General features: G+C 46.6%; 107 protein-coding genes and 1 riboswitch (2 of these 108 running past the window's edge). Of the genes, 76 read left to right on the top strand and 31 right to left on the bottom strand.

Annotation, left to right across the window (positions count from 1 at the left end; translation table 11 throughout):
• Together BJR36_RS05245 and BJR36_RS05240 are read left to right on the top strand one after the other, a co-directional pair.
• On the top strand, positions 1 to 345 hold the 3' end of the coding sequence (locus BJR36_RS05245; RefSeq protein WP_091231078.1) for an ATP-binding protein. 3,015 nt of this gene lie to the left of the window's left edge; only the last 345 of its 3,360 coding nucleotides appear in the window; its start codon lies beyond the left edge, outside the window; the stop codon is at positions 343 to 345.
• 109 nt (positions 346 to 454) lie between these two features.
• Positions 455 to 985, top strand: a complete 531-nt coding sequence (locus BJR36_RS05240; RefSeq protein ID WP_091231171.1) for a YehS family protein — start codon at positions 455 to 457, stop codon at positions 983 to 985.
• Between the two features lie 106 nt (positions 986 to 1,091).
• Here the strand turns inward: BJR36_RS05240 and BJR36_RS05235 are convergent, their stop codons facing one another.
• The gene (locus tag BJR36_RS05235) at positions 1,092 to 1,487 is read right to left on the bottom strand and encodes a rhodanese-like domain-containing protein (RefSeq protein ID WP_091231076.1); all 396 of its coding nucleotides are present in this window, start codon (positions 1,485 to 1,487) and stop codon (positions 1,092 to 1,094) included.
• Positions 1,488 to 1,727: 240 nt separating this feature from the next.
• Between BJR36_RS05235 and BJR36_RS05230 the strand changes: the two genes are divergently transcribed.
• Both BJR36_RS05230 and BJR36_RS05225 read left to right on the top strand, forming a co-directional pair.
• On the top strand, positions 1,728 to 3,095 hold the full coding sequence (locus tag BJR36_RS05230) for an MBL fold metallo-hydrolase (protein ID WP_091231073.1): 1,368 nt from the start codon (positions 1,728 to 1,730) through the stop codon (positions 3,093 to 3,095).
• A gap of 82 nt (positions 3,096 to 3,177) precedes the next feature.
• Complete coding sequence (locus BJR36_RS05225) at positions 3,178 to 3,660, top strand: universal stress protein (RefSeq protein WP_169823599.1); 483 nt, start codon at positions 3,178 to 3,180, stop codon at positions 3,658 to 3,660.
• Between the two features lie 214 nt (positions 3,661 to 3,874).
• Here the strand turns inward: BJR36_RS05225 and BJR36_RS05220 are convergent, their stop codons facing one another.
• The 9 genes from BJR36_RS05220 to atpD all read right to left on the bottom strand — a co-directional run bounded on the left by BJR36_RS05220 (position 3,875) and on the right by atpD (position 10,624).
• Positions 3,875 to 4,750: a F0F1 ATP synthase subunit gamma gene (locus tag BJR36_RS05220; protein ID WP_091231066.1), complete on the bottom strand. Its 876-nt coding sequence runs from the start codon at positions 4,748 to 4,750 to the stop codon at positions 3,875 to 3,877.
• 2 nt (positions 4,751 to 4,752) lie between these two features.
• Entirely contained in the window at positions 4,753 to 6,264 is a 1,512-nt protein-coding gene (locus BJR36_RS05215; RefSeq protein WP_091231169.1) for a F0F1 ATP synthase subunit alpha, read from the bottom strand.
• Between the two features lie 20 nt (positions 6,265 to 6,284).
• Positions 6,285 to 7,037 carry a F0F1 ATP synthase subunit B gene (gene atpF, locus BJR36_RS05210; RefSeq protein ID WP_091231063.1) on the bottom strand — a complete coding sequence of 251 codons (753 nt, stop codon included), beginning with the start codon at positions 7,035 to 7,037 and terminating at the stop codon, positions 6,285 to 6,287.
• A 4-nt stretch (positions 7,038 to 7,041) separates the two neighbouring features.
• Positions 7,042 to 7,308, bottom strand: a complete 267-nt coding sequence (locus BJR36_RS05205; protein ID WP_091231061.1) for a F0F1 ATP synthase subunit C — start codon at positions 7,306 to 7,308, stop codon at positions 7,042 to 7,044.
• A gap of 41 nt (positions 7,309 to 7,349) precedes the next feature.
• On the bottom strand, positions 7,350 to 8,015 hold the full coding sequence (locus tag BJR36_RS05200) for a F0F1 ATP synthase subunit A (RefSeq protein WP_091231059.1): 666 nt from the start codon (positions 8,013 to 8,015) through the stop codon (positions 7,350 to 7,352).
• Positions 7,999 to 8,310, bottom strand: a complete 312-nt coding sequence (locus BJR36_RS05195) for an ATP synthase subunit I (protein ID WP_091231056.1) — start codon at positions 8,308 to 8,310, stop codon at positions 7,999 to 8,001. Before BJR36_RS05195 ends, BJR36_RS05200 begins: the two co-directional genes overlap by 17 nt.
• Before the next feature lie 10 nt (positions 8,311 to 8,320).
• Complete coding sequence (locus BJR36_RS05190; protein WP_207648817.1) at positions 8,321 to 8,638, bottom strand: AtpZ/AtpI family protein; 318 nt, start codon at positions 8,636 to 8,638, stop codon at positions 8,321 to 8,323.
• Positions 8,639 to 8,852: 214 nt separating this feature from the next.
• Complete coding sequence (locus BJR36_RS05185) at positions 8,853 to 9,230, bottom strand: hypothetical protein (protein WP_091231050.1); 378 nt, start codon at positions 9,228 to 9,230, stop codon at positions 8,853 to 8,855.
• Positions 9,230 to 10,624, bottom strand: coding sequence for a F0F1 ATP synthase subunit beta (atpD, locus tag BJR36_RS05180; RefSeq protein ID WP_091231049.1), 1,395 nt, complete (start codon positions 10,622 to 10,624; stop codon positions 9,230 to 9,232). The genes BJR36_RS05185 and atpD overlap by 1 nt, the downstream gene beginning before the upstream one ends.
• Before the next feature lie 584 nt (positions 10,625 to 11,208).
• Between atpD and BJR36_RS05175 the strand changes: the two genes are divergently transcribed.
• Positions 11,209 to 13,353 carry an Ig-like domain repeat protein gene (locus BJR36_RS05175; protein WP_242875462.1) on the top strand — a complete coding sequence of 715 codons (2,145 nt, stop codon included), beginning with the start codon at positions 11,209 to 11,211 and terminating at the stop codon, positions 13,351 to 13,353.
• A gap of 74 nt (positions 13,354 to 13,427) precedes the next feature.
• On the opposite strand, the gene BJR36_RS05170 is transcribed toward BJR36_RS05175, so the two are convergent.
• The gene (locus tag BJR36_RS05170) at positions 13,428 to 14,645 is read right to left on the bottom strand and encodes a mechanosensitive ion channel (protein WP_091231044.1); all 1,218 of its coding nucleotides are present in this window, start codon (positions 14,643 to 14,645) and stop codon (positions 13,428 to 13,430) included.
• Between the two features lie 304 nt (positions 14,646 to 14,949).
• Between BJR36_RS05170 and BJR36_RS05165 the strand changes: the two genes are divergently transcribed.
• Complete coding sequence (locus tag BJR36_RS05165) at positions 14,950 to 15,576, top strand: protein-L-isoaspartate(D-aspartate) O-methyltransferase (protein ID WP_330387820.1); 627 nt, start codon at positions 14,950 to 14,952, stop codon at positions 15,574 to 15,576.
• A 77-nt stretch (positions 15,577 to 15,653) separates the two neighbouring features.
• On the opposite strand, the gene BJR36_RS05160 is transcribed toward BJR36_RS05165, so the two are convergent.
• Positions 15,654 to 16,403, bottom strand: coding sequence for a DUF434 domain-containing protein (locus tag BJR36_RS05160; protein ID WP_091231039.1), 750 nt, complete (start codon positions 16,401 to 16,403; stop codon positions 15,654 to 15,656).
• 268 nt (positions 16,404 to 16,671) lie between these two features.
• On the opposite strand from BJR36_RS05160, the gene BJR36_RS05155 reads away from it, so the two are divergent.
• From BJR36_RS05155 to BJR36_RS05145, 3 genes are read left to right on the top strand one after another with little or no spacing between them, the layout of a single operon-like run.
• A complete protein-coding gene (locus BJR36_RS05155) occupies positions 16,672 to 17,730 on the top strand; it encodes an ABC transporter substrate-binding protein (RefSeq protein ID WP_091231036.1) in 1,059 nt (352 codons plus the stop codon).
• Positions 17,731 to 17,750: 20 nt separating this feature from the next.
• Positions 17,751 to 18,524 (top strand): ABC transporter permease, encoded by a 774-nt coding sequence (locus tag BJR36_RS05150; RefSeq protein WP_091231033.1) that lies wholly within the window; start codon positions 17,751 to 17,753, stop codon positions 18,522 to 18,524.
• Entirely contained in the window at positions 18,514 to 19,122 is a 609-nt protein-coding gene (locus BJR36_RS05145; protein ID WP_091231030.1) for an ATP-binding cassette domain-containing protein, read from the top strand. Before BJR36_RS05150 ends, BJR36_RS05145 begins: the two co-directional genes overlap by 11 nt.
• On the opposite strand, the gene BJR36_RS05140 is transcribed toward BJR36_RS05145, so the two are convergent.
• On the bottom strand, positions 19,119 to 20,345 hold the full coding sequence (locus tag BJR36_RS05140; RefSeq protein ID WP_091231028.1) for a helix-turn-helix transcriptional regulator: 1,227 nt from the start codon (positions 20,343 to 20,345) through the stop codon (positions 19,119 to 19,121). The two genes, BJR36_RS05145 and BJR36_RS05140, sit on opposite strands and share 4 nt — an antisense overlap.
• A gap of 247 nt (positions 20,346 to 20,592) precedes the next feature.
• Between BJR36_RS05140 and BJR36_RS05135 the strand changes: the two genes are divergently transcribed.
• The 5 genes from BJR36_RS05135 to BJR36_RS05115 all read left to right on the top strand — a co-directional run bounded on the left by BJR36_RS05135 (position 20,593) and on the right by BJR36_RS05115 (position 29,334).
• Positions 20,593 to 22,002, top strand: coding sequence for an MFS transporter (locus tag BJR36_RS05135; protein ID WP_091231026.1), 1,410 nt, complete (start codon positions 20,593 to 20,595; stop codon positions 22,000 to 22,002).
• 120 nt (positions 22,003 to 22,122) lie between these two features.
• Positions 22,123 to 24,387 (top strand): glycoside hydrolase family 2 protein, encoded by a 2,265-nt coding sequence (locus BJR36_RS05130; RefSeq protein WP_091231023.1) that lies wholly within the window; start codon positions 22,123 to 22,125, stop codon positions 24,385 to 24,387.
• Positions 24,388 to 25,137: 750 nt separating this feature from the next.
• Positions 25,138 to 26,538: an MATE family efflux transporter gene (locus tag BJR36_RS05125; protein ID WP_091231021.1), complete on the top strand. Its 1,401-nt coding sequence runs from the start codon at positions 25,138 to 25,140 to the stop codon at positions 26,536 to 26,538.
• Positions 26,539 to 26,613: 75 nt separating this feature from the next.
• On the top strand, positions 26,614 to 28,173 hold the full coding sequence (locus BJR36_RS05120; RefSeq protein ID WP_091231018.1) for a ClC family H(+)/Cl(-) exchange transporter: 1,560 nt from the start codon (positions 26,614 to 26,616) through the stop codon (positions 28,171 to 28,173).
• A gap of 30 nt (positions 28,174 to 28,203) precedes the next feature.
• Positions 28,204 to 29,334: an adenosylcobinamide amidohydrolase gene (locus tag BJR36_RS05115; RefSeq protein ID WP_091231017.1), complete on the top strand. Its 1,131-nt coding sequence runs from the start codon at positions 28,204 to 28,206 to the stop codon at positions 29,332 to 29,334.
• A gap of 28 nt (positions 29,335 to 29,362) precedes the next feature.
• On the opposite strand, the gene BJR36_RS05110 is transcribed toward BJR36_RS05115, so the two are convergent.
• From BJR36_RS05110 to BJR36_RS05090, 5 genes are all read right to left on the bottom strand, one after another.
• Positions 29,363 to 29,614 (bottom strand): hypothetical protein, encoded by a 252-nt coding sequence (locus BJR36_RS05110; protein ID WP_091231014.1) that lies wholly within the window; start codon positions 29,612 to 29,614, stop codon positions 29,363 to 29,365.
• Positions 29,615 to 29,775: 161 nt separating this feature from the next.
• Entirely contained in the window at positions 29,776 to 31,038 is a 1,263-nt protein-coding gene (locus tag BJR36_RS05105; protein WP_091231012.1) for a DNA polymerase Y family protein, read from the bottom strand.
• Between the two features lie 262 nt (positions 31,039 to 31,300).
• Positions 31,301 to 31,873, bottom strand: a complete 573-nt coding sequence (locus BJR36_RS05100) for an SOS response-associated peptidase (RefSeq protein WP_091231010.1) — start codon at positions 31,871 to 31,873, stop codon at positions 31,301 to 31,303.
• 15 nt (positions 31,874 to 31,888) lie between these two features.
• A complete protein-coding gene (locus BJR36_RS05095) occupies positions 31,889 to 32,110 on the bottom strand; it encodes a DUF3006 domain-containing protein (protein WP_091231008.1) in 222 nt (73 codons plus the stop codon).
• Between the two features lie 14 nt (positions 32,111 to 32,124).
• Complete coding sequence (locus BJR36_RS05090) at positions 32,125 to 33,156, bottom strand: ComEC/Rec2 family competence protein (RefSeq protein ID WP_169823597.1); 1,032 nt, start codon at positions 33,154 to 33,156, stop codon at positions 32,125 to 32,127.
• Here BJR36_RS05090 and BJR36_RS20215 point away from each other — a divergent pair.
• From BJR36_RS20215 to BJR36_RS04960, 27 genes are all read left to right on the top strand, one after another.
• Positions 33,140 to 33,421, top strand: coding sequence for a hypothetical protein (locus BJR36_RS20215; protein ID WP_169823596.1), 282 nt, complete (start codon positions 33,140 to 33,142; stop codon positions 33,419 to 33,421). The two genes, BJR36_RS05090 and BJR36_RS20215, sit on opposite strands and share 17 nt — an antisense overlap.
• A gap of 699 nt (positions 33,422 to 34,120) precedes the next feature.
• Positions 34,121 to 34,564, top strand: a complete 444-nt coding sequence (locus tag BJR36_RS05085) for a hypothetical protein (protein ID WP_091231003.1) — start codon at positions 34,121 to 34,123, stop codon at positions 34,562 to 34,564.
• A gap of 151 nt (positions 34,565 to 34,715) precedes the next feature.
• Positions 34,716 to 35,510, top strand: coding sequence for an FAD binding domain-containing protein (locus BJR36_RS05080; protein WP_091231000.1), 795 nt, complete (start codon positions 34,716 to 34,718; stop codon positions 35,508 to 35,510).
• Between the two features lie 6 nt (positions 35,511 to 35,516).
• Positions 35,517 to 35,978, top strand: coding sequence for a (2Fe-2S)-binding protein (locus BJR36_RS05075; RefSeq protein ID WP_091230998.1), 462 nt, complete (start codon positions 35,517 to 35,519; stop codon positions 35,976 to 35,978).
• A gap of 9 nt (positions 35,979 to 35,987) precedes the next feature.
• Positions 35,988 to 38,285 carry a xanthine dehydrogenase family protein molybdopterin-binding subunit gene (locus BJR36_RS05070; RefSeq protein ID WP_091231166.1) on the top strand — a complete coding sequence of 766 codons (2,298 nt, stop codon included), beginning with the start codon at positions 35,988 to 35,990 and terminating at the stop codon, positions 38,283 to 38,285.
• 21 nt (positions 38,286 to 38,306) lie between these two features.
• Positions 38,307 to 38,942 carry a nucleotidyltransferase family protein gene (locus BJR36_RS05065; RefSeq protein WP_091230995.1) on the top strand — a complete coding sequence of 212 codons (636 nt, stop codon included), beginning with the start codon at positions 38,307 to 38,309 and terminating at the stop codon, positions 38,940 to 38,942.
• Between the two features lie 156 nt (positions 38,943 to 39,098).
• Positions 39,099 to 39,668: a xanthine phosphoribosyltransferase gene (locus BJR36_RS05060; RefSeq protein ID WP_091230992.1), complete on the top strand. Its 570-nt coding sequence runs from the start codon at positions 39,099 to 39,101 to the stop codon at positions 39,666 to 39,668.
• Positions 39,669 to 40,005: 337 nt separating this feature from the next.
• Positions 40,006 to 40,713 (top strand): M48 family metallopeptidase, encoded by a 708-nt coding sequence (locus BJR36_RS05055; protein ID WP_091230989.1) that lies wholly within the window; start codon positions 40,006 to 40,008, stop codon positions 40,711 to 40,713.
• A gap of 219 nt (positions 40,714 to 40,932) precedes the next feature.
• On the top strand, positions 40,933 to 41,928 hold the full coding sequence (locus BJR36_RS05050; RefSeq protein WP_091230986.1) for a GGDEF domain-containing protein: 996 nt from the start codon (positions 40,933 to 40,935) through the stop codon (positions 41,926 to 41,928).
• 279 nt (positions 41,929 to 42,207) lie between these two features.
• Complete coding sequence (locus BJR36_RS05045) at positions 42,208 to 46,104, top strand: DUF4214 domain-containing protein (protein WP_091230984.1); 3,897 nt, start codon at positions 42,208 to 42,210, stop codon at positions 46,102 to 46,104.
• Between the two features lie 986 nt (positions 46,105 to 47,090).
• Positions 47,091 to 47,663: a PH domain-containing protein gene (locus BJR36_RS05040; RefSeq protein WP_169823595.1), complete on the top strand. Its 573-nt coding sequence runs from the start codon at positions 47,091 to 47,093 to the stop codon at positions 47,661 to 47,663.
• Positions 47,653 to 49,161 carry a PH domain-containing protein gene (locus BJR36_RS05035; protein ID WP_207648816.1) on the top strand — a complete coding sequence of 503 codons (1,509 nt, stop codon included), beginning with the start codon at positions 47,653 to 47,655 and terminating at the stop codon, positions 49,159 to 49,161. Before BJR36_RS05040 ends, BJR36_RS05035 begins: the two co-directional genes overlap by 11 nt.
• A 147-nt stretch (positions 49,162 to 49,308) precedes the next feature.
• The gene (locus BJR36_RS05030) at positions 49,309 to 49,848 is read left to right on the top strand and encodes a Gx transporter family protein (RefSeq protein ID WP_091230975.1); all 540 of its coding nucleotides are present in this window, start codon (positions 49,309 to 49,311) and stop codon (positions 49,846 to 49,848) included.
• Positions 49,849 to 49,854: 6 nt separating this feature from the next.
• A complete protein-coding gene (locus tag BJR36_RS05025; RefSeq protein WP_242875461.1) occupies positions 49,855 to 50,925 on the top strand; it encodes an FAD:protein FMN transferase in 1,071 nt (356 codons plus the stop codon).
• A gap of 184 nt (positions 50,926 to 51,109) precedes the next feature.
• Entirely contained in the window at positions 51,110 to 51,922 is an 813-nt protein-coding gene (gene speD / locus BJR36_RS05020; protein ID WP_334292923.1) for an adenosylmethionine decarboxylase, read from the top strand.
• Between the two features lie 43 nt (positions 51,923 to 51,965).
• Entirely contained in the window at positions 51,966 to 53,423 is a 1,458-nt protein-coding gene (locus BJR36_RS05015; RefSeq protein WP_091230970.1) for an aminotransferase class I/II-fold pyridoxal phosphate-dependent enzyme, read from the top strand.
• An 18-nt stretch (positions 53,424 to 53,441) separates the two neighbouring features.
• Positions 53,442 to 54,296, top strand: coding sequence for a polyamine aminopropyltransferase (gene speE, locus BJR36_RS05010; RefSeq protein WP_091230967.1), 855 nt, complete (start codon positions 53,442 to 53,444; stop codon positions 54,294 to 54,296).
• Positions 54,289 to 55,137: an agmatinase gene (gene speB, locus BJR36_RS05005; RefSeq protein WP_091230964.1), complete on the top strand. Its 849-nt coding sequence runs from the start codon at positions 54,289 to 54,291 to the stop codon at positions 55,135 to 55,137. Before speE ends, speB begins: the two co-directional genes overlap by 8 nt.
• Positions 55,138 to 55,163: 26 nt before the next feature.
• Complete coding sequence (locus BJR36_RS05000; protein WP_091230961.1) at positions 55,164 to 56,366, top strand: saccharopine dehydrogenase family protein; 1,203 nt, start codon at positions 55,164 to 55,166, stop codon at positions 56,364 to 56,366.
• 41 nt (positions 56,367 to 56,407) lie between these two features.
• On the top strand, positions 56,408 to 57,535 hold the full coding sequence (gene nspC / locus BJR36_RS04995) for a carboxynorspermidine decarboxylase (protein WP_091231162.1): 1,128 nt from the start codon (positions 56,408 to 56,410) through the stop codon (positions 57,533 to 57,535).
• A 370-nt stretch (positions 57,536 to 57,905) separates the two neighbouring features.
• Complete coding sequence (gene rbr / locus BJR36_RS04990; protein WP_091230959.1) at positions 57,906 to 58,445, top strand: rubrerythrin; 540 nt, start codon at positions 57,906 to 57,908, stop codon at positions 58,443 to 58,445.
• A gap of 43 nt (positions 58,446 to 58,488) precedes the next feature.
• Complete coding sequence (locus tag BJR36_RS04985) at positions 58,489 to 58,872, top strand: desulfoferrodoxin family protein (RefSeq protein WP_091230956.1); 384 nt, start codon at positions 58,489 to 58,491, stop codon at positions 58,870 to 58,872.
• Between the two features lie 211 nt (positions 58,873 to 59,083).
• On the top strand, positions 59,084 to 61,567 hold the full coding sequence (locus BJR36_RS04980; RefSeq protein ID WP_169823594.1) for a DsrE/DsrF/DrsH-like family protein: 2,484 nt from the start codon (positions 59,084 to 59,086) through the stop codon (positions 61,565 to 61,567).
• Between the two features lie 703 nt (positions 61,568 to 62,270).
• The gene (locus tag BJR36_RS04975; RefSeq protein ID WP_169823593.1) at positions 62,271 to 64,550 is read left to right on the top strand and encodes an ASKHA domain-containing protein; all 2,280 of its coding nucleotides are present in this window, start codon (positions 62,271 to 62,273) and stop codon (positions 64,548 to 64,550) included.
• Positions 64,551 to 64,573: 23 nt separating this feature from the next.
• Positions 64,574 to 64,969 (top strand): DUF5655 domain-containing protein, encoded by a 396-nt coding sequence (locus BJR36_RS04970; RefSeq protein ID WP_091230950.1) that lies wholly within the window; start codon positions 64,574 to 64,576, stop codon positions 64,967 to 64,969.
• A 64-nt stretch (positions 64,970 to 65,033) separates the two neighbouring features.
• The gene (locus tag BJR36_RS04965; RefSeq protein WP_091230948.1) at positions 65,034 to 65,285 is read left to right on the top strand and encodes a Smr/MutS family protein; all 252 of its coding nucleotides are present in this window, start codon (positions 65,034 to 65,036) and stop codon (positions 65,283 to 65,285) included.
• Positions 65,286 to 65,412: 127 nt separating this feature from the next.
• Entirely contained in the window at positions 65,413 to 66,753 is a 1,341-nt protein-coding gene (locus tag BJR36_RS04960; protein WP_091230946.1) for a replication-associated recombination protein A, read from the top strand.
• A gap of 27 nt (positions 66,754 to 66,780) precedes the next feature.
• On the opposite strand, the gene BJR36_RS04955 is transcribed toward BJR36_RS04960, so the two are convergent.
• Together BJR36_RS04955 and BJR36_RS04950 are read right to left on the bottom strand one after the other, a co-directional pair.
• Complete coding sequence (locus tag BJR36_RS04955) at positions 66,781 to 67,296, bottom strand: DUF4364 family protein (RefSeq protein WP_091230944.1); 516 nt, start codon at positions 67,294 to 67,296, stop codon at positions 66,781 to 66,783.
• Positions 67,281 to 68,231 (bottom strand): tRNA modification radical SAM protein MnmL/YtqA, encoded by a 951-nt coding sequence (locus BJR36_RS04950; protein WP_091230941.1) that lies wholly within the window; start codon positions 68,229 to 68,231, stop codon positions 67,281 to 67,283. The genes BJR36_RS04955 and BJR36_RS04950 overlap by 16 nt, the downstream gene beginning before the upstream one ends.
• A gap of 363 nt (positions 68,232 to 68,594) precedes the next feature.
• Between BJR36_RS04950 and rho the strand changes: the two genes are divergently transcribed.
• From rho to BJR36_RS04915, 7 genes are all read left to right on the top strand, one after another.
• Complete coding sequence (rho, locus tag BJR36_RS04945) at positions 68,595 to 70,082, top strand: transcription termination factor Rho (RefSeq protein ID WP_091230938.1); 1,488 nt, start codon at positions 68,595 to 68,597, stop codon at positions 70,080 to 70,082.
• Between the two features lie 334 nt (positions 70,083 to 70,416).
• The gene (gene rpmE / locus BJR36_RS04940) at positions 70,417 to 70,620 is read left to right on the top strand and encodes a 50S ribosomal protein L31 (RefSeq protein ID WP_091230936.1); all 204 of its coding nucleotides are present in this window, start codon (positions 70,417 to 70,419) and stop codon (positions 70,618 to 70,620) included.
• Between the two features lie 269 nt (positions 70,621 to 70,889).
• Positions 70,890 to 71,906 (top strand): DUF1385 domain-containing protein, encoded by a 1,017-nt coding sequence (locus BJR36_RS04935; RefSeq protein WP_091230933.1) that lies wholly within the window; start codon positions 70,890 to 70,892, stop codon positions 71,904 to 71,906.
• Positions 71,907 to 72,029: 123 nt separating this feature from the next.
• The gene (prmC, locus tag BJR36_RS04930; protein WP_091230930.1) at positions 72,030 to 72,872 is read left to right on the top strand and encodes a peptide chain release factor N(5)-glutamine methyltransferase; all 843 of its coding nucleotides are present in this window, start codon (positions 72,030 to 72,032) and stop codon (positions 72,870 to 72,872) included.
• Between the two features lie 74 nt (positions 72,873 to 72,946).
• Positions 72,947 to 74,023: a peptide chain release factor 1 gene (prfA, locus tag BJR36_RS04925; protein ID WP_091230927.1), complete on the top strand. Its 1,077-nt coding sequence runs from the start codon at positions 72,947 to 72,949 to the stop codon at positions 74,021 to 74,023.
• A 172-nt stretch (positions 74,024 to 74,195) separates the two neighbouring features.
• A complete protein-coding gene (locus BJR36_RS04920; protein WP_139133511.1) occupies positions 74,196 to 74,963 on the top strand; it encodes a hypothetical protein in 768 nt (255 codons plus the stop codon).
• 132 nt (positions 74,964 to 75,095) lie between these two features.
• Complete coding sequence (locus tag BJR36_RS04915; RefSeq protein WP_091230922.1) at positions 75,096 to 76,856, top strand: ABC transporter ATP-binding protein; 1,761 nt, start codon at positions 75,096 to 75,098, stop codon at positions 76,854 to 76,856.
• 20 nt (positions 76,857 to 76,876) lie between these two features.
• On the opposite strand, the gene BJR36_RS04910 is transcribed toward BJR36_RS04915, so the two are convergent.
• Both BJR36_RS04910 and BJR36_RS04905 read right to left on the bottom strand, forming a co-directional pair.
• The gene (locus BJR36_RS04910; protein ID WP_242875460.1) at positions 76,877 to 77,557 is read right to left on the bottom strand and encodes a Crp/Fnr family transcriptional regulator; all 681 of its coding nucleotides are present in this window, start codon (positions 77,555 to 77,557) and stop codon (positions 76,877 to 76,879) included.
• Between the two features lie 363 nt (positions 77,558 to 77,920).
• Positions 77,921 to 78,634 (bottom strand): ATP-binding protein, encoded by a 714-nt coding sequence (locus BJR36_RS04905; protein WP_091230919.1) that lies wholly within the window; start codon positions 78,632 to 78,634, stop codon positions 77,921 to 77,923.
• A 357-nt stretch (positions 78,635 to 78,991) separates the two neighbouring features.
• On the opposite strand from BJR36_RS04905, the gene ptsP reads away from it, so the two are divergent.
• A complete protein-coding gene (gene ptsP, locus BJR36_RS04900) occupies positions 78,992 to 80,626 on the top strand; it encodes a phosphoenolpyruvate--protein phosphotransferase (RefSeq protein ID WP_091230917.1) in 1,635 nt (544 codons plus the stop codon).
• Between the two features lie 63 nt (positions 80,627 to 80,689).
• Here ptsP and BJR36_RS04895 read toward each other — a convergent pair whose 3' ends face one another.
• The 6 genes from BJR36_RS04895 to BJR36_RS04870 all read right to left on the bottom strand — a co-directional run bounded on the left by BJR36_RS04895 (position 80,690) and on the right by BJR36_RS04870 (position 85,952).
• On the bottom strand, positions 80,690 to 81,313 hold the full coding sequence (locus BJR36_RS04895) for a cytidylate kinase-like family protein (protein ID WP_091230915.1): 624 nt from the start codon (positions 81,311 to 81,313) through the stop codon (positions 80,690 to 80,692).
• A gap of 12 nt (positions 81,314 to 81,325) precedes the next feature.
• The gene (locus BJR36_RS04890) at positions 81,326 to 82,036 is read right to left on the bottom strand and encodes an ABC transporter ATP-binding protein (RefSeq protein ID WP_091230913.1); all 711 of its coding nucleotides are present in this window, start codon (positions 82,034 to 82,036) and stop codon (positions 81,326 to 81,328) included.
• Positions 82,037 to 82,047: 11 nt separating this feature from the next.
• Positions 82,048 to 82,806, bottom strand: coding sequence for an ABC transporter ATP-binding protein (locus tag BJR36_RS04885; RefSeq protein ID WP_091230910.1), 759 nt, complete (start codon positions 82,804 to 82,806; stop codon positions 82,048 to 82,050).
• Between the two features lie 2 nt (positions 82,807 to 82,808).
• Positions 82,809 to 83,825, bottom strand: a complete 1,017-nt coding sequence (locus tag BJR36_RS04880; RefSeq protein WP_091230908.1) for a branched-chain amino acid ABC transporter permease — start codon at positions 83,823 to 83,825, stop codon at positions 82,809 to 82,811.
• An 8-nt stretch (positions 83,826 to 83,833) separates the two neighbouring features.
• Positions 83,834 to 84,709 carry a branched-chain amino acid ABC transporter permease gene (locus BJR36_RS04875; protein ID WP_091230905.1) on the bottom strand — a complete coding sequence of 292 codons (876 nt, stop codon included), beginning with the start codon at positions 84,707 to 84,709 and terminating at the stop codon, positions 83,834 to 83,836.
• A gap of 109 nt (positions 84,710 to 84,818) precedes the next feature.
• On the bottom strand, positions 84,819 to 85,952 hold the full coding sequence (locus BJR36_RS04870; RefSeq protein WP_091230902.1) for an ABC transporter substrate-binding protein: 1,134 nt from the start codon (positions 85,950 to 85,952) through the stop codon (positions 84,819 to 84,821).
• 307 nt (positions 85,953 to 86,259) lie between these two features.
• Here BJR36_RS04870 and cls point away from each other — a divergent pair, with 307 nt between their 5' ends.
• The gene (cls, locus tag BJR36_RS04865) at positions 86,260 to 87,789 is read left to right on the top strand and encodes a cardiolipin synthase (RefSeq protein ID WP_091230899.1); all 1,530 of its coding nucleotides are present in this window, start codon (positions 86,260 to 86,262) and stop codon (positions 87,787 to 87,789) included.
• 19 nt (positions 87,790 to 87,808) lie between these two features.
• On the opposite strand, the gene BJR36_RS04860 is transcribed toward cls, so the two are convergent.
• Positions 87,809 to 88,378, bottom strand: coding sequence for a helix-turn-helix domain-containing protein (locus BJR36_RS04860; protein ID WP_091230896.1), 570 nt, complete (start codon positions 88,376 to 88,378; stop codon positions 87,809 to 87,811).
• Positions 88,379 to 88,621: 243 nt separating this feature from the next.
• Positions 88,622 to 88,863: riboswitch (cobalamin riboswitch) on the top strand.
• A 38-nt stretch (positions 88,864 to 88,901) separates the two neighbouring features.
• Here BJR36_RS04860 and BJR36_RS04855 point away from each other — a divergent pair.
• From BJR36_RS04855 to BJR36_RS04795, 13 genes are all read left to right on the top strand, one after another.
• Entirely contained in the window at positions 88,902 to 89,885 is a 984-nt protein-coding gene (locus BJR36_RS04855) for an ABC transporter substrate-binding protein (RefSeq protein WP_091231153.1), read from the top strand.
• Positions 89,886 to 90,013: 128 nt separating this feature from the next.
• On the top strand, positions 90,014 to 91,078 hold the full coding sequence (locus BJR36_RS04850; protein WP_242875459.1) for a FecCD family ABC transporter permease: 1,065 nt from the start codon (positions 90,014 to 90,016) through the stop codon (positions 91,076 to 91,078).
• Positions 91,079 to 91,080: 2 nt separating this feature from the next.
• Positions 91,081 to 91,929: an ABC transporter ATP-binding protein gene (locus BJR36_RS04845; RefSeq protein ID WP_242875458.1), complete on the top strand. Its 849-nt coding sequence runs from the start codon at positions 91,081 to 91,083 to the stop codon at positions 91,927 to 91,929.
• Positions 91,930 to 91,956: 27 nt separating this feature from the next.
• Positions 91,957 to 93,405, top strand: a complete 1,449-nt coding sequence (locus BJR36_RS04840) for a cobyrinic acid a,c-diamide synthase CobB (protein ID WP_207648815.1) — start codon at positions 91,957 to 91,959, stop codon at positions 93,403 to 93,405.
• A gap of 1 nt (position 93,406) precedes the next feature.
• Positions 93,407 to 94,453: a nicotinate-nucleotide--dimethylbenzimidazole phosphoribosyltransferase gene (gene cobT / locus BJR36_RS04835; protein WP_091230892.1), complete on the top strand. Its 1,047-nt coding sequence runs from the start codon at positions 93,407 to 93,409 to the stop codon at positions 94,451 to 94,453.
• Positions 94,454 to 94,508: 55 nt separating this feature from the next.
• Positions 94,509 to 95,036 carry a bifunctional adenosylcobinamide kinase/adenosylcobinamide-phosphate guanylyltransferase gene (locus BJR36_RS04830; RefSeq protein WP_091230890.1) on the top strand — a complete coding sequence of 176 codons (528 nt, stop codon included), beginning with the start codon at positions 94,509 to 94,511 and terminating at the stop codon, positions 95,034 to 95,036.
• A gap of 34 nt (positions 95,037 to 95,070) precedes the next feature.
• Positions 95,071 to 95,832, top strand: a complete 762-nt coding sequence (locus BJR36_RS04825) for an adenosylcobinamide-GDP ribazoletransferase (protein WP_091230887.1) — start codon at positions 95,071 to 95,073, stop codon at positions 95,830 to 95,832.
• Positions 95,829 to 96,224, top strand: coding sequence for a bifunctional adenosylcobinamide kinase/adenosylcobinamide-phosphate guanylyltransferase (locus tag BJR36_RS04820; protein ID WP_091230884.1), 396 nt, complete (start codon positions 95,829 to 95,831; stop codon positions 96,222 to 96,224). The genes BJR36_RS04825 and BJR36_RS04820 overlap by 4 nt, the downstream gene beginning before the upstream one ends.
• The gene (locus tag BJR36_RS04815; protein WP_091230882.1) at positions 96,217 to 96,795 is read left to right on the top strand and encodes a histidine phosphatase family protein; all 579 of its coding nucleotides are present in this window, start codon (positions 96,217 to 96,219) and stop codon (positions 96,793 to 96,795) included. Before BJR36_RS04820 ends, BJR36_RS04815 begins: the two co-directional genes overlap by 8 nt.
• Positions 96,780 to 97,748 carry an adenosylcobinamide-phosphate synthase CbiB gene (gene cbiB, locus BJR36_RS04810; RefSeq protein ID WP_091230879.1) on the top strand — a complete coding sequence of 323 codons (969 nt, stop codon included), beginning with the start codon at positions 96,780 to 96,782 and terminating at the stop codon, positions 97,746 to 97,748. The genes BJR36_RS04815 and cbiB overlap by 16 nt, the downstream gene beginning before the upstream one ends.
• Before the next feature lie 28 nt (positions 97,749 to 97,776).
• Complete coding sequence (locus BJR36_RS04805; RefSeq protein WP_091230876.1) at positions 97,777 to 98,817, top strand: pyridoxal phosphate-dependent aminotransferase; 1,041 nt, start codon at positions 97,777 to 97,779, stop codon at positions 98,815 to 98,817.
• On the top strand, positions 98,818 to 100,356 hold the full coding sequence (locus BJR36_RS04800; protein ID WP_091230873.1) for a cobyric acid synthase: 1,539 nt from the start codon (positions 98,818 to 98,820) through the stop codon (positions 100,354 to 100,356). It abuts the gene before it with no gap.
• Positions 100,353 to 100,877 carry a cob(I)yrinic acid a,c-diamide adenosyltransferase gene (locus tag BJR36_RS04795; protein WP_091230870.1) on the top strand — a complete coding sequence of 175 codons (525 nt, stop codon included), beginning with the start codon at positions 100,353 to 100,355 and terminating at the stop codon, positions 100,875 to 100,877. The genes BJR36_RS04800 and BJR36_RS04795 overlap by 4 nt, the downstream gene beginning before the upstream one ends.
• A 104-nt stretch (positions 100,878 to 100,981) precedes the next feature.
• Here the strand turns inward: BJR36_RS04795 and BJR36_RS04790 are convergent, their stop codons facing one another.
• Together BJR36_RS04790 and BJR36_RS04785 are read right to left on the bottom strand one after the other, a co-directional pair.
• Complete coding sequence (locus BJR36_RS04790) at positions 100,982 to 101,389, bottom strand: DUF2752 domain-containing protein (protein ID WP_091230868.1); 408 nt, start codon at positions 101,387 to 101,389, stop codon at positions 100,982 to 100,984.
• Positions 101,373 to 101,714, bottom strand: coding sequence for a DUF4234 domain-containing protein (locus BJR36_RS04785; RefSeq protein ID WP_169823592.1), 342 nt, complete (start codon positions 101,712 to 101,714; stop codon positions 101,373 to 101,375). Before BJR36_RS04785 ends, BJR36_RS04790 begins: the two co-directional genes overlap by 17 nt.
• 275 nt (positions 101,715 to 101,989) lie before the next feature.
• Between BJR36_RS04785 and BJR36_RS04780 the strand changes: the two genes are divergently transcribed.
• From BJR36_RS04780 to BJR36_RS04725, 13 genes are all read left to right on the top strand, one after another.
• Positions 101,990 to 103,042 carry a tetratricopeptide repeat protein gene (locus BJR36_RS04780; protein WP_091230864.1) on the top strand — a complete coding sequence of 351 codons (1,053 nt, stop codon included), beginning with the start codon at positions 101,990 to 101,992 and terminating at the stop codon, positions 103,040 to 103,042.
• Positions 103,043 to 103,085: 43 nt separating this feature from the next.
• Positions 103,086 to 104,336: a GTPase HflX gene (gene hflX / locus BJR36_RS04775; RefSeq protein WP_091230861.1), complete on the top strand. Its 1,251-nt coding sequence runs from the start codon at positions 103,086 to 103,088 to the stop codon at positions 104,334 to 104,336.
• 205 nt (positions 104,337 to 104,541) lie between these two features.
• Complete coding sequence (locus BJR36_RS04770; protein ID WP_091230858.1) at positions 104,542 to 106,923, top strand: ribonucleoside triphosphate reductase; 2,382 nt, start codon at positions 104,542 to 104,544, stop codon at positions 106,921 to 106,923.
• Between the two features lie 235 nt (positions 106,924 to 107,158).
• Positions 107,159 to 108,451 (top strand): dihydroorotase, encoded by a 1,293-nt coding sequence (locus BJR36_RS04765; protein ID WP_091230856.1) that lies wholly within the window; start codon positions 107,159 to 107,161, stop codon positions 108,449 to 108,451.
• Entirely contained in the window at positions 108,441 to 109,370 is a 930-nt protein-coding gene (pyrF, locus tag BJR36_RS04760) for an orotidine-5'-phosphate decarboxylase (protein ID WP_091230853.1), read from the top strand. Before BJR36_RS04765 ends, pyrF begins: the two co-directional genes overlap by 11 nt.
• A gap of 43 nt (positions 109,371 to 109,413) precedes the next feature.
• Positions 109,414 to 110,181 (top strand): dihydroorotate dehydrogenase electron transfer subunit, encoded by a 768-nt coding sequence (locus BJR36_RS04755; protein WP_091230849.1) that lies wholly within the window; start codon positions 109,414 to 109,416, stop codon positions 110,179 to 110,181.
• Positions 110,181 to 111,083, top strand: coding sequence for a dihydroorotate dehydrogenase (locus BJR36_RS04750; RefSeq protein ID WP_091230847.1), 903 nt, complete (start codon positions 110,181 to 110,183; stop codon positions 111,081 to 111,083). Before BJR36_RS04755 ends, BJR36_RS04750 begins: the two co-directional genes overlap by 1 nt.
• Positions 111,084 to 111,115: 32 nt before the next feature.
• The gene (gene pyrE / locus BJR36_RS04745; protein ID WP_091231144.1) at positions 111,116 to 111,790 is read left to right on the top strand and encodes an orotate phosphoribosyltransferase; all 675 of its coding nucleotides are present in this window, start codon (positions 111,116 to 111,118) and stop codon (positions 111,788 to 111,790) included.
• Between the two features lie 23 nt (positions 111,791 to 111,813).
• Complete coding sequence (locus BJR36_RS20210) at positions 111,814 to 111,966, top strand: hypothetical protein (protein ID WP_169823591.1); 153 nt, start codon at positions 111,814 to 111,816, stop codon at positions 111,964 to 111,966.
• A 331-nt stretch (positions 111,967 to 112,297) separates the two neighbouring features.
• Positions 112,298 to 112,783 (top strand): VanZ family protein, encoded by a 486-nt coding sequence (locus BJR36_RS04740; RefSeq protein WP_091230844.1) that lies wholly within the window; start codon positions 112,298 to 112,300, stop codon positions 112,781 to 112,783.
• Complete coding sequence (locus tag BJR36_RS04735; protein WP_091230841.1) at positions 112,761 to 113,075, top strand: DUF6142 family protein; 315 nt, start codon at positions 112,761 to 112,763, stop codon at positions 113,073 to 113,075. Before BJR36_RS04740 ends, BJR36_RS04735 begins: the two co-directional genes overlap by 23 nt.
• A gap of 18 nt (positions 113,076 to 113,093) precedes the next feature.
• Positions 113,094 to 113,702 carry an HD domain-containing protein gene (locus tag BJR36_RS04730; RefSeq protein WP_091230839.1) on the top strand — a complete coding sequence of 203 codons (609 nt, stop codon included), beginning with the start codon at positions 113,094 to 113,096 and terminating at the stop codon, positions 113,700 to 113,702.
• 213 nt (positions 113,703 to 113,915) lie between these two features.
• Positions 113,916 to 115,343, top strand: partial view of an aminopeptidase gene (locus tag BJR36_RS04725; protein ID WP_091231142.1) — the 5' portion only. The gene runs 627 nt beyond the window's last position; 1,428 of the gene's 2,055 nt are visible here — the first part of the coding sequence; the start codon lies at positions 113,916 to 113,918; its stop codon lies off the right edge, out of view.

Raw genomic sequence — 115,343 nt, 5'->3', positions numbered from 1 at the left:
CCGCTGTATGTAGCACTTCTGGCAAGCTTTGCCCAGGTATACAGGATAAACCTGAAGTCAAACATCAGGAGGAGGCCGACGCCGAGGCTTGTAGTCCTCGACGAGGCATTTTCAAAAATGGATGCGGAAAAGGTAGGAAGCTGCATCGGCCTGATCAGGAAGCTGGGGTTCCAGGCAATCATAAGCGCGACTAATGACAAAATCCAGAATTACGTGGACAACGTAGACAAGACCTTCGTTTTTGCAAACCCGAATAAAAACAGGATTTCCATACAGGAATTCGAGAAGAAGGAATTCAGGGAGCTGATGCTCTCGGAAGGCAATGGGGAAGCCGGGGCGAATTGAGTGCCAATATATTCAGGCCAGTAAGACTGTAATTATGGATGAAAAGGATGCTTATTTTCGAAAATTCTGTTATGATGTAGAAATGGCTTACGCATTTAAGGAGAGAAAGATGGATAATAATGATATACTGATCAGACTGAGATACGCTTTGGATATAAAGGATACGGATCTTGTGGAAATATTCAGGCTTGGCGGAATTGAAATGACGAAAGAAGAGGTGTTCGACCTGTTCAGGAAGCCGAAGTACGATTCTGACGAGGAAACTGAGAGTGATATTGATGAAGCAGAAGATACGGAAGCGGCTGTAAAATGCAGCAATTTCATGCTGGAGTCATTTTTGAACGGATTTATCATTTTCAAAAGAGGGATCAGGGAGACTGCGGCAGATTCATCTGAAAAGCCGGCTCTGGCTATCAGGAACAACAAGAGCGTGAATAATGTGCTTCTGAAGAAACTGAAGATAGCCCTGGCATTATCAAGCGAGGATATGCTTGAGATACTGGCGCTGGCAGGAGTCGTGATTACAAAGGGAGAACTGAGTGCCGTGTTCAGAAAAGAAGGACATAAAAATTATAAAGAGTGCGGCGACAGATATGCCAGGAATTTCCTGAAGGGACTGGCAATCAGATACAGAAAATAAGTTATAAAACGGCTTTGGACAGTTTACAGACTGACCAAAGCCGTTTTTTTCACAGAAAAAATCATCCTATGAGATAAAAACGCTTCGCGTGGAGGCACACTCAAACCTATTCCGTGACTGTTTCGTAAGTCCAGTCTGCAATTCCGCCAAAATCGTATACCTTTGAATAGCCCAGATCAGTCAGTGCCTGTGCGGCAATGGCGCTTCGTCTGCCGGAACGGCAGTATACCAGAATCGGTGCGGATTTATCCTTCAGCATGCTTTCAGCCTTCACATTTATTTCATCATATGGAATCAGCAGGGCACCTTTAATATGGCCCGATTGGAATTCACTGGCAGTCCTGACATCCAGAATCGTGATGCCGGGATTTTTATCCATCATGTCTTTGGCTTCGGCAGCAGTGATTACTACTGGCGCACTGGTAGTTTTTTTTTCAGCACAACCCATAAGGGAGCCTGTGGTGATCACAAGCAACAGGAGGACCAAACTTTTCTTTTTCATAGAAATCACCTTTCTTTCAGATGGCAAACAGGAGCCTGCAGTTTTGCGAAAATATAAAAACCTCCGCATAAGGCAGCAACTCTGAATAGTTACCATTATTATAGCATATTATAGATCAAATAAAAGAATTCAAAAGATATTTCATATAAAAACAAAGATAATTAGATGTGATTAAATAAGTTGACACAAAAATAGGGTGATGATACATTAAAAGTAGGAAAAAATGAGGAGGGATGACAGATGGAATTCAAGCAGGTTTATACGGCAGGACTGGCCCACTGTTCTTATGTCATAGGAGGCAGAAATGCATGCATCGTAGTCGATCCGGCAAGGGAGGTTGATCAGTACATAGAAATCGCAGCATCTTTTGGGCTGCCCATTAAGGGGATAATTGAAACCCATCTCCATGCCGATTTTGTATCAGGCCATATAGAGCTGGCGGAGAAGACTGGCGCAACGATCTATATATCAGCGAAGGCGGGCGCGGAATATGAACATTATGCCATGGCTGACGAGGAGGAAATCATCCTGGACACATTGCTTGTAAGGATGATCGAGACGCCTGGCCATACACCGGAAGGAGCAGTTTTTCTGGTATCAGATCTGGAAAGAGGCAAGGTGCCGGCGCTGGCGTTCACGGGTGATACACTTCTGGTGGGGGATGCTGGAAGGCCTGATCTTTTTCCGGATAGAAAGGAAGAGCTTGCCCTGAGCCTGTATAAAAGCCTTCGGCGGATAGAACAGATAGGCGGCCATGTGGAGATGTACCCGGCACATGGAGCAGGCTCCCTGTGTGGAAAGGCTCTCTCGTCAAAGCTTTCATCCACCATAGGGACTGAAAAAATGTATAACTATGCAATGCAGATCAATACAGAGGAGGAATTTGCCAGTACATTTCTGGAAAACATGATGGAGGCTCCGGACCATTTTTCAAGGTGTTCTGAGATTAACAGGAAAGGACCGGCCAGAACTGACGAGATGCCTAAACCTGTCCCATATAAGCCGAAAGAATTCCTTGAGCTTGCCGAGTCGGGATATCTTGTAGTGGATGCCAGGGATCAGCTTCCGTTTGCGGGGGCACACGTTCCGGGCGCATACGGGCTTAGCCTGAAGGGAAACTTTGCCACATTTGCGGGCTGGGTGCTGCCTCCTGACAAGCCGATACTTCTGGTAGCGGATTCATCAGGTGACCTGGATACGGCTGTAAAAATGCTTCGGAGAGTCGGCCTTGATCAGATAGCAGGCTATCTGAACGGGGGGATGCCGGAGTATGCGGCATCGGGACTGAAGACAGCTTATTTTTCAGGTATTTCAGTAACGGAGCTGAAGGAAAGGCTGGAGAGGAATGAACTGGTTCTGATTGATACCAGGCTGAAAAGTGAATGGGATGCGGGACATATAGAAGGGGCGGTTCATGCGCCGGCACCGGATGTGCGCAACAGATATGAGGAGTGGATTGGAGATAAGCCGGTTGCCTTCATATGCAGCACAGGAAACCGGTCGCTTCTGGCAACCAGCCTGATGATGAAACTGAGTGGAAAGAAAGATGTGATCAATGTAATAGGCGGAGTAAAAGCATGGATGAAGGCAGGTTTTCCTATCGTTTAGAACGACCGGGTTTATGCCGGTTTTGTATGAGAACCTGCAAAGACAGAACACGAACAGAATATGGCTTAAGGAGGCTGATTGGATGAAAAAGATAGTGATTCCCATTGATGGGTCGGAATTTTCTGAAAGAGCGATGAAAAAAGGTAAGGAATTTGCGGAGAATCAGGATTATAATATTGTGCTTGTTACTGTTGTAAACTACACGTTCCCAATATTTCCGGTCGAAACTACGGATTATGCAAAAAAAATATATAATTACAAATATTCACTTTCAGCAAAAATGAAAGAAAGTGCGGAGGAATATCTGAAAAAGGGAAAAGAATCATTCGGAGAACTTTCAGGAAAGGTCGAAACAGTCCTGCTTGAGGGAAATCCTGCAGAGAAGATACTCGAATACCTGGATACGGATGACATTGAGACGGATGCCGGCGATCAGGATGAAATTGCAATGATTATTATGGGCTCCAGCGGTATAAGTTCCTCAAGGGTCCAGCGTTTCATATTAGGAAGCGTGACGCTTAAAGTGCTGCAGTATGCGAAGCAGCCTGTTTTAGTAGTGAAATAGGTAACTGTTCAGAACCCCTGTCTCGCGAGGTGTTTTATGCTGATTTTGCATAAAAACCCGAGACATTCGTGCGCCAAATTGCAGATTTTGCAATTTGTGTGCATCATATGTGACTATGAAGGACGTAGTCCTGAATAGTTACTAAAATAGGATGATAGACAGCATGAAGGAGCGGATGATACCGCTCCTTCATGCTGTCAAAACGTTTGTTTGGTCATAGATTGCGTTTTTTGTTTCTGATGGACTTGAATCCTGAAATAACGTCATTGATTTCTTCTGTAGTATTTGTCTGACGTTCCTTGTTATACATGGAATGAAGCAGTTGAAGCCTCTCTTCAATATTCTTTTTTGCAGAATCCATAGATGTTATGCGGCTGGTATTTTCCGAAACAAGAGAGTAGCAGAAGCTTCGATAAATTGTCAGGAAAAAATACTGTTTAAGCAGATCTGAAAAGAGTGTGTCCCGGTCCATGAGATAAGTCGGGATAGTATTTGATTCCCAAGCTGTTTTCTTTCTGGAAAAAGAATCTATATCAATTGGGAACAGGATCCCAATCTCTTCTTCTAATGCATAATTATCTAATGGTTTGCAATAATAAAGAAGTATCCTGCTGATTGGAACTGTATCCCGGAGCTGATCTATTTTCAGTAGCAGCCTTTGAACGATTGGAATAATACCGGCTTCGGTCTGCGGGACAGAAAAAGAACCGGAAATAGTGTAATCATCCTCAAGTCGGTTCAGGATTTTCTGGCCTATCACTATCACTAAATGCTTTTCATCCTTTGGGATGCTTTTTTTTGCAAATGAAATCATTCTTTCGTTAAAATTGCCGGCAAGCCCGTAATCGGAGCCGAATACAATATGGAGCGTGAATCCGTCTCCGTCTTCTGATACAGATATATATTCGCTGTCTTCGGATAATACGATATAAAGGGCCATATCAAGGATTGATCTGTATTTCATTGAGGCCTTTGCGGCATGCTCGTATTGTAGTATATTTGATGAGGCATGAGCCTTCATTATGCCAACAATTGACTGCAGGCTTTCGGCTGAGGAAATACTTTTTCTTAGAGATTGAAGATTCTGCATAATTAGAAACCCAACTCCTTTTTAAGCCGGTCTTCCACCATTTGGAGAAAGCCGTTTTTTGTGTCGTTGTCAAGTGTCCCGCGATTCATGAGCAGTGTACGGAAAGCTTCATTTTCCCAGACGATTTTCCCTATGATTTGCTCGGACTCTTCAATTTTATCGAGATCGACAGAATCTAAAACTCCGTTCAATACAGCTAAAAAGATTCCTATCTGTTCGGTAACATCAATTGGAGAATACTTGGGCTGGTTCAGTGCCTTTCGTATACGTTTGCCTTTTTCTAATGTTTTTAAGGTATCCTCGTCAAGTTTTGCACTGAATCCAGAGAATATTTCCAATTCCTCGAACTGGGAGTAGGAAAGCTTAAGCATTCCGGTAATCTGCCTGTAGGCAGGAAGCTGGGTCTTTCCGCCGACACGCGATACCGAGGTTCCGATGTTCACTGCTGGAAAATTTCCCATTTGAAAAATTTTGGGAGACAGGTAGATTTGCCCGTCTGTTATGGAAATCAGGTTAGTTGGAATGTAGGCGGATAGGTTCTCGGCCTGGGTCTCAATGATCGGCAGGGCTGTAAGGCTCCCCCCGCCATACTTCTCTTTTAAGTGAGTCGATCTTTCAAGAAGCCTCGAATGTATATAAAAAATATCGCCAGGATAAGCTTCTCTCCCAGGAGGCCGTTCGAGAAGAAGAGATAGTTCCCTGTAAGAACGGGCATGCTTTGTAAGATCGTCATATACAATCAGAACATCCCTGCCGCTTTCCATGAAAAACTCTCCAAGTGAGGTTGCCGCATAGGGGGCTATATATGCCAGACCTGGAGGATCTTCTGCCCCTGCGACCATAATAATCGTATGCTTCAGGGCGTTGTATCTTTTCAGGATCTCGATTATTTTTGTTACGGAAGAAATCTGCTGCCCGATAGAACAGTAGATACATATTACGTTCTTGTCTCTCTGGTTGATAATCGTGTCGATTGCAATAGTCGTTTTTCCTGTCTGGCGGTCGCCGAGTATAAGTTCCCTCTGCCCTTTCCCAATGGGAACTACTGAATCGATTGCCTTGATTCCTGTCTGGAGAGGGTCGTGAATAGGAGCGCGGTGCATGATAGGAGGGGCTTCCCTTTCAATCGGAAGTCTTCTTTGTGCATCTACAGGCCCCTTTTCATCTAATGGATTGCCAAGGGGATTTATCACCCGGCCAAGAAAACTGTCGGATACGGGAATGTCGGCTACCATAAATGTTCTTTTTACGCAATCGCCGGCTTTGATATGTTCAAAACCGCCCAGAAGTATAATTCCCACGTAATGAGGATCCAGATTGTAGACCATGCCCATTACGCCTCCGGGAAACTGTACAAGCTCCTGGTTTTTTACGGCGGAAAGGCCTCTTACCATGGCAATGCCCCTGTCAAGGGCGATAACGGTCCCGATTTCCTCCAGATCGTGTGCTTCAAGGGGTTCGGCGACTGTCAGTTCAATTGCTTCATCAAACAGCGAAAGTTGTTCTTTTAGCATAGGCATAACCGGCTCCTTTACTAAGACATATGATCAAGGGTTTTCATTATGATTTTTTCGGATTCCTCGATATATCTCCTGATATTGGCATGCAGGACCAGGGTTTCGAATTTCAGTTCGTAACCGATTACCAGAGAGGTGTCTGTTTTATAAGTAATGCTTTTGTAGTTTCCGAGGACGGATTTCAATGTCTGCTCCAGTATGTTTTTTTGTTCTTCGGAAACAGGTTCGGAACTTGTTAGTGTCAGCGATTCGCCATCGGAAGGGTTAGCTCTGCCGATTGATTGCGTGTCAAGGAGCAGAATCTTATCAATAAAGGCTCGGAATATGCTGTCAGAAAGGTTTTGTGTGCTTGCAGCGGACAGAATATTCGATGCGATTCTGACCGAATTTTGTGCAAGGCTCTTTCTCAGTGATTCAGAAAAGTTCCTTTTTTCCTCTTCAACTTCTTTTAAATAAGCGTGTCGTTTTTCTTCTGCCTGGTTACGGTAGGTATTTGTCAGCTTTTCTTTTGCCAATAAGGCATCTTTTTTAGCCTGTTCCAGAATCTCTCTTTCAGTATTTTTTATAGCTGCTATTTTTTCTTCGTATTCAGTTCTGATTGAATCTGCATCTGCCATTTTTTGATCTGCTTCGTTCAGGGCTTTTGCTATCCGTTCCTGTCTCTTCTCCATTGCATTGAGTACCGGTTTATAGAAAAATTTTTGGAGAAGCAGAAGAAGGATAATAAAATTGAAGATCTGTGCTACGATTTCAAACCAATTGATATTCATGGCTTTAACCTGTTACTGCATTCCAGAACGGGTTGGCAAACAGAAGTATCATTGATAAAACGAAGCAGTATATGGCAGTAGATTCGATCATGGCGAGACCAACAAAGAGAGTTCTGGAAATCGTATTTGCTTCATCAGGCTGCTGGGCGATGGATTTTAATGCCTGGGTTACGGCATTGGCTTCACCTATTGCGGGAGCGATAGAACCTATTGCCATTGTGAGTCCGGCCATAATAATGGATATCATTCCTATTACTGTAACAGAATCCATATAAAAACCTCCTTTGATTCAGTATTGTTGTTGTATGGCTGCTATTTGCCCCGGGTTGCAGCAGCAATGTATACGGTTGCAAGGACTGCGAATATATATGCCTGGATTGTACCGGTAAGCAAGCCAAGCAGCTGCATGATGATCGGAAAGAACAGAGGGATGATTCCAAGCAGTATAGCAATTATAATGGATGAACTCATCACATTGCCATAAAGTCGGATTGCCATTGAAATAGTCCTTGAAAACTCTCCGATGATGTTAAATGGAAGCATGATGATCGATGGCTTTGTATATTCCTTAAGGTATTTGCGGATTCCCTGTACCCTTATCCCGTAAGCCGGTGCCGCAAAGAAAACGCAGAGAGAAAGAGCGATGGTGGTATTCAGCGAACCTGTCGGCGAGACGAATCCTGGAACAATCGACAGTATGGTTGCCGTAAATATGAAAATAAAAAGTGTTCCCACAAAAGGGAAGTAGCGCTTGAATTCCTGCTGGCTGATTTTAGCAATCTGTCCGCTGATGGTTTCTATCAGAGTCTCCACGATATTCTGGCTCAGGCTTATTTTTTTTCCACTTTTAAGGTTCCTGGTCAGCAGAAAAGAAGCAATTACAAGTATGAGCATCGTAATCCAGGTATAGACAAGGGTCGCGGTAATTCTTATGAAATGCCATTCAAAAAACAGCGTATTGCTAGGATCGATTGCCATCTGATCCCTCCTTTTCTTTACTGCAGCTGTTCAGAACTTCTGCTTTCTTGCGAGCAGCTGAAACAAACAGGGTCCTCACCAACAGCACGGCAAGCAGGGAGGCCAAAAGATGATTCCAGCCCCGGTTTCTCAGGAGGAAGAATCCGGTTAACACAACTGCCATGCGCAGGAGCATACTTGACAGCATAAGAAACGCCGGGTACTTAGATTTTTCAAGCTGTGTCAGTGTAAGCTGAAGTCCGCCGAAAAAAAGTATTCCCAAGAAAATGCCAATTAAAAATGAAATCCCAATCATATGCCACCTCCTAATTCTCCAGGCTTTTTTTCTTTATCCATCGCCATGCATTGATACAGCCTATGATGACGCCACTGAAAATGAGGGTCAGGGTCCAGGAAAAGCCCGGGTTGAATTTATTGTCGAGATACATTCCTAATGCGGCGCCGATCAAAGCCGGAACGGCAATAGACCAGCCTATCATTCCGAAGGTTCCGAAACCGAATATGATTTCGCTCCCCCTTTTTTTTGCCTGCAGTTTTTTTTCTGCATCTGATTCTATTTTGTCCACTAATTTGCGCTCGGGTGAATGGTTGTTTTCATCCATGGGCTCCTCCTTGTTAGTCATAAAACTATTCAGCACTACGTCCTTCATAGTCACACAGAGTGAAAGAAAAACACTTTCACTCTTAGCGTTTGTGATTTCACCTTTGCAAGCAAGTGAAACCACGGCACTTAATGATGCACACAAATTGTAAAATCGGCAATTTGGCACATGTAGAACTCAGGTTTTTATGCAAAGCCAGCATAAAAACACCTCGCGGTACTGAACTGCTGAATAATTACTCATTTTCTATGATCATCCTTAACATATCGGCTTCCAGTTTGACGAGAATTTCATTAGTCCGACGTTCTTTCTCGTCAAGCTGCCTGAAACTGTCAGCGACGGTTTTGCTGAGAGTCTCAAGAGTTTCTCCTTTTATCGCCTGCAGACAGGATATATAGACGACGTCGCCTTTTTTAACCAGAAAGCCCTGGTTTATTGCAAAATAATTTACTATGTCACCTGAGAATACGGTTAAGATTCCTGGCTGAAGGCTGCTAACAAAATCTATGTGTTTGGGAAGGATTTGAAAGAACCCTTCTTTTCCAGGAGCTGAAATTTTGTCTGCATCCTGGCTGAAAATGGTTTTGCTTGGAATTATAATTTTCAGATTCATTATTTTTCACCCTGTTTTCTCTTAAAGTCAGCTTCAGAGATATTTCCTATCATATAAAGGTCGCTTTCTCTGTATCCCATATATTCATTATTTAAAATCCGTTCGAAGCCATCCAGAGAATCCTCCAGTTCTACTATTCTGCCGCTGGTTCCTGAAAAATGCTCGGTTGTAAAGAATGGCTGTGTCAGGAATCTTTCCAGACGCCTTGCCCGGTAGACAGTATCCCTGTCATCCTTGGAAAGCTCTTCTATGCCAAGCATGGCTATGATGTCCTTAAGTTCCTCATAGGTGGCCAGGGTTTTTCGGATATCTTTGGCAATGCGGTAATGCCTGTCTCCGATTATATGCCTGTCCAGCATTTTCGACGAGGAATGGAGGGGGTCGATTGCCGGATAAAGCCCCTCGCTTGCTCTTTTTCTCGACAGCACAACAGAGGCTGACAGGTGTGAGAAAGTATGGGTAGCCGAAGGGTCGGTAAAATCATCCGCAGGCACATATACTGCCTGAATGGAAGTGATTGATCCGGAAGCCGTATTGGAAATCCTCTCTTCAAGCTCAGAGAGCTCGCTTGCCAGAGACGGCTGGTAGCCTACCCGGGAAGGCATTTTTCCAATCAGTCCGGATACTTCGGATCCAGCCTGAATGAACCTGAAAATATTATCAATCAGCAGGAGGATATCTTTTTTCTCGACATCCCGGAAATGTTCCGCCATGGTAAGCGCTGCATGACCGACGCGGAAACGGGCGCCCGGTGGTTCATTCATCTGCGCAAAAATCAGGGTTGCATTCTCAAGGACGCCGGCATCCTTTATTTCCCGGTATAATTCTTCGGCTTCTCTGGAACGTTCACCAATACCGCAGAAAATACTGTATCCCTTTGTCCTGCTGGCAGTATTGTTTATCAGTTCGGTAATCAACACTGACTTGCCGACGCCAGCGCCTCCGAACAGACCTGCCTTCTCACCTTTCGCAAGCGGAGTCAGGACATCGATTGCCTTGATTCCTGTAAGAAAGATTTCATCAGAAGTGCTGCGCCTGGAGAAAGGAATCGGTTTTTGATGGATGGATTTGAATTGGGGATTTTTCATAGGGGGACTTTCGTCCAGCTGGTTTCCGAATACGTCAAACATCTTCCCCAGAATTTCAGTGCCAACCGGGACCTGAATATCCGTCCCTGTGTCTGTGATGGGATCGCCGCGTGCAATACCGGCAGTAAAAGTCAGTGCTATGGCTTGAACGGTCTGCTCATTTAAATAGGAAATGACTTCAAAGACAATCTGACCATTGTCGCCTGTAATCAGTTTGTTGTTTATGGATGGAAGCTCTTGGCTGAACACGGCCTCAATGACACTGCCATGTATGGATTTTATGTATCCTTTATTAATAGTTTCCATAAAATAGGCCTCCTTTAGGATTTCAAAATCTGATGCATTCATATATCGCTGCAGTAGATTGCTTTTCAGGAGCAGGTTGATTTGGAAACGGCTAAAATGGACAGGCAATACGAAAAACTGTTAACAATACAAAAGAAAAACAATTATCTGCTATTAAGCAAATTATAAGCTATAAACGAGAAAGTGTAAATAAAACGTTGAAAGTATCAGGCGAAAAACTGGTGAATTGATGTTTTGGTGGATAAATAGCGAAAATACGGATTTTTTGGTGCGTTTCAGAAAAGAATGTGCTATAATTTTCGTAAAGAATTAAAAAAAGAGATAATATGCGTAAAATTCAATAAAACCTGTAAAGAAAAACAATGTAATGCAAATCTGAAATAGCATTATCTTTCTTCAAAGAAATCAATGAATAAGCAGCAGCCAGCAGGGTGATTTTAAAATAAATGATTTTAGCCCTGCCATATGTTATGAGTTAGAAGCGAAGCGGAGTGTCTGAATCCGTTTTCGCTGATATACAGCAGTGTGTCTGAAACAAACATTCATAAACGCTTAACTTTAACACAACGATGGGAGGAAATGATATGACTGGAAAGAGGAAAAGGATTTTCAAAGGAAAATCAGCAAGGGCTGTATTGGCACTGTTAATTGTTCTTTCAATGCTGTTTGCGGAGGTGCTTCCATTTATGGATGCAGCAGAATCATATGCAGCGGGAAGCCAGGAAGGGCTGTTTGCCGGAAAATACGGTAAGGATCAGATATTTGACTGCGTCCGGGTTCCGATGTATCCGGTAGGCGGTACCCCGCTTACGCTGGGATTCTTCGGTGATATCTATGACGCAAATGAGGGCACACTTGTTGACTGGGGACCGGGCGGTGACAGGTATGTCCAGTTTGATGACACGGCAGTTCAGGATGATCCGGATGCGTATCCGGATGCATACAATGTGAAGCTGAATCTGTATGAGGCGGACGGTACATTTGTAAAGACCATCTCAGACTGGGGAACTGTCTGGGCCCTCAATGAATTGGGATTTTTATATATCGGCCTTGATTACTATGGCTACTACATCGCCAATAATGATGCATGCGAATGCGGGGAAAGCACGACCTATATTCCTGATGAAGGGCTTGTGGTGGATGTGGCTGACCTGAACAGCTACCCGGCGTCTGCCTACGTCATCCGTAACGGTTCTCCGGGAGCACCGACAGGAGTCAGCGCCGTTCCTGGCAATGGACAGGCTGTTGTCAGCTTCACCGCTCCGGTCGATACGGGAACAAGCCCTATTACCGGCTATGTGGTTACTGCTTATCCGGGGGGAATCACAGCGAGCGGAGATTCAGGTCCGGTTACGGTAGAGGGGCTTACAAACGGCACTGCTTATACGTTTACAGTAAAGGCCGTGAACGCAGCAGGTCCCGGCTCGGAATCCCTGGCTTCGGGACCCGTTACGCCAATGGCTGATCCGACGATTTCTGTAAGTTCGGATGCAAGCCCTGCAGCAGTCGGCAATGAAATGACGCTGACGGCAGTGTTATCAGGAGCCGACAGCCCGACAGGAACGGTGGTGTTCAAAAATGACGGAACAGTGATCGGTTCGGCGGCGGTAAGCAGCGGAACGGCAGAATTCCTCTACACGCCGACAGCGTTGGGAAGCCTTTCGATAACAGCTGAATATGCCGGTGACAGCAAAAACACAGGTGCAGCCAGCGGTGTCCTGAGCATAGAGGTGGGCAAGAATACCCCTGCTCTTTCTGTTCCGGCAGCAGTACCTGTTTCGCCACAGACTTATCCGGTGTCAAAAATAACCGTGACAGCCGCACTGAGCAGCTATTTCGGTACATTAGGCGGACAGACTGTCAGATTCTATAATGGAGAAGTTCTTCTGGGAACAGCTGCAACTGACAGCAGCGGAACAGCCAGCCTGGAACTGGCCAATATGGTGGCTGGCACCTATAGTCTGACAGCGGAAGTGTCAAGTGATGGTTTCAATAACAGCGTATCAAGCGCAGCAGCAGCTTTTGAAATCAGCAAAGGAACCCAGACGGAACTGACAGTGGGCGGAGTTCCCGCAACGGTCGTGTATGGCGATTCCGGCTTTAAACTTATACCAGCGGGAGGCAGCGGAACTGGAACTGCATATTCGTTCGTTTCAGATAATGCTGACGTGCTCACAGTGGACTCCTTGGGAAATGTCACGGTAAAAGGTGCAGGAACTGCAAAAATAACGGTGACAAAAGCCGGTGACAGCAATTACAATCCTATGAGCCGGGAAGTCAGCATTACGGTCGCACCTAAGCCTCTGGCTGTAAGCGTAAGCCCCGTAACCATAACAAGCGGCCAGGCCATTCCGGCTCTCGTTGTAAATGTGACAGGATTCGTCGGCAGCGATACGGAATCCAATATCGCAGGTTTTCAGAAACCATTGGCAGGACAGAATTACGGAAGCACAGCAGCTCCCGTAACCAGCGCAGTGCTTGCCGTCACATACAGCGGTGGAAATGCTGCTAAAAATTATACATTCAGCTATACGACTACGACTACCATAACCATAAATCCTGTAACGGCGATACTTGTTAAGTCAACGGTGAATGCGAATTCCAGCACTGCGCCAAACACGCGGGATAGTGCACCTGTTGCCGGATATCTGATGCTTCAGGCAGCAGTGGTGATCATGGCAGCAGTCACCCTGAAAAAACGCAGGCCGATTGGAAATGACATGAAATAGAGCTTGTAAAAAGCACAAAAAAAACAATCCGGGCACAGCAGGGAGGATCGCCGTGTCCGGATTGTTTTAGGAATTTATTCGTTTTTATCCTTTGGGGGTTCGGCGTTCATGCTGCCTTCAAATTTCTTCAGAAGTTTTGCAGCTGATTCCCGTCCGCCAATACCGAAGGCTACGGCAAAGGCAACAGCAAATGCGCTCAGAACAATGATGAAAGCCGCATTTACGATGTATGTTGCAATACCGAGCTGGTTAAGGGTCATAAAGGAAGCAAGAACGATTATGATGCATTTTGCTGCCAGGGCTGAGAACCCCGCATGTGGAAAGTGCTTTCGGATGAGGCCTTCAACCCAGGTGGCAAGGAGAAGGGCGGCTCCTATAATGATGACGGCACTGACTGCAAACGGCAGATAGGAGATGATTGCTTCGCCTGCAAACTCCAGCACTTCCAGGTTCAGGACATTTATGGCTTCAACGGCAAAAAGAAGTATGATAATATATTTTACGATTCCGCCGACCGCTTTGGAGAGGGAAAACTGCTGAAGCTTTGAGCTTTCATCTGTTACTATCTTTTTTATGATTCCGTCAGCGCCAACACCTGACAGGATTTCCGTTAACAGCTTTCCAACAAGCTTTGCAATAAACACTCCAATGATGACAATCGCGATAGCCACGAATATATTTGGCAGGAACAGAAGAATCTTATTAAGCATGGCAACTGCAGGCAGTGAGATTGCGGAAATATTCAGGACCTGTAAAGCTGCAATGATGACCATGATCAGGATCAGGACGTATACGACATAGGAAATCAGTGATGAGAGTTTTGTGCCTTCGGAAGCTGCAAGACCGCTTTTCTCCTGGAGTTTGTCGACATTAAGCCGTTTCAGGACAGGCGTCAGCAGCTGCCTGATGATTTTGGCAACAAAAATGCCTACAACCAGGATAATGCCTGCAGCAATGAGGTTTGGAATGAAATTGAGGAACCGGGAAGCCAGCAGGGCAATCGGAGCTGAAACATTCTGCATGCCAAGCTTATCAAGGACGCCGGGCAGGAATAAAATGAAAACAACGATGAAAACCAGTTTGCCTATAAAGTCGACCGAACTGCCCGTCGTTTCGTCAACAATCCCCACCTTATTCGTATACTTCTCTGCTTTTGATTTTTTCAGGAGTTTCACTACCAGGTTTCTGGCAATGGTAGCGACAACCCATGCAAGCAGCAGCAGGAGTATTGCGGTAATCAGGCCGGGAATTGCCTCGAAAAAGGAATACCACAGACTTTTCAAGTAACTCATAACAAAACCTCCTTCTTGAAATTGAAACACAGACTATGTGTTTTTGACAGGATAATTATAGCACAAATCACACAAAATAAAAATATAAACTGAAAATTAATAGAATTGCATCACGAATTGTACGATTGTTTAAAGCATTGTCAGCTAGGAGAGATGATTATGATAGAAATACCAGAAAGCAACAATATCGCAAGGCAGCTTAACGAAAAAATCAAAGGGAAGACAATCGGGAATGTCTATTTTTGCCCTGTGTGTCAGCCCGTTCCGGAAAAGTGACAGACATAGAGAAGCGTGTTAGAATTAGATAATAAGGAAAGCGCGGGAGGCGATTGCCATGAATTATGATGAATTGCTTGCTTTTTTTAAGAAACTCGACAGGTCGGCGTTTATAGATAACGAATACAAACCATATTCGGGAGTAGACGAAGCTCTGCCGATCGGCTACGGACAGACGATTTCGCAGCCAAGCCTGGTAGTTGAGATGACAAGGCTTCTGGGACCGGAGAAGGACAGCAGGGTTCTGGAAATCGGAACAGGTTCCGGGTATCAGACGGCGCTCCTTGCAGAATTTTCCGGCCAGGTATTCACGGTCGAACGGATTCAGGAGCTGTCCGTAAAAGCCCAGGACAGGCTTGAGGAGATGGGATATAAGAACATCGTGTTCAAGGTCGGAGACGGCAGCGAGGGATGGGAGGAAAACGCACCCTATGACAGGATCATGGTCACAGCTGCGGCAAGCGAACTGCCCCAGGAACTCATCGATCAGCTGAAGCCGGGTGGCAGGATGGTAATTCCGGTGGGACCGCCGGATATGCAGGAACTGGTTCTCGTTACCAAAGATATGAAGGATGAAGTCGACAGCGAGGTTATTGAACACGTCAGATTTGTGGAGCTACATGGCAAGTATGGATGGCGTGAGCCGAACTTCTGATAGCGCATTTTATAGAAAAGGCCCTCCGGGACGGTTGAAGCATAGCCGTCCCGGAGGGCCTTTTAGGCAATAAAGAATCATGTCTTTTTTGGAGACTGGAGGAGTATTGATGTGCTGTCGAAGTCTATGATCCAAGCATCCTTTATGTAGTCGCCTATGATTTTAAGAGAAAGGTTGAACCAGCTTAAGCATCGGTCCAGGACGATGGAATCGCCGCTGACGACCCGTTCCATTCCGTAAAACATCACATCTGCATTAGGTACGAGCACTACCTGGACAGGCATTTCCCAGTTCTTGGCATGTTCAAGAATGCTCTTTTTCAGACGGCCGGAGTTCGATACGGGCGAATCCAGATAGAAGACAGCCTCCGGCACGGAAAGTTCCCGCAAGCATCTGCCGATAAGATCCAGAGCCTTGTCTGTCTGCGCAATCAGACTGTAGGTTCCCCTCAGTCCGGCAAGATCCCTTAAAACCCCGTCACTTCCTTTGATGATGGGACTTCCGGATAAAGCGACTTCAAGGGTAATAATCAGGTTGAATCCGTCGACATAGAGGCATCCATGTTTTGCGGCCTCGAAAGGCAGCATAGCGGATTTTCGCCTTTTGTTCTGGATACTTGAGGAGGCTGCTCTTTTCAGGGCATTTCTCTGTCTGGCAGATAACTGGTACCGGTTCCCTGTAAATTCGATTATGGAGTCTGTTTTATAGCCGCGGTCAAGGAGCCAGCTGACATCCTTATGGGCAGCTGCGAGCCTGGCAAGAGCTTCACCGGTAAACCATGCGGAATCATTTGGGTTGGAGCCTCTTTTTCCTGCGTTAGATGGCATTTCGGACACCCCTTTCGGAATAGAACAGATGCTTTGTCTTTGGATTTGTGCTGTAGCACATATTTATTATAACATTTTCTGATGTGAAACAGGAATTAAAGTGTTATAATTATGTCAAAGTAAGGGCTGAGGATATTACTGTTCACACGTCGTTTTTACATCGCGAAGCGTGTTATTGTTCACGGAGTGAATGGTAACCGGAGAATACAGGCGGAATACTTACAAATATAGGTACAAACATACTTCGATATAAGAAAGGGGATTTAAAATGAAGAAGTTAATGTCAGTTTTGATAGTCATCATGTTAAGCGTTACCATGATAGGAGGGTGCAGTGGTTCGGAAGGCGGAAACGGTGATACCGCAAGTGAAAAGACCACAGCAGAAACAGGAAACGAAGAAACCGGAGAGGAAGAAACCGGGCAGGCAGAAAAAATGGATATCAGCATCGCCGGGCTTAAAGGAGCAACCTCAATCGGCATGGTGAAGATGATGGAGGTTGCTGCAAATGGAGAGGCTGCCAACAATTATAAGTTCAAGGTGGCAGGCACAGCGGATGAAATCAGTGCGGCACTCGTGAAGGGCGAAATCGATATAGCTGCTGTTCCATGCAACCTTGCATCTGTGCTTTATAACAAGACTGAGGGTGGGATCATGCTTGCCGGAATCAATACGCTGAACGTCCTTTATGTAATTGAGACAGGCATGTCAGTCAGTTCAGTGGAGGACTTGAAAGGCAGGACAGTCTACTCAACAGGAAAAGGAACGACTCCGGAATATACCCTCAATTATCTGCTTCAGTCGAACGGGATAGATCCGGCTTCAGATTTGACAATTGAATACAAGGCAGAGGCCACTGAGGTGGCGTCCATACTCAGCAGCTCAGAGGATGCCATAGCGGTGCTTCCACAGCCTTATGTCACCACAGTCATGATGAGCAACGATAAGGTAAGGATTGCGATTGACATTCAGGAGGAATGGGATAAAATCAGTAACGACGGAAGCGGTATCGTAACAGGCGTAGTTGTTGTCAGGAAGGACTTTCTTGAGGAAAACCAGGAAGCAGTAGATGCATTTCTGGAGGAATACAAGGATTCAGCAGCTTACGTAAATGAGAATGCTGGCGACGCGGCTGCCCTTGTTGAGAAGTTTGAGATTTTCAAGGCAGATGTCACAGAAAAGGCGATCCCGCTGTGCAATATCACGTTCATTGGCGGGGATGAGATGAAGGAAAAGGTAAGCGGATACCTGGAAGTTCTGTTTGGACAGAATCCGAATTCGGTCGGGGGGAAAATGCCGGGTGATGATTTCTATTATCTGAAGAAATAAAAGCAGTGGAGGAACGGATGATGGGTAAACTGAAAAGGGATATTACAGACAACAGATATAAAATAGCAGCAGTCCTTTTCTGGATTACGGTATGGCAGGTCCTCAGCATGGCTGTAGGCAGGGAGATGCTTCTGGCATCTCCTTTTGCAGTCATGGGAGCACTGTGGGGGCTGTTTCGGGAGGCAGAGTTCTGGCAGTCGGTCATGTATTCGTTTTCGAGAATTGTTCTGGGATTTTTCATGGCGATTGCAGCCGGCATCGTGCTGGGCGCATGTTCACATAGGAGCAGGCTGGTCAGGGAAATCCTTGCACCGCCTATGGTTATTATAAAGACGACACCGGTAGCTTCATTTATCATAATCGCATTGATCTGGGTGCATTCAAAGAACCTTTCGGTCCTGATTTCATTTCTGATGGTGCTGCCTGTTGTCTACAGCAACATGCTCCAGGGGATACAGAGCACGGATCAGAAGCTTCTTGAGATGGCAAAGGTATTCCGGGTTCCGCGTATGAAAAAAATGATCTACATCTATATTCCTGCCGTTATGCCGTATTTTATCTCAGCCTGTTCGGTAGGCCTTGGTTTCTGCTGGAAGTCAGGGATTGCAGCAGAGGTAATCGGCCTTCCATCCCGTTCGATAGGAGCGAGACTTTATGAGGCCAAGCTTTACCTTATGACAAAGGAGCTTTTTGCATGGACCATAGTCATTATTATAATCAGCGTGTTTTTTGAAAAAACAGTCATGAGAGCGATACATTTCGTGGAAAGACGGGTAAAGAGATATGGCAGTTGAAATCATTGATTTAAAGAAGAAATTCGAACAGCAGACAGTGCTTGAGGGCTTCAGCGCTAAATTCGGAGACAACTCCATAACCTGCATCATGGGTGCCTCGGGAGCGGGCAAGACCACGCTGCTGAACATCCTGCTGGGGCTGATGGATCCAGACAGTGGGACTGTTTCAGGAATAAGCGGGAAGAGGTTGTCCGCGGTATTTCAGGAGGACCGTCTCTGCGAGGGGCTTGATGCAATTGGAAATATAAAGCTGGTCGTGGATAAAAAGATAACAAGGAAGGATATTGAGGAGGAATTCTCCAAGGTGGGACTTGAGGATTACCGGGGAAAACCGGTGTCAGAGCTCAGCGGAGGCATGAAACGCAGAATAGCTCTCGTGCGTGCCCTTATTACAGATCCGGACATCGTTATCATGGACGAACCGCTGAAAGGCCTGGACGCCAAACTCAAACACAAGGCAACAGAGTATATTAAGGAAAAAGTAAAAAATAAGATTACAATCATCGTGACCCATGACAAAGCAGAGGCAGAAGCATTCGGTGCTGAAATCATAATGCTGAAGAAAAAATCCAGCAGGGCGGATGAAAGCGCCTGTTAAGTCGGAGACTTATCCTGCGCTTTTACGATCTGCCGGTATTTCAGAGGCGACATGCCCAGCTGCTTTTTGAATAGCTTAGAAAAATAACTGAGGTCATCCAGCCCGATTTTATCGGCAATCTCCTGAATCGGAAGTTCAGTGGAATTCAGCAGTTTTATGGCTGCCTGTATCCTCTGTGCATGGATGAAGTCCGTCAGTGTGGTGCCGTATTCCTTCCTGAACTGTGCGGACAGATAGGTCGGATTCAGATTCAGCGCCTCGGCTATTACACTGAGGGACAGGGGAGAACTCAGGTTCAGATTGATGTAGTTGATCATCTTCCTTACGGTATGGGAGTAGCCGGCAAGGGAATAGTTCTTTACAAGCATGCAATACTTGCGTGTGATATCGCTTGTCATTGGATAAAGCAGAGTCGAATCCGTAATGGCTTCAATCTGTACTGCGATTTTTTCGGAAAGTTTGTCAATATAGAAGGGATGCACCATTCCTGCTTCTGTAGCTTTCCTGCAAAGCGTATTTAGTATGAGCAGTGTGTTTTTTAGATTTCTCAAGGGATTTTCAAATCGCCTGGGCACGTATTTCTGTGTGAATTTCTGAATATAGTAGAGCGCTGAATCGGAGTCGCCGGCCTTGACTGCCTCAAGCAGATCGTTTTCAATTGCATACCGTTGCTCCAGGATTTCCATCGAAAAATTCAATGCCGCATCTGGTTCTTCGGAATAATCAAATCCTGCAGATGCCTGGAATATTTTGATGTTTTTTGGATCGTATGAAGGGAAGAGGTACGAGGCTATCGTATGCACGGATGCAATAATTGAGCACTCTATGGTCACGGGTATGGTCTGGAAATAGTTTTTGATCGTAGGCAGGAGAGAGGCAGGAAACTGGTTTTTGTCCATAATCCTTTTATAAAAGGCATCGTCGGGGATTTCGAAAATATAGGGACCGATAGTCAGAAATTCGTATTCGGAAGTGTCGGGAATCAGCAGGAAAGCATAGTTCAGATCAAGGCTGTTCTGTATAAAATGTATGTAGTTTTTCTGGGCGTTCTGAAAGATGTCAAGTTCCAGTATGGTTCTGTAATCAAAATCCCGGTTAAGAGCCTTGTAAAGCCCCCTGTCCATGAGCTCCATATCATCATAGGGGGGCTGAAAATGGTGCACGTCTATGCCGAGGGTTGACTGGATCAGGTCTTGTATGAGATTGATCGGGAAATCGTTCATTGCGAATCTCCTTTCTGAGCGGCATGGTATTGTGGAAATTGTCACAGTACAAGTACAATATTTGTTTTGAGATTATAATACCAAAAAATAGTACAAATGTAAATGAAATAGTCATAACGGTTATTTCATGAGAGTGGTATTCTGTTATTGTTAACACATCATCCGGTGCATCGCGAAGCGTGTTACTGGTCACGGAGTGAATAGTAACGGTATTCTAATAACATAATATTTGGAAGGAGACATCGACATGTCAGGTAATAATCAGAAAAACAATCAGGTCAGACCATTCGGTCTCAAGGATAAGCTTGGATATATGTTCGGAGATTTCGGAAATGATTTCAGCTTTATCTTTGCAAGCAGCTATTTAATGGTATTTTATACAAAAGTACTGGGGGTAAGCGGAGCAATAGTGGGGACACTCTTCCTGGCTGCACGTTTTGTGGATGCATTTACTGACGTCGGGATGGGACGTATCTGTGACACCATGAAACCAGCAAAAGACGGCCGTTTCAGATCATGGATCAGAAGAATGGCTGTTCCGGTTGCGATTGCAAGTATGCTCATGTATATGTATTTTGTAAAGGACTGGTCGTATACAGCTAAGATTATCTATATGTCGGTTACCTACCTGTTATGGGGCAGCATCTGCTATACAGGAATCAACATTCCTTACGGGTCAATGGCTTCTGTGGTCAGCGCAGATGCAGGAGACAGGTCGGCTCTTTCCACATTCAGAAGCATGGGCAGTACACTGGCATCGCTTGCAATCAATGTAATCGCTCCATTGATCATCTATACGACTGACGAAGCAGGAAACCAGGTAGTCGTACCGGAGAACTTTACGATTATAGCGGTGGTATTCGGAATATTGGCTATAGTATGCTATACAATCTGCTATAAATTTGTGATTGAACGTGTGCAGGTTACACCTAAGAAAGAAGAGCAGGTAAGCTTACTTCAGTCATTCAAAGGAATATTTAAGAATCGTGCCTTGTTGTCATTGATCGGAGCTGCCTTGATGCTCCTGTTGGCAATGATTTTATCCCAGAGTATGAATACATACCTTTTCATGGATTACTTCAAAAACACGAAACTGCTGGCAGTAACAAGCTTTTTCAGTGTTGGAGCAATGCTTGCAGCAGCACCGTTTGCATCCATCCTCTCCAAAAAATTCGGTAAAAAGGAATCAGGAAGTGTAAGCATACTGATAGCGGCAGCGGCCTACATGCTCATGTTCTTCCTGAAGATAGAATCACCTGTCGTATTTATTGTTTTAATGATGGTGGGATACTTTGGAATGGGATTCTTCAACATGATCATCTGGGCATTTGTAACAGATGTCATTGATTACCAGGAAGTAAGGACATACAAAAGAGAAGATGGAACCGTATATGCAATCTATTCATTCTCACGTAAAGTCGGACAGGCACTTGCAGGCGGCTTAGGCGGTTTTGTCCTCACGGCAATCGGATATGCATCGGGAGCAGCTTCCCAGACAGCGGAAGTCTCCAATAAGGTTTACTCAGTTGCAACGTTGGCTCCGGGCTTATGCTACCTCGGCGTATTCCTTGTCATGACATTCGCTTATCCGCTGACAAAAGCGAAAGTCCAGGAGAATTCTGCCGAACTGATCAGACGTCGTGGCGCTCAGAAATAATAAACAGGTCATCAGAAACTGAAATGAAGCCAGGCGGAATGATTCATATTCCGCCTGATCTTTTACCGGACTGTAAGAGTAAAAGAAAGTTGAAGAGCAAGAAAGGAAGAATATCCAACTATGAGAATTATAAAAAATGTAAATGAAAACTGGGCATTCCTTAAGGATTGCGGTAAAGTACCTGTAGCAGTACCGGAAGACAGCGAAATCGTAAATCTTCCTCATACATGGAATGGGGCAGACGGACAGGATGGCGGAAACAACTACCTGAAAGGCGCCTTCTATTATGTGAAAAATATCGTTAAGCCGGCAGCGGAAAAAGTGTTTATTGAAGTAGAAGCAGCTGCGAATGCTTCGAAAATCTTCGTAAACGGAATCGAAATGGTTTACCATGAAGGCGGATATTCGGCTTTCAGGGCTGACATCACTGAAACCCTGCAGGACGGGGACAATACGGTTGCAATCCTTGTTGACAATACTCCTAAAGACAATATTTATCCTCAGATGGCCGACTTTACCTTCTACGGCGGATTATACAGAAATGTAAACCTCATTACCGTTATGGAAAGCCATTTTGACCTTGAATATTTCGGCGGAAACGGATTCGAAATCGCTTCGACAGTAGAAGAAGGAAATGCCATCGTGAATTTCAAGGCTTACGTTAAGAATCCTTCGGAAAACCAGACTGTGGAATTCCTTCTTTTAGATGCAGAAGGAAAGGTGGCAGCAAGTGCAAGCTGTCCTGCAAAAGAAGTGGCTGAAACAAAAGTAATGCTTTTGAACCCGCATCTGTGGCAGGGTGTAGAGGATCCGTATCTTTACGCTGCAAAAGCAATGCTGGTAGTGCATAACGAAGTGATCGACGAAGTATCGGCAAGACACGGAATCAGGACCTACAGCGTAGACCCTCAGAAAGGGTTCTTTCTGAACGGCACTCTTACACCACTTCGTGGCGTATCGCGTCATCAGGACCTTCTCGGTGCAGGAAATGCCCTCACAAAAGAGGAGCACTACAGGGATATGGAATTCATCAGGGAGATCGGTGCAAATACAATCCGCCTTGCGCATTACCAGCACAGCCAGTACTTCTTCGACGCGTGTGATGAAGCGGGTATGGTGGTATGGGCTGAAATCCCATTTATCTCAGTCATGAATAAGGTTCCGGCGGCACATGACAACTGCATCAGCCAAATGAAAGAACTTATCGTCCAGAACTACAACCATTCTTCGATCTGCTTCTGGGGAATCGCAAACGAAATTACAATCGGAGGCGAAAGCCCGCAGCTTATCGAAAACCTGAAAGAGCTTGACAGGCTCACCCGGGAAATGGATCCTTCAAGGCTTACAACAATCGCGCAGGTTTCGATGGTTCCGGTTATAAGCGAAATGAACAGGATTACCCAGACGGTAAGCTACAATCATTATTTCGGATGGTATGGCGGAACGCTGGAACAGAATGAGTCATGGCTGGATGATTTCCACCAGAGATATCCTGAAATTCCATTAGGACTTTCAGAATATGGTGCTGAAGGCATCATTACTTACCACAATGATAATCCGAAGGTCAAGGATTATTCGGAAGAATACCAGGCTCTTTACCATGAACATATGGCTAAAATCATTGAAGAAAGGCCATGGCTCTGGGCAACCCATGTGTGGAACATGTTCGACTTCGGCTGTGATGCAAGGGATGAAGGCGGCGTAAAGGGAAGAAACAACAAAGGCCTCATGACGCTTGACAGAAAGATCAAAAAAGATTCCTTTTATGTGTATAAGGCATTCTGGAGCAAAGAGGGGTTCGTACATATCTGCGGACACAGATATGCGCAGCGTAAAGGCAGCACGACAACCATAAAGGTATACAGCAACCAGCCTTCAGTTGAGCTTTTCGTAAACGGAAAATCATTTGAAGTCAAAGAAGGATACCGCATCTTCATCTTTGAAAATGTTCCCTTAGAGGGACTTACCATGATCAATGCAAAAGCAGGTGAATTCTTTGATGCAATGTCGATCGAAAAGGTTGCAGAAGCCAACCAGCAATACATCCTTGTTGAAGAAGATGACGGATCAGAGGGCGCAGCAAACTGGTTCAACCCGGATGACTTCAATGATGTTAAGTCACTTGAATTCAAGGAAGGGTACTTCTCAATTAAGGATTCTGTAGGGGATGTCCTTGCTCATGAAGAAGCAGGAACTGCGCTGATCCAGCTTTTCAATGCGACATCAGGAATGAAGATCAAGAAATCAACCCTTGGCATGTTTCAGGATGTAGCTGTAGAAGGTATCCTCAATCTCCAGGGCAGCGACGGAAGCATCGAGGCAGAAGCGAAGAAGGAAAGACTGCTGATCATGCTGAATGAAGTGCTGGGCAGGTTTAAAAAGTAAAATTGCAGGTAACTGTTCAGCCCCCCTGTCCCGCAAGGCGTTTTCATGCTGATCTTGCATAAAAACCCGAGTTCTGCATGCGCCAAATTGCTGTTTCTGCAATTTGTGTGCATGAGGTGTAACTATGAAGGACATAGTCCTGAATAGTTACAATTGCAGGAAGCCAGGTTTCTGGCACGGCCTTTATAAAGGGAGTTCCGCTGAATCGGATTGTTATAGTCCGGTTCGCGGGGCTTTTTTGCTTTACAGGAGTGGTGTGTCAAAAGCCCATTTACGAAATAGTATTCGTCAATTTGCACAAGTTTTAATAATGAGGACGTGATGCAAAACATGTTGATTCGCAGCGCGCTCTCGCTTAGATGAAGACGTAGTGGTACGTAAGGCCGCAAAATACGCGGCCTAAGTGCCAACGTCTTCATAAAGCTGCTCATCAATTCATGTTTTGCATCACTGCGTGATAGATGGCGAATGTGCAAATTGACGAAGGCGAACGTTACGAGAGGGCTTTTGTGGTGGGGTATGGAGGATTTGACATGCTGATTTTTACAGGCAATTTTTCGAATCGCCTGTAAAGCAAAAATGCATCGCCAGGATATGAAGCGAACGGACTGCACATGCAAAGTGGGTTAAAATCATACTTTCGAGGATTTGGAGTTGTATGATACAATGTATATTGTTTGTTTGAAAAAATAGCTGTTCAGAGCCATCTGTTCATGGAAGGTATCGGCTATAGAAAATGGAGTTGAAGAAATGGAAGAATTAAAAAGAAATGAACTGGCAACAAAGGGTATCGGGAAGCTGCTGTTTTCAATGGCGCTGCCTGCAGTAACGGCCCAGATCATAAATGTTCTCTACAACATGGTCGACAGGATGTATATCGGACATATTCCGGACATAGGTGCTGCGGCGCTGACGGGCGTCGGCATAACAATGCCGCTGATAACCGTGATCTCGGCCTTTGCCGCACTGGTCAGCATGGGCGGTGCTCCCCGTGCTTCCATCATGATGGGGAAAGGCGAAAAGGATACGGCAGAGAAAATTCTTGGAAACTGTGCAGGTGCCCTTGTCGTTATTTCTCTGATACTGACGGCCCTTGTGCTTCTGTATGGAAAAAGGATTATGATGCTGTTCGGAGCCAGCGGAAATACCATCGGCTATGCAATGGATTATATCAATATATATGCATGCGGAACAATATTCGTGCAGCTTGCGCTTGGTCTGAATGCCTTTATAACGGCTCAGGGTTTTGCAAAGGTGAGCATGCTGACAGTAACAATAGGCGCAATTTCAAATATTATTCTGGATCCAGTCTTCATATTCGGCTTCGGCATGGGTGTCAAAGGAGCCGCTCTCGCCACGATTATATCCCAGGCCATTTCGGCGATATGGGTTGTCAGATTCTTAACGGGCAAAAGGACGATGCTGAAGATCAGGAAGAAATATCTGAGAACTGATTTTAAGGTATTCCTGCCCTGCCTGCTTCTCGGACTTTCACCTTTTATCATGCAGTCGACAGAGAGCCTTATAGCAATCGTGTTCAATACATCGCTCCAGAGATATGGCGGCGATCTGGCTGTCGGGGCTATGACGATCCTGACAAGCATTATGCAGTTTTCGATGCTTCCATTGATCGGACTTGCGCAGGGAGCCCAGCCTATTGTCAGCTTCAATTACGGAGCAGGCAATGGGGACAGGGTAAAGAAGACATTTTTGATTCTTGTGAAAGCATCGATTGCATATTCTGGTTTTATTTGGATGTTCGCAATGCTATTCCCCCAGGTACTGGCAGGGATATTCACGAGCAGCCCGGAACTGATAAAAGAAACTGTCATAGCTCTTAGAATTTATATGGCAGTATCATTTCTGTTTGGAATACAGATCAGCTGCCAGCAGACATTCGTTGCCCTTGGAAACGCAAAAGCATCCGTATTCCTGGCACTTCTGCGAAAAATCATACTGCTGATTCCTCTGATCTATATACTGCCTCTTTTTATGGAAGACAGGGTCAGGGCGGTATATCTGGCAGAGCCGGTGGCAGATTTCATTGCGGTGACAGTTACTGCAACGATGTTTTCATATCAGTTCGCAAAAATCATGAGGGGAATAAAAAAAAGGCAGGCATACAGAGAGTCGACGGATATAGCCGACTGAACATATTCGCTATATGAATCCACTTGGACCAGAAGCGGGGATAAAAAAACAAATCAGATATTGGAGTGAACTGAAATGAAGAATAATTATAAGATACTGACTGATGACAATTACGGAAAGATAGCACTTATTTTTAAGAGCCTGCTTGTGGGTATGGCTGCAGGAGGGGTGGTTGTAATGTACAGGATTACACTTACCTATGCTGAAGAATTTGCTTTCGGGATGTATGGATTTATGAGGGAAAACCTGCATATGATTCCGGTTTTGTTGGCCGGACTATGCCTTGCGGCTTATTTTGTCGGATTTCTGGTTTCAAAGAATAACATGATTTCAGGAAGTGGTATACCACAATTAAAGGGAATACTTGGGGGATATTTTGCTAAAAGAAAAAACTGGCTGCATATACTCTGTAGTAAATTTGTCGGAGGAGCCATAGCGATATCCGCCGGCCTGTCGCTTGGAAGGGAGGGCCCATCCATACAACTGGGGGCTAGTATTGCAGAAGGAATCGGAAAGAAAGTTGGGAAAAGCCGTCTGGAAAGAAAGATACTTATGGCGAGCGGCGCAAGTGCAGGACTGGCTGCAGCTTTCAATGCTCCTATGGCAGGTGTTGTGTTTGCGCTGGAAGAGATTTTTAAATATTTTTCTCCAGTAATCCTGCTTTCAACGATGTCAGCAGCTGTTGCAGCAGATTTCCTTTCAAAGGAAGTGTTCGGGATAGCGCCGGTTTTTGAATTTGAGGTGACCAGAGCCATTCCACTGAGAGATTACTGGATGCTCATACTACTTGGAATAATTATGGGGATCATGGGTGCGTTTTATAATTATGCGTTGCTGAAGACCCAGAAGCTTTATGGAAAAATGAAGTTTCTGAACGAACGTACCAGGCCAATCATACCTTTCATGATGGCTGGAATATTGGGCCTCGCTTTTCCTGTGGTTCTTGGAGGAGGTCACAGGATCATTGAGGAGCTGACTCTTCAGAACGGAATCTGGTTCATTAGTATCATATTTATTTTGAAATTCATATTTTCAGCAGTGAGCTTTGGTTCAGGAACACCGGGAGGCATATTCTTTCCGCTTCTGGTACTGGGAGCATCAGTGGGCGCTATTTTCGCAGGAATATCTATCAATTATTTTGGAATCGAAAGTGATTTTTTTTACAATTTTGTCATCCTTGCCATGGCGGGATATTTTACGGCGATAGTCAGAGCTCCGATAACGGGAATTGTCCTCATCATGGAGATGACAGGATCCTTTACCCACATGCTGTCCCTTACCGTTGTGGCAGTGACTGCATATGTTGCAGCTGATCTTTTGAAGAGTCCTCCAATATATGATGCACTTCTGGAGAACCTGATTAAAAAAGAGCATGTTGATTCAGAAAGGGAACACAGCAGGAAAATTCTGATAGAAATTGTTGTACAGCATGGATCGGAATTTGAGGATTGCCATGTCAGGGCGATAGAATGGCCGGAAAAGATCCTTCTTGTAGGCGTAAAACGCGGAGAAAGGGAAATTATTCCAAAAGGTGGAACGGAAATTAAAGCAGGGGATTATCTTTTCATACTTGCAGATGTTAGCGGTGAAGCCAGGACCAGGGAAATGCTGAATGCAATGAATGAACAGATTTAAAATATCTAGAGGGAAGGGAACAGAAATCTGATGTTATTGAAAAAACTTTCAACAGGCGACGAGGCGTTCCGCGAGGGAGACGTCATAAAAATTGAATTTTCAGGCAGGAGGAATGTGCTGTCGACCTGCGCCTGGAACGGCGGATACAGGGAAGACCTGGATTCTGTATTCAACTATGATTCAAGCCATGGCAAGACGGTCATGAGCAGCATGAAAGCCCCTACGCTGAAAGAACATATGCGGCTGACTGCATCGGAACTAGGCTTTGATGCCCAAAAGACCACGGGCATGTGTACAGCTGCCCAGATGAAGAACGTCTCCATCAGGGAAATATCCCATGAAGGGGTGACCGTTACAGCCATCGTAACGGGAGGAATAGATGTGAACGGGGGCAGGGCCGGGGATCCGGCGGCATGGTATGAGAAGGATGGAGGGTTTGAAACCATCCTGCGGAATCAGAAAATGCCGGGCCAGACAGACGGAACCATCAACATCATGCTGGTAATTGACGCAAAAGTTTCTCAATCTGTACTGGCATCGGCCCTGATGACTGTAACAGAAGCGAAGACGGCTGCGATACAGGAACTTCTGCTGCCAAGCAGATATTCTAATGGGATTGCAACTGGTTCAGGAACGGACAAAGCCATTCTGATCGGAAACCCATCGTCAGATGTGAAGCTTACCGATGCAGGCAAGCACAGCATGCTGGGCGAAATGATAGGGAAGACCGTCATGTCGGCCGTCAGGGAGGCTCTCGATAAACAGACAGATGCCAATCCGAAAAGCCAGCATAGCGTATTCAGCAGGATGGAGAGATTCGGCATGACCAGGGCGGGCGTTCTGGAGCTGTTGGAAAAGAACGGGGATTCCGGCTGCCCTTCACGGGAATGCCTGGAGGAAAAGGTGGAGGAGGCGGCAGGAGAATCAGGGATGGTAGTTGGGGCATCACTGTATGCGCACCTTCTTGACCAGCTGGACTGGGGCCTTCTGGATTGCAGTGAGGTAACAAAAGCCTGCAGACTGCTGATCGAGGGTACCTTGTCCAAAGCCGGATTTGACTGCATCGATCTGGATCGCAGCCCTGAAGCGCATGATGACAAAACAGATATAATCAGGGAGCTGGCCCGCAGATTTGAGAAGGCATTCGCGGCAAGTCTGTAAAAAGCATCAGGAAAGCATTAGAAAGGCATTAAGAAACCAGGAGCCACTTGTGGGTGTCAATCAGGTATCTTATCTTGATGCATTTCATGCAGTCCCCCATATCCACGTTGCAGACGAATAGTAGGGATTGGACCCCGGAGTAGTTTTCGTCCTTTGTAAACTCTATATTTGCAATTTTATAGGTGTGGAGCCTGTGGGCTTCATCCTCCATCCGTATATAGGCCGGCTTAATGCCGCCGACGGTATTAAAGGCAGCGATGGCATCTAACGGTATATTCATAATCACATGGGGCCTTTAGCCTGCCTGGAACCTGCCGGACAAATAAAAACCCGTCTGCCCTGCCTTTCTGTAGTTCTATAGTTGAGACATCGTATGATACTTATTCGCAAAGTGACTATTCAGGACTACGTCCTTCATAGCCACTGCTCTGAAGAGCTGCTTTATTTCAAGTTCAGATTGTTGTAATCGGGAGTCTTCTTTTCTCGTGAAATCCCCCCGGACATATGGTCTGTGGGACTTTCCAGGAAAGAGGCTCTTTTTATGGAGTCTATGCCGTATTTTCCGCGAATCTTATCTATGGCGGCATCCACTTTCTGGAGCTTTTCGTAATTGCAGTCTTCAAAAAGGGTGAGCTGCCTCGCATCGTCCTCATCGACGATCCGGCTGGTCTGGATTCCGAGAAGCCTTATGGGCGCACCTTCCCAAAGCTCGTCAAACAGTCTGCATGCAGCCTGGTGTATCTCGCGGGTTATGTTGGTGGAAGAGTAGAGGCTGACCTGGTGCGAGCATGAACGGAATTCACAGTCCTTAATACTCACAGATATGACCCCGGCTTTTTTGAAGTCCTTCCTTAGCCTGGTGGATACGGTCTCTGCCAGGGCAAGGAGCACCATCTTTGCTGCAGATTCATCCGAGATGTCGGCTGCAATCGTAGTGCTGTTCCCATAGCCTTTATTAGAACGCTGGTCCTTTTCTACAAGGGACACGTCCATCCCATTTGCAAAGTTCCAGATGAGTTCCCCGTGTTTGTTGAAGTGAGCCCTGAGCATGGCGGGATCCGCTTTTGCAAGGTCGCCTATGGTTATGATTCCCAATGAAAAAAGCTTTCTGGTGGTTGCCCGTCCGACAAAAAACAGCTCGGAAACAGGGAGAGGCCACATTTTTTCGGCAATCTCTTCAGGAAAGAGGGTATGCACGAGGTTGGGCTTTTTGAAATCTCCGGCCATCTTTGCAAGCAGTTTGTTGGTCGAGACCCCGATGTTGACGGTAAAACCAAGTTCGGTAAAAATTCTGTCCTTGATGTGGGTGGCTGCCACGACAGGGGAGCCGAAAAGCCCTTGGGTGCCGGTCATGTCCATGAAGGCTTCGTCGATGGAGTACTGTTCGACATCAGGGGTATATTCCTGCAGGATGCTCAAAAAGGCTTTGGATGAAGTCTCGTACAGGTTGTAGTGAGGAGGTACGAGGATAAGGCCCGGACATTTTTTCTGGGCATCGGAGATGGTTTCCCCTGTCTGGATATGGAATTTCTTTGCGGGATGGGATTTGGCCAGAATAATCCCATGCCTTTTTTTGATGTCGCCGCAGACTGCGGAGGGGATATCCCGGAGATCTTCAGTGCAGCCCAGATGTCTGATCCGGTATACGGCTTCCCAGCTTAAAAAGGCGCTGTTGACGTCAATATGGAAAATAATACGGTCCATCCGAAAACCTCCTTTCTGAACAGTTACTGAACTGTTACTATTATAACAGAACACATGTTCTGTTTGTAGTGGCAATAATCAACAAAAAACAGGCTAGAATTCCAGCCTGTTTTGAACATAATCATAACTGCTCAGAACCACTGTCTCGCGAGGTGTTTTTATGCTGAATTTGCATAAAAACCCGAGAACTGCATGCGCCAGATTGCTGATTTTGCAATTTGTGTGCATCATCAGTGACTATGAAGGACGTAGTCCTGAATAGTTACACATAATCAAATGAACGGGCAAGGACAGGCGGTTCAGAACGGAGTATGCGGTCTGTGCCGGAACTGTCCAGAAGCCAGGATTCCATAGCATCTTCCGTAAGAACAAGGGGCATTCGGTCGTGGACATCCGCGATGGAGCTGTTTGCTTCCGTGGTCAGAATGACGAAGCGGTTCTCGCCTTTGAAGTTGTTGTAAAGGCCGGCCATATACAGGATGCCGGAATTTTTAACAGAAAAGAAAATTTTGTTTTTTGAGGAATCCCATTCATAGAATCCGCTGGCCGGGATGATGCATCTGCGGCTCAGGAGGCTTTCGCGGAACATGGGCTTTTCAAAGGCAGTCTCCGAGCGGGCATTGATGATCACGCTTTTGCCCTTGAACCCGGGGAAGCCCCATTTGAAAATGTCAGGTGCTATTTTCCGGTCCGGGGCTGCCAGGATGGGAGCGGGCATGGAAGGGAAGATTTCACCGGTCAGTTTTGGAAAGTCCTTTACTTTTGCATCCAGCTGCTCTAGAATCTTCCGGATTTCTTTTGAGGTCGAATCGTCGACGTAGTATCTGCCACACATAAAATACCTTCTTTCTTATTTAAAGAGGCTGTTGAATTTGTCCTGTATCCTTTTCCTTTGCAGCCGGGTGCCGGCTTCGTCCAGGGAAATAGAGCCGTCTGCGTCCAAGAAGAGAAAGCTGCCTTCGGCCGCTCCACGGGGGAGTCTTTCAACGGGAATGTCTATAAAGGATAAGTCATCTTTTTCACATACAGCAAAGCCGCCTTCGAACCTGTCGATAATCAATTTTTCTATCATGGAGAACCTCCTTATTAGTTTGTTATCTGTTTTACCGGCGGGCTGCACTCAGAGCAGGGCTCAAGCCCTCTTGTAAGGGCCTCATCGAGGGTTGCAGCGATATCGCTCTTCAAATAAATGCAGCCGGCAGAGTGATATTTTTTTCCGGTTTTCGTAGTATGGACAATTACATTACCATCAATGGGTTCAGATCCAGCCATAACGGCATCAGAAGCTGAAGCGTCAGCCGGCGCGGAACCGGAATCCGAAACAGGGCCGGATGAAGTGGAAGGATCTGAGGAATTCGTGCTTGAGGCGCCTAAGACAGTGCTTACGGTCAGGGAATTCCCGTCTGAGGTGAAGATGATAGTACCCTGCCTGTCGGTTCTGAAAATCTGGATATCTCTTTCGCTGACGCTGGCAAGAATTTCAGAAGAAGGGTGGCCGTACTGGTTTCCCGTACCGACTGAAATCACTGCATAAGATGGATCCACGGCATCGAGAAAATCGTCGGAACTGCTGTAGGACGAGCCGTGGTGGCCGAGTTTTAAGACATCGGCCGACAGGCTGGTTCCGCTTTCGAGCATTTCCCTTTCAGACAGGGCTTCGGCATCTCCCGCAAGCAGAAAGGAATTGCTGCCATTCGTAAGCCTTATTCCTACGCTGTAATCGTTAATATCGTCATATCCGCTGCCATTGGGGGCGATGATTCTAAAGCTGCCAGAGCCGAGGGCATAAGAAGTTCCGACGGCTGCTTTCGTAATCGTAAGTCCTTTTGCTGAGATGGCATCGAGGACAGCTTCAAAAGTCCGGGTGGTTTCGATTACGTCAGGCATGATTATTATTCCGGCATCAAAGGAACTGATGACTGTATCCATCCCGCCGATGTGGTCGCTGTGTGGATGGGTGCATATGATATAGTCGAGCCTTGAAACGCCCAGGCTGCGGAGGTACCTGCATACGGCATCCCCCTGGGTGTTTTCGCCGGCATCGATCAGCAGATATTGTCCGCCTGATTCAGCCAGTATAGCATCTCCCTGGCCCACATCTATGAAGTGGACTTTCATGATTCCGGATGAAGCTGCGGGGGATTCTGAGGCTGAGCCGTTTCCGGGAATGCTGCCAGGGGTGTCGGAATCCGTCTCTTCGGTTCCGGTATCGGCAGTCGGTAGGTTAGTTTCTGTGCCGGTGCCCGTTCCGCTGTTTGAATCGGTTCTTTTGGAACAGCCGGCGGCAGATAAGATGATGAAAAATGAAAGCAATAATATGGCTGTAATCGCTGAAAAGCGTCTGTTTTGTATTCTTTTTCCTGAAATCATGTTTTTCTCCTAAATCAAATAGTTTGCTTCTGATACCCACGGATTGTTCCGCACGATGTGCTCCCACAATCCTAAAAACATTCGAAATCCGCCCTGTTCGGGCTACTTTCTCATGTTTTTGCGGGTCCCAAAGTCATGTTTTTTCATGCAAGCATGAACAACATGACCTTTTGACTTTTTTGATGTGCCTGATACCCACGGATTGTTCCGCACGATGTGCTCCCACAATCCTAAAAACATTCGAAATCCGCCCTGTTCGGGCTACTTTCTCATGTTTTTACGGGTCCCAAAGTCATGTTTTTTCATGCAAGCATGAACAACATGACCTTTTGACCCTGGTATCATATATAGCATTATAGCACAGAAAGGGCTTTGGACCAAAGTCAGATTCAGTCAGGCGAAGCGCATTGCTGGATACAGAGTGAACTATTACAAACTGTGAAAGTGGCGCAAAAACAAGGCGTAAAACAAATTGTTTTCTGTCAACTTCCATGGTAAAATTAGCATATAAACAGAGTAACTATTCAGGACTACGTCCTTCATAGTCCCATATGAGGCACACAAATTGCAAAACCAGCAATTTGGCGCACGAATGTCTCAGGTTTTTATGCAAAATCAGCATAAAAACACCTCGCGAGACAGGGGTTCTGAACAGTTACGAAACAAAAACAGCCGACAGAATAATTTCGCAGGGATGAGGAGGGTGGTGGATATGCCGGAAACTGATTATAGGAAGCTCCGTAACCGGAAAGTTGAAAACAGGGTAATCCTGGTGATTGGTCTGATTTACGGAATCGTTTTTTCAGCTGTTTTTATGATGGGACCCTACAGGGCAGTGGAATCTTATCAGATGAAGGCGCTGCTCATCATTCTTCAGCTGGCGCTCCCCTTCATGCTTGGCATAATTGGAGCGAAGCTGATCATCATGCTTAAGATGTCTCCTTTCATCAGGATCATCACGGGAATCGCTGCAGGGATTCTGGCAGGAACCATAAGCCCTGGAATCAACCTGGCTGTAAGGGAAATCATACAGGGAAGGGCCGAAAAAATTGGGACGGGGTTCCTTCTGGGCATAGCCTATGGCTTTATACCGGCGCTTTTTACCAGTATCGCAGGCTTTATTGTCATCATGTTCATCAGACATCGGACAAAATGACCCACACACGTGTACAAAAATATGGACAAATGTTCATTTTATCTGCTATAATTATTTGTCAGCAAAGGGGAATTAACTTGGGAAACCTAAGATTATTCCTCTTTTTTGGCGGAACAACGAAAAAACAACCGGAAAGTCAGGAGGCATGGACGTGTTTACAATAAAAAATTATGTCAAAGTAAAGGATTTGGAAGAAGCATACGAGCTTAACCAGAAAAGGAACAATGTGGTTCTGGGAGGCATCATGTGGCTGAAGATGGGAAGCCGTAATATACAGAATGCAATCGACCTGTCAGCCCTTGGTCTTGAAAAGATTGAGGAGACGGAAGATTCTTTTGAGATAGGCTGCATGGCGACCCTGCGTCAGCTTGAGACTGACAGCAGACTGAACAGCTATTTTGACGGTGCAATTGCAGAATCAGTAAAAAGTATTGTGGGCGTACAGTTCAGGAATACTGCGACAATAGGCGGAAGCATTTACGGAAGGTTTGGATTTTCAGATCCGCTGACCTGCCTGCTTGTTTTAGACACTTATGTCGAGCTTTATAAAAAGGGAATCATTCCATTGTCGGAATTCGTAGATATGCCTCGTGACAATGATATTCTGGTAAAAATAATCATCAAAAAAGATACGAGAAAAGTATCCTATCTTTCCTATAGAAAGACGGCTACCGACCTGCCTGTGCTGACCTGTGCAGTTGCAAGGACGGAAGACGGATGGCTGGCTGCAATCGGAGCAAGGCCTGCACGCGCAAAACTGATTCGGGATGAAAGAAAGATGCTTGGCAGGGAGCCCGAGGAAGACGAGATTGCTGTTTTCCAATCTTTTGTTGAAGAAAATACCGTTTTCAAAAGCAATATGAGAGGCAGCGGAGAATACCGCAGACATCTGGCAGGCGTTTTGTTGAGACGTGGAATCAGAGCCGTTTCTGAAAGAGGGGAGTAATCGATTATGAAAATCAGTTTATGGATCAATGATAAATTAATAGAAGATGATATCCCGGCAGACACGATTCTGCTGGAGTTTTTAAGGGAAAAGGGATGCTACAGCGTAAAAAGAGGTTGTGAAACTTCAAACTGCGGCCTTTGCACTGTCCTTATGGAAGGAAAACCCATTCTTTCCTGTTCAACACTTGCCCTTCGTGCTGAAGGAAAGCACATAACCACCATGGAAGGCCTTCAGGAAGAAGCAAAGGAATTCGGTGAATTTCTGGCGGATCAGGGCGGCGAGCAGTGCGGCTTCTGCAGTCCGGGATTCATCATGAATGTTATTGCAATGACAAGGGAACTGGAAGACCCCACGGAACAGGAAATAAAAGAATATCTGGCAGGCAATCTCTGCAGGTGCACAGGCTATCAGAGCCAGCTTCGTGCCATCAGGAATTATCTGGAAATGAAAAAGGGGGCAAAGTAAGTGATGAAGATGAAAGCAGTAAATACACCGGTACGTAAAAAGGATGCCATGGCCCTTGTTACCGGAAAACCGGTATACACGGATGATATTGCACCGAAGGACTGCCTGGTGTTAAAAATACTCCGCAGCCCCCATGCGCATGCCCTGGTAAAAGAAGTGAAAAAAGATGCGGCCCTTAAAGTGCCGGGCGTTGAATATGTATTTACCCATGAAGATGTTCCTGGTACCAGATTTACCATTGCAGGACAGACGTTTCCGGAGCTGAGCCCGTACGACAGGCTCATTCTTGACCAGAGGGTCCGTTTCGTTGGAGACGCCGTTGCGATTGTAGCAGGAAAAGACGAGGCTTCCGTCAACAAGGCGATGAAGCTGATCAAGGTAACCTATGAGGTACTGGAGCCGGTGCTTGATTTCACCAGGTCAAAAGACAACAGGGTAATCATCCATCCGGAATCTGACTGGAGCATCCCTGTCGGACTGGAACCGGACAAGGACAGGAATGTGGTCTGTCACGGAATAGAGGAAAGAGGAAATGCAGAAGAAGAGCTTGCAAAGTGCAGCTATGTAGTGGATGAAACCTATCATACAAAAGCAAACCAGCAGGCGATGATGGAAACCTTCAGGGCATACACCCATATTGATGTAAACGGAAGGCTCAATGTCGTTTCATCCACCCAGGTTCCTTTTCACGTCAGAAAGACCCTGGCTACCGCCCTTGAAATTCCCAAATCCCAGATACGCATAGTAAAGCCCCGCATCGGCGGAGGCTTCGGGGCAAAACAGACAGTCGTGTGCGAAATGTATCCCGCATTCGTCTCATGGAAGACAAAGCGCCCTGCAAAAATCGTGTACACAAGGGAGGAATCCCAGATAGCCGCTTCGCCAAGGCATGAAATGCAGGTAAGGGTAAGGGCGGGAGCAGACGAAAACGGAAAAATCCAGGCAATGATCGTAGAGACCCTGTCTAATGCTGGTGCATACGGTGAACATACTCCCACGACCATCGGACTCACAGGAGCAAAGACCCTGCCCCTTTATACAAGTAATGCCAAGGCTTATAAGTTCGAGTTTGAGGGCGTTTATACAAATACCCAGGCTGCAGGCGCATACCGCGGCTACGGGGCTACCCAGGGTACTTTTGCCGTGGAATCAGCAGTAAGCCAGCTGGCGGAAAAAATGAACATAGACCCGATCAGATTCAGGGAAATGAATATGGTCCGTGAAGGCGATATCATGCATGCATACCATGGAGAGACAGCGAACGCGTGCGCCCTTGACAGATGCCTTGAACGGGCAAAGCAGATGATTGGCTGGGACAGCAAATACCCGTGCAGGGATATGGGCAACGGCAAAGTCCGTTCAGTAGGGGTTGCCATGACCATGCAGGGCTCCAGCATCCAGCAGGTCGATGTTGCCAGCGTATCGATCAAGACAGGTGATGACGGATTCTACAATATGCAGATCGGTGCTACGGATATGGGGACCGGCTGCGATACCATACTTGCGCAGATGGCCGCCGACTGCCTCCATACAGAGGTGGACAACATCGTGGTTTCGGGCGTGGATACGGATGTTTCTCCTTATGACTCCGGCTCCTATGCTTCAAGCACGACCTACCTTACGGGGCAGGCGACAATAAAGACCTGTGAAACCCTCAAGAAAAAAATAATCGAAGCAGGAGCGCAGATGATCGGATGCAGCAGCGAGGATGCCGAATTCAACGGCAGGGAAGTATTCGTTCCAGGAACCGATCAGAAGGTAAGCCTGAAGGATGTGGCAAATGCGGCAATGTGCGGGTCAGTCCATACACTGGAAGCCTGTGAAAAGTCCACTTCCCCGGTTTCACCCCCTCCTTTTATGGCAGCAACGGTGGAAATCGAAATCGACAAGGAAACGGGACATATCGAACTGATCGACTACTGTGCAGCTGTCGACTGCGGTACGGTAATCAATACAAATCTCGCAAGGGTACAGGCGGAAGGCGGCATTGCCCAGGGAATCGGCATGGCCCTTTATGAAGACGTGGTCCACAGCAAAGCGGGAAAATGTTATACAGACTCTTTCCTTCAGTACAAAATTCCTTCAAGACTGGATACCGGAAAAATCAGGGTTGAATTTGAAAGCAGCTACGAGCCTACGGGGCCTTTCGGTGCAAAATCAATCGGCGAGGTGGTAATCAATACTCCGAGCCCGGCTATTGCACATGCGGTCTACAACGGGACAGGCCTCCGTTTCAGAGAGCTTCCCATCACAGGAGAAAAGATTGTAATGGGTCTTAAGGAACTGGAAAAGGACACTGGAAAGTAGGAAGACAAGAGTGGGCATGATATGAAAAGGAATGAATGCAGGCTGTCGGTTATACTTCTGGCAGCCGGAGACAGCAGGAGATTCAATGGAAACAAGATGCTATCACTTATCGACGGGATTCCCATGTACCGCCATATTCTTGGCAGGATAATGGGAATTCCTGCATATAAGCGGGTAATCGTGACCCAGTACCAGGAAATTATCGATTATGTCAGGGAACAGGCAGCGGAAAACATGATTACGCCAGTCAGAAATGAACACAGCGAGTGGGGGATTTCCTACTCGCTGAAACTGGGGATCCTCAGCTGCGATGGTGAAGAAGATCAGGAAAGGCCTGGAGCAGTACAGGCAGAACCAGACACAGGAAAGCTTCCGGAACAGGCCTATCTGTTTGCCGTATGCGACCAGCCCTGGCTTACCGCCGAAAGTATCCTGAAGCTGGTGGATGCTTTTTATAGAAGTGAAAAGGGAATCGCATGCCTCTCATATGGCGGAAAAAGCGGAAATCCTGTCATTTTCCATGAAAGGTACAGAAAGGAGCTCCTTGGACTTGAAGGCGACACCGGAGGGAAAGCTGTAATGAAGAAACATATGGATGACGTGGAACTGGTTGAAGCAGGAGATGCCATGGAATTATTCGATATTGACAGAAGGTAACTGTTTAGCAGCCTTCCCTGTTACTGTTCACTCAGTGAACAGCAACCCTATCCTGCAGTTTGTATGCCTGTTTTGCAAAAAAACTTGCACAAACAGCAGGCCGAATAGTACAATGGAGGCATTAAAGTCTAGGGAACAGAATTGGAGAGAAATGATATGAAGTTATTACAGGACAGGATATTAAAGGACGGTGTTTTTAAAGAAGGCGGAATTCTGAAGGTTGACAGCTTTTTAAATCATCAGATGGACATAGAACTGCTTAATGAAATTGGAAAAGAATTTGCAAGGCTTTTTAAGGATAAAAAGGTAAGTAAAATCCTTACGATAGAGGCATCGGGTATCGGTATTGCATGTATAGCGGCCCAGTATTTCGGAGTACCTGTAGTTTTTGCGAAAAAGGCACAGTCAAAGAATCTGGATGGAGAGATCTACACTTCAACAGTGCATTCCTACACCCACGATAAGGAGTATATCATACGCGTATCAAAGAAATTCATTACAAAGGATGACTGCGTGCTGGTAATCGATGATTTCCTTGCGAATGGGAAAGCGCTGATCGGACTTATGGAAATCATCGAGCAGTCGGGAGCAGAGCTGGCAGGATGTGGAATCTGTATCGAAAAAGGTTTTCAGGACGGCGGAAAATACATCAGGAGCCTTGGCGTTGATCTGCAGTCTCTGGCTATCATTGATTACGATGAAAACGGGAACGTATTGTTTCGCTGATGGATAAAAAAGAGCCAGTTGTGTAAGCAGCTGGCTTTTGTATCTCCCAGGAAAGAACGTCCTGTGAGATACAAAACGCTCCGCGAGGAAGCGCACTCGTGCGATTGGAATTATGTCGCTGAAGCGACCGCACTCGGCGCGGGAGTCTGCCAAGGGCAGACTCTTTTAATCTCCCAGGAAAGAACGTCCTGTGAGATACAAAACGCTCCGCGAGGAAGCGCACTCGTGCGATTGGAATTATGTCGCTGAAGCGGCCGCCCAGAGAAGCAGGAATTTTGTGGGATTTTCATATAATTTGTAAAAATAGAAAGGCTTTAAAAAAAATCAAGGTGGTAGTATGACGCATTCATTTTCAGGAGAAACAATAGGATACAATTTAATATATAAAAAAAGAAAGACCATGGGCATATATATAGACTGTTACGGGAACATCGAAGTAAGGGTCCCGAAAGATACATCAGCGGAATCAGTTGAAAAGATGATAGAAGCCAAGTGGAACTGGATCGTGAAGACGTCTTCTGAAATGAAGGAGAGAACGAAGGGATTCAGGGAAAAGACTTATGAGCACGGAGAGAATTTTCTGTATCTGGGGAAGACCTATCCGATACGGATACTTCCGGATGAGGCTGCAGAACGGGATTTTGTGGTGCTCAGGGAAGAAGTGCTTCATGTCCATGTCCGGGAGCATGAAGACGAGAAGATCAGGCAGGCTCTGAAGCGCTTCTACTACCAGCAGTGCAAGTCGCTGGTCGAAGGGCGCATCAGAACCTACCAGTCCCATTTCAAGACAAAGCCGAAGGGGATAAAGATCTCCGACAATAAGGCGAACTGGGGTACCTGCGATTCAAAATATCAGATGACATTCAACTGGAAGCTGGCAATGGCACCCATGGAGGTCATTGACTATGTTGTGGTCCATGAAATGTGCCATATGGTACATCTGAACCATGAAAGATCCTTCTGGAGGCTGGTGGGAAAGATTATGCCCGACTACGAGGAACGCCAGAAATGGCTTGCGATGTCCAGCTGGAAGATGGTCGTATAGATGTACACAGATTATAGGATGATCAGATACTGAAGTGGCATACTCTGGGAAAGAAAAAGCTGCAATATATTGAAAGAATGGAAAAAAGACAGACCAGAAGTCCGAAAAGATAAATTTTATGTGCAAAAAAGCAGTGGAATATAAGTTTTAATCCGATATAATATAAAAAGCAGCAGAATAAAGTTTAAATCCGAAATCACAAAAAGCAGGGGGTAAAACATGGATTATTCTAATTATGACAGGAATCAGCTTCTTGAAAGGATAGCTGAACTTGAAACGCTGAATAAGGAGCTTCTGGAAGAAAAAGAGCAGGAGTGGGAAACGGGACCTGATGCTGCGGTGCCGGGAAATATGGGACACTGGTACTGGAATCTCAAGACAAACAGGGTCGAGTGCAGTCCGTTTATAATTGAAGCGCTGGGCTATAGCAGGGAAGAGCTGCCGGAAAGCATCAACTATCAGTTCTTTTCTGACAGGTTCCATTCGGAAGATTATTATAACAATAAAGAAGCGATGCGCCTTATGCTACAGGGGAAATCGGGTCTTTATGAAGTGGAATACAGGATACAGACGAAGGATGGGGAATGGAAATGGGTCTATGACCGAGCAAGAATCACCAACCGTGACAGCAATGGAAATCCGGAGATGGTGGCAGGAAGCGTTTTCGACATCACCGAACGAAAAGAAATGGAAATAGAGATAGAAAAACAGAATGAGCTTCAGAAGCTCAGGGCACTGACGGATCCGCTCACGGGCATCCTTAACAGGGCGGCACTGATGGATGAACTTGAAAACAGGATGAACCAGTCGTTGATTTATAAAACCCCTCTTTCTATATGTAAATTTGAAATAACCAGTCTGACAGAAGAAGGCCATCCAAAAGATCATGAGTCTGTGGATGTGGTGCTGAAGGGCATTGCTGGCATACTTACCAAAACCCTGAGAGGACAGGATGCTGTCGGCAGGTATGACAAAGAAGAATTCATGGCGATTTTTTCGAATACGGAGATGGTAAATGTTGAAAGGGTTGTTGAAAGAATTAGAAGCCAGGCAGGGCAATGGGGCCTGGAGCATGGAATCAGCATAAGGATCAGCGGGGGTATTGCCGAATACCACGGGGAGAGCATGGAGGAATTCATGTGCGAGGCAGACAGAAGCCTTGAAGAAGCAAGAAAGACCAGGAAGAGGCTGGCTGCAACCCATAAGAAAAAATGAAGCAAGTGTTTGGGACGTAGTCCTGAATAGTAACAAAACGAATAGCATATGTTTAAAAATTCAAAAAGCACTGCGGGGGACAGAATAATCTCCGCAGTGCTTTTTGACACTCGGCTTTTCTTAGAAAACAAGAACAATCCAGGGAAAAACAGATAAAAGCATAAAAAGTACAAATAAAAATGTGGGATAGTGTAAAGCAATTGAAATTGGTACCGGCTATAATGAAACGGAGTGACGCTTGTCATCTAACATAATAACAGGTAAAAGGGGAAAAGGCTTATGAAAAAAAGGTTTTTACGCACCACAGCCGCGGGGCTTGCGCTGTTAATGACAGTCGGCAGCCTTGACATTTCGGCGTTTGCTGCCTCGGCAGGAACACCGGACACAGGTACCACAGCAACGGAGATGGTAAAGGAAACGACAACCACAGTAACTGAACCGGCAGATTACGGTCCGGTTCCAAACCAGCAGCAGCTTGACTACTATGAGCAGGAGCTTGCAGCGTTTATGCATTTTGGACCAAATACTTATACAAATCTGGAATGGGGGAATGACACATATACTGTGGACAATTTTCAGTGTACGGAATTCCATGCGGACGATATGGTGACTGTCCTTCAGAATGCGGGGTTCAAGAGGCTCATCATTACTGCAAAACACCATGACGGATTCTGCTTATGGAACAGTGCGTATACTGATTTTGACGTTGACAGCAGTTCCTATGATGGAGACATACTGGCAGAACTTTCAGCGGCATGTACAAAATATGATATGGACATGGGACTATACCTGTCCCCATGGGATATTCATGAACCAAGTTATGGATACGGCTCAGGCGGATCCGCATCGAACGATAAGAATGGCGACTATAATCAGTACTACATCAACCAGATAAAGGAAATCTGCGATAATGATGCATACGGAAATAACGGCGAGTTCATTGAATGGTGGATGGATGGTGCCAAGGGTTCAGGAGAAGATGCCCAGGATTACAGGATGCAGTCATTCGTGGATACCATCCGAAATGGAAATGAAGGCGTTCAGATTTTCGGCGCAACAGAGTATGGCGGCGGAGTCCACTGGATCGGTAACGAAAGAGGAATTGCAGGCGACAATGAATGGCACCAGAAAAAGATTACTGCGACAGGAGAATCCTACTGGAGCGTTCCGGAATGTGATGTGTCGCTTACTCCGGGATGGTTTTATCATGACGGCCAGTCGCCAAAGACCATGGAACAGCTCGCAACCATCTATTTCAGTTCAGTCGGACGCGGATGTCCGCTTCTCCTGAATGTTGCTCCGAACAAGCAGGGAACTTACACGCCGGCAGTAATCACGAGACTGCAGGAATTTTCAACTGCTATTACAGAAACGTTCGATGAAGACCTTACTGAAAAAGAAGGCGTGACAGCGCAGGCAAGCGCAGTACGAGGAAATGCAGACCAGTTTTCGGCGGACCAGGCCATCGATAAAGATGCAGATGCCCAGGATACATACTGGACAATGGAAGACGGGCAGACCACGGGCAGCCTTACGATCGACCTTGGCGCAACACAGGCCTTCGATGTTGTTTCAATTGAGGAATATATCGAAAAAGGACAGAGGATCCAGAACTTCACTGTTGAATACAGGAATGGCGATTCTGCAGACTGGAAATTATTCGGAAGCGGAAGCACGATCGCGGCAAAACGCCTTGTAAGGGGAAGTACTGTAAAGGCAGACCAGATCAGAATCAACATAACGGGTTCCAAGGCAGTTCCGCTTATCAATAATGTGGGCGTTTATAAAGCTGCCAAGGACTTCGCGCTGGGAGCAGCTTATCCCGACACCCTGAAACTCATTGATGACAGGGAATTTACGACAACTGGAACCTGGACCCAGGAAACAATCGACGGAATCAACACGACAGGAATCTGGTCGAGGGGAGCAGGTGCTACAGCGTCTTTCACATTTACGGGAACAAAGGCATGGATTATGGGAACCATGGATCCGAACCACGGAGCTATGACCATCACCATCGACGGGGCAGCAGCAGGAACGGCAAACACCTATGCAACAAGCCGCTCCCTTAAGAAACTCCTCTATACCACGCCAGACCTTGCATACGGTACCCATACAGTCACCATGACGTCTACAACCAGTGCGGCACTGGGGCTTGATGTTGCATACTACAATTCAAATCCTGCCGGAATGTTTGAAATTGAAAACAGCAGCTATGCTGTAGACGAAGCAGGTTCATTTGATGTGAAAATCAAACGTATGGCAGGAAGCACAGGAGAAGCGACCGTCAAGGTGCTGACACCTCCTGGAACGGCTGTTCAGGGACAATACTATTATGACATAGACAGGACGCTTACCTTTGCGGAAGGCGAAACGGAAAAGACAATTACGGTTACGACAATTGACAACGATGCGATCACCGGAGATCTTGAATTTTACATTGAAATCCAGAATCCGGCAAATGCGGATCTTGGGTTCCTGACCACGGCGGAAGTCGTAATCAACGACAATGACGGAACAGAAGAGCTTCAGGCTGCTGTTACAGCAGTTGAAGGCTATAAAGAAAGCTCTTACATGGCAGCTGGATGGCCTGCTTTTGCAGACGCCCTTGCGACGGCAAAGGCAATACTGGCAGCGCCGCAGAATTTTACGCAGACTGCAGTCAACAATGCAAAAGCAGCTTTAATAGCGGCAAAAGACGCCCTGGTTGCAAGAACCGGCTTCACTGCCGAAGATCCATTCATAATGCCGGCAGATACAGCGGCTGGAAAAGATGTAGAAGCAGAACTGTTCACCCTCGTGCCGAGAGTTGCGGGAGCAGTTCCGGATTCGATAAATAAAAACGTGCGTGTAGCCATTGATTCAGCAGCAAGCGGCGGAAGCAAAATCAGCTGGTTTGAAAATGAAAATGCTATCAGACTTCCTTTTTTTGCAGCGAAAGCCGGCACTTATACGGTAACAATGCGTTACCAGTCAGGCCGTTCGGGTACGAACCTTAATACCATGAACTGGAGCGGAACGAATGTTGCTGCGGGCTCCTATGCGGTACCTGCCAACGGGAATCCAAACGAGCAGCTGACCACAGCTTTCGATATCACAGTTACGGCAGCGGGGGCAGGCGAACTTGTCTTCACTGCGGACTCCCACTGTTCTCCAAATATCGATAAACTGACATTTATTGGGAAAGAACTGGTAACGGCAAATCACAACGTGACAGCAGAAGCGGTGGCGAATGGAACAATCACGCCAGGCGGAATCACATCTCTTGAAGCGGGAAGAAGTCAGGTATTCACAATCATCCCGGATGAAGGATATGTCGTTGATGATGTTGTAGTAGACGGCGTCTCAGTCGGAGCAGTTACAAGCTACACCATTGAAAATATAGAAAAAGACACAACTATTTCAGTAACCTTCAGGGCAAAGACAGAAGCGGAAATTTCCGCTGAAAAGATAACAGGATTTGTTACGAGGCTTTATGAGAAAGTACTCGGAAGGACTGCAGCTGCGGAAGAAATCGGCTACTATACGGATTCGCTGACTGACAGAACGAAAAACGGAGCTGGTGTTGGAAAGGGATTTGTATTCAGCCCTGAGTTTGCAGATCGAGGACTCAGCAATGAAGATTATGTTGAAGTGCTATACGAGACATTCATGGGAAGAGCTTCAGATGCAGAGGGAAAAGCATACTGGATAAACTTTTTGAATAATGGAATATCAAGGATGTACGTATTCAAAGGATTTGTGGAGTCTGAAGAATACACAGGAATCTGCAGCGACAGCGGAATAGACAGAGGGAATGTGGAAGTTGAAGAGTCAAGGGATATGAGACCACAGCTTACTATGTACGTATACCGTCTATATGAAAAGGCACTTGGAAGAGAAGCAGAGACAGATGGACTGAACTACTATACCAAAGAAATCATGGCTGGCAATGTGACATCTGTCAGGGCTGCGCAGAATTTCTTCAGTTCAGAGGAGTTCCAGGATAAGAAGCTTTCTGACGAGGATTATGTAAAAGTGCTCTACAGGACATTCATGGGAAGGGAATTTGAGCAGGAGGGTCTTGCATACCATACAGACAGGCTTGCGGCAGGAACAGCCAGGGAAGATATCCTGCTGGGATTTGCAAATTCACCTGAGTTTGCTGGAATCATGGAAAGTTTTGGAGTTAAGTAGCATATAGAAAGATTCCGAGTAACTGTTCAGAACCCCTGTCTCGCGAGGTGTTTTATGCTGAATTTGCATAAAAACCCGAGACATGCGTGCACCAAATTGCTGATTATGCAATTTGTGTGCATCATCTGTGACTATGAAGGACGTAGTCCTGAATAGTTACGATTCCGGAATAACTGACAACAGAATAGGGTCAATCAGAAAATAAAGACATCGGCACCTGCTTTTAAACAGCAGTGCCGATGTTTTTTTAAATATGTAGGATTAGAGTGTCAAATTGATTTGGCTTCCTGGGTTTGCACCACAAATTGTCCAGTTCTCTTGAATTAAAGGACGTATAATAAAATAAATATTTTAGTAGAAAGCTAGTTGTATAATTTCATGAATGCCTTCGCTTAGTCAATTTGCACATCCGCCAGCCGTAGCACAGTGATACAAAACATGAATTGATGAGCAGCTTTATGAAGACGTTGGTACTTAGGCCGCGTACTTTGCGGCCTAAGTACCACTACGTCTTCATCTAAGCGAGAGCGCGCTGCGAATGAACATGTTTTGCATCACGTCCTAAAAAAAGCCAAAGGCAAAAGCCTTTGGCATGGGATTTCAGGAAGGACCGTTTCCGGCCTGTGTTGGGCAGGGCAGAAACGGTTTGAAAAAATATGTATATAAATAAGAATTTCTGGCAAATTCAATATATCAAATTTCAAAAGGATTTTCAATATGCATATATTCAAAAATGCAAAATGTACAAAAAAAAGGCACGATAGTGCCAGTGCCTTAAAAAGTACTGTAAGCCAGGTGTCTTGCGGGTTTGGATAGCTGGCGGCAGAATTTTTGGAATAAATTAAAGGATTGTAAATAATGTAAAAAATTAGTACAATATTAGCAACGGGAAAGAGATGTGTCTATCAATAAAGATATCGGAACATGTTTTGAGGGACAGCAGATCTGGACAGATAACGATATTATGATAAGAAAGAGGGATGGGGATGAACGAACAGTACACAGATTTTAAACACCTTAATGCAGGAGGACGCTGGTGCATGACGCTGAAAGCGCTGACATCAAGCATGATTATGATTATCATACTGACTGCAGTCAGGGCTTTTCTTGTAAAAATCGAGATGGATCCTGAATACAGAAACCTGATAAACATCATATATGCATTCATTACAGCAGTATTGGTAATCATGGTGATATTGAAGCCGACTTTCAGCTATGCGCGCTACCGGTACCGCATTGATCATGAAAGTGTTGAGATCGTGGAGGGGTGGCTCTGGACTGAGCATGAGATTATTCCATTGAACCGCCTTCATCAGGTCAGCATCGAAGAAGGACCTGTTGACCGCCTGTTCAAGCTTTCCGATGTGAAGATTGTGACTGCGGGCGGAAATGCGAACCTGAGATTCCTGCCCCGGGAAGAGGCGCAAATCATAGCGGAATCACTGAAGAAAAAGATAAACGAGCTGGCGGTCATGAAAGCATCGCCAGTATCTGACGATTTAGCTGAGCATGAAGATGGTTCAGAAGCCGGCGCAGCAGGTGAAGCCTATGACCAGTGAAAATAATGGAAACGGAATATTCAGGAACCATCCGTTCATGATACTGAAAAACATGGGAGGTGCAGTCTGGATTGTAATATGGATACTGGTGTCTTCCTTCGATGACATCAAAAAACTGGCTGCATATGTATCCGGAGAAGGGAACAGAAGCCTTTTTACGGTGCTGATTGCTGCCAGCGTCATTCTGCTGCTGGCAGGTCTGACAGGGGGATTTTCCTGGTTCAGATGGTATCGGATCACCATGAGCATTGACGATATGAACTTTTACTGGAAAAAAGGAGGGATATTCAGACGCGATATCAGTATCCCTTTGAATACAATTTCAAACTGCAATCTCAACCAAAACCTGATCGAGAAGATCTTCGGCCTGTATGCTTTGAAGATTGATGTGAATTCTTCGGAGATGTCGAAAGGGGCTGACCTGAAACTGATCCTTGCAAAAGACAAGGCAGTTGAAGTCAGAGACAGAATCTTCTCGTCTACCCAGAACACAGAGATGTCAGGAGGAAAAACGGCAGAAACGATTGAAGCAGGATTTATTGATGAAGAGGCGGCAATCGCAGAAATGCAGACGGGAAAAAGAGTCAGCGGAATCTACAGGTTTGATATAAAGGACATCATAAGGCATTCGGTCATGCAGTTTTCGGTAGTTACGCTGATTGTCCTGATCGGCGGAATTGCAGGATTCTCTGCAGGAGTCATGTCAGGTGCCGAAAGAGGGACGGAAGGCAGCATCCTGTTCGCGGCGATGGCCATTGTCCCGGTCTTCTATCAGGGGCTTCAAGGTATAACGCGTCTGTTCAACTTCAAGGTGCAGAGGATAGACAGCCGCCTGCTCTTGAGCTACGGCCTTCTGAACACGAGGGAGTACACCGTTCCGGTCGATAAGATCAATGCCATACAGATAACAGAATCCCTGTTTGCCAGGATGGCTGGCTATGCAATGGTCAGCGTTAATAATATCGGCATGGGAGATGAGAAGCAGGAAAAGACGAACATCTGCCTTTATATGAAAAAGGATGAATGCATGAAGCTGATCGGTGAGCTTCTGCCCGAATATGATATAAATTTCAGCGTTGAGAAGCAGGAAAAGCAGGCAATTACCTATTATGCCATCAGTTATCTGGTATATATTGCAGTGCCCGGAGCAGTAGCGGCAGGCGTGCTGAAAATATGGCAGCTGGGAATAGCAGTCCTTGCAGTTGCAGTCCTTGCAATGCTCTGGAGCAGCTTTGCGCCAGGCATCAGCATAGGAGAAAACATTCTGATTATCAGACGCGGATTGTTCACCTCTGTGAAATGGGTCATCCCTTACAGACAGATAGAGATGATGAAGATACACGAAAATCCTCTTGGACGCAGGCTTGGAATCGCCAAAATCCTTATCCATATACGCGGCCCTCTGATTGCTGGCATAGTGGAAAGCGGCATGTTCAGAAAGGAAATGATAGAGAGGAATGCAGAATGCTTCAGGGCGCAAACAACGTGTGAACAGTGACCTATGAAGGACATAGTCCTGAATATCTACAAATAGATATGTAAAAATGCCGGCTATTATGGTAAACTGATAGAAATACATAATGATTCAGGACTATGAAGGGCATAGTCCTGAATCATTACAGAAAACAAATTCAGGAGTGCCAGGATGCAGGAAAAGATTCATACAGATAAAAATAAAGTGAACACGGGCAGTACCACGGAGATTGCCCTGACCGGCCTGCTGCTTGCAGCGGCAATTGTGCTTTCCGTTTTCGAGAGCAGCCTGCCGCCGGTCATGGCAGCAGTTCCAGGCGTGAAATTCGGCCTGTCCAATGTGGCGGTTATGTACGCCCTGTTCTTCCTGAACAGGAGGCAGGCTGTCTCGGTAGCTGTGCTCAAGTCCCTGTTCGTGCTGTTTACCAGGGGCCCCATGTCGGGGGTTCTGAGCCTTGCAGGCGGACTCCTGTCAATCTTTGTGATGCTGCTTTTGATGAGGCTGTTTAAGGATAGGATATCCTATCTGATGCTGAGCATCGCAGGTGCGGTATTCCATAATATCGGACAGCTGGCAGCCGTGGCTGCGATGTTTTCAGGCATCTATATGATGGCTTACCTTCCGGTGCTTCTGGTTTCCGGAGTAGCTGCCGGGGCCGCAACGGCGACCCTTCTGAAGTTCATAATGCCGGCGTTTCAAAGGATGAGGTGACATAAAGTGAAGAAAAGAATAACAGCGCTTATGCTTGCAGCCATGGTCTGTTGTGGACTGGCAGGATGCAGCGGCGGATCGGCTGAAGAGAAGGCTGAGGGCGAAAAAGTCAGATACCAGGCGGAATTTCTGGATCTTTTTGATACAGCGACACAGATCATCTTCTATGCAGAATCAGAAGAAGCGTTCAATGAATTCAAGGAGCTTGTCTATGACAATCTGAAAGAATATCATGAACTGTACGATATCTATAATGATTATGAAGGCATCAGCAACATAAAGACAATCAACGATAATGCTGGAATCGGGCCGGTCATGGTCGACGGCAAAATCATGGAACTGCTTCTTTTTTCGAAGGAAGCCAGCGGGATTTCCGGCGGGAAGGTAAACGTGGCTTTTGGTCCTGTCCTTGAATTATGGCATGACTGCCGGCAGACGGGAATCAATGATCCTGAAAATGCTGAACTGCCGTCCATGGAGGCGCTTCAGGCGGCGTCAGAGCATACGGATATCAACAGCGTAATCATAGACAAAGAGGCATCGACTGTATTTCTGGAGAGCCCGGAGATGAGCCTGGATGTAGGCGCTGTTGCAAAAGGCTATGCGGTGGAAAAGGTCTGTGACCTCCTGGCCGAAAAAGGTTATGACAACTGTCTCATAAGCGTCGGCGGTAATGTTAAAGCAATTGGAGGCAAAGGGGAGGAAGGCCTGCCATGGAATGTGGGCATACAGAATCCGGATACCGATGCGGAGGAAGCTTCCCTGTATACCCTGGAGCTGAAAGACCAGGCACTCGTTACGAGCGGAGACTACCAGCGCTATTATACAGTCGACGGGAAGAAGTACCATCATATCATAGATCCTGAGACCCTGATGCCATCGGATTATTTCAGGGCAGTCACAATCGTATGTGAGGATTCGGGAATGGCGGATGCCCTTTCGACAGCAGTATTTAACCTTCCATATGAGGAGGGGAATACCCTGGTGGGATTAATTGACGGTGCTGAAGCCGTGTGGATTTTGAAAGATGGAAGCGTCCGGTTCTCTGAAAACTTCCAGTCTCTGATACATGAATAAAAAAAATCAAGTGATGTAATACTAAGCATAAAGTTTAGTATTGCTATTATTACGTTTTTATAGTATTATGATGGTCGGATTAATGAAAAATAGAATGCGGGAATAAACCCTTTTGGCTTATTCGCACATAAAACGGACAATCGGTCCGGAACATAAACTCAGCAGAAAGGTCGTGATGTTAGGGTTGGCAAATAAGCTAAAATTGTATGGCTTTAACAACCTCACCAAAACATTAAGCTTTAACATTTATGATGTTTGCTATGCAAAAAGTGAGAGGGAACAAAAAGATTATATTGCATATATTGATGAGCAGTATAACTCAGACAGATTAACAAATATTCTTTGTGATGTAACTGAAATGATAGGTGCCCACGTACTGAATATTTCAAAGCAGGATTACGAACCCCAGGGGGCAAGCGTAACCATATTAATAACTGAAAAGTCAATGGCGCTTAACAGGGTCGAAGAGCCTGTCTCCATAAGCGAGGCTGAGATCATGAAGACAAGGGATACGGTTGTTGCCCATCTGGACAAGAGCCATGTTACGGTGCACACATATCCGGAGTATCATCCGGACAATTCAATTGCGACCTTCCGCGTGGATATAGATGTTTCCACATGTGGAGAGGTTTCTCCTTTGAATGCCCTTGATTATCTCATTAAGAGTTTTGATTCAGACATCATTACAATAGATTACAGAGTAAGAGGATTTACGAGAAATGTTGATGGAAAGAAATTATTCTTAGACCACGATATTACTTCGATCCAGGATTACATAGATGATAAGACGCTTCTTAGATACGATGCCATCGACGTGAACGTGTATCAGTCCAATATTTTCCATACAAAAATGCTGATCAAGGAGATAGACCTGCAGAACTACCTGTTTAACAGGGATGTTTATGAAATTCCTCCGAGAACGCGTCTGGCAATAACGGACAACCTGCGCAAGGAAATGATAGAAATCTTCAGCGGAAGCAATATTTATTCCCAATAGCTGTAAATCATGTGAAATAGCTGCTGAAAGTGAGGATTTGAAAATGGATGTGAAAAGACAACGCAGGGCTCCTATTCTGGAGGCCCTGGAAGAATATAAGGAAATGAGGATAGTTCCCTTTGACGTGCCTGGACATAAGCGTGGGAAAGGGAACAGAGAGCTGACTGAATTTCTGGGAGAAAAATGTCTTACGATAGATGTAAATTCCATGAAACCTTTAGACAATCTCTGTCATCCGATTTCAGTAATCAAGGAAGCGGAGGCCTTGGCGGCCGACGCTTTCGGTGCGAAACACGCATTTTTAATGGTAGGCGGAACTACTTCTGCAGTGCAGTCCATGATTATGGTTGCCTGCAAAAGGGGGGACAAGATCATTATGCCGAGGAACGTGCACAAGAGTGCAATCAACGCCCTCGTAGTCTGCGGAGCAGTGCCGGTATATGTAAATCCGGGAATCAACAAGGAAGTGGGAATCCCTCTCGGAATGTCCTATGAAGACGTGAAGAAGGCAATTCTCGAAAACCCTGATGCCAAGGCCGTGATGGTAAACAATCCGACCTACTATGGCATATGTTCCCCTCTCAAAGCCATTACGGAGCTTGCCCATGAGCATGGGATGCTGGTTCTTGCCGATGAGGCACATGGGACCCATTTCTATTTCAATGACAATCTTCCGGCCTCGGCAATGAGCGTCGGCGCAGATATGGCATCCGTAAGCATGCATAAGACGGGCGGATCCCTGACCCAGAGCTCTCTGCTTCTCATAAACAATGATGTGAGCAAGGGATATGTAAGGCAGATCATTAACCTTACCCAGACAACAAGCGCATCCTACCTTCTGATGTCATCACTTGATATTTCAAGAAGGAACCTGGCGCTTCACGGCAAGGAGATATTTGACAACGTCATCAGAATGGTTGAATATGCCAGAGATGAAATCAACAAAATCGGCGGCTACTATGCTTTTGGCAGGGAACTCATAAACGGGGACACGGTTTTCGATTTTGATGTCACAAAGCTTTCAGTCCATACCAGGGAAGTAGGTCTGGCGGGAATTGAAGTATATGATCTGCTAAGGGATGAATACGGAATCCAGATTGAATTCGGAGATATCGGAAATATTCTGGCCATCGTTTCGGTAGGCGACAATCTGCTTGCCATCGACAGGCTGGTTTCTTCTATTTCGGAAATCAAACGCCTGTATGCAAAAGAGGACATCACCATGATGCTTGATCATGAATACATCGATCCGGAGGTTGTAATGACCCCGCAGGATGCATTCTATGCCCCTAAGACATCAGTTCCGATTAAGGAAAGCTGCGGCGCAGTAAGCAGTGAATTCGTAATGTGCTATCCTCCGGGAATACCGATTTTAGCACCGGGAGAAAGAATCACCCAGGACATTCTTGATTACATCGAATATGCGAAGGATAAGGGCTGTTCGCTGACAGGAACCCAGGATATAGATATAAAGAACATAAACATAGTAACACAACTGTAGGAAGGGGAGTGATTTCAAATGGAATTATGGTATACGGAAGAACACAGCGACAATGTGAGGTTTTCAATAAGGGTAGACAAGCAGCTTTATTCGGGAAAAAGCGAATTCCAGCGCATCGACATCCTGTATTCCAATGAATTCGGTACATTTTTAACCCTGGACAGCCTCATGATGCTCACGGAAAAAGACGAGTTCATCTATCACGACATGATTGTCCACGTTCCAATGGCAGTCAATCCGGCCATCAAAAAAGTCCTTGTTATAGGCGGCGGTGACGGCGGAACCGTAAGGGAGCTCGCAAGGTATAAGACGATCGAGCAGATCGACCTTGTTGAAATCGACGAGATGGTAGTGGAAGCATGCAGAAAATATCTTCCGACAACAACCTGCAGCCTGGATGATGAAAGGGTAAACATCTATTATGAGGACGGACTCCGGTTCGTAAGGCATATCGAGAACGAATATGACCTGATTATAGTGGATTCGACGGACTCCTTCGGACCAGGAGAATCCCTTTTTACAAAAGCCTTTTACGGTAACTGCTATAAGGCCCTCAAAGAGGACGGGATCCTTGTGAACCAGCATGAAAGCCCTTACTATGCGGCTTATGCGAATTCCTTCAAAAGGGCCCATTCGAGGATTGTGGAATTTTTCCCAATTACGAAAGTATACGAGGCCCACATACCGACTTATCCGTCAGGATACTGGATGTTTGGATTTGCCTCAAAGAAATATGATCCGGTTGAGGATCTGAAGGCAGACGAATGGAATGCGCTGAAACTTGAAACAGGGTATTACAATACGGACCTTCACAGGAACTGTTTTTCTCTGCCGAATTATGTGAAAAGAATACTGGAGGATTCAGATGAATAGAAATATCGAGACATTTCTCGGATGCGACAATGAATACGAAGAATCTAAAATCGTCATTTTTGGAGCACCTTTTGATTCGACGACTTCATTCCGTCCAGGAACAAGGTTTGCAAGCAAGACCATGAGGGGAGATTCCTTCGGAGTCGAAACATACAGTCCTTACCAGGACAGGGATCTTGAGGATTATTTTATTTTTGACGGCGGGGATCTTGAGATTCCCTTTGGAAATACCGAGAGGGCTTTGGGACAGATCGAGGAAATGACAGCAGAGATACTGGAAGACGGAAAGATTCCGGGAATGATAGGCGGCGAGCATCTTGTGACGCTGGGAGCCGTAAGGGCTGCAGTCAGTAAATATCCGGATCTCCATATCATCCATTTTGATGCACACTCTGATTTGCGGGATGACTATCTTGGTGAGAAGCTTTCGCATGCGACTGTCATGCACAGATGCCATGACCTTGTGGGAGATGGTAAAATATTTCAGTTTGGAATCCGTTCCGGAGACAGAAGCGAATTCGTATGGGGCAAAGAGCATGTGACTACCCAGAAATTCAATTTTGCCGGACTGGAGCAGGTTGTAGAATCGCTCAAGGGGAAACCTGTGTATTTCACCATCGATCTGGATGTCCTTGATCCTTCGGTCTTCCCGGGGACAGGAACACCTGAAGCAGGCGGAGTGACGTTCATGGAGCTTCTGGGTGCAATCCTGAAAGTAAGCAGGCTTAACATCGTCGGTTTTGACGTAAATGAATTATCACCGGTATATGACGCAAGCGGAGCATCCACTGCAGTAGCATGCAAGGTGCTGCGGGAGCTTATTCTGGCAATCAGTAAATAGAAAAGAAAAAACAGGAGGAATGAACAATGGGAAGAGCGTTAATCATAGGAGCAGGCGGCGTTGCAAGTGTTGTAGTACACAAATGCTGCCAGAATTCAGACGTATTTGAAGAAATTTGTATTGCAAGCAGGACGAAGTCCAAATGCGATGCATTAAAGGCAAAGTTAGACGGAGGAAAGACAAAGATTCAGACAGCACAGGTAGATGCCGACAATACGGAAATGCTGATCGATCTGATCAATGAGTTCAAGCCAGACATCGTTATCAATGTTGCCCTTCCATACCAGGATCTTACAATCATGGATGCGTGTCTTGCCACAGGGGTCGACTATGTGGATACAGCGAATTACGAACCTCTCGATACTGCAAAATTCGAATATAAATGGCAGTGGGACTACAGGGAAAGATTTGAAAAGGCAGGAATCACAGCACTTCTCGGATCAGGATTCGACCCTGGCGTAACAGGCGTATTCTGCGCATATGCACAGAAGCATTATTTTGATGAAATCCATTACATCGATATTCTGGATGCAAATGCTGGCGATCACGGATATCCGTTTGCAACCAACTTCAACCCTGAAATAAACATTCGTGAAATCACAGCAAAGGGAAGCTACATCGAAAACGGAGAATGGGTTGAAACCGAACCATTGGAAATCAAGAAGGTTTATGATTTCCCGGAAATCGGACAGAAGGACATCTATCTTCTTCACCATGAAGAGCTTGAATCACTGGCGCTTAATATTAAGGGAATCAAGAAAATCCGTTTCTGGATGACCTTCTCTGAAAAATACCTGACACACCTTAAGGTGCTTGAAAATGTCGGAATGACTTCTATCGAACCAATCGAATTCGAAGGAAAACAGATCGTTCCGCTTCAGTTTCTGAAGGCAGTCCTTCCGGATCCTGCTTCGTTAGGACCAAGGACGAAAGGCAAGACAAACATCGGCTGCATCATGCAGGGAGTCAAGGACGGAAAAGAACTGACTTACTATGTATACAACGTATGCGACCACGAAGAATGCTACAAGGAAGTAGGCTCACAGGCCATCTCCTACACGACAGGCGTGCCTGCAATGATTGGCGCCATGATGGTGATGACCGGAAAATGGAAAAAACCAGGCGTTTTCAATGTCGAGGAATTTGATCCGGATCCATTCATGGAAGCATTAAATAAATGGGGATTACCTTGGAAAGAAAGCTTCGCTCCGACATTGTTGGAGGATTAGCAGATCCTTTCCAAAAGAAAGCGAAAGGACGTGCAGTCAAAATGAATTATAACGAATTTCCTTCGCCATGCTATGTTGTGGATGAAGACCTTCTTAGAAAGAACCTGGAGATATTAAAATCAGTCGAGGACCGGACAGGATGCCACATCCTGCTGGCCCAGAAGGCTTTCTCCATGTATGCGACATTCCCGCTGATCGGGCAGTATCTGGACGGGGTCACTTCAAGCTCGCTTTTCGAGGCCAGATTAGGATGCGAGGAAATGGGCAAAGAAGTGCACATCTACGCCCCTGCGTACAGGGAAGACGAGTTCGATGAAATACTGAAGTACAGCGGCCACATTGTATTCAATTCCTATACCCAGTGGATAAAGTACCGGGATAAGGTAAAGGCGTGTGGAAAACATGTCGAATGCGGAATAAGGATCAACCCTGAATATTCCGAAATAGAGACGGATATCTATAATCCGTGTTTTACCAATTCAAGGATGGGGATGACACTTAAGAACTTTGAAGCCCATGACTTCGAGGGAATCGACGGGCTGCATTTCCATACCATGTGCGAGCAGAATTCCGATACCCTCTGGAGGACGGTCCAGGTTGTTGATGAAAAATTCGGAAAATATCTGAAGAACCTGAAATGGATTAATTTTGGAGGCGGACATCACATCACCAGGGATGATTACGACATTGAAACCCTTGTGAAGTCCATCCTGTTCATCAAGGAAAAATACGGAATTGAAGTATACCTGGAACCGGGTGAGGCGGTTGCTCTGAATACCGGCTTCCTGATATCCACGGTGCTTGATGTCATGGAAAATGGAATGGAGATTGCGATACTGGACACATCAGCAGCCTGCCATATGCCTGACGTGCTGGAGATGCCTTACAGGCCGAACGTAATCGGGGCAGGGCAGCCGGGCGAATATCAGCATACCTATCGTTTCGGAGGACCTACCTGCCTTGCAGGCGATATCATAGGGGACTATTCCTTCAGGGATCCCCTCAGGCCTGGCGACAAGGTGGTTTTCTGCGACATGGCAATCTACTCCATGGTAAAGAACAATACCTTCAACGGAGTCAATCTTCCTTCCATAGCCTTGTTCAGCGAGGCGGAGGGCGCCAGGGTGCTGAAGACTTTCGGGTACGAGGATTTCAAGTCCCGTCTGTAGAGGGAATGAGAAAACCGCAAAGAGAGCTGGCCGTAGTGCCGGCTTTCTTTGCGTTATAGAAAATTGTTCGTTTCTGTAACGCAGAACCCATCGTGTAGGAAGATAAAACTGCTCTGCCGAATAAAAATGATGATAATATCGGTAGTTTATTTATTATAACTATTGAATAAATATTGTCAATCATTTAAAATATTAGTAACTAATTATGTAATTCAAAGCCGTTTTGGCTGAAAATTGCAGAAGATGAAGAAGGTCATTCAAGCGACCGCGCCCTCGGGCACCAAAGCCTTCCAGGGCAGGCTCTTTGTCATATCAGTTGATTAAACCGTCTTTTGAGAGATGGAAAATACAAAAGAAAGAGGTAATGAGTATGAGCGATTTAAAAGGCACAAAAACAGAAGCAAATCTTTTGGCTGCGTTTGCAGGAGAATCACAGGCAAGGAACAAATATACCTACTATGCTTCCAAAGCGAAGAAAGATGGTTACGAACAGATCGCGGAATTATTCCTCGAAACAGCAGAGAATGAAAAGGAACATGCTAAAATATGGTTCAAACTGCTGCATGACGGAATCGCAGACACCGCAGTAAATCTTGCAGATGCTGCGGCTGGCGAGAATTATGAATGGACAGATATGTATGCAAATTTTGCAAAAGATGCGAGAGCAGAAGGCTTTGAACTGATTGCAGATCTTTTTGAAGGCGTAGCCCTGATCGAAAAGGAACATGAGGAAAGATATAGAAAACTGCTGGCAAATCTCGAAGGCGGACTTGTATTCTCAAGAGACGGAGATGCTATATGGCAGTGCGGAAACTGCGGACATATATTTGTCGGTCCAAAGGCTCCGGATAAATGCTCTGTATGCGATCATCCACAGGCATACTTCAGGCTTCAGGCAAAAAACTATTAATACAGGATAATTACTCTGAACGTATAATGAAGGAGGAAGACGAATGAAGAAGGAAGCAAAATTTTTTATCTGTAAACACTGCGGAAATCTGGTTACTTTCATTGCAGAATCAGGCGTACCTATGATATGCTGTGGTGAAGAGATGACAGAAATCGTGCCAAATACACAGGAAGCAGCAACAGAAAAGCATATACCTGTAATAACCAGGACCGGCCTTGAGTATAAGGTGAAGGTCGGAAGTGTCGAACATCCGATGATTCCTGAACACTATATTGAATGGATTTATATGGAAACCAAAAAAGGGTTTTCTTTGAAATACCTTAATCCTGGCGAAATGCCTGAAGTTGTCTTTAAGGCAGATGAAGATGAGCCGGTAGCTTTTTATGCTTATTGCAATATCCATGGCTTATGGAAGGCTGAAAAATAAGATTCCGTCCGTCACCTTAATGCCGGATGACGGCAGAACAGAACCTCTGAACAGATGTAATTTTTGACATCGTTTCAGGGGTTTTGTGATTTTATCACAGAATCTTTTGTAGCCCGCTGATATAATGTGATTGTAGAAACATTAACAATGATTTCCGGGAATAAAAAATCAGACCGGGAATGATATATATATGAGAGGATGGGTCATTATTATGGGTAAAAAGGTAGTAATTATAGGTGGAGTTGCCGGAGGTGCTTCTGCAGCGGCAAGGCTGAGAAGGCTGGACGAGCAGGCTGAAATTATCATGATGGAAAAAGGGGAATACATTTCATTTGCCAACTGCGGGCTCCCTTATTACATAGGCGGGGAAATTACCGAAAAGTCGGCGCTTACTCTTCAGACACCAAACAGCTTCCATGCAAGGTTCAATGTGGACGTAAGGATAAACAATGAAGTGGTTGCAATAGACAAAGAAGCAAAAAAAGTAAAAGTAAAAAAGACGGATACAGGAGAAGTTTACGAAGAAAGCTACGACAAGCTGATCCTCTCGCCAGGTGCGGAACCGATCAGGCCGACAGTAAACGGATTTGACAATCCAAAGGTATTCACTCTCAGGAACATTCCTGATACATATAAAATCAAAGATTACACAAAAAAAGCAAACGTGCATAGTGCCATTGTTGTAGGCGGCGGATATATCGGAATCGAAATGGCTGAAAACCTTTTCAGGGCAGGCCTGGATGTAACCATCGTAGAAGGAGCTGACCATATCATAGCTCCCCTTGATGCTGAAATGGCATGCGACGTACAGAATCATATCAGGGACAAGGGCATTGAGCTGATTCTGAATGACAAGGTCCTTTCCATAGAAGACAGCGGAGAAGGACTTAATGTGAAGCTTGCCAGCGGTGACAGATATGCCGATATGGTAATCCTTTCAATCGGCGTAAGGCCGGAAAGCAAAATTGCAAAAGAAGCAGGCCTTGCAGTGAATGACAGGGGAGCAGTACTTGTAAATGAGAACATGCTCACATCAGATGAAGACATATATGCAGCAGGTGACGTAGTTGCCATTCAGGATTTCGTGACAGGAGGAGAAGGGTATATCCCTCTTGCAGGCCCGGCAAATAAGCAGGGACGAATCGTTGCGGATAATATTACGGGCATCAAAAGCGTTTACAAAGGAACCCAGGGAACAGGGGTGTTGAAAGCATTCGATATGACCGTTGCGACCACTGGAATCAAGGAAGAGGCAGCGAAAAAATCAGGTCTCGATTACGAGAAATCCTACACCTATTCTGCATCCCACGCAACTTACTATCCGGGAGCCGTAAATATGTCGGTCAAGCTGATTTTTGAAAAAGTAAGCGGAAAAATCCTTGGTGCCCAGATCGTCGGATATGACGGGGTTGAGAAACGTCTTGATGTGATTGCGACTGCCATGAGGGCAGGCATGACCATATTCGATCTTACCGAACTTGAACTTTCCTATGCACCGCCATTCTCATCAGCAAAGGATCCTGTAAACATGGCGGGCTTTGTTGCCGAAAATATCATGACAGGGAAAACAAAAGTCTTCCATTGGAATGAAGTGGATAAGCTTCCAAGAGATGGCAGCGTAAATCTCCTTGACATCAGGACAAGAATGGAATACGACAATGGAACGCTTGATGGATTCATGAACATACCTGTAGACGAGCTTCGCCAGAACCTTGACAGGCTGGATAAGACAAAACCTGTATACGTGACATGCCAGATAGGGTTAAGGGGCCATGTAGCATGCAGGATACTCAGCCAGAACGGCTTCGACTGCTATAACCTTTCAGGAGGCTACAGGCTTTATGCTTCAATCAAGAGGAGCAAAGACTACAAGCCGGGACAGTTCGTTAAAAAGATTGACAACAATATTGGGAATATAGAGACTTTCGGTCCAAGTGACGAGCAGAAGGAAAAGGAGATACCTGATGCCGGAAAAAAGCTGATTAAGGTAAATGCATGCGGGCTGCAGTGCCCGGGACCTATCATGAAGCTTGCGGATGCAATGGCGCAGGCTGACAGCGGCGACGTGGTGGAAATCGAAACTACCGATCCTGCATTCGGGTGCGATGTGGAAGCATGGTGCAGAAGGACAGGCAATACGTTTCAGGGTATCGAAAGCAGCAAGGGAATGTCAAAAGCAACCATACAAAAAGGAGGAACATGTCCGGTATCGTCGCCCTGCGCAGGGAACGCCAAGAACCTGATCGTCTTTTCCCAGGATCTTGACAAGGCCATAGCCGCATTCATCATTGCCAACGGCGCAGCCTCAATGGGCAGAAAAGTAAGCATGTTCTTCACGTTCTGGGGACTGAATATCCTGAGGAAGCATGAAGCTGTCCCAGTCAGGAAAGACCCTGTCAGCAGCATGTTCGGCGCAATGATGCCGAGGGGAAGCAAAAAGCTTCCAATCTCCAATATGAACATGGGTGGAATGGGAGCAAAGATGATACGTGCCGTCATGAATAACAAGAACATCGACAGCCTTGAAAGCCTGATTGAAGCATCCCTCAAAAATGGCGTAGAACTGGTTGCATGCAGCATGAGCATGGATGTCATGGGCATCAAGAAGGAAGAACTGATCGACGGCGTTAAGCTGGGAGGCGTTGCGGCAATGCTCGGAAATGCCGAGGAATCCGATATGTCCCTTTTTATATAACAGAAAAAGTTACTGTTCACAGAGCGAGCAGTTACTTCCGGTATCAGGCAAATCATGTCCTGAGAAAAAAATGTTGAATAAAACAGACCAAATCAGTATACTATAGGTATCAGCACATTGGTGAGCGTTGCACTCAGGTGTAGCGCTCATTTTTTGATTTATGAGGGCGGAGTGTCAAAAGCCCATTTACAATACATCATTCGTCAATTTGCACGGTTTTTTGAATGAGGACGTGATGCAAAACATGTTGATTCGCAGCGCGCTCTCGCTTAGATGAAGACGTAGTGGTACGTAAGGCCGGGCTTTCGGCGGTCTTACGTACCAATGGTTGGACTGTTTAGTAGTCCAGTGATGCGAGGTGTTTTTATGCTGCTTTTGCATAAAAACCCGAGTTCTGCGTGCGCCAAATTGCAGTTTCTGCAATTTGTGTGCATCATATGTGACTATGAAGGACGTAGTCCGGAATAGTTACCAACGTCTTCATAAAGCTGCTCATCAATACATGTTTTGTATCACTGTGCTGCAGCTGGCGAATGTGCAAATTGACGAAGCCGGACGTTACAAGGGGCTTTTGACCTGCTAATCTTTATAGGAAATTCCTCGAATTGCCTATAAATCAAAAACGCTCCGCATGGCGGCGCACCCGCGCGATGGTAATTATGCCGCAAAAGCGGTTGCGCACCTGATTTGAAGGAAGAGCATGATGGAAAAGAATTTTGAAAAATCAATGAAGATTACGGATTTTAATATAGAGATAAATAAAGAGAATGTCATGGCGCTTGCGGGCTGCCGCAGGGGGGATCCTGTCTGCAGCGAAATAGAGGAGGAGCTGCCGGAGCTTGCCAGGGAGATGGTCAAGGCGGCAGCTCCCCGGGCATATATCAGGTTCGGAATGATGCGGAGGGAGGAACATGACGACACAGTGATTCCCGCAGTCTATGTGCTGGTGACAGCTGGATGCGGAATGGAGCAGATTTCAGACGGCTATTTTAAGGCGGGAGAGTATCTTTCGGGACTGCTTGCTGATGCCATAGCGGATGATTATCTGTTTCAGGTGGACGGACAGGTTATGGAAGCGGTAAAGGCGGAATGTGCATTGAGACATCTTGGGGTGGCAGGCAGGCTGGAGGCTCCCGCGGATATTCCCCCGGAATTCCAGCAGACAATTATGGAAGAGTCAGGAGCAGCTGAAGATGAAATGATCAGCATGACCAGAGGTTTTATGTTCTGTCCGGTCAAGACCATGGCCTATGTGCTGGTTCTGACGGATGACGAGAAGACTTTCAATGCGCAGCACGACTGTAAAAAATGCGGGGCAAAGGATTGCAGAATGAGAAAAGACAAAACAATCATGATAAAAACAGTAAACAGCGAAAGCGGCGAGGAGACCTGGATCGAATGTGCCGAGGGCCAGAATCTCCTGGAGGCGATGACAGGGGCAGGCGTCTATATCAGCGCACCCTGCGGCGGAAAAGGAACCTGCGGGAAATGCAGAGTACGTATTACAGAAGGACGGCTGGATGCATCACCTTTTGAAAGGATGCAGTTTTCCAGACTGGAAATAAAAGACGGTTTGAGGCTCGCATGCAGGGCATACCCGAAATCAGAGTGTACAGTGGTTTATGGAGGCGGGGAAGACAGCTTCAGGGCCGTGGCGGAATTTGCAGGAACTGACCTGTCAAAAAGCCCGGACCATGGCACTGGGGATGCTGTCCTGGTAATTGCAGCAGATATCGGAACAACGACCATAGCCATATCCCTTGTGGAAAAGGAAAGCAGAAGGGTCGTCCATACTGTGGCTATGATCAACCGTCAGCGTGCATACGGGGCTGATGTCATAGCCAGGATGCAGGCCTCCAATGAAGGGCGCAGGAATGAGCTGCAGTCCAGCATCAGGAGAGATCTGAAGCAAGGGATTGACAGGGTGCTGTCGGAGACGGCGGCCGACAGGAGACTTGTTGAAAAGATGGCGATAGGCTGCAATATGACAATGACTCACCTGCTTCTGGGATATCCATGCAGTACCCTCGGGGTCTATCCTTTTACACCCGTAAATACGGGAACTGTTGAAATGTCCCTGGAGGAGATTCTTGGCACCAGGATGCCGGGCCTTGAGAAGGTAATGGCAGTGGTGCTTCCTGGAATCTCTGCATTCGTAGGAGGAGATATAGTTGCCGGACTTCTGGCATGCGGATTTGCCGAAAATCAGGAAACAGGACTTCTGATAGATCTGGGCACCAATGGAGAAATGGCAATCGGAAATTCAGACAGGATACTTGTAAGCTCGGCGGCGGCAGGACCGGCTTTTGAAGGCGGGAATATATCCTGCGGCGTAGGCAGTGTAGACGGGGCCGTATGCAGCGCCGAAATCAGGAGAGGCACCGGAACCGGCAATGCTTCAATAGGAGAAAGACTTCAGGATGAACCCGGAGGCGGGGAGCAATATGAACTTAATTATGAGACTATCGGCCGAAAACCTCCTGTTGGAATCTGCGGGACAGGCGTCATAGAAATAGCATCTGAACTGATCAGCAGCAAAATCGCAGACGAAACAGGTCTGATGGATGAGAAATACCTTGATGATGGCTATAAAATCGCAGATGGGGCAAACGGAACGCCAATCGTGTTCACCCAGAAGGATCTCAGGGAACTGCAGCTTGCAAAATCGGCAATCCGGGCGGGTGTTGAAACACTGATTCTGAAGTACGGCATATCCTACGGGGATATCGGTACGGTATACCTGGCCGGAGGGTTCGGCTTCAGGATGAATATTGAAAAAGCCCTCCGTATAGGGCTGCTTCCGGTACAGCTGAAGGGAAAGATCAAGGCTGTCGGAAACAGTTCCCTGGGAGGAGCGATCAGGTATCTGACAGACGAGCATGCAGAACGTGATGTTGAAAAAATTCTTCATGCCGCTGAGGAAGTAAGTCTTTCCAACCAGAAGGAATTTCAGGAATTGTATCTGGAGCATATGTTTTTTTAGCACGATGAAGGAAGGGGATTTGTATGGACGATTTTGAAGCACGTTTTTTTGAAAAAATGCCTGAGGCCATTCCGCTGTATGAAGCGGTAAAAGACAGGATATTCAGCAGCATGAAGGACGTAAATATCAAAATTGGAAAGTCGCAGATATCTTTTTATTACGAGAAGAGTTTCGCATTCGTCTGGCTGCCGGTACGCAAGATCAAGAACCGTCCAGATACGTATATCATACTTTCCTTCGGACTAGGACATCAGGTAGAAAGCCCGAGGATTGCAGAGGCGGTAGAGCCTTATCCGGGCAGATGGACCCATCATGTCATTATACAGGATGAAGAAGAGATAGATGAGGAGATTATGGACTGGCTCAGGCAGGCTTATGAATTTTCGACGAACAGGAAATCGCATCCCGGCGATGTTTAGAAGTGAAAGGAAGTGAAAATACGGCAGGGCAGGATAACGGAATCAGGGCCTGCGCCGGAATAAGATGCAGAATACGGGAATTATAGAAATCGACGTACATGAAATGAACTGCTTTCAGGCGAAGGCAATGATCGACAGCAGATTAAAAAAGGCGAAAGCAGATGTCTATGTCCTCAGGGTCGTGCATGGCTACCGCAGCGGTACAGCCATCAGGGACATGGTACGCAGGGAATACAGGAAGCATCCCAAAATAAAAAGGCTTGAGATTTCATCAAACCAGGGGATAACTGATCTTGTGCTGAGGGATCTTTTTTGAAAAATTGGCAGCGAACACTCGGCATGATAGTGAAAAATGCCGGATAAAAGAGTCGGAGGCTGCGTATATATAAGATAGGAGGAAGGTTCAGACAGCATTGAAAAGCGGGACTGAAACCTGACAGAATATGGATTTATTTGATTACATGAGAGATAAAAATTCAAAAAGCGAGTCGCCGCTCGCATCAAGGATACGCCCCACTACCCTTGAAGAGGTAGTGGGACAGCAGCATATTATCGGCGAAGGAAAGCTTCTTTACCGTGCCATAAAGGCAGACAAGCTTGGATCCCTGATTTTTTACGGGCCTCCGGGAACGGGGAAGACGACCCTGGCTAAGGTGATCGCCAATACGACAAGCGCTGAATTCATGCAGCTGAATGCAACTGTGGCAGGGAAAAAGGATATGGAGGAAGTGGTGAAGGCGGCCAAGGACAACCTTGGCATGTACGGTAAGAAAACCATACTTTTCGTGGATGAAATACACCGTTTCAACAAGAGCCAGCAGGACTACCTTCTGCCTTTTGTCGAAGACGGCACGCTGATTCTGATCGGTGCAACCACGGAAAACCCCTACTTTGAGGTAAATAGCGCCCTTCTTTCCCGTTCCGTGATATTCGAGCTGACGGCCCTGGAAAAGACCGATATCCGGCAGCTGATTGAGAGAGCCGTTTATGACCGGGACAAGGGAATGGGAACCTATGATGCCGTTATCGAAGAGGAGGCAGTTGAATTCCTTTCAGATGCGGCAAACGGAGATGCCCGGGCTGCCCTGAACGCAGTAGAACTTGGGATCCTGACCACGAAAAGGTCGGATGACGGAAAAATCCATCTGACTATGAAAGTAGCCGAAGAGTGCATACAGAAAAGAGCCATCAGGTATGACAAGGACGGAGACAATCATTATGATACGATTTCTGCCTTTATCAAGAGCATGCGGGGATCGGATCCCGATGCGGCGGTCTATTATCTTGCAAGGATGCTCTATGCAGGTGAAAGCGTCACGTTCATTGCAAGGAGGATTATGATATGCGCATCGGAAGATGTAGGGAATGCCGACCCGAACGCACTTGTGGTGGCTGTATCTGCAGCACAGGCCGTTGAGCGCCTTGGCATGCCTGAGGCGAGGATCGTGCTGTCCCAGGCTGCATCCTATGTGGCATCCGCACCGAAGAGCAATGCCGCATATCTGGCAATCGACAGCGCCCTTGAGGTTGTGCGGAATACGAAGACAGCTCCGATACCGCCTCACCTTCAGGATGCGCATTACAAAGGCGCAAGCAAGCTGGGACACGGAAAGGGCTATCAATATGCCCACGATTATCCGAACCACTATGTGGAGCAGCAGTACCTGCCTTACGAGCTGAAGGGAACAGTTTTCTACGAACCGGCAGACAGCGGTTATGAAAAAAAGATAAAGGAACATATGGCATTCATTAAAAAAGAGGCGGCACGCAAGAATAAAGAATAAAGAATAAAGAATAAAGAATGGGAACCCTTATTTCATAAGGGTTCCCATTAAGTATGCATATATTTCCTGGCTTTCTTTTCTCCAGTTGTTTGCAATCACTACAGCCTGCTCCTCGACAGGAACAGTAAGAGTAAGGTCGATAAGGTCGGAATTTTTTTCCTTTACAACGCATCTGACCGCATATTCGTTGTTGGTGGTCTTATAGTAATCTGAAATGACGGATACTTCGTTCCTTAAATCATATTCTTTTTCCTTAAGGAATGCATCGATCTCTTCCTTGATCGTATCGGAAATCTTATTCCCGAAATATTCAAGGGTGTTGCGTCCGTCGTCGGTGATCCTGTAGTAGGTGCTGTTCCGAACTGTTTCCAGATTGATAAGATCAGAGTCGATAAGGTCGGAAAACACCTGCTGCAGAGTGAAATACGTCGTATATTCCTTATCCAGAATAAATTCGGAAATCTGGGAATTAGTCAGCGGAAATGAGACCTTATCCAGCATATATAATATGATGAGCTTATATAAAGTTAATGATTCTGACATGCATGTTCCTCCTTAAATTTTCCCTGCCAGGAATTTCTTGTTTTTAATTCGCGGTGTATGGTATTCAGCACAAGCTTCTTATTGGAACTCCATTGAGGAGCTATAAGCAGATTTTTCGGACCGTCCCCTGTGATGCGGTGGATAATGATCTCTTCAGGCAGATGTTCTATGCAACGAATGAGGGTATCTATATAGCCTTCGAAGGTCAGCACGTCGAATTCTCCACGGCTGAAGCATTCTGCTAAAACCGTATTCTTCAGTACGTGGAGCAGCTGCAGCTTGATTCCCTGAATTCCGGCAGAAGCCAGATAGTCTGTCGTTTTCAGCATATCCTCTTCCGTTTCGCCCGGCAGCCCGAGAATGACATGTACCACGACCGGGATTCCCCTGAGCTTCAGTTCTGATAACGCACTGTCGAAACAGGAAAGCGGATAGCCCCTGTTTATGAATTCAGCAGAATCAGGATGGATCGTCTGAAGCCCGAGCTCAATCCATACGGGTTTGATGCGGTTGAGTTCAGCAAGGAGATCGAGAATCTCGCCGCTCAGACAGTCGGGTCTGGTGGCAATTGACAAGATGACGACATCTGGATGAGATATGGCTTCTGTAAATATTTTGCGAAGGTACTCCACCGGAGCGTATGTGTTTGTATACGCCTGGAAATAAGCAATGAATTTATGGCCTGCGGATTTCCGGCTCAACAGACTGATACCAGCCCCAATCTGCCTGCTGACAGATAACGTTCTTGAAGAAGCAAAGTCGCCGGAGCCGCCTTCGCTGCAGAATATGCATCCGGCAGTTCCGATGGTTCCGTCTCTGTTGGGACAGGTCATTCCACCGTCCAGGGATACTTTGTAGATCTTTTCGCCATATGTTTCTTTCAGATAATGATTAAGGGAATAATAAGACTTATCCCCCCAAATACGGGGATTCATATATAAAACACTCCTCTGACGCCAGGGAATAATCTGGCGTAATCTGCTGTTTTTACAATTTGTGTGCAACCTCTGTGACTTTGCAGGATGCAGTCCTGAATAGTTACAATTTATCATAATATTTGGATAAAATCAAATTAATATTATTTTGGCTTTCAAAGCATCCGGTGAATTTAGGGGTTCCATTTTTGGGAAAAAGGAGTATAATGAACAGATAAAAGTCATTAATTTGAGTCGATTGTCGTTTCTGATAGGAATCCCGGATAATTTTTGTTTTTACAGTCAGTCAATAATAAATAATGGTAAAATAAAGTAAGAAACAGGCTGATTTTGGGCTGGCTTGGTTTGAATGGAGGAATAACTATGCGTGAGAAATATGAGTCTTTATCGTTAACAGCATTAAAAGATATTGCGAAAGCCAGGGGAATCAAGCATATTTCGACTATGAAAAAGAGCGAAATTGTGGAAGTCATGCTTTTAGAGGATGAGAAAGCAGCGGCAGGCCAGGAAAATAAAGAAGAGACAACGAACACAGAAACAGAAAGTGCTTCTAAAGAATCAGACGCAAAAACGGAAAGTGTTTCTAAGGAATCAGACGCGAAATCGGAAAGTGCTCCGACTGAACAGGCCAAACCGCAAGAGACCAGAAGCGAATCCCCGCGGGATGCCGAAAGGCCTGAGGCAAAGCCGGCCGTCAGCGACCTGGAGCAGCTTGACAGCGGTCTTATTGCCAATGGCATACTGGAAGTCCTGCCGGACGGATACGGGTTTATCCGCTGTGCAAACTACCTTCCGGGAGAAAATGACGTATACGTTTCACCGTCCCAGATCAGAAGGTTCAATCTGAAGACTGGGGATATACTCAGCGGAAATACAAGGATCAAGACTTCAACGGAAAAGTTCAGTGCGCTTTTATATGTAAAGACAGTGAACGGTCTGCATCCTGCAGAGGCGATGAAGCGAAGGAACTTCGAGGATATGACGCCGATATTCCCCAACAGCAGGCTCAGGCTTGAACGCAGCAACACTGGTAAAAGCGATATTTCCATGAGGATCATGGACATCATTTCCCCAGTGGGCAAGGGACAGAGGGGAATGATCGTTTCCCCGCCGAAAGCCGGCAAGACAACACTTCTGAAAGAGGTTGCGAGGTCCATCAAAGCCAACAGCCCGGATATGCATCTGATTATACTTCTGATAGACGAACGTCCTGAAGAGGTTACGGATATCAAGGAATCGATTGAAGGTGAAAATGTCGAGGTAATCTATTCAACATTCGATGAACTCCCGGATCATCACAAACGCGTCTCGGAAATGGTTCTAGAAAGAGCAAAAAGGCTCGTAGAGCATAAAAAGGATGTTACGATCCTGCTCGACAGCATCACCCGACTGGCAAGGGCTTATAACCTTACTGTTCCGCCAAGCGGCAGGACGCTTTCAGGCGGACTTGATCCTGCAGCGCTGCACATGCCTAAGAAATTTTTCGGCGCCGCACGAAATATGAGAGAGGGCGGCAGCCTTACAATCCTTGCGACAGCACTTGTTGAAACAGGAAGCAAGATGGATGACGTCGTATATGAAGAATTCAAGGGGACGGGAAACATGGAACTTGTACTTGACAGGAAGCTTTCCGAAAAAAGGGTGTTTCCAGCCATTGATATTCCGAAATCGGGAACCAGGCGTGAGGATCTGCTTCTCAGCCCTGAGGAGCTTGAGGCTGTCTATATCATGAGAAAGGCACTCAATGGAATGAAAGCAGATGAAGCTGTTGAGAGAATCATCGATCTTTTTGTAAAAACAAAAAACAATGATGAGTTTGTACAGATGGTCAAAAAAATGAGAATCGTGTAAAACATCATGTTTCCATACAGTTGAAATAGAATGTTACTATTCAAATGCATCCAGCGCAAGGTGTTTTTGTGAGTGTAGCGAAGCGAAAGTCACATAAAACCCGGGGATTGCAGCACGAAATGGTGCATTTCAACCATTTCTGTGCATCGCGAAGCGTGTTACTGGTCACGGAGTGAACAGTAACAATAGGATTGAATGTCTGAAAGAAGAAAAATGTGGCATAAAGAACTTGCAATAGTAAAGTTTATATGCTAAAATAATCAAGATGTTTATAAAAAGACGAGATTGGTTAATGTCAATTTTTATAGGACTAATTTGTAAAGAGGTGAAATTAATGAGAGAAGGAATCCATCCAGAATACCATCAGGCAACAGTTACCTGTAACTGTGGTAACACATTCGTAACTGGTTCAACTAACAAAGAAATTCACGTTGAAATTTGCTCAAAATGCCATTCATTCTACACTGGTCAGCAGAAAGCTGCAGCAGCTCGTGGACGTATTGATAAGTTTAACCGTAAATACGGCGTAAACGCTTAACAATTAGATGCTTAAAGATTAGGTTGAGGTTGAATAATCTCAACCTATTTTTAAATCTCATAGGAAAGTTCACCCTATGAGATTTAAAACGCTCCGCGTGGAAGCGCACTCGCGCAATGTGAATTGTGTCGCAAAAGCGACCGCGCTCGGCGCGAGAGTCTGCCAGGGCAGACTCTCTGTTTATCCAAGCTGGTGAATTTGGAATTGAAAAATATGCTGGACAGCCGGTGCAAAAGCGGCTGTCCTTTTAAAAAGAGGTAAAGAATTATATGAAAACATCAGGAATTGGCGGCCAGGCAGTAATCGAAGGAATCATGATGAAGAACAAGGACAGGTATGCTGTTGCTGTCAGAAAGCCGGACCAGGAAATAGACGTCATGGTCAGTGAGCACAAGAGTATTATTAAGAACGGAAAAATCCAGAAGATGCCGGTTGTAAGAGGTGTTGTTAATTTTATAGATTCCATGGTACTGGGTATGAAGACGCTTACGTATTCAGGAAGCTTTTACGAAGAAGAAGAGCAGCCGACTAAAGCCGACAGGCTTTTTGAGAAGGTGTTTAAGGATAAAGCTGAAAAAGTGGTTATGGGAATCACCGTAGCTGTATCAATTGCAATTGCAGTAGGAATATTTATGATACTGCCTTTTTTTCTATCGGATTTTTTAAGGAGATTCATAGTTTCCGATACCCTGATTGCGCTTGCTGAAGGGGTGATCAGGATTGCTCTGTTCCTTGGATATATCGTGGCAATTTCATTCCTGAAGGATATACAGAGGGTGTTCATGTACCATGGTTCAGAGCACAAATGCATCAACTGCATCGAGCACGGGCTTGAACTTACTGTGGAAAATGTAAGGGCAAGTTCAAAGGAGCATAAAAGATGCGGAACAAGCTTCCTTCTTATTGTAATGGTAATAAGCGTTATATTCTTTATGCTGATCAGGGTCGATTCGACGGTTTTAAGGCTTGTTTTAAGGCTCGTTCTGGTGCCGGTGATAGCGGGAATTGCTTATGAATTCATTAAACTGGCCGGGAATACCGAAAACAGGCTGGTCGATATCCTCAGCAGACCCGGAATGTGGCTTCAGGGACTTACAACAAAAGAACCGGATGACAGCATGATTGAGGTGGCGATTGCAGCAGTTGAGGCTGTCTTTGACTGGAGAGCCTATCAGGCGGAAAACGCAGCAGGAGCAAGTGCGGCACCGGATGCCGGCGCAGGAAGTGCTGCGGATGAGGCAGCTGCACAAAACGCAGTGGCAGCTGACGTAAAAACAACAGTCTGAATAAAGCAGTCTGAATAAAGCAGTCTGAATAAAGCAGTCTAAATGAAGTGGTTTAAATAAAGCAGAAAAAACTGAAAAAGCGGCCGGCAAAATGCAGGGCTGCTTTTTGGGGGGCATTGAAAAATGACGATTGAAGAGACCTTGAAATATGGAAGGGAACAATTGAATAAGGCTGCCGTTGAAAATGGCGATCTGGATGCCTGGTTGCTGCTGGCACATGTTTTGAAGATTGACAGGAATTATTATTTTCTTCACGGAAAAGACAGCATGGGCGATGGGGAGTTCGGCGAATACGAAAGACTCATAGCGGAAAGGTCGAAGCGGATACCGCTTCAGTATCTGACGGGAGAACAGGAATTCATGGGTCTGCTCTTTAAGGTGAATCCGGAAGTTCTGATACCCAGGCAGGATACAGAGATTCTCGTGGAGGAAGCTTTAAAAAGGCTTGAACACGGAATGTCGGTCCTGGATATGTGTACGGGATCAGGCTGCATTCTGATCAGTCTGCTGCATTACCGGAAAGGAATCAGGGGAACTGGTTCGGATATTTCCAAAGGTGCAATCAGAACGGCAGAGGAAAATGCCAGAAACTGTGGCGTGGATGTTGAATTTTGCCTGAGTGACCTGTTTGATCATGTGAGCGGAAAATTCGATATGATAGTTTCAAATCCTCCCTATATAAGATCCGACGTCATTCCGACTCTGATGGAGGAAGTCAGGAGCCATGAACCGATGTCTGCTCTGGATGGTTTTGAAGACGGGCTGTACTTTTACAGAAGGATAATAGACGAAGGCAGAGAATATCTGAATCCCGGCGGATGGATCTATTTTGAAATCGGCCATGACCAGGGAAGAGATGTCATGGAATTGTTTGAAAATATGGGGTACAGAGACATACAGACCGTAAAGGATCTGGCAGGACTTGACCGGGTCGTATATGGGAGATACATGGAAGCGGAATCGTAGCTGTGCAGGAGTGAGTCAGTACGTGTAACCCGCAGTTCATATAAAGTGAGTTAGTAAATTTTGGAGGAAATACAATGTTTGATAGATTAGAGGATTTAATAATCAGATTTGAAGAGATAATGGGAGAACTGAACGAACCAACAGTCACAAATGACCAGACGAGGTTCAGAAAACTCATGAAGGAGCAGAACGATCTTGCCCCTATCGTTGACGCATACAAGGAATACAAAAGCCAGAAACAGAATGTGGAAGACAGCGTCTCGATGCTTGAGGAAGAAAGCGATGAAGAGATGAGAGAGCTTTTAAAAGAAGAGCTCAACAGTTCAAAGGCCCGCATAACAGAACTTGAACAGGAATTGAAAATACTTCTTCTTCCTACGGACCCTAACGATGATAAGAACATTGTCGTTGAAATCCGTGGTGGAGCCGGCGGGGATGAAGCGGCACTTTTTGCGGCGGAGATCTACAGGATGTATGCCAGATACGCTGAAAGAAACCGGTGGAAGGTTGAAATGATAAGCCTTAATGAAAATGGAATCGGCGGATTCAAGGAAGCTGTTTTCATGATCAACGGCCAGGGAGCTTTTTCGAAGCTCAAATACGAAAGCGGTGTCCACAGGGTTCAGCGAGTTCCAGAGACGGAATCAGGCGGCCGAATCCACACCTCTACCATTACCGTCGCAGTGATGCCGGAAGCAGAGGAAGTAGATGTGGAACTGGACATGAACGACTGTAAATTCGACGTGTTCCGTGCATCGGGCAACGGCGGACAGTGTGTCAATACGACGGATTCAGCAGTTCGTCTTACCCATATCCCTACGGGAATCGTTATTTCATGCCAGGATGAAAAATCCCAGCTTAAGAATAAGGATAAAGCTCTCAGGGTATTGCGTGCAAAACTTTATGAACTTGAATGTGCGAAACAGCACGATGCAGAAGCTGAGGCGAGAAGGAGCCAGGTAGGAACAGGAGACCGTTCCGAAAAGATCAGGACGTACAACTTCCCACAGGGGCGTGTTACGGACCACAGGATCAAGCTGACCCTTCATAAACTCGACTCCATCATGGATGGAGAAATCCAGGAACTGATCGACAGCCTGATTGCGGCTGACCAGGCTGCGAAATTAAGCAATTTGCAGGAACAGTATTAATAGAGCAGAGACGGCCGCAGTGTAAATCTGCGGCCTTTTGTTATCGCCCCGGGATTCTCCTGTGGGATAACAAACGCTCCGGGCAGGATGCGCAGTCGGGCTTGTGGTATTTGACTGGCTGACGTCAATCAGCCCTCAGTACTGCAAAGACGGGAAGGCGGACATGGTTTATATGGAACAAAACATCGGAAATAAATATCGCAGCGCATGGATCTGGCTGTTTCTGTCTTTGGAAACGGTTTTCTATCTGGCGTTCCTGTGGATGGATGTCTTTGAGCCTGGCTTGTTCCGGTATTCGAAGGCCCTGAAGTTCGCAGGAATCCTGCTGTGCTTTCTGGCAGCAGCTGCGGGGGCGTCAGGCCCTGTAATAAGGAAAGAGAGAACGGAATCAGGCATAAGAACGGCAGCCAGTCCGGAAACATTAACTGCATCAGCCCTGCTACTTACGGTGTTTGCGGATTTCTGCCTGCTCCTTAAAGAGTTCTATCTGACAGGCCTGCTCCTGTTTATTGCTGTTCAGGCCCTGTACTGCTACAGGCTTTATCTGACTGCCGGTTTCCGCATATGGATATATATCCTTGCTTTTGCAGGGGCTCTTGCTTTGGTGGCGGCTGGCGGCAGGGGAATCACATTCATGATGGCTGCCGCTGTGGTTTATACGGCAGGGATAACGGGTAATGCGGTGACTGGAGCAGTATATCTTGCAGGAAGGGGATTGCATGAAAAGAAAAGCTTTTTTTTCTGCACCGGGCTTATTCTTTTTTTCTTATGTGATATGAATGTGGCTCTGTTCAATATAAATGAAGGCGCAGCCGCAGGGACGGCTGCAGCTGCCGTATACGAAATCTCTGCCGTGGCGATATGGTTTTTTTATCTTCCGTCCCAGGTGCTGATAGCCCTGAGCGCTGCCCTGCCTGGGGAAAACAGACCAGGCAATTAAACAGACCAGGCAATTAAACAGACCAGGCAACAGGCTGCCCGTACAACAGACTGAATAAACAACAGACTAAACAGATGACAGTATAGCGGATTGCGCATATCCGCTTTGACGTGTGAAAGGATGTGCAAAAAAATGACAAACAGAAATAAATGGAAGAAATTTTTCTCTTACTATAGACCTTACAGAGGGCTGTTCTTTTCGGATATGTTCTTTGCGATACTGGGAGCCGGGATAACGCTGGCGATCCCTCTGATTGTCCGGTATATCACCAACTATGTGGTAAATATGGAGACAGATGAAGCCTTCAGGACCATAATCAGGCTTGGAATCATGATGTTTGGCCTGGTACTCATAGAATGCTTCTGCAATTTCTACATTACCTTTTTCGGGCACATGATGGGTGCAAAGATGGAATTTGATATGAGAAATGAGATATTTGCACATTATCAGAAGCTGTCATTCACGTTCTACGACAACCAGAAGGTCGGACAGCTTATGTCGAGGGTAACGAACGATCTCTTTGATATAAGCGAGCTGTTCCATCACGGACCGGAGGATGTGGTGATTTCCCTGATCAAATTCACAGGGTCTTTTATTATTCTCGCTGGCGTCAACATAAAGCTTACTGCAGTGGCGTTCCTGTTCGTCCCTGTGATGGCCATATACGCATTTTATTTCAATGGCAGGATGAAGTCTGCCTTCCGGCAGAACAGGGCTAAAATAGCCGAAATAAACGCGCAGATAGAAGATAACCTTTCAGGAATCCGGGTCGTGAAGTCATTTGCCAATGAGGATATCGAGCTGGCAAAATTCAATGAAGGAAACAGCCGGTTCGTGGAAAGCAAGAGGAACAGCTACAGATATCTGGGTGCTTTTCATTCGGGCCTCGGCGGCATGACCACAATGGTGACCATAGGGGTGCTGATTTCAGGTGCATTATTTATTACGCAGGGTTCCATGCGGATTACGGACCTGATCACCTTCCTGCTCTATATAAACAATTTTACGGAGCCGGTGAAGAAACTCATGACGTTTACAGAACAGTTCCAGAACGGATATTCGGGATTTGAACGGTTTCTGGAAATCATAGCTGTCGAGCCTGATATAAAGGATTCGGAAAATGCAGCAGAGGTAGAACATGTGAACGGCGAAATAGAGTTCAGGGGCGTGTCCTTCAGTTATGAGGACAATGCGGAAAAGGTTCTTGACGGTATAGACCTTCATGTCAATGCCGGGGAGTACATTGCCCTGGTCGGTTCGTCGGGAGCGGGAAAGACCACCCTCTGCAGCCTGATCCCCCGGTTTTATGACGTGTCGGGAGGAAGCATTTCTATAGATGGCATGGATATACGGGAGATGAAGCTGAAAAGCCTGAGAAATCTTGTAGGCATGGTCCAGCAGGATGTGTATCTCTTCGCAGGAACGGTCATAGACAATATCCTCTATGGTAAGCCGGGAGCAACAAGGGAAGAAGCTGTTGAGGCAGCGAAAAACGCCAATGCCCACGATTTTATAATGGGTCTGCCAAAGGGATATGACACAGACATCGGGCAGCGGGGAATCAAGCTTTCCGGAGGGCAGAAGCAGAGGCTTTCGATTGCCAGGGTATTCCTGAAAAATCCTCCGATCCTGATCTTTGATGAGGCTACGTCAGCTTTGGATAATGAAAGTGAAAAGGTCGTTCAGGATTCCCTTGAAAAGCTCGCAAAGAACAGGACAACCCTGGTGATCGCCCACAGGCTTTCAACCATAAGAAATGCCCAGAAGATCCTTGTGCTCACGGATGAAGGCATTGCGGAGCAGGGAACCCATGATGAACTGATCAGGAAAAAGGGCGTATATGAGGGGCTGTACCATATGCAGTTCGAACGGAATCAGAGCCTGGCTGAATAAGCCAGGCTCTGTGTTATATGCTATATGGTAAGATCCCGCAGCTTCTTTTTGTCTGCAAGGGTTATGGAGCCTCTTGAAAGGGAAACCATGTCTTCATTCTCGAAATATTTCAGCATTCTGGATACCACTTCCCTTGCACTTCCCAGGTGTCTTGCGATTTCGTCGTGGGTGAAATGGAGGGTGTCTGATTTTTCGGCTACGGACTGGTCAAGGAGGAATATGGCCAGGCGCTTGTCAAAACTCATGAAAAGGATCTGCTCGATGATCCACATGCTGTCGGAAAAACGTTCATTCATGACAGCATTTATGAAATTGCTGACATGGATGTTGGATTTCTTGAGCTGGTCGAAGGCATTTGGCCGGATGATATAGATTTCGCTGTCCTTTTCAGCATCGAGGCGGATGTCGAAGCTTATGTTGTGCAGAATGCAGGAGGCTGAAAGGATGCATACATCGCCGGGAGAGAGCCTGTTTATGGTGATCTCTTTCCCTTCGCTTGAAAATATGTAGGTGCGCAGCCTTCCTGACCTGACTAAGATGATGCCGGTGCAGTCGCCGATGCCTCCGTGGATATTGTCTTTTGCCTTGAAGGAGTAGAGTCTGGAATTTTCGTTTATAAGTTCTTTTTCTGAATCGGAAAGGCTGCTCCAGAAGGGGAGAAGGTTTTCCATGTCTGAGTGTCTGATGTCTGTATTTTCCAAAATATATACCTGCATGAGGCCGGGTCAGAGCCTGCATACGTATCCTTTCTTTTTGATTGAACAGTTACTGTTTCGTGTTTTTATGCAAAACAGGCCTTAACAGGCCTAAACATGCCTCACGGAACAGGAATTCTGAACAGTTAATAATATTTTACCATAAAACTGACGTTGGGGGGAAGTTTAATAGAGGAAGCAATCCACGGGTTTTTCGTGATTTCCGCTTCGCTACACTCACAATATACACTTTACGCCAGATGATGTGTAAACAGTAACGAGCAATTTCATATGAGCAGACGAACCTCTCTATTGTACAAAAAGCCCCGGCCGTGAGAAAAACGCGGCGCAGGGCTCTTTTTTTGAGGATTATTCGATTATGCTTCCGTCGATGGAGATTGTAGTGACGCTCCATGGAATCATCTTTCCGCAAGCCTTGAGGGCATTGGTTACCGCATTCACGATCCCGCCGCAGCATGGAACTTCCATACGGACCACGGACACGCTTTTGATATTGTTGTTGGCGAGGATTGCAGTCAGTTTTTCGGAATAGTCCCCTTCGTCAAGTTTCGGGCATCCGATCAAAGTGACCTTGTTCTTCATGAACTGGTTATGGAAATTGCCGTAAGCGAATGCTGTACAGTCGGCAGCAATCAGGAGATTCGCATTGTTGAAGTATGCAGCATTCGGAGCAACAAGTTTCAGCTGTACTGGCCACTGTTCAAGCTGGGAAGCCGGCGCAGCTGCAGATGCTGCAGGAGCCTCCTGGACAGGAGCAGAGGATTCTTTTTTGAGGGCGGCTGATCTGGTTCCAGGGCATCCGGCAAATACAGGTTCAGGGGTGGATTTTTCCATGTGTTTTTTTACGGCTTCCTCGTCGAAGGCGGCCGCTTCCCTTTCAATGAAGGTTATGGCATTTGTAGGGCAGGCGGGAAGACAGTTCCCAAGGCCGTCGCAGTAGTCGTCCCTTAAAAGCTCGGCTTTTCCGTCAACAAGTCCTATGGCGCCTTCATGGCATGCGGAAATGCAGAGCCCGCAGCCGTTACATTTTTCTTTATCGATGGTAATGATTTTTCTGATCATATTGATATCCTCTTTTCTTTATAGTTGTATGATTGCAGCAGCATTTCATTTTCGTTTTGTATGAGGTAAGTATAGACGATAAATGAATAAAAGTATGTATCTCAGGCTACATTTTCGTGTAGAAAGATAAATTGGTTGACATAGTATAGAGGGCAATGATATATTTATTGTAGAAAGATTAACAAATTGAATAGGCGGAAACGGATTGTTACTGTTTTGGACAGGCAAAACCCAGATTCATTGCACCCCCCATAACGGTGCCTTGTTTTTGGGCTTTTTTTGCGGATAGACAGCAGCAGGCGGCTGTCAGATGCAGCCGATCTATGAAGATTCTGCCGTGCGGGAGGAGTAATAGAAATGATTACATTGTCAGGGAAAAGTGCTGTTGGCGGAGTTGCCTTCGGAAAAATGAGCTTTTATGAAAAGAAGGAAGAACAGGTAAGGCGCTATACGGTCGAAGATGTGGCTGGGGAAATTGCAAGATATCAGGCAGGTAAGGTGATAGCAATAGGACAGCTTGGCAGCCTTTATGAAAAGGCTGTTGAGGAAGTCGGCGAAGAGAATGCCGCAATATTCCAGGTGCATCAGATGATGCTTGAAGATCTGGATTATCATGAATCGATTGAAAACATCATAACTTCACAGGAAGTAAATGCTGAATATGCCGTGGCCGTGACAGCCGATAATTTTTATGAGATGTTCAAATCCATGGATGACGAATACATGAAGGAAAGGGCGGCAGACGTAAAAGACGTTTCTGAGCGTCTGATCAAGGTGCTTGAAGGCAGGGAAACAGTGGATATGACTTCAAATGAACCAAGCATCATTGCGGCTCAGGATCTGGCGCCAAGCGAAACCATACAGCTTGACAAGTCAATGGTTCTTGCATTCCTCACGAGGGAAGGCTCTGCAAATTCGCATACGGCAATTCTTGCAAGGACAATGAACATACCTGCAATCATCAGCATGGGAGATGCACTGAAGAATGAATATAGCGGACGTGAAGCCATCGTAGACGGATTTACGGGAACTGTCTATATAGATCCGGATGCAGAGACAATTGCCTTGATGAAGGAAAAACAGAATGCAGATTTAGAAAAAAGACAGCTTCTGCAGCAGCTCAAGGGAAAAGAGAATGTCACCCTGGACGGAAAGAAAATAAAGATATATGCAAATATCGGAAATACTTCGGATGTAGGCCTTGTGCTTAAGAACGATGCCGGCGGAATCGGACTTTTCAGAAGCGAATTCCTCTATCTTGAAAACAACAATTTCCCGACTGAAGACCAGCAGTTCCAGGTATATAAGACGGTTGCGCAGAATATGGGCGGTAAAAAGGTGATCGTGAGAACCCTGGATATCGGAGCTGACAAACAGGCTGACTATTTCGATCTTCCAAAAGAAGAGAATCCGGCACTTGGCTACAGGGCAATCAGAATCTGCCTTACCCAGAAGGATATCTTCAGGACACAGCTCAGGGCGCTCTTCAGGGCATCCGTATTCGGAAAAATCGCGATTATGTTCCCGATGATCATCTCTGTCGAGGAAGTAAAGGAAATCAAGGAATTCATGGAAGAGATCAAGAATGAACTGAGGCAGGAAGGGATTCCTTTTGCTGACAACATAGAGACAGGAATCATGATAGAAACGCCTGCAGCAGCCATGATCAGCGATCTTCTTGCAAAAGAGGTGGATTTCTTCAGTATCGGAACAAACGATCTTACCCAGTACACGCTGGCGATTGACAGGCAGAATCCAAAACTTGACAAGTTCTACAATGCCCATCATGAAGCGATTGTAAGGATGATCAAGATGGTTGTAGATAACGGCCATGCAGAAGGAATCTGGGTAGGCATATGCGGAGAGCTCGGCGCAGACCTGGATATGACTGAAACATTCCTGAAGCTCGGCGTTGACGAACTTTCAGTGTCACCATCCATGGTCCTTTCTGTAAGGAAAAAAGTAAGGGAAACAGACGTATCAAAATTATAAGAATGAAGAAGCCCCGCGGGATTTGAAGCCGCGGGGCTTTCATGATATTCAGGGAAATTCATTCTATTTTTCTGTCTTTATTTTGATAAAATCCTTTATGATTTCAACGCATTTTTCGTAGCTGAGATCGTCCGTATTGAGGCAGAGGTCATAGTTTCCGGCGTTGTCCCAGTCCCTGCCTGTGTAATACTTGTAATACTCGCTGCGGTGCTTGTCTGTGGTCAGAATCTTCTTTTCAGCTTCCTTCCTGGTGATGCCGAACATGTCGATTACGGTATTCACGCAGCTTTCGAAAGGAGCATGCACGAAGATTTTGATTACATGTTTGTAGTCCTTGAGAACAAAATCTGCACACCTTCCTACGATGACGCAGGATTCGTTTTCGGCGAGTTCCTTGATTACCTTTGCCTGATAGTTGAAAAGGTTGTCGTTAGAGACGAAATCATCGCTGTCAGGGGAGATAAGTTCTCCGCTGTAAACCTTTCGGGCTATCTTGAAAAGCAGGGTGCTCTTCAGCTTTTCATCAGCCTTGTTGAACAGATTTTCGTTTATTCCGCTTTCATCCGAAGCCATTTTCAGAAGTTCCCTGTCATAATAATCTATGCCTAATTCTGCGGCAAGCATCTTTCCGATTGTCTTTCCGCCGCTGCCGTAGCCTCTTGCTATCGTGATCACAACGTTATCCATGTGTAAAGCCTCCTATTCGCCTAAATAAGCCTTCTTGACAGAATCATCATCCATAAGTTCTTTTGCATCGCCAGAAAGGACTATTTTGCCTGTTTCAAGAACATATGCCCTGTCTGCAATGGAAAGGGCCTTTTTAGCGTTCTGTTCAACGAGCAGCACAGTGGTTCCGCTGGCGCTTACTTCTTTGATGATGTCGAATATTTCGTTTACGAAGAGAGGAGAGAGGCCCATTGACGGTTCGTCCATCAGTATGATTTTAGGATGGGACATAAGGGCTCTGCCCATTGCAAGCATCTGCTGCTCGCCGCCGCTCAGCGTTCCCGCTATCTGGCTCTTCCTTTCTTCAAGTCGTGGAAATCTTTTAAATACCATCTGCAGGGTATCGGCTATTTCCTTTTTGTCTTTTCTGGTATAGGCTCCGAGCTTCAGATTGTCGAGGACTGTAAGGTCCGCGAAAATCCTTCTTCCTTCAGGAACATGAGCCATTCCAAGGGAAACGATCTCATGTGCCGGGGTTTTTAAAAGGTCATGGCCTTCAAAAGTGATGCTTCCGCCTTTTGCAGGAACAAGTCCTGTAATGGTATGGAGGATCGTTGTTTTTCCGGCACCGTTGGCACCGATCAGAGCGATAACCTCGCCCTGGTTTACGTCAAAAGAAATGCTTTTTAAAGCCTGAATGACGCCGTAATATACCTGTAAATCTTTGATTTCTAACATTGCCATGGTTATCCCTCCTATTCTCCTAAGTATGCTGTAATAACCTTTGGATCGTTCAACACTTCTTCAGGCGTTCCGCTGGCAAGTTCTGTTCCGAAATTCAGAACCGTAATCTTTTCACAGATTCCTGCCACCAGTTTCATGTCATGCTCAATGAGCAGGATTGTAATCTCGAATTTGTCGCGGATCAGACGAATGGTATCCATGAGCTCCGCAGTTTCATTCGGGTTCATTCCAGCAGCAGGTTCATCAAGGAGGAGCAGTTTTGGATTAGTCGCAAGTGCCCTCGCAATTTCCAGCTTCCTCTGCTTGCCGTAGGGCAGGTTGGAAGCCTGAAATCCAGCTTCCTTGTCAAGGCCGAAGACGGCAAGGAGTTCCATGGCTTTTTCGTCCATCAGCTTTTCTGCTTTGAAATAGGACGGAAGTCTCAGGATTCCTGCGATTGCGGAACATTTAAACTGGTGATGGAGTCCGACCTTTACATTGTCGAGGACGGACATGTTTTTGAAAAGACGTATATTCTGGAAGGTTCTTCCTATTCCGATCTGGTTGATCTGAGCCGGGTTTTTGCCAGCAAGGTTCTCGCCATCCAGGTGGATGGAACCATTGGTCGGCTTGTAAACGCCAGTCAGAAGATTAAATGCGGTAGTCTTGCCGGCACCGTTAGGTCCGATGAGGCCGTATAGCTGGCCTTTTTCTATTTTAATATTGAAATTATCAACTGCCCTGAGGCCGCCGAAAGAAATTCCAAGGTTTTTAACTTCAAGTAGAGCCATTTTTATTCTCCTTTCTTCTGGAGTTTTTTGAATTTAGGAAGCCTGCTGAGCAGCCTGTTCTTAAACAGTACAAATTTTTCGGATGAGTTTGCAATCATCAATACGATCAGTACTACAGCATAAAGAAGCTGTCTGAAATCAGCCGCATCACGGAGAAGTTCCGGCAGTATGGTAAGGATTACAGCTGCGATGATCGAGCCTTTGATGCTTCCCATTCCACCCAGGACTACGATTACCAGGATGTCGATGGATCTGTTGTAGCCCGCTTCCATAGGGAAGATGCTGCCCTGGTTATGTGCATGGATTACGCCTGCGATTCCTGCGAAGAATGCTCCGAGGACAAATGCAAGCAGTTTGAAGCGGGAAAGCGGGATACCCATTGACTGGGCTGCAATATGGTTATCGCGTACGGAAAGTATTGCACGTCCATGCTTTGATTTAATAAGGTTTGAAATTACAAGAATGGATAGGATCATCAGCACGAAAGCGAAAGTGAAATGCTTGTAATTTGTGAGCTTTTCAATTCCGCTGAGACCGCCTGCACCGTTGGTGATCTTCAGGTTTTCGCATACTGAACGGATAATCTCGCCGAATGCCAGGGTTACGATTGCCAGGTAGTCGCCCTGCAGTCTCAAAACCGGAATCCCGATGATGACGCCTGAGATGGCGGCGCAGGTTCCGCCAATCAGTACAGCAGCCACAACCAGTAAAACTGGTGACATGTCTGGATTTGAAGCAAGCACTGCATTCGTAAAGATGGCACTTGCATAGGCACCGACCATCATGAATCCGGCATGCCCTAAGGAAAGCTCACCGAGGAACCCGGTAACAAGGTTAAGGGATACGGCAAGTATGATGTTTACAGCTGTCAGCACAAGTATGCTCCGGTACTGGCGAAGGAGAAGATCCTGGCTTACTACGGTGTATATGCAGACATAGGCAAGTATGATTCCGATCAGTCTGATCAGGTTCGCTTTATTAAGCAGCGTATATTTGTTTGATGTGTTTTTTCTTCCCATGATGGCACCTACACTTTCTCAGGCCTGCTCTTGCCAAGAAGCCCTGACGGTTTAACAAGCAGTACAATGATAAGGATTCCAAAAACGATTGCATTTGACATCTGGTTGGAAATATAGGTCTTTGAAAGACTTTCAACTAATCCAAGAAGGATTCCGCCGAGCATGGCTCCCGGAACGCTGCCGATGCCGCCAAGCACAGCCGCAACAAAGGCCTTGATTCCGACCAGTGAGCCCATGGTCGGGTAGACATAAACATAGGAGCTTGAAAACAGGATTCCCGCTACTGCTGCAAGTGCAGAGCCGATTGCAAAAGTCATTGAAATTGTTTTGTTGACGTTAACACCCATAAGCTGGGCTGCATCCTTGTCCTCGGAAACGGCGAGCATTGCGCTTCCTGCTTTTGTCCTGTTGATGAAGAAGGTAAGCGCAGCCATGCAGACAGCAGTAACGATAAGGATCAGGAGCGTCTGTCCCGGTATGACCAGTTCGCCTAAGGTTATGGACGGAAGGGCCAGGGTAACGGGGAAGGTCTGCTTTTCTGATGAGAAGATCAGCAGGCTGGCACTCTGAAGAAAATAGCTGACACCGATTGCAGTGATAAGTACGGCAAGGGGAGGGGCTTTCCTCAGTGGCTTGTATGCGATTTTTTCAATCAGAATTCCGAGCAGTGCACATGCTGCAACTCCTATTAAAAGGCCAAGCGGAACAGGAAGGCCTAAAACAGCTATGGCAAGCCATACAATGTAAGCGCCTACCATGATGATATCGCCGTGAGCAAAGTTGATCATCTTGGCAATACCGTAAACCATCGTATATCCGATGGCAATCAGAGCATAAATGCTTCCAGCATTAAGCCCGTTAAGTAGCTGTGATAATAATTTCATAAATCCACCTCTTTTCTTTTTACTAAAAGAGTACAGTTGAGGCAACGGCCCCAACTGTACTAAAATTTTAAATTTCGCTATTCAGATAATGTGACATGATCTGGTTCTACTATTTGTTTAATGTATATTCTCCGCCAAGGATTTTGATCATCTTTGCTGCCTTGTTCGGTTCGCCCTCAGGAGTGAAAGTCATGTTGCCGGTCACGCCGTCAACTTCAATTTCGGTCATGGCAGCAATAAGATCTTCGCTGTCTGTAGAACCGGCTTTTTCGATTGCAGCTTTGATTACGTAAACGCCGTCATAAGCATCTGCAGCAAACTGATCAGGTGTTGCATCAAATTCTGCTTTGTATTTTTCTACGAAAGCCTGTACATTTTCAGCTGGATCATTTGCAGTGAATGGGCTTAAGAAGATAGCGCCTTCAGCAACTGAAGCATCCTGAAGCTGTCCGAGCACGCCGTCCCATCCGTCACCGCCTAAGTAAGGAAGTTCAAGTCCCTGCTGTTTAGCCTGTGTAAGGATGTAAGCCACGTCCTGGTAGTATGCAGGGATGAATAATACTTCTGCATCTGTAGCTTTGATATTTGTCAGCTGCGTGTTGAAATCAACATCGCCAGTTGTGAAGGTTTCTTCAGCAACGATTTTGCCACCTTTTTTTTCTGCTTCAGTCATGAATGCATCTGCCATTCCTTTGCTGTAGTCGTCAGCGATGTTATAAAGGATGGCAATGTTATTGTAGCCAGCTGTTGCTGTTGCATAGTCAGCCATCGTGATACCCTGAAGAGGGTCTGTAAAGCAGATCCTGAATGCATTGTCATATTTTGTGCAGTCCTGTGCAGAACCTGAAGGAGTGATCTGCAGGATTCCGTCTTCATTTGTAAGATCGGTGATTGCAATTGTTGAACCGCTTGTAACAGCGCCTAAAATCGCGTCAGCACCTTCATCCATTAATTTTTCGTATGCAGCGATTGCAGGCTGTGCTTCCGCTTCATCGTCAAGGAAATTAAGTTCGAACTTCATTCCGTCGATACCGCCGGCTTCGTTGATTTCGTCCACTGCGAGCTGTGCACCGTTCTTTACAGAGATGCCGTAAGAAGCTGCATCACCGGTCAGAGGGCCTGATCCGCCTATTACAAATACGTCTTCGCTGTCAGCTGATCCTTTAGAACCGCATCCTGCTGCCATGGTCACTGCCATAGTAACAATAAGACCAAGACTTAAAAATTTTGATACTTTTCTCATTAGTTGTCCTCCTGTGTATTGCCGTAATTTTTTATACTTATTATTAAACAAGGCTTCTTTATCCGTTCAGCGCAAAGAAGCCTTTATTCTTATGTTATAATACTCCGACACCTTGCGGCATGTCAATAAAAATCGGCATAAATTGGTGTAAGAGCGCTTGTTTTAGAAGAGTCTGGATATTTGCCATTTTGAGAAATAAGCCTGTTAATTGACAAATTGACACGGTTTTGTCTGAATGGTACTATTTATATAACTGTTCGGAATCCATATCTCGCATTTCGAAGGGAACAGGAGGAGAGGGAAAAGAATGAAAATACTAAAGCGTTTATTCAGCAGGGCATTTATTTTTGGCCTGTGCCTGATTGTCCAGATCGTCTGGGGACTGATACTGGTCATGCGGCTCAGCAGCTATTCGATCCAGATCAGTGTTGCACTGAATGTTCTGAGTATCCTTGCAGTGCTGTGGATCGTAAAGAAGAACGACAATCCTGCAATGAAGATCGCATGGATTATTCCGATCATGGCAGTGCCGCTGTTCGGGGGCCTGCTGTACCTTCTTTTCGGCGTCAAAAGAACCCCGAATGCCATGGTGAAGAATCTTGTGGATTTTGATGCCAGGAGAAGCGGCCTGCTAAGGCAGGATGAAACTGCAGTGGCCGAAATCAGGGCTATGGACCTGAACATTGCGGGACAGACTTCTTACATTTCAAATATCGCAGGATTTCCTATTTATAAGAACACGGATGCGGAGTACTATTCGTTTGGCGAAACAGCCTATCCAGTCATGCTGGAGGAGCTCAGGAAAGCCAGACATTTCATTTTCCTGGAATACTTTATCGTGGAAAATGGAGGCATGTGGAAGGGGATTCTTGAAATCCTGGAGCAGAAGGCAAAAGAGGGCGTAGACGTGAGGCTCATTTATGATGACGTGGGAAGCATAGGAGCCCTTCCTTTCCGGTACAGCAGGAAGATAGAAGCAAAAGGGATCAAGTGCATAGCCTTTAATCCCTTTGTTCCCTTTGTGTCAATGATCATGAACAACAGGGATCACAGGAAGATCATGATTATTGATGGCCATACGGCTTTCAGCGGCGGAATAAATATTGCAGACGAATATATAAATGAGAAGATGCGGTTCGGAATCTGGAAAGACAATTCTATCAGAATAAGGGGAGAGGCCGTATGGAATTTCACTGTCATGTTTCTGCAGATGTGGAATTCCCTGAGGCGGACGGACAGCGATTTTGAAAAATTCAGACCAGGGAAGTGGCATCCGGAGGAATTCCGGGCAGACGGCTATGTGCAGCCATATGGAGACTCGCCTCTTGATGCAGAGGTAGTAGGTGAAAACGTATATCTGAACATCCTCAACCAGGCGAAGCAGTATGTATATATCTTCACCCCCTACCTGATTATAGATAATGAGATGAAGACAGCCCTTGTACTTGCGGCGAAAAGAGGAGTGGATGTGAGGATCGTGGTTCCGGGGGTGCCTGATAAGAAGGCGGTGTTCCTGCTGACCCAGTCCTATTACGGAGCCCTTGTGGACGGCGGTGTGAAAATCTATGAATATGCACCGGGATTCGTGCATTCAAAGGTATTTGTCTGCGACGATGAGGTGGCAACAGTCGGCACCATAAACATGGATTACAGGAGCCTGTATCTCCACTTTGAATGCGGAATATACCTGTACGCTTCGGAAACGGTCATGAAGGTAAAAGAAGATTTTATGGAAACGATGGAATGCTCCCATCTGGTAACAGAGAAGGAATGCAGAAAAGGTGTTGTCAAAGGGCTTTTCCAGGCTGTCATGAGGGTTTTTGCACCCCTTATGTAGACTGCTTAGTTCCGGTCCTTTAGAAATTGTAAGGCGAAGTGGTGACAATCAGAAATTCCACATCTTCATCGGTATCATTTCTCCATCTGTGCCCTATGTAGTTGGGATAATAGAGGGTATCACGTTCTTCGAGCAGGTAAGTCTCGTTGCCTTCAAGATCGAAGGTGAGTGTGCCCTTCAGAATGAATACGAATTCTTCACCCCCATGACGGGAATAATTGCCTGAATCTGTTTTTGCCGGCACGTTGATGATTCCGCCCCACATTTCGTTTGTTCCTTTAGTGATCAGTGATTCGATGGATTCTTTGCCGTTCGAGACGTTGCGGACGAAGGTCTGCTGTTCGCTTTTTCTGACCAGCTTGATGCGGTCGGCGGCATCGTCAAGGAAGAGCGCCGATACTGGCAGTTTGAGCGAATCGCAGAGCGCCTTTAAGGACATGAGGTTCGGAGAAGTTTTCCCCGTCTCTATCTGGCTGATCGTGCTTGCCGCGATGTTCGATTTAGCGGACAAATCTCTGAGAGACAGGTTCTGCGCCAATCGCTGTGTTTTTAATATGTTTCCTATTTTTGTCAAGTCTAAATCAGACATATAAAAATCCCTCCATTTAACCCAATGCTTACAGTTTTTCTGTATTATAGCAAAAGAAGTATATGACGTCAAACTGAATTGACGAAGTTTTAGTTATTAGCTCTACTAATTTGAAATATTTTATATATTAGTGGAGCAGATGAATGCCAAATGGCAATGTGTTCATTAAAATAAACATGAAAGGAAGCGGTAATCGGGATATCATATAATTCTTGCAATATGAGGCGTCCGCCTATATAATGTTATTTGTCACACGCATATGGTGCTTTGCAAAAAGTTAAAAGGGAATGCGGAAAAAAGCCGCAACAGCCCCCGCTACTGTATATGGGATGAAAGCTGCGTTCAACAGTCATTGAATCGATACCGGGATTGCCGGTTTCTGTCGGGAACTTAAGTTCCGGCCGGAGGAGTGTTATGGATTTGAGAAGGCTGCAGCAAGTAAAACGACCATGAGTCAGGAAATCTGCCATATGTAATTTTTTTGGTTCGCTTCGGAGGGAAGAGGGAACAGAAGGAGAAAAACATGAAGAATATGAAGAAGCTTTTCATGATACTATGTATCATGGCAATGGTTGCAGGACTTGCCGCATGTGCAGGCAGTTCAAAAGAAACAAAGGCTGTACCGGCAGAGACGGCAGAGAATGAAAAAAACGAAACAGTAAAGACGGAGGCAGACGATTCTGCAGCCGCAACAGAATATCCTGTGACAATCCAGGATTCCAACGGAACGGAAGTAACGTTTGATACGGAACCTGTGAAGGTGGTTTCCATGGCTCCCAATATCACGGAGATGATTTACCAGCTGGGTCTTGAAGACAGGCTTATAGGAAGAACCACTTACTGCGACTACCCCGAAGAGGTTTCGGCTATAGAAGAAGTGGGAACCCTGAGGGAACCGAATATAGAAAAAATAATCAGTATGGAACCGGATGTTGTGATTGCATCAACCCATTTCAGCGAAGAGTCAGAAAAACAGCTGACTGACCTGGGGGTAAAGGTTGTCATTCTGTATGAAGAGAAAAAAATAGATGGCGTTTACACAATGATTGAGACCATGGGCAGGATGTTCAATGTAAATGAAGCTGCCACGGAAACCATCCAGGAGATGGAATCCTCAATCAATGAGACAAAGGCTGCTGTAGATGGCCTGGAAGCACCTTCGGTCTACTACGTGGTGGGCTTCGGTGAATATGGAGACTACACAGCAGGCGGGGATACGTTTGTCGGCGAGCTTATTGCTCTGACAGGTGGAGACAACATCGCCCTGGAGGTTTCGGGATGGTCCTATACATTGGAAAGCATTGTCGAGGCAGATCCGGAAATCATCATTATTTCAGAGGACATGAAAGAAAGCTTTATGGCGTCAGAGCACTATTGTGATCTGACAGCTGTAAAGAACGGAAATGTGTATGGAATAGATGCAAATCTGGTTGAACGCCAGGGCGCCAGAAATGCCGAGGGAGCAAGGATTCTTGCAGAAATATTCCATCCGGAAGCATTTAAATAATACAAATCAGACTTTGGAAATCGGAACAGGCGGCAGATGTTCCGGTTTTCAGGGTTTTCTTTGCGTTCAGGCATACCAGAAAATTGTTGTTGTTCCCTGATTTTATAGGAAAGGCAGAGGAAAGGCAGTTGATAGATATAAAAGAAAAGAATGGTAAGAGCAGGCTTCCGGGTCCGGAGATGCTGCTGATTATCCTGCTGTTCCTATGCATTGTTTTTTCAGCATCCGTAGGTTCATCAGATCTGACGGTGAAGGACAGCTTCAGAATCATAGCGGCGAAAATCCCGCTGGTAGGGAAGCATATAGATATTTCAGACCTTAAAGAAGTTTATATAAAAATAGTATGGGATATAAGGATGCCAAGGATCATCATGGCAGGACTGGTGGGCTGCGGACTCTCTGTGGTTGGAGCGGTGTTCCAGGGGCTGTTTAAAAATCCCCTTGCCGATCCGCATATTCTTGGAGTATCCTCAGGCGCCGCTGCAGGCGCAACGGTAGTCATGATAACGGGAATCGGAATGGGCATGTCAGGTTTGGGGGCCATAGGCGCCGCCGCATTTATCGGGGCTGTTATTACCGTGTTTTTTGTATACCGCATATCATGCGTGGGGAACCGGGTATCGACCATTAATATAGTCCTTACGGGGACGGCTGTAAGCACCATGCTTTCCTCATTCATATCCCTTATGATGGCATTCAACCATGAGCAGATTGAGAAAGTCTATATGTGGACCCTGGGAAGCTTTTCGTCTTCATCCTGGACAAAGGTTATTTTTCTTGCGTGCATGTCCTTCGTCTGCATTGCCGTGATTCTCTTTTTTTCAAGGGAACTGGATGTAGTCGCTACGGGAAACGATACGGCGGAGAGCCTGGGAATAGACACTGCAAAAGTCAAAAAGATACTGATTGTCATGGCCTCCTTCCTGGTGGCGGCATGCGTGTCCGTCAGCGGAATCATAGGGTTTGTGGGGCTTGTGGTACCACACTCCATCCGTATCATGAGCGGTCCAAAGCACAGACGGCTGCTTCCGCTTTCCTGCATAGGCGGCGCAGTATTCGTAATAATCTGCGATACCATTGCAAGGAATGCGGCTTCGCCTTCTGAGATACCGGTTGGTGTTGTGACGGCAGTACTGGGAACTCCGTACTTCCTGTTTCTGCTGCAGCGGAGCAGAAGAAAGCTGGTGGCATGATGATGAAGAATTTATGGAGAACCATGATAGGAAAAGCAGCAGCTGGTGAGCGCACGAAGAACGGAAGGGAAACGGGAATCGAAGTCAGCGGACTTTCCTGGCAGCCCGAGCAGGGAAGCGGATACATTCTAAATGACGTCAGCTGCATGTTTGAAAACGGGAAAATTTACGGAATCATAGGCCCGAACGGATCGGGAAAGACTTCGCTTATAAGGAACATACTGAGGTTCGTCGAGGCTGAGGAGGGCAGGATCACCCTGGATTCGCTGGAATTGAAAGGATACAGCCGGAAGGAGCTTGCAAGGGAAATGGCGCTGGTACCACAGAATACCAATATGGAGACATCCTTCAGCGCATTCGACATCGTCATGATGGGCAGGGTGCCTTACCAGGAGCGTTTTGCTGAAAACAGCGACCGGGACAGGGAGATTGCAGAGGAGGCCATGAGGCTGACGGACTGCTATGCATTCAGGGACAAGGCAGTATCCATGCTGAGCGGCGGAGAAGCGCAGCGGGTAGTCGCGGCAAGGGCAATCGCTCAGGATACAGGATGGCTGATTCTGGACGAACCTACATCAAGCCTGGATGTCAGGCACCAGGTCGAGATTATGGAGGCTCTTACAAAACTGAACAGGGAAAAGGGCAGAACAATCATTGCTGTCCTCCATGACATCAACATGGCATCCCAATACTGCAGCAACATCGTCATGATGAAAAATGGCAGGATACACAGCGTGGGAGAGGCCGGGGAGGTCCTGACCGCGGAGAATCTTGCGGATGTCTATGAAATCAATTTCGATATGATAGAAAATCCGGGAACAGGAAGAAAATATTACATACCATACTTCTGATGGTCTGGTCTGGGATAGAGGGGAAACATGAAAAGTAAAAATGCAGAAAAATCGAGAGAATATGCAGAGGATCTGACACCGGATATAAACGGGGAGAAGGCAGGAAGCCTGCCCAGGGTCATGATTGCGGCAGCTTCCAGCGGCAGCGGAAAGACACTGATCACATGCGGCATCCTTCAGGCTTTCGTCAACAGGGGGCTGAAAACAGCATCCTTTAAATGCGGACCGGACTATATCGATCCCATGTTCCATACAAAAATCATCGGGACGGAATCCAGGAATCTGGATACTTTTTTCACGGATGGGGATACGACCCGTTATCTTTTCGCGAGGACAGCCACAGGAGCTGACCTGTCGGTCATGGAGGGCGTAATGGGCTACTATGACGGAATGGGCATGGATTCTTTTGAAGCCTCCTCATATGAACTGGCAAAAACGACAGGAACGCCTGTCGTGCTTGTTGTCAACTGCAGGGGGATGAGCAGGTCGGTGCTGCCTGTGATTGCAGGATTCGTAAATTACAGAGCGGACAGCGGCATAAAGGGAGTCATACTGAACCAGGCTCCGGACAGCCTCTACCCACAGATGAAGAAACAGATTGAGGAAGAAATTGATGTAAAGGTGCTGGGGTATGTTCCCTATGTGAAGAATCTGATAATCGAAAGCAGGCATCTGGGGCTTGTGAGTCCTGATGAAATCGAAGATTATGAAAGGAAGCTCAATGGCCTGGCAGAGATATTCGAGACGACCATCGACCTGGACGGGATACTGGAACTTGCAGGGGATGTGGAAAGCCTTGCGTACAGGGCACCGGTAATCCGAAAAGTGTCCGGGAAGCCGGTCATTGCAGTCGCAAGGGATGAAGCCTTCTGCTTCTATTATAAAGACAATCTTGAGATGCTGAAGGAAACAGGCGCCGAGCTCATTGATTTTTCCCCGCTCCGGGATGAACAGCTGCCTGAGGGGATTGACGGCCTGTTACTGGGTGGCGGCTATCCGGAACTTTTTGCATCCGGACTCAGCGGCAATGGGAGCATGAGGGAAAGCATAAGGGATGCCATAGCAGGAGGGCTCCCATGCATGGCCGAATGCGGCGGATTTATGTATCTGCATGATACCATGGAGGACATGGAGGGCAGGCAGTTTCCTATGGCAGGCGTCATTAAGGGGACGGCTTACAGGACGTCCCGGCTGAAAAGGTTCGGCTATATCAGACTGCGATCAAACAGGGACCAGATGGTCCTGGATAAAGGCGGGATGGCAGCCGGACATGAATTCCATTATTTCGACAGCACCTCCAACGGGGACTCCTTTACCGCCATGAAACCGGACAGGGATAAATCCTGGGACTGCATCCATGGTGACGCAGACCTTGCAGCAGGATTCCCGCATCTTTACTACTATTCGAATCCGGATGTACCCTTCAGGTTCCTGCAGAGGTGCCTGGAGGCCCGGAACACCAGGAGGGAGAAATGAGATGAAGCTTGAAGAAGCATTGAACATAATAAAGCCAGCGGACGAAACAGCCATGAACCAGTGCAGGGCAAGGTGGGACAGCATCGCAAAGCCGCTGCACAGTCTGGGAAGGCTTGAGGATGGAATCGTCCAGATTGCCGGAATAGCGGGGACTCATGAGGTGAACCTTGACAAGAAGGCTCTGGTAATCATGTGCGCGGACAACGGCGTCGTAGAGGAAGGCGTGACCCAGTCGGGCAGCGAAATAACTGCCATTGTATCGGAAAATTTTCTTGAACTGAATTCCTGTGCGTGCATCATGGCCAGGACAAACGGGGTTGACGTGTTCCCTATCGATATCGGAATCATGAGGGACACGAGGGTACCGAGCAAAAAGATCGCCTATGGGACAAAGAACATGCGCAGGGAGCCTGCAATGACAAGGGATGAGGCAGTGCTTGCCATTGAGGTCGGAATTGAGACCGCCTTCGAATTGAAGGAAAAAGGGTACAGGATCATAGCGACGGGGGAAATGGGAATCGGAAACACGACTACGAGCAGTGCCATTTCGTCGGTGCTCCTTGACCTTCCAGTCGAGACCGTGACCGGAAAGGGAGCGGGGCTTTCGAAGAAAGGCCTTGAAAGGAAGATTACAGTAATCAGGGAGTCGATTGCCAGGCACCAGCCGGACAGGGAGGATCCCATCGATGTGCTCTCCAAGGTCGGGGGATTCGATATTGCCGGACTTGCCGGCGTATTTATAGGAGGTGCGGCGGCCGGGATTCCCGTGGTGATGGATGGTTTCATTTCAACGGTAGCTGCCCTTGTGGCAATGAGGATAGAACCGAAGGTTGCTGAATATGCAATTGCGTCCCATGTTTCCAATGAAGCTGCAGGCAGGCTGCTTCTGGATTCGGTAGGAGCAAAACCTTTTATCACATGTGAAATGTGCCTCGGGGAAGGAACCGGTGCGGTCGCAGTTTTCCCTCTGCTTGACATGGCGCTGGCGGTCTACAGGCAGATGAGCACTTTTGAGCAGAACGACATAGAGGCGTACAAGCCCCTTTGATGTATCAGCATCAGGATTTTTAGCACAGAGCCGGAAACGGCAGACAGGAGTAAGGATGATAGCAGTAATCTTAGGAGGAAGCGGAAGCGGAAAATCAGAGCTGGCTGAAGCCACTGCGGTGGCATACGGGCAGGGAAATCTGGTATACATAGCGACCATGCAGCCCTTTGACGACGAAAGCCACAGAAAGATTGAAAGGCACCGCGTCATGCGGAAGGACAAAAACTTTGAAACCATAGAATGCTATACGGGGCTTGACAATGTAATCCTGCAGGAGAATACTACCGTACTGCTGGAATGCATGTCAAACCTGACGGCGAATGAAATGTTCTCCAGCCAGGGTGCAGGCAGCAATGCCATGGATGCAGTCAGAAGGGGCGTGGAGAACCTGATGGAGCAGGCGGATAATCTGGTGATCGTCACCAATAATGTGTTTGAAGACGGTACCGAATATGATGCTGCAACGAAGGAATACATGCAGCTGCTGGGGGACGCTAACCGCTGGATATGCACAATCGCAGACATGGTAATCGAGTCGGTCCACGGAATTCCCGTTGAGGCCGGACAGGAAGCGGTGTTATAAGGAGATGATTGTAGAACGCAGGAGAAGACGAGATATGAAATCAATAATCAACAGCTTTATCATAGCAATATCCATGTATTCGAAAATCCCCATGCCCAGGACTGAATGGAACAGGGAGAACATGAAGTATGTCATGTGCTTCTTCCCTCTTGCCGGCGTGGCAGTAGGAGCAGCAGTATATCTCTGGTGGATGCTTTCCGGGAGGATTCCCATGAGCGGGGTGTTCAATACCGCAGTCATGATCCTGATTCCGATCGCAGTTACCGGAGGAATCCATATGGATGGGCTGCTGGACACGGCGGATGCGCTGAGCTCATGCCAGCCGCCGGAGCGGAAGCTTGAGATACTGAAGGATTCCAATGCGGGAGCCTTTGCGGTGATCGTATGCGCCGGATATCTCCTGCTGGACTACGGAGTCTGGTATGATCTGACGGCAGATGCGGTTCCGGTGGTTGCGGCCGGTTTTGTCCTTTCGAGGGCATTGAGCGGCCTTGCCATAGTGACTTTTCCGCTTGCAAAGAACAGCGGCCTTGCGGCCATGTTTTCCAATGAAGCAAAGAAAAAGACGACGGGAATCGTCATGGTTGTCTATATCGCGGCCAGCGGGGCATTTATGATTGCAGCCAACTGGAAGCTGGGCCTTGCGGGCCTTGCAGCGGCGGCAGCTGTCTTTGCCTATTACAGGCATATGGCGGTTAAGGAATTCGGCGGCATAACCGGCGACCTGGCAGGCTTTTTCCTTCAGGTCTGCGAACTCGCCATGGCTGCGGCCGTGATTATAGGAGGTAGAATATGAAGCTGATTACAGGAGGAGCATACCAGGGGAAACTTGCGTATGCGCTTGCAGAGACGGGCCTGTCCGCAGAACATGCAGCGGATGGCGGAACCTGTACAAAAGAAGAGATGTTCCACAGCCCGGTCGTGGATCATTTCCACCTGTTCATAAAAAGGATGCTGCAAGAAGGAATGAGTCCGGAAGATCTTGCAGCGCTTGCCGGGGATCTCATGAGGGACAACCCGGATGCGGTGATTATAACGGATGAGCTCGGATGCGGCCTTGTGCCCGTGGATGCTTTCGACCGCAGCTACCGGGAGGTGACGGGCAGGATATGCTGCCTGCTGGCCCGGGAAGCAGAAGAAGTACACCGGGTAATCTGCGGAATCGGGACGGTAATCAAGCATGGTTAAGATCATACTGATCCGCCATTTCCCGACACCGGGAAATCTGCAGAAAAAATATATCGGCTCGACGGACGAATCCATTTCCGAAGAAGGGGCAGGCCCGTTCAGAGAGAGGGAGTACCCGGAAGCGGATGTGTTATTTGCCAGCCCCATGAAGAGGTGTCTTGAAACTGCGGCGCTTGCATATCCACGCCTGACACCGCGGCTGCGGGAGGATTTCCGGGAATGCAGCTTCGGGGATTTTGAGAATCTCAGTTACCAGGAGCTGTCCGGGAATGGGGATTACCAGGCCTGGGTAGACAGCGGTGGGACCATGTCCTTCCCAAACGGCGAGGACCCTGCAGAATTCAGGGAAAGGTGCGTGCAGGCTTTTATGAAGGCTGCCAGAGAAGGATATGCCGAGGGATGCAGCGCAATTGCATTTGTTGTCCATGGAGGAACGATTATGAGCATCCTGGACAGGTTTTCCCATCCCCGCAAGGAGTATTACCACTGGCAGGCTCCGAACGGAACGGGATACACGGCAGAATTTGATGAAACAGAAGGAAGGTTGATAAATATATGCAGTATTCTTTAGGAGCCCTGTTTACAGGGTTCATACTCGATCTGATCATAGGGGATCCCCATTGGCTCTGGCATCCCGTACGCGGAATAGGAGCAGTGATTTCCGGTACTGAAAAAGTTCTACGCAGGGTGTTCCCGGAGACAGAAAAGGGGGAACTGGCGGCAGGCTTTTTTCTTGTGGCCATAACGGTAACGGTTTCGACAGCGGTTCCGGCAGCGGTGCTTTTTGCCGCATACGGCTGGAACCCATGGGCAGGAATGGCACTTGAGAGCATCCTGTGCTACCAGCTGCTGGCAACAAAATCACTGAAGACAGAAAGCATGAGGGTCTGCAGCGCACTGAAAAAAGGCGGCCTTGGAGACGGGCGCAAAGCCGTTTCCATGATCGTAGGCAGGGATACGGAGAGCCTGGATGAAGCGGGAGTGATCAGGGCGGCAGTTGAGACAGTTGCGGAAAATACATCCGACGGAATCATTGCACCTCTGCTTTTCATGGCAGCCGGAGGCGCTGCGGCGGGATTTTTTTATAAGGCAGTGAATACCATGGATTCCATGGTCGGATATAAAAACGACAGATACCTTTATTTTGGAAGAGCTGCGGCAAAGCTGGATGACATCTTGAATTATGTGCCGGCAAGGCTTTCCGCCTGGCTGATGATCCTGGCATCCGGAATGAGAGGATATAACATGCATAATGCCCTGAAGATATACCGAAGGGACCGTTTTAATCATGCAAGCCCCAATTCAGCCCATACGGAGGCAGTGGCAGCAGGTGCGCTGGAGGTCAGGCTGGCAGGAGATGCCTGGTATTTCGGGAAGCTTCATAGTAAAAAGCATATCGGCGACGATATCAGGAATGTGGAGCGTGATGACATCAGGAGGGCGAATGTCCTTCTTTATGCAACGGCAGTCCTGGGGCTGCTCTTTCTGGGGGGAGTAAAACTGGCGGTTCTCATGATGATCTGACAGGGAAGAAAAAAGAAGCAGGAAAGGAATGTGGAATATGCATCAGCACGGAGGAGACATCTATCGCAATAAAGCAATATCGGATTTTTCCGTAAATATAAACCTGTCCGGAACTCCGGAGAGCGTTATGGAGGCAGCCTGCCGGGGAGTACGGTCCTCATTCCGGTATCCGGATACAAGATGCCAGGATCTGCGGAAGGCGATTTCAGAATCAGCAGGCATCCCTGCCGAAGAGATAATCTGTGGGAACGGTGCAGCCGATCTGATCTATTCGCTGGTCCTGGCAGCCAGACCTGAAAAAGCACTTGTTCCGGCTCCGTCATTTTTCGAGTACGGACAGGCTCTGCGCGCAATGGGCTGCACGGTGGTCTGTCATTATATGAAAGAGGAAAATGGATTTGCGCTGGGAGAGGATTTCCTCCAGGCAATCACCCCGGATATCGGCATTGTTTTTCTCTGTAACCCGAATAACCCTACGGGAACGCTCATCGATAAGGGGCTCATGGAACGGATCATAAAAAGGTGCGAAGAGCATCATGTCCTTCTGGCAGTCGACGAATGCTTCATGGATTTTGCAGAGGATGCGGTTGAGTATTCCGTAATGGATATTTACGGCAGGACTGAAACGCTTTTTGTGCTAAAGGCTTTTACGAAACTCTATGCGATGCCGGGCCTCAGGCTTGGTTACGGGTTCTGCCGGGACATGCAGCTTCTTGAAAAAATGAAGGAGGTCTCACAGCCCTGGAGCGTGTCGATACCGGCCCAGGAAGCAGGAATCGCAGCGCTGAAAGAAACGGAATATGTGAAAAGATCCCTTGAAATCCTGAAAAAGGAGAAAGCGTTTCTTCTTGAGGGACTGGACAGGCTGGGTCTCAAGGTGTACGGATCGGCAGCGAACTATCTTTTTTTCCGTGCCGGTGAAGGGCTTTTTGAAAAATGCCTGGAAAAGGGATTCCTGATCAGAGACTGTGGAAATTATGAAGGCCTTTCCGAAGGCTATTACAGGATAGCGGTGAAGACCCATGAAGAGAACGAGCTGTTTTTAAAGGCGCTCGGGGAGGTTGTTTAGATGGCGAAATCGATTATGATACAGGGAACCATGTCGAATGCAGGCAAAAGCCTGATAGCGGCAGGGCTGTGCAGGATTTTCATGCAGGACGGTTACAGGACGGCTCCCTTCAAATCCCAGAACATGGCTCTGAATTCCTACATCACAGAGGAAGGGCTTGAGATGGGGAGGGCCCAGGTCATGCAGGCGGAGGCGGCGGGGATAAAACCTTCGGTGCTGATGAATCCCATACTCTTAAAGCCAACCAACGACACTGGCTCCCAGGTAATCGTAAACGGGGAAGTGCGCGGGAATATGAGCGCGAGGGAGTATTTTGCATATAAGAAGCAGCTGGTGCCGGATATCATGAAAGCCTACAGCCGCCTTGAAGAGGAATATGACATTATTGTCATCGAAGGCGCCGGAAGCCCGGCGGAGATCAATCTGAAGTCGGAGGATATCGTCAATATGGGAATGGCGAAGATGGCAAAGGCGCCGGTCCTCCTTGTAGGCGATATCGACAGGGGCGGGGTGTTTGCCCAGCTCATAGGAACAATGATGCTCCTTGAGGAGGATGAAAAATCCATGGTCAGGGGGCTTGTCATAAACAAATTCCGCGGAGACAAGTCGATTCTGGATTCCGGAGTTGAAATGCTCGCGGAGAAGGCCGGGGTTCCTGTGGTGGGGGTCGCCCCTTATATGTATGTTGACATAGAGGACGAAGACAGCCTTTCGGAACGGTTTGAAGGACGTGGCGGAGACAGCGGGGAGGCCTGCCTGATTGACATTGCGGTCATACGACTTCCTAAAATCTCGAATTTCACTGATTTCAACGTGCTCGAGACCATAGGCGGTGTATCCCTGCGGTATGTCAGAACTGCGGCGGAACTGAAGGATCCGGATATGATTATCATACCCGGAACGAAAAACACCATGAAAGACCTGCTGTGGATGAGGGAGAACGGACTCGAGGCATCCATACTGAAAGCAGCCGGCAGGGGCAGGGTGATATTCGGCATCTGCGGAGGCTTCCAGATGCTTGGGGAAACCATTTCCGATCCGGACAATGCGGAGGAGGGAGGCTCCATCCAGGGCATGGGTCTTTTTGCCATGGACACCGTATTCCGGGGCACAAAGACAAGGACCAGGGTCAGGGGAAACTTCGGCAGGGTGGAAGGAATCCTGAACGGGCTTTCCGGAGCAGAACTGGAAGGGTATGAAATCCACATGGGCGTTTCCAGCCTGCGGGGAGGACTTGAACCTATGACGTCGGTGACCAGCATCATTGAAAAACAGGCCGGCAGCCCGGAAGGGGTGACAGCGGACGGGGCCTTTTCAGGAAACGTCTACGGCACCTACATCCATGGAATCTTTGACAGCGAGCAGGTGGCTGCGAGGCTGGTCTCCTCCCTGGCAAGGGAAAAGGGCATAGAGATGGCGGAACTTCCGGCCCTGGATTATGCCGGATATAAAGAAAAGCAGTATGATCTGCTGGCGGATACGCTGAGGCAGCATCTGGATATGAAAAAAATATATGAAATACTGGAGATGGGAATATGAGAGGCCTGATACATATCTATACGGGAGAAGGAAAAGGGAAGTCGACAGCTGCAGTTGGCCTGAGCATACGCTGTGCGGGAAGGGGCAAAAAAGTATTGTATACGCAGTTCCTGAAGGACAACAGCTCAGGGGAACTGGCTGTCCTCAGCAGAACGGAGAACATCCGAGTGCTTCCCTGTCCTGAAAGCTACGGATTCTACTGGAAGATGACGGACAGCCAGAAGGAGGAGGCCACAAAAACCTATAGCAGCCTTCTCGAAGCTGCCGCACACGAGGCGGTTGCCGGCGAATACCGCATGCTTGTGCTTGATGAAATCATAGCAGCCTACAACTGCAATCTGATAGACAGGGCGTATCTGCTGGAGTTTCTGAAAAACAGGCCGGAAGGGCTGGAGGTCGTCCTGACAGGGCGGAATCCGTCTGAGGAGCTTCTGGAACTGGCAGATTATGTGTCGGAGATCAGAAAGATAAAGCATCCCTATGACAGGGGAATCGGTGCCAGGGACGGGATCGAGAAATAATCTGAAGGATCCGGTCAAAACGGCAAAAGAGGCCGGCACACCACTAACTGAGTTAGCGGTATGCCGGCCTCTTCATTCTGCCAGGCGAAACTCTTTGTTTCAATTTACCGGATGAAATCCAGCAGCCTTGGAAGCACTGCGCCGCTGTAATAATCCATCGGGGCAGTATCCGGAAAATAAAGGATCATGCGCACGGCATAGACAGCCAGCATGAGAACGACAGATACGATCCAGATAACTACCGGGATTCTGGCTTTTCTACGAAATTCATAGATTAGCAGGATCAAAATTACAGCCGGAAGCAGAAAAAGCGGATGGTAATAGAAAGCACCCGCCAGGTCGCCCCTGAACAGATGCAGGAAAGCCCTTGTCATACCGCATCCGGGGCAGGGAATTCCGAACGTGCCCTTGATATAGCATCCGGTTCCAATTCCAGCCATCCTTGCAAGAATATAGAAAATCAGAATGGCAAGAACAGGAATCAGAAACTGGCCTTTAAGCCTCGATTTCATTGATCGTGCTCTGCATAATGAGCGCAGTGACAACCCACAATCCAAAGATTCCCAGGATAACGTAAAGCACGCTGTTATCAACGGGAGCGAATTTTCCGGCTTTGTTCTGGGCTTCTGCTATCTGCTTAGCCATCTTATACATCCAGTAGATTCCGTAAGGTGCACAGAAGAGAGAGAGCAGTAAGTCTAAAACCGGGTTGTTGTCATTCTGCAGATACATTCCTAATTCCTTTGTTACCTGATAAACCCAGTAATAATAGTAGATGCCGCAGGTGATGATTGAGAGAAGAAGCACCACTACAGGTTCGCGTTTTGTAAAATTCATAAAATACCTCCTTTTATATAGTTCCATTCATTATATAATTATTGGGGTATATCTTCAAGAAAATTATTGTAAAAACGTAAAATATATGAAATGAACATGAAAAAGCAAGAATTGCAGAGAAAAATTGATACTATATTAAAACATGAAACTTTGCTATAATATCTGCTATAGCGAAAAAAAGCTGTCAGTGGAAAACGGGACAGCTGCTCTGAACCCTTGCAGCAATTTCATGGCATGGAGGGGAAGCAGAAAACACCGAAAGGATTTGAATATTAATGAGGAAAATCAGCAGAATACTTCTTCTGTCCGCAGTCGCAGGCATCGCAATCACCGGCTGCAGAGGCGGCGCAGAAGAGAAGAGCCATATTGAAAAAGGGATGGCATATATAGATGCCCTGGCTTATGAAGATGCGATGGACGAATTTTCAAAAGCAGAAAAGGCGGAGGAAAGTCCCGAACTTATATACAGGGGCGAGGGGATCGCTTTTCTTGCACAGTGCGAATATGAAAAAGCCGCAGAGTCATTTTCAGAGGCGCTCAGGCAGTCGGACGGAAGAATTGACGATACGGAGAAGGACATATCCTATTATCTGGCACTGGCAGAATTCAAAAGCGGGGATGCAGAAGGTGCAATCGAAACCTATACCCGCATAATCGATTTTGACGCAGACGAAAAAGATGCGTACTACCTGAGGGGGACGGTATACCTTGCAGAAGATGAATTGAAGAAGGCCCAGGCAGATTTTAAAAAGGCAGCCGGGCTTGCAGACAGGGATTATGATCTGTATATTCTGATCGGCCAGAACCTTCTTGACAGGGGATATGAAACAGAAGGCGGGGAGTATCTTGAAAAGGCGGCCGGCATCAAGGGCAGCCGGGAGACTGACTATTATGTAAGGGGAAGAGCTTACTACTACCTTGGAAACAAAGACAAAGCCCTTAAGGAGCTTAAAAAGGCAAATGAGGAAGGAAGCATGGAGGCCCTTCTGTTCCTGGGGATGACTTATGAAAAACTTGAGGATATGGATTCGGCAATAGAAAGCTATGAGAAATATCTCAAGGAGGACAGCACCAGCGGAAATGCCTACAATAGGATAGGCCTCTGCAGAATGGCTGAAAAAGACTTCGCAGGAGCTCTTGAAAGCATACAAAAAGGAATCGAAACGGGAGATGCCGATGCGATGGAAGAACTTCTTTATAACGAGATAGCCGCCTATGAGTACATGGGAGATTTTTCGACCGCCAGGGAAAAGATGGCTTCCTACATCGGGAACTATCCTGGAAACGAGAAGGCAGCAAGGGAATATGAATTCCTGAAGACAAGGTAAGCCGCTGCAGGAGAAACAAGGCAGCAGGATAGGAGAGATTTATATGGCAGATACAATTGAAATGAAAGATATACTCGAAAAAGTAATACTGGTAGGAGTCAGCACGCAGAATGACGATGACACGGAGGAATCGGTAGAAGAACTGGAGGATCTTGTTAAGACAGCAGGCGCAGTGACAGTCGGCACGGTGATTCAGAACCGTGAAAGCGTACATCCCGGCACTTATGTCGGAAAAGGAAAAATTGAAGAAATCAGGCTGCTGGCAGACGAACTCGGCGCTACGGGAATCGTGTGCGATGACGAGCTTTCGCCGGTACAGCTGAGGAATCTGGAAGATGCCCTGGGAATCAAGGTGATGGACAGGACCCTCATAATCCTGGATATATTTGCGGCAAGGGCATCCACAAACGAGGGCAAGATACAGGTAGAACTGGCGCAGCTGAAGTACCGTCTGGGAAGGCTGGTAGGCCTGCGAAGCTCCCTTTCGAGGCTCGGCGGCGGAATAGGAACCAGGGGGCCTGGTGAGAAAAAGCTGGAGATGGACAGGCGTCTTGTAAAAGACAGGATTGCCCAGCTCAACAGGGAACTGGACGATGTGAAGAGGCACAGGGAGATAACCAGGGGACAGAGAAGCAAGAACCAGACGCCCGTTGCGGCCATCGTAGGCTATACGAATGCTGGAAAATCAACCCTCCTGAACAGTCTGACGGCAGCAGGCGTGCTGGAGGAGGACAAGCTTTTCGCGACCCTTGACCCGACGACAAGAACCCTCGAACTGCCAAGCAAACAGCAGATCCTCCTTACGGATACGGTAGGGTTCATAAGGAAGCTGCCCCATCATCTGATTGAGGCCTTCAGAAGCACCCTTGAAGAGGCGAAATATGCCGACATGATTATCCATGTGGTGGATGCCTCGAATCCACAGATGGAGAAGCAGATGCATATCGTTTACGAAACCCTCGAGAAGCTCGGCGTCAGGGAGAAGACGATCATAACCCTGTTCAACAAAGTCGATAAGGTAACGAATGAGCAGATACTGAGAGATTTTAAGGCCGACAGGACCCTCAGGATTTCTGCAAAGACAGGAACTGGCCTTGATGAGCTCAAGGATATTCTGGAGGATATACTGCGGGGGAAGAAGATCCTGATTGAAAAAGTATACGGCTACAACGATGCGGGAAGAATCCAGCTGATCAGGAAATATGGAGAACTTCTGGAAGAGGAATACCGCCCGGAAGGCATCTACGTGAAGGCATATGTACCATTGGAAATCTATGAGAACGTGACAAAATAAGAAGAGTGGAACCGATACATACCATATATTGTGCGACGAACAAAAACAGCACCCATATATAGTGTTATACTGTTGACTTGCACTTGCCAAAGTGATAAACTCTATAGTACAGCGGGCGGCGGTACATATCAGGCGTTTTCTGCAATATGGGATATAAAAGCATTTGAATATACGATAAAAGATCAGCTGGAAAGGGGAAAGAAAAATGTTTAATGTAGTTAAAAGAGATGGTGAGGTTGCTGAATTTAATCTTGCGAAGATAAATGCAGCTATTACAAAGGCATTTGTAGCTACCGAAAAGGAGTACAACAACGAGATTGTCGATCTTATCGCATTAAGGGTAACGGCAGATTTTCAGATGAAGATCGCAGATTCCAAAATAAGCGTTGAGGATATACAGGACAGCGTGGAGAAGGTTCTGGAACAGACAGGGTATACGGATGTGGCGAAAGCCTATATCCTTTACCGCAAGCAGAGGGAAAAGGTCCGTAACATGCATGCTACGATCCTGGATTACAAGGATATCGTAAACAGCTATGTCAAGGTGGAGGACTGGCGCGTCAAGGAAAATTCAACCGTTACTTATTCGGTCGGCGGCCTTATCTTAAGCAATTCAGGTGCAGTAACGGCAAATTACTGGCTTTCTGAAATATATGACCAGGAAATCGCGGAGGCCCACAGAAATGCGGATATCCACCTTCATGACCTGTCTATGCTGACAGGCTATTGCGCAGGATGGTCCCTGAAGCAGCTGATCAAGGAAGGTCTTGGAGGCATTCCGGGAAAAATCACTTCTTCTCCTGCAAGCCACCTTTCGACTTTGTGCAACCAGATGGTCAATTTCCTTGGAATTATGCAGAACGAATGGGCCGGCGCACAGGCGTTTTCCTCATTCGACACCTACCTGGCGCCATTTGTCAAAGCTGACAATCTTGACTACAGGGAAGTGAAACAGTGCATCCAGTCATTCATATACGGCGTGAATACGCCAAGCAGATGGGGCACGCAGGCTCCCTTTTCAAACATCACTCTTGACTGGACAGTGCCGAATGACCTTGCAGAATTAAATGCAATCGTAGGCGGCAGGGAAATGGACTTCAAATACAAGGACTGCAAGAAGGAAATGGATATGGTAAACAAGGCCTTCATCCAGATCATGATTGAAGGCGATGCAAACGGCAGGGGATTCCAGTACCCGATACCGACCTACTCCATTACAAAGGATTTCGACTGGTCAGATACTGAAAACAACAGGCTGCTGTTTGAAATGACTGCAAAATACGGAACGCCTTATTTTTCAAACTATATCAACAGCGACATGGAGCCGAGCGATGTGCGGAGCATGTGCTGCAGGCTGAGGCTTGACCTGAGGGAACTGCGCAAAAAGACAGGCGGGTTCTTCGGATCAGGGGAAAGCACAGGTTCAGTAGGCGTTGTTACGATCAACATGCCAAGGATTGCTTACCAGTCAAAGACAAAGGAAGAATTCTACAAGAGGCTCGACAGGATGATGGATATATCCGCAAGATCCCTGAAGATCAAGAGGACCGTAATCACGAAACTTCTGAACGAGGGGCTTTATCCATACACAAAAAGGTATCTGGGAGGATTTCAGAATCATTTCTCCACAATCGGCCTGATTGGAATGAATGAAGTCGGCCTGAATGCATGCTGGCTGAATGCGGATCTTACTGATGAGAAGACACAGGAATTCACCAAAGAAGTCCTGAACCATATGAGGGAAAGGCTTGCGGACTACCAGGAAGAGTTCGGAGACCTGTATAACCTCGAAGCGACACCGGCAGAATCTACCACATACAGACTTGCAAAACATGACAGGAAACGCTGGCCGGACATCAGGACTGCCGGCAGGGAAGGGGACACCCCGTATTACACCAACAGCTCCCATCTTCCTGTTGAATACACGGCAGATATTTTCGATGCCCTCGACATACAGGATGAACTCCAGACGCTCTATACTTCAGGTACAGTATTCCATGCGTTCCTGGGCGAGAAGCTTCCTGACTGGGCAGCAGCTGCAAAACTGGTAAGGAAGATTTCGGAGAACTATAAGCTCCCATATTATACGATGTCACCGACATACTCCATCTGCAAGGAGCACGGATATCTGAACGGCGAACATTTTGAGTGTCCTGAATGCGGTGCAAAAGCCGAAGTCTACAGTCGAATCACTGGCTACTACAGACCGGTGCAGAACTGGAATGAAGGAAAGACACAGGAATACAAGAACAGAACATTGTATGATGTTGACAATTCGGTACTGAAGAAGGCAAGCGTAAATTGCGTGACTGTTTCAAAGGACGACGTGAAAGTGGAAGCGGCGCCGGCCAAATATCTGTTTACAACAAAGACATGTCCAAACTGCAGGATTGCGAAGGAATATCTCTCAAATGAAGAATATCTGACAATCGATGCAGAGGAGAATGCGGAAATGGCCGCAAAATTCGGTATCATGCAGGCTCCGACCCTCGTCGTCATTGAAGAGGGAGAACTGCAAAAATATGTAAATGCATCTAATATAAAAAAATATGCAGAAGCCAGCAATCAGACAGCAGTGATGGTCTGATAAAAAGCAGGAAACCATGAAAGGAACTGCCGGATTTGATCCGGCAGTTCCTTTTGTCCGGCTTGGCAAACTCTTTATTTGTTGGTTGATACAGGGAAATTATTATGTTAGAATTAGTATGATATTTTGAGGGTGAATGGGAAAAAGCGGGATGTTAAGCCTGAAAAGGCTGCAATAATGGAATGCATTTGCCCTGCCGTGAGTTTGAAGGAATAATCGGGAAAGGAATAAGGCTATGAAAATACTGATTAAGAACGGAAGAATAATAGATCCCGCTACGAAGCTGGATGGAATGTATGATCTGTTGATTAACAATAGAAAAATCGAAAAGGTGGAAACCGGCATCGAGGACAAGGCAGACAAGATCATTGATGCATCAGGATGTTATGTAATGCCGGGGCTGATTGACCTTCATGTACATCTGCGCGAGCCGGGGCTGGAGCATAAGGAGACAATCGAAACAGGAATGAAGGCGGCGGCAAGAGGAGGATTTACCACAATCTGCCCAATGCCCAATACAAAGCCGGTAATCGACAATGCAGACAGGGTCAGGTTTGTGACGAACAAGGCAAAACAGCTCGGTGAGGTAAACGTTCTGCAGATAGGGGCGGTTACGAAAGGCCAGATGGGAGCAGAACTTGCGGACATTGAAGAGATGGTTGATGCAGGCGCATGCGCCATCAGTGAGGATGGAAAATCGGTAATGGATGCAGGCCTCTACAAGGAAGCCATGAAGATTGCCAAAAAGAAGAACATACCTGTATTTGCCCACTGCGAGGATCAGAATATGGTCGGCGGCGGCGTAATCAATGCGGGAGTAAAATCAGAGGAATTAGACCTTCCGGGAATCAGCAATGCTGTCGAAGACGTAATCGTGGCAAGGGATATTCTTCTGGCAAAGGAAACAGGAGTGCAGCTTCATATCTGCCACTGTTCCACAAAAGACAGCGTCAGCCTGGTGAGGTTTGCAAAGGAAGCAGGACTTCCTGTCACAGCGGAAGTATGCCCCCACCATTTTGCAATGACAGTGGACGACATCAGGGAAAAGGATGCGAATTATAAAATGAATCCGCCGCTCCGTACAAAGGAAGACGTTGAGGCTTTAAAAGAAGGCTTAAGGGATGGCATCATGGATGTGATCGCGACAGACCATGCTCCTCACTCGAAGGAAGAAAAGATGCTTCCAATGGAAAAGGCTCCTTTTGGAATTGTAGGACTTGAGACAGCAGTGGCACTCACAATGACGGTACTTGTGGATAAGGGCTATCTGACGCCGATGCAGATGGCAGAAAAGATGAGCTATAATCCCGCAAAGATTCTCGGAATCGACAGGGGAAGCCTGGAACCGGGAAAAATAGCGGATATCGTAATTATAGATCCGAATGAAGTATATCAGATCGATGTTGAAAAATTCGCATCAAAAGGAAAGAACACGCCATTCAATGGCTGGACTGTAAAAGGCAGTGTGACTGCAACAATTGCAAACGGAAAAATCATATATATGCAGGAGGAAGAACATGATAAATAAATTGGTCAGCAAAATCCAGAAAACAAACGCACCTATAGTGGTAGGCCTTGATCCTACACTTGACTTCGTTCCGGAACACATTCAGAAAAAGGCATTTGCAGAATTCGGAGAAACCCTTGAAGGGGCAGCCGAAGCCCTCTGGCTTTTTAATAAGGAAATTATCGATGCAACTTACAATCTCATCCCTGCTGTAAAACCGCAGATAGCCATGTATGAAACCTTCGGTGTTGAAGGCATGCAGGCATATAAAAGAACGCTTGATTATGCAAGGTCAAAAGACCTCGTAATCATCGGCGACATCAAAAGAGGGGACATTGGATCCACTTCGGAAGCCTATGCGATCGGGCATCTGGGAAAAGTGAAAGTAGGATCAAACGTGCTTTCAGGATTCAACGAAGACTTTGCTACAATCAACCCTTACATGGGATCAGACAGCGTCAATCCTTTCATAAAGGTATGTAAAGAAGAGAACAAGGGCCTTTTCGTTCTGGTGAAGACTTCAAATCCTTCAAGCGGGGAATTCCAGGACAGGCTTATTGATGGAAGGCCTCTTTACGAACATGTTGGAGAAAAAGTGGCTGAATGGGGGGCAACCCATATGGGCGACAGCTACAGCTACGTAGGTGCAGTTGTTGGAGCAACCTATCCGGAAATGGGAAAGACATTGAGAAAGCTCATGCCGAAGACATTCATCCTTGTTCCAGGCTACGGAGCGCAGGGCGGAAAAGGCGCAGATCTTGTTCATTATTTCAATGAAGACGGCCTGGGCGCAATTGTCAATTCTTCAAGAGGAATCATTGCAGCATACAAGATGGAACAGTACGCAAAATTCGGAGCTGAAAATTTCGCAGAGGCGTCAAGGCAGGCAGTTATCGATATGATTTCCGATATCGACGGAGCTTTAAAATCAGCGAAGTAGTAGAAACAGGTCGGTTTATTTACCTGGATAGTAGGAGAAAAAGATGAAAGACAAATTTAAAGAGACTGCCATTGTAATTGCGCAGGAAGAGATAGCAACAGGGGTCTTCAGCATGTGGCTGAAGACAGACAGGATAGCTGCAGAAGCCAAGGCTGGCCAGTTCATTTCCGTATACTGCAGGGAGGGAAGCCGTCTGCTTCCAAGACCGATCAGCATCTGTGAAATCGATACGGCTGACAGCGCCCTGAGGATCGTATACCGCGTAGTCGGACAAGGAACAGAAGAATTTTCGAAAATGAATACAGGTTCGCAGATTGAAATACTGGGCCCGCTGGGAAATGGGTTCCCGCTCAAGGAAAGGAAAGCATTCCTGATCGGCGGCGGAATCGGTATTCCGCCTATGCTTGCGCTTGCAAAAGAGCTTGACTGTGAAAAGAATATCATTCTCGGATATAAGGACGAGCTTTTTCTCCAGGACGAGCTTGCTGAACACGGAAACATCTATATAGCTACTGAAGACGGAAGCTGTGGAACAAAAGGAAATGTACTGGATGCCATCAGGGAAAATGCCCTGGAGGCAGATATCATATATGCCTGCGGACCGACCCCTATGCTCAGGGCAATCAAGGAATACGCGGCAGAAAAGGACATAGAGACCTGGCTTTCCCTGGAAGAGAAGATGGCCTGCGGAATAGGAGCATGCCTTGCATGCGTATGCAAATCCAAGGAGACAGACAGCCATACGAATGTTCATAACAAGAGAATCTGCAAGGACGGTCCTGTATTTTTGGCTGAGGAGGTAGAGATATAATGAATACCAGAATAAATCTGGCAGGTGTCGAACTCAAGAACCCTGTCACTACAGCCTCCGGAACATTCGGATCCGGCGAGGAATACAGCGAATTCGTGAACCTCAGCAGATTAGGCGGAGTCGTCACAAAAGGCGTCGCGAATATCCCATGGGAAGGAAACCCGACTCCGAGGATTGCTGAAACCTATGGCGGAATGATCAATGCAATCGGACTGCAGAACCCGGGCATCGAGGTTTTCGTGCAGAGGGATATCCCTTTTCTGAAGCAGTTTGATACGAAAATCATTGTAAATGTATGCGGAAAGACAACGGAAGATTACTGTGAGGTTGTGGAAAGGCTTGCAGACCAGCCTGTCGACCTGCTGGAAATCAATGTTTCCTGCCCGAACGTAAAGGAAGGCGGAATCGCATTCGGACAGGATCCGAAATGCCTGGAAGCAATTACAAAGGAAATAAAAAAACGTGCAAAACAACCTATTATAATGAAGCTCAGCCCAAACGTCACGGATATCACTGAAATGGCAAGGGCAGCCGAAGCAGGCGGAGCCGACGTCCTTTCTCTGATCAACACGCTTACGGGAATGAAGATCGACATCAACAAAAGGGCTTTCGCAGTTGCCAATAAGACAGGCGGACTGTCCGGCCCTGCAATCAAGCCGGTAGCAGTAAGAATGGTATACCAGGTAGCAAATGCGGTCAGCCTTCCAATCATCGGAATGGGCGGTATCATGAATGCCGAGGATGCAATCGAATTTATCCTTGCAGGAGCTACAGCGATTTCAGTGGGAACAGCAAACTTTGTGAACCCGGGCGTTACAGAAGAAATTGTCAACGGCATTGAGGAATACATGAGAAAATACAATGTAAAAGATATCAACGAGCTTATCGGAGCTGTAAGGTAACAGAATAAAAAATGAAAAGGCCAGGTGTAGAAATGGAACAGTACAAAAAAGAGTTTATAGAATTTATGGTTGACTGCGGAGTTTTGAAATTCGGAGATTTCGTTACGAAAAGCGGAAGAAAGACCCCTTTCTTCGTTAATACAGGTTTTTACAGAACCGGAGCACAGCTCAGAAAATTAGGCGAATACTATGCGAAAGCCATTGAAGGAAAATTCGGATTTGATTTCGACGTTTTATTCGGACCAGCCTACAAAGGAATTCCGCTGACAGTAGCGACTACCATGGCAATCAGCGAGTTTTACGGCAAAGACATCAAATACTGCTCAAACAGAAAAGAAGTCAAAGACCACGGCGATACAGGAATCCTTTTGGGAAGTCCGATTGCTGACGGAGACAAGGTTATCATTATTGAAGACGTTACTACAGCGGGAACTTCAATCCAGGAAACCCTTCCGATCATCAAGGCTCAGGGAAATGTCACGGTAGAAGGACTTGTGGTCTCTGTAGACAGGATGGAAAGAGGTCAGGGCGAAAAAAGCGCGCTTGCAGAAATCGAAGAAAATTACGGACTCAGGACAACCGCAATCGTTACCATGGCTGAGGTTGTTGAACATTTACATAACAGGCCATATAACGGAAAAATCATCATCGATGACGGTCTTAAGGCTGCAATCGATGCTTACTATGAACAGTACGGTGTAAAATAGTCTGTATCAAGGGAGGGACTTTTATGAATGAAAAGACTTATAAAGTGATGGCAGGGGCTGGAGCAGGAAACATAGCTCTCGGCATTATCGTTTTGGCTACCGGAGTAGTCGCAGGAGTTATTCTAATTATAAACGGGGCAAGGCTGTTGAAAGGCAAATCAGAACTGCTGTTTTAACATTATAAGGAATTCCCGGATCTGAAAAATTTTTAAAGATGGAACCTGAGAAAAAGTCACATTCATTTGTGGCTTTTTTATCTCATAGGAGCATTTTCCCTGTGAGATAAGGTTACTGTTCACTCCGTGACCAGTAACACGCTTCGCGATGCACAGAAATGGTTGAAATGCACCATTTCGCGCTGCAATCCCCGGGTTTTATGTGACTTTCGCTTCGCTACACTCACAAAAACACCTCGCGTTGGATAACGTGTGAACAGTAACGAGATAAGAGCTCTGCGTTCTGATGGCAAAAAAACGGCTTGCATAGAAATTTAGGAGAAACGAAAAATTGAAAAAAAATCAAAAGAATAAAACAAAGCCCTATAAGGTTCTAAGCCTTATACTTTTTGTAGTATATATAATTGCACTGTTTTATTTCTTGTTTTTTTCAGAAGGCTTCGGAAGGACAATCACGGACAGGGGCTATAGCTATAACCTGACACCTTTTAAGGAGATCAGGAGATATATCGTGTACAGGGAAAAGCTAGGAACCTTTGCGGTGGTTGCAAATCTGGCGGGCAATATAATCGGATTCATGCCCTTCGGTTTTATGATGCCTGTGATCAGCGTCAGGAGAAGAAATATATTCACCATGGCATTCTTAAGCTTTCTGCTGAGCCTGATCATTGAAAGCATACAGCTGGTGCTCAGGGTGGGGAGCTTTGATGTTGACGATATGATACTGAACACGATAGGCGGAATCCTAGGATACGTCCTGTTCATAGCCGGCAGCAAATACAGGAGAAAAAATAATGGCAAAAAGAAGAAATGTTAGATTTACAGACAAAAGCCATGCTGTGAAAGGCATGGCATCAACTATACTAGGGACGTGCTCGATACTGATATTTATCATACTCGTGTATGTGTCCTACAGACAGAGAGGAAATGCAGGCTCATATCTTGGGGCTTTTGGCCTGATGGGCATGCTGCTTTCTGTGGGTGGAATCATTTTGGGAATCATGAGCTTTCAGGAAAGAGAAGTATATTATCTTTTTTCGAAAATAGGAACGATTATGAACAGCATATTGCTGATTCTCTGGATTTCAATTTACGGTACGGGATTGTAGGAGAAAGGTGGGTTTCAAATGGAAAGACTGAAAAATCAGATGGAGTTCATACTGGAGGTTGACAAGCTGAAGAAAATCACAAGGCAGAGCTATATAACCGACGGGAGCAGGAAGGAAAACGATACGGAACATTCATGGCATCTGGCACTGATGTGCCTGCTGCTGAGCGAATATTCCAATGAGGATATAGATGTTTTAAAGGTGATGAGCATGGTGCTCATCCACGATATCGTAGAGATTGATGCAGGCGACACTTATGCATATGACGATGCAGGAAATGAGACAAAAAGGGAACGGGAGCTGAAGGCGGCTGAAAGGATTTTTGGGATCCTGCCCGAAGATCAGAGATGCAGCATGATGGATCTCTGGGAAGAATTTGAAACCGGAGAGACCAGAGAGGCAAAATTCGCAGCAGTCCTGGACCGGGTCCAGCCAATACTTCTGAACCATACGACCGGCGGCAGGGCCTGGCGCGAGCATGAGGTAAGGGAAGAACAGATCCTGAAAAGAAATGAGCGGACATCTGAGGGCTCGGAAAAACTCTGGGAGTTCTGCAGGGGAATGATAAGCGAGAACGTGGCGCGGGGCAGCATCATAGCCGGAAACGGCGGACAGGCCGGCAACTGAGCCGGGAGTCGCACTCGCGCGATGGGAATTATGTCGCAAAAGCGGCCGCGCTCGGCGCGAGAGTCTGCCAAGGCAGACTCTTTGTTCGTCGCGGATAATGAGATGGAACAGGAAAGGATGGACAGGATGATGGACAGCAGAGAAACAGCAGGAACAGATCAGGATATAAAAGTATGGAATATGCAGGCTGAAGCCGAGGAAAAGGAAGAAGACATGGAAGAATTGAAAGAACGGTATATCCTGTCTCTTGAAAGAATTAAGGATATCATAACAGAGGAAAACGTCAGGGAGCCCTATAGGGATTATTTCAGGAGGACAGCATCCTTTATCATCATGGTAAATGAAACTGTCAGCCAGGGAAATGGAAACCATGCAGAGACACCGGACATGGAAACATTGCGCATGCAGAATGACAGGCTCTATGAGGATATCATAGGAGACAATTACGAATCAAGCTATGCCAATCCGGCTTATGCAGTAAAGATGCTGGGAAAGGAATACGGAAAGCTCCTGTCCTTCCTGTATGCGGAGATAAGGGGAATGATCGTGTATGCCTGCGAAGGAAGGCTCCATGATATTGTGATACATAACGAGCTCTTCATCGAAATCTATAACCTTTTCGAATATGAGGAGGAGAATACGGCTGAAGAGATCCAGAAGGCCATATACTGGTTCGTCAGCGATTACAGTGATGTGACGGTGGAGTACAGGGTGCGGGAGCAGCTTGACCCGACCCTTTCATTTGCAACGGACATCATCATGCATGCAGACCTGAATGACCTGAGATACCTGTATCGTTTCGGAGAATACATTTCTGAAAACGAGCTTAAGACGGCAGAGCATTTAAACAGCCTTCCCCAGGAAAAGATCGATGCAATGGCATTCACGTTCACGGAAGGATACAGGATCGGGTTTGTAAAAGGAAACAAGGATTTTTCGAAGAAGGAAATCGTAAACATACGCTATTCACTGGGATTCGAAAGGATCGTCAGGGCGGCAGTGATTCAGTTCGCAAAGCTGGGTCTGAAGCCCACAATATACAGGGCGGCAGTGAACACCATCAATAAGAAGCAGCACTACAAAATCGGATACTGCGGCACATCAGCCAATAAGCAGTATGACTATGACCACAAAGCAGACAATGCCATCTATCTGGACAAGGCGTTTGCTGAGAGGAAGCTCGGGGTCCTCAGGGTAGCCTATGAAAAATACAGGGATCTGGCAGGAAAATTTGCCGGACCGGCAGTCATGGAAATCTTCGGCGAGACTCCGTTTGTACCAAAAAACAAGGAAGAAGCATACACATTAAGCGAAAAGCAGCAGAAGATATCGGTAAACTATGACAGTGAAGCAGGGCAGATCGTGAATGAATATATCAAGGGCGAGGAGAGAAGCTTCACGATAATCGCCTATCCGGTTCCGGAAATCGGGGAAAATTTCAAGGAAATCTTTGACGAGGTCGTCAAGATCAATACACTTGACTACAATCTTTACGAGAACATACAGCAGACGATCATCGATGCCCTGGACCAGGGAGATTATGTGCATATCCGCGGAAAGGGAAGCAATCAGACTGATTTGAAGGTCCGCCTTTATAAGCTTGACGATCCAGAGAAGCAGACGAAATTTGAAAACTGCGTG

This window comes from Anaerobium acetethylicum, assembly GCF_900096945.1.
GTDB lineage: Bacteria > Bacillota > Clostridia > Lachnospirales > Lachnospiraceae > Anaerobium > Anaerobium acetethylicum.
This window is presented reverse-complemented; position numbering and strand designations above follow the sequence as displayed.

Excerpts from the sequence above, each read along its gene's own strand:
- BJR36_RS05240 (WP_091231171.1), top strand. The coding sequence starts at position 455 with ATGGATAATAATGATATACTGATCAGACTGAGATACGCTTTGGATATA.
- BJR36_RS05235 (WP_091231076.1), bottom strand. The coding sequence starts at position 1,487 with ATGAAAAAGAAAAGTTTGGTCCTCCTGTTGCTTGTGATCACCACAGGC.
- BJR36_RS05230 (WP_091231073.1), top strand. The coding sequence starts at position 1,728 with ATGGAATTCAAGCAGGTTTATACGGCAGGACTGGCCCACTGTTCTTAT.
- BJR36_RS05225 (WP_169823599.1), top strand. The coding sequence starts at position 3,178 with ATGAAAAAGATAGTGATTCCCATTGATGGGTCGGAATTTTCTGAAAGA.
- BJR36_RS05220 (WP_091231066.1), bottom strand. The coding sequence starts at position 4,750 with ATGCAGAATCTTCAATCTCTAAGAAAAAGTATTTCCTCAGCCGAAAGC.
- BJR36_RS05215 (WP_091231169.1), bottom strand. The coding sequence starts at position 6,264 with ATGCTAAAAGAACAACTTTCGCTGTTTGATGAAGCAATTGAACTGACA.
- atpF (WP_091231063.1), bottom strand. The coding sequence starts at position 7,037 with ATGAATATCAATTGGTTTGAAATCGTAGCACAGATCTTCAATTTTATT.
- BJR36_RS05205 (WP_091231061.1), bottom strand. The coding sequence starts at position 7,308 with ATGGATTCTGTTACAGTAATAGGAATGATATCCATTATTATGGCCGGA.
- BJR36_RS05200 (WP_091231059.1), bottom strand. The coding sequence starts at position 8,015 with ATGGCAATCGATCCTAGCAATACGCTGTTTTTTGAATGGCATTTCATA.
- BJR36_RS05195 (WP_091231056.1), bottom strand. The coding sequence starts at position 8,310 with ATGATTGGGATTTCATTTTTAATTGGCATTTTCTTGGGAATACTTTTT.
- BJR36_RS05190 (WP_207648817.1), bottom strand. The coding sequence starts at position 8,638 with ATGACTAACAAGGAGGAGCCCATGGATGAAAACAACCATTCACCCGAG.
- BJR36_RS05185 (WP_091231050.1), bottom strand. The coding sequence starts at position 9,230 with ATGAATCTGAAAATTATAATTCCAAGCAAAACCATTTTCAGCCAGGAT.
- atpD (WP_091231049.1), bottom strand. The coding sequence starts at position 10,624 with ATGGAAACTATTAATAAAGGATACATAAAATCCATACATGGCAGTGTC.
- BJR36_RS05175 (WP_242875462.1), top strand. The coding sequence starts at position 11,209 with ATGACTGGAAAGAGGAAAAGGATTTTCAAAGGAAAATCAGCAAGGGCT.
- BJR36_RS05170 (WP_091231044.1), bottom strand. The coding sequence starts at position 14,645 with ATGAGTTACTTGAAAAGTCTGTGGTATTCCTTTTTCGAGGCAATTCCC.
- BJR36_RS05160 (WP_091231039.1), bottom strand. The coding sequence starts at position 16,403 with ATGCCATCTAACGCAGGAAAAAGAGGCTCCAACCCAAATGATTCCGCA.
- BJR36_RS05155 (WP_091231036.1), top strand. The coding sequence starts at position 16,672 with ATGAAGAAGTTAATGTCAGTTTTGATAGTCATCATGTTAAGCGTTACC.
- BJR36_RS05150 (WP_091231033.1), top strand. The coding sequence starts at position 17,751 with ATGGGTAAACTGAAAAGGGATATTACAGACAACAGATATAAAATAGCA.
- BJR36_RS05145 (WP_091231030.1), top strand. The coding sequence starts at position 18,514 with ATGGCAGTTGAAATCATTGATTTAAAGAAGAAATTCGAACAGCAGACA.
- BJR36_RS05140 (WP_091231028.1), bottom strand. The coding sequence starts at position 20,345 with ATGAACGATTTCCCGATCAATCTCATACAAGACCTGATCCAGTCAACC.
- BJR36_RS05135 (WP_091231026.1), top strand. The coding sequence starts at position 20,593 with ATGTCAGGTAATAATCAGAAAAACAATCAGGTCAGACCATTCGGTCTC.
- BJR36_RS05130 (WP_091231023.1), top strand. The coding sequence starts at position 22,123 with ATGAGAATTATAAAAAATGTAAATGAAAACTGGGCATTCCTTAAGGAT.
- BJR36_RS05125 (WP_091231021.1), top strand. The coding sequence starts at position 25,138 with ATGGAAGAATTAAAAAGAAATGAACTGGCAACAAAGGGTATCGGGAAG.
- BJR36_RS05120 (WP_091231018.1), top strand. The coding sequence starts at position 26,614 with ATGAAGAATAATTATAAGATACTGACTGATGACAATTACGGAAAGATA.
- BJR36_RS05115 (WP_091231017.1), top strand. The coding sequence starts at position 28,204 with ATGTTATTGAAAAAACTTTCAACAGGCGACGAGGCGTTCCGCGAGGGA.
- BJR36_RS05110 (WP_091231014.1), bottom strand. The coding sequence starts at position 29,614 with ATGAATATACCGTTAGATGCCATCGCTGCCTTTAATACCGTCGGCGGC.
- BJR36_RS05105 (WP_091231012.1), bottom strand. The coding sequence starts at position 31,038 with ATGGACCGTATTATTTTCCATATTGACGTCAACAGCGCCTTTTTAAGC.
- BJR36_RS05100 (WP_091231010.1), bottom strand. The coding sequence starts at position 31,873 with ATGTGTGGCAGATACTACGTCGACGATTCGACCTCAAAAGAAATCCGG.
- BJR36_RS05095 (WP_091231008.1), bottom strand. The coding sequence starts at position 32,110 with ATGATAGAAAAATTGATTATCGACAGGTTCGAAGGCGGCTTTGCTGTA.
- BJR36_RS20215 (WP_169823596.1), top strand. The coding sequence starts at position 33,140 with ATGAAGTGGACTTTCATGATTCCGGATGAAGCTGCGGGGGATTCTGAG.
- BJR36_RS05090 (WP_169823597.1), bottom strand. The coding sequence starts at position 33,156 with ATGAAAGTCCACTTCATAGATGTGGGCCAGGGAGATGCTATACTGGCT.
- BJR36_RS05085 (WP_091231003.1), top strand. The coding sequence starts at position 34,121 with ATGCCGGAAACTGATTATAGGAAGCTCCGTAACCGGAAAGTTGAAAAC.
- BJR36_RS05075 (WP_091230998.1), top strand. The coding sequence starts at position 35,517 with ATGAAAATCAGTTTATGGATCAATGATAAATTAATAGAAGATGATATC.
- BJR36_RS05070 (WP_091231166.1), top strand. The coding sequence starts at position 35,988 with ATGAAAGCAGTAAATACACCGGTACGTAAAAAGGATGCCATGGCCCTT.
- BJR36_RS05065 (WP_091230995.1), top strand. The coding sequence starts at position 38,307 with ATGAAAAGGAATGAATGCAGGCTGTCGGTTATACTTCTGGCAGCCGGA.
- BJR36_RS05060 (WP_091230992.1), top strand. The coding sequence starts at position 39,099 with ATGAAGTTATTACAGGACAGGATATTAAAGGACGGTGTTTTTAAAGAA.
- BJR36_RS05055 (WP_091230989.1), top strand. The coding sequence starts at position 40,006 with ATGACGCATTCATTTTCAGGAGAAACAATAGGATACAATTTAATATAT.
- BJR36_RS05050 (WP_091230986.1), top strand. The coding sequence starts at position 40,933 with ATGGATTATTCTAATTATGACAGGAATCAGCTTCTTGAAAGGATAGCT.
- BJR36_RS05045 (WP_091230984.1), top strand. The coding sequence starts at position 42,208 with ATGAAAAAAAGGTTTTTACGCACCACAGCCGCGGGGCTTGCGCTGTTA.
- BJR36_RS05040 (WP_169823595.1), top strand. The coding sequence starts at position 47,091 with ATGAACGAACAGTACACAGATTTTAAACACCTTAATGCAGGAGGACGC.
- BJR36_RS05035 (WP_207648816.1), top strand. The coding sequence starts at position 47,653 with ATGACCAGTGAAAATAATGGAAACGGAATATTCAGGAACCATCCGTTC.
- BJR36_RS05030 (WP_091230975.1), top strand. The coding sequence starts at position 49,309 with ATGCAGGAAAAGATTCATACAGATAAAAATAAAGTGAACACGGGCAGT.
- BJR36_RS05015 (WP_091230970.1), top strand. The coding sequence starts at position 51,966 with ATGGATGTGAAAAGACAACGCAGGGCTCCTATTCTGGAGGCCCTGGAA.
- speE (WP_091230967.1), top strand. The coding sequence starts at position 53,442 with ATGGAATTATGGTATACGGAAGAACACAGCGACAATGTGAGGTTTTCA.
- speB (WP_091230964.1), top strand. The coding sequence starts at position 54,289 with ATGAATAGAAATATCGAGACATTTCTCGGATGCGACAATGAATACGAA.
- BJR36_RS05000 (WP_091230961.1), top strand. The coding sequence starts at position 55,164 with ATGGGAAGAGCGTTAATCATAGGAGCAGGCGGCGTTGCAAGTGTTGTA.
- nspC (WP_091231162.1), top strand. The coding sequence starts at position 56,408 with ATGAATTATAACGAATTTCCTTCGCCATGCTATGTTGTGGATGAAGAC.
- rbr (WP_091230959.1), top strand. The coding sequence starts at position 57,906 with ATGAGCGATTTAAAAGGCACAAAAACAGAAGCAAATCTTTTGGCTGCG.
- BJR36_RS04985 (WP_091230956.1), top strand. The coding sequence starts at position 58,489 with ATGAAGAAGGAAGCAAAATTTTTTATCTGTAAACACTGCGGAAATCTG.
- BJR36_RS04980 (WP_169823594.1), top strand. The coding sequence starts at position 59,084 with ATGGGTAAAAAGGTAGTAATTATAGGTGGAGTTGCCGGAGGTGCTTCT.
- BJR36_RS04975 (WP_169823593.1), top strand. The coding sequence starts at position 62,271 with ATGGAAAAGAATTTTGAAAAATCAATGAAGATTACGGATTTTAATATA.
- BJR36_RS04970 (WP_091230950.1), top strand. The coding sequence starts at position 64,574 with ATGGACGATTTTGAAGCACGTTTTTTTGAAAAAATGCCTGAGGCCATT.
- BJR36_RS04965 (WP_091230948.1), top strand. The coding sequence starts at position 65,034 with ATGCAGAATACGGGAATTATAGAAATCGACGTACATGAAATGAACTGC.
- BJR36_RS04960 (WP_091230946.1), top strand. The coding sequence starts at position 65,413 with ATGGATTTATTTGATTACATGAGAGATAAAAATTCAAAAAGCGAGTCG.
- BJR36_RS04955 (WP_091230944.1), bottom strand. The coding sequence starts at position 67,296 with ATGTCAGAATCATTAACTTTATATAAGCTCATCATATTATATATGCTG.
- BJR36_RS04950 (WP_091230941.1), bottom strand. The coding sequence starts at position 68,231 with ATGAATCCCCGTATTTGGGGGGATAAGTCTTATTATTCCCTTAATCAT.
- rho (WP_091230938.1), top strand. The coding sequence starts at position 68,595 with ATGCGTGAGAAATATGAGTCTTTATCGTTAACAGCATTAAAAGATATT.
- rpmE (WP_091230936.1), top strand. The coding sequence starts at position 70,417 with ATGAGAGAAGGAATCCATCCAGAATACCATCAGGCAACAGTTACCTGT.
- BJR36_RS04935 (WP_091230933.1), top strand. The coding sequence starts at position 70,890 with ATGAAAACATCAGGAATTGGCGGCCAGGCAGTAATCGAAGGAATCATG.
- prmC (WP_091230930.1), top strand. The coding sequence starts at position 72,030 with ATGACGATTGAAGAGACCTTGAAATATGGAAGGGAACAATTGAATAAG.
- prfA (WP_091230927.1), top strand. The coding sequence starts at position 72,947 with ATGTTTGATAGATTAGAGGATTTAATAATCAGATTTGAAGAGATAATG.
- BJR36_RS04920 (WP_139133511.1), top strand. The coding sequence starts at position 74,196 with ATGGAACAAAACATCGGAAATAAATATCGCAGCGCATGGATCTGGCTG.
- BJR36_RS04915 (WP_091230922.1), top strand. The coding sequence starts at position 75,096 with ATGACAAACAGAAATAAATGGAAGAAATTTTTCTCTTACTATAGACCT.
- BJR36_RS04905 (WP_091230919.1), bottom strand. The coding sequence starts at position 78,634 with ATGATCAGAAAAATCATTACCATCGATAAAGAAAAATGTAACGGCTGC.
- ptsP (WP_091230917.1), top strand. The coding sequence starts at position 78,992 with ATGATTACATTGTCAGGGAAAAGTGCTGTTGGCGGAGTTGCCTTCGGA.
- BJR36_RS04895 (WP_091230915.1), bottom strand. The coding sequence starts at position 81,313 with ATGGATAACGTTGTGATCACGATAGCAAGAGGCTACGGCAGCGGCGGA.
- BJR36_RS04890 (WP_091230913.1), bottom strand. The coding sequence starts at position 82,036 with ATGGCAATGTTAGAAATCAAAGATTTACAGGTATATTACGGCGTCATT.
- BJR36_RS04885 (WP_091230910.1), bottom strand. The coding sequence starts at position 82,806 with ATGGCTCTACTTGAAGTTAAAAACCTTGGAATTTCTTTCGGCGGCCTC.
- BJR36_RS04880 (WP_091230908.1), bottom strand. The coding sequence starts at position 83,825 with ATGGGAAGAAAAAACACATCAAACAAATATACGCTGCTTAATAAAGCG.
- BJR36_RS04875 (WP_091230905.1), bottom strand. The coding sequence starts at position 84,709 with ATGAAATTATTATCACAGCTACTTAACGGGCTTAATGCTGGAAGCATT.
- BJR36_RS04870 (WP_091230902.1), bottom strand. The coding sequence starts at position 85,952 with ATGAGAAAAGTATCAAAATTTTTAAGTCTTGGTCTTATTGTTACTATG.
- cls (WP_091230899.1), top strand. The coding sequence starts at position 86,260 with ATGAAAATACTAAAGCGTTTATTCAGCAGGGCATTTATTTTTGGCCTG.
- BJR36_RS04860 (WP_091230896.1), bottom strand. The coding sequence starts at position 88,378 with ATGTCTGATTTAGACTTGACAAAAATAGGAAACATATTAAAAACACAG.
- BJR36_RS04855 (WP_091231153.1), top strand. The coding sequence starts at position 88,902 with ATGAAGAATATGAAGAAGCTTTTCATGATACTATGTATCATGGCAATG.
- BJR36_RS04845 (WP_242875458.1), top strand. The coding sequence starts at position 91,081 with ATGAAGAATTTATGGAGAACCATGATAGGAAAAGCAGCAGCTGGTGAG.
- BJR36_RS04840 (WP_207648815.1), top strand. The coding sequence starts at position 91,957 with ATGAAAAGTAAAAATGCAGAAAAATCGAGAGAATATGCAGAGGATCTG.
- cobT (WP_091230892.1), top strand. The coding sequence starts at position 93,407 with ATGAAGCTTGAAGAAGCATTGAACATAATAAAGCCAGCGGACGAAACA.
- BJR36_RS04830 (WP_091230890.1), top strand. The coding sequence starts at position 94,509 with ATGATAGCAGTAATCTTAGGAGGAAGCGGAAGCGGAAAATCAGAGCTG.
- BJR36_RS04825 (WP_091230887.1), top strand. The coding sequence starts at position 95,071 with ATGAAATCAATAATCAACAGCTTTATCATAGCAATATCCATGTATTCG.
- BJR36_RS04820 (WP_091230884.1), top strand. The coding sequence starts at position 95,829 with ATGAAGCTGATTACAGGAGGAGCATACCAGGGGAAACTTGCGTATGCG.
- BJR36_RS04815 (WP_091230882.1), top strand. The coding sequence starts at position 96,217 with ATGGTTAAGATCATACTGATCCGCCATTTCCCGACACCGGGAAATCTG.
- cbiB (WP_091230879.1), top strand. The coding sequence starts at position 96,780 with ATGCAGTATTCTTTAGGAGCCCTGTTTACAGGGTTCATACTCGATCTG.
- BJR36_RS04805 (WP_091230876.1), top strand. The coding sequence starts at position 97,777 with ATGTGGAATATGCATCAGCACGGAGGAGACATCTATCGCAATAAAGCA.
- BJR36_RS04800 (WP_091230873.1), top strand. The coding sequence starts at position 98,818 with ATGGCGAAATCGATTATGATACAGGGAACCATGTCGAATGCAGGCAAA.
- BJR36_RS04795 (WP_091230870.1), top strand. The coding sequence starts at position 100,353 with ATGAGAGGCCTGATACATATCTATACGGGAGAAGGAAAAGGGAAGTCG.
- BJR36_RS04790 (WP_091230868.1), bottom strand. The coding sequence starts at position 101,389 with ATGAAATCGAGGCTTAAAGGCCAGTTTCTGATTCCTGTTCTTGCCATT.
- BJR36_RS04785 (WP_169823592.1), bottom strand. The coding sequence starts at position 101,714 with ATGAATTTTACAAAACGCGAACCTGTAGTGGTGCTTCTTCTCTCAATC.
- BJR36_RS04780 (WP_091230864.1), top strand. The coding sequence starts at position 101,990 with ATGAGGAAAATCAGCAGAATACTTCTTCTGTCCGCAGTCGCAGGCATC.
- hflX (WP_091230861.1), top strand. The coding sequence starts at position 103,086 with ATGGCAGATACAATTGAAATGAAAGATATACTCGAAAAAGTAATACTG.
- BJR36_RS04770 (WP_091230858.1), top strand. The coding sequence starts at position 104,542 with ATGTTTAATGTAGTTAAAAGAGATGGTGAGGTTGCTGAATTTAATCTT.
- BJR36_RS04765 (WP_091230856.1), top strand. The coding sequence starts at position 107,159 with ATGAAAATACTGATTAAGAACGGAAGAATAATAGATCCCGCTACGAAG.
- pyrF (WP_091230853.1), top strand. The coding sequence starts at position 108,441 with ATGATAAATAAATTGGTCAGCAAAATCCAGAAAACAAACGCACCTATA.
- BJR36_RS04755 (WP_091230849.1), top strand. The coding sequence starts at position 109,414 with ATGAAAGACAAATTTAAAGAGACTGCCATTGTAATTGCGCAGGAAGAG.
- BJR36_RS04750 (WP_091230847.1), top strand. The coding sequence starts at position 110,181 with ATGAATACCAGAATAAATCTGGCAGGTGTCGAACTCAAGAACCCTGTC.
- pyrE (WP_091231144.1), top strand. The coding sequence starts at position 111,116 with ATGGAACAGTACAAAAAAGAGTTTATAGAATTTATGGTTGACTGCGGA.
- BJR36_RS20210 (WP_169823591.1), top strand. The coding sequence starts at position 111,814 with ATGAATGAAAAGACTTATAAAGTGATGGCAGGGGCTGGAGCAGGAAAC.
- BJR36_RS04735 (WP_091230841.1), top strand. The coding sequence starts at position 112,761 with ATGGCAAAAAGAAGAAATGTTAGATTTACAGACAAAAGCCATGCTGTG.
- BJR36_RS04730 (WP_091230839.1), top strand. The coding sequence starts at position 113,094 with ATGGAAAGACTGAAAAATCAGATGGAGTTCATACTGGAGGTTGACAAG.